Genomic DNA, 99,468 nt, shown 5'->3' with positions numbered 1-99,468 from the left:
ACATTCCGAACCCGGAAGCTAAGCCCTCCAGCGCCGATGGTACTGCACTCGGGAGGGTGTGGGAGAGTAGGACACCGCCGGACAATCTTCCAGTCGAGGGCCGCCCCAGCAGGGTCGGCCCTCGACTGCGTTAGCGTCCTCGGGGATGCAATGAGGAAGGATGTACCCGTGAGTTCAGGACCGCAGGGCGAGGATCGCCCCCGTCGTTACGAGGATCGTGCCGAGCGTGGGCAGGGGCGTGGCGACGCCCGCCGCGACGACCGCCCCTCGCACCGGGGGGACCGCGACGACCGCTCGGGCGGCCCGCGGGGCGGGTTCCGTGGCGGGGACCGCCGTGAGGGCGGTTTCCGTGGCGGAGACCGTGAGGGCGGCTTCCGCGGCGGTGAGCGCCGGGGCGGCTTCGCCGGCGGTGACCGCCGTGACAGCGGTTCCCGAGGTGGCGAGCGCCGCGAGGGCGGCTTCCGCCGCGACGACCGCGAGGGTGGCTTCCGCGGCGGCGAGCGCCGCGAGGGTGGCTTCGCCGGCGGTGACCGTCGTGAGGGCGGGTTCCGTGGTGGCGAGCGCCGTGAGGGTGGCTTCCGCGGCGGTGAGCGCCAGGGCGGCTTCGCCGGCGGGGACCGCCGTGAAGGTGGCTTCCGTGGTGGCGACCGCGAGGGCGGGTTCCGCGGCGGCGAGCGCCGCGAGGGCGGCTTCCGCGGCGGCGACCGCAGTGGCGGCTTCGCCGGCCGTGACCGTCGTGAGGGTGGCTTCGGCGGCGGGGAGCGCCGCGAGGGCGGGTTCCGCGGCGGCGAGCGCCGCGAGGGCGGGTTCCGCGGCGGCGAGCGCCGTGAAGGTGGCTTCCGTGGTGGCGACCGTGAGGGCGGGTTCCGCGGCGGCGAGCGCCGTGAAGGTGGCTTCCGTGGTGGCGACCGTGAGGGTGGGTTCCGCGGCGGCGAGCGCCGTGAAGGTGGCTTCCGTGGTGGCGACCGTGAGGGTGGCTTCCGCGGCGGGGAACGCCGTGAAGGTGGCTTCCGTGGTGGCGACCGTGAGGGTGGCTTCCGCGGCGGCGAGCGCCGCGAAGGTGGCTTCCGTGGTGGCGACCGTGAGGGTGGCTTCCGCGGCGGGGAACGCCGCGAAGGTGGCTTCCGCGGCGGCGAGCGCCGTGAGGGTGGCTTCAGCGGCGGCGAGCGCCGCGAAGGTGGCTTCCGCGGTGGCGACCGCGAGGGCGGCTTCCGCGGCGGCGAGCGCCGTGAGGGCGGCTTCGGCGGTGACCGCCGCGAGGGCAACCGTGAGGGTGGCTTCCGCGGCGGCGAGCGCCGCGAGGGCGGCTTCGGTGGCGAGCGCCGCGAAGGTGGCTTCCGCGGTGGCGAGCGCCGCGAAGGCTTCCGCCGCGACGACCGCGCAGGCGGTTTCCGTGGTGGCGAGCGCCGTGAGGGTGGCTTCGGCGGTGAGCGCCGTGAGGGTGGCTTCCGTGGTGGCGACCGCCGCGAGGGTTTCCGCCGGGACGAGCGGCCCGGTGGCTTCCGCCGTGAGGAGCGCGAGGGTGGCTTCCGCGGCGGGCGGGAGCGTACCGAGCGGGACGGCGAGCGCCGGGGTTACGGCCGGGACGACCGTGGCCCGGAGGGTGCGTACCGCGAGCGGCAGGACGAGCGCGCCGAGGGGCGTACGGGTGGGGCGCCGGCGCTGCCGGACGAGGTGGTCGCCACCGACCTCGACTCGACCGTCCGGGCGGAGCTGCTCTCCCTTGCCAAGCCGGTGGCGGAGACCGTCGCCCGGCACCTGGTCGCGACCGGGCTGCTGATCGACGACGACCCGGCCCAGGCGCTGGCGCACGCCATGGCCGCCCGCCGGCTCGCCTCGCGGATCGCCGCGGTGCGTGAGGCGGTCGGGCTGGCCGCGTACCACGCGGGGGAGTGGCAGACGGCCATCGCCGAGCTGCGCACCTACCACCGGATGACCGGGCTGCAGAGCCACCTGGCGGTGCTGGCCGACTGCGAGCGGGCGCTGGGTCGCCCGGAGCGGGCCATCGACCTGTTCCGCGGAGCGGACCGGGACAAGCTCGACCAGGCCGTCGCCATCGAGCTGCTGATCGTGGCCGCTGGGGCGCGCGGGGACCTCGGGCAGAAGGACGCCGCCGTGGCGATGCTCCAGGTGCGTGAGCTGACCAGCGAGTCCACCGAGCCGTGGGCGGCCCGGCTGCGCTACGCGTACGCGGACGCGCTGCTGGCGGTTGGCCGGCGCGAGGAGGCGCGGGAGTGGTTCTCCCGGGCCGCCGACGTGGACGCCGAGGGTGAGACCGACGCCGCCGAGCGGCTGCTGGAGCTGGACGGTGTCGTCATCGAGGGCGACGACGAGGAGGACGAGGAGTTCGCGGCCGGGCCGGGCACCCCGGGTGCCGTGCCGGCCCGTCCCGACGCCGACCTGACCGGCGATTCCGACGCCGACGAGGACGACCTCGAAGACGATGACGCCGACGAGGACGACGAGGACGACCTCGAAGACGACGACGAGGACGACGAGGACGACCTCGACGGCTACGACGACGAGGATGACGACCTCGACGGCGACGCCGAGCAGGACGACGACCTCGACGAGGACGAGGACGCCGCCGACGAGGACGACGATCTCGACGGTGACGCCCGGCTGCGCGCCGACGCCGACACGGCGGACGCCGTCGCCGCGGACGGCACCGACGCGGTGCCGGCCGGCGAGGGCGCCGGTTACCGGGACCGGGACGCGGCGGACCTCGGCGACGACGAGCTGACCGACGCGGAGGCCCGCTCGCTGGCCGCCGACACCCGCGCCGCCGCCGTCGACGCGACCGCCCCGGAGGCCCGGGGCGGCGACGCGGCGGGCGACGAGGCGCCGGAGTCGGAGCGCCGGTGACCGGGAGCGCCGGGGACGCGGGTTCCGGCCCGGATCGCGGGGACCGCGATCCGGCCGGAACGGGCGGCCGGCTGGTCGACGGGTACGCCCTGGTCGTCTTCGACCTGGACGGGGTGATCTACCTGATCGACCGGCCGATCCCCGGCGCGGTCGAGGCGGTCGGCAGGCTGCACGCCGAGGGGCGGGCGGTCGCGTACGCCACGAACAACGCCTCGCGCCGCTCCAGCGAGGTCGCCGACCTGCTCACCGGCATGGGCGTGCCGGCCGGGCCGGAGGAGGTGCTGACCTCCGCGGCCGCCACCGCCGAGCTGCTGCGTGACCGGCTGCCCGCCGGCGCGCCGGTGCTGGTGGTCGGTGCGGAGGCGCTGCGCGCCGAGCTGCGTGCCGTGGGCCTGCGTCCGGTGTCGACGGTGGACGAGGAGCCGGCCGCCGTGGCCCAGGGGTACGGCCCGCAGGTCGGCTGGTCCCACCTGGCCGAGGCGTCGTTGGCGGTGCGGGCGGGCGCGCCCTGGTACGCCACCAACACCGACCGGACCCTGCCCAGCCCGCGCGGCCCGCTGCCGGGCAACGGCTCGCTGGTGGCGGTGCTGCGTACCGCGCTGGGGCGGGATCCCGACGTGGTGGTGGGCAAGCCTGAGCCGGCGCTGTTCGCCACCGCCGCCCGCCGGGCCGGCTCGGGGCGGACCCTGGTGGTCGGCGACCGGCTGGACACCGACATCGAGGGCGCCCGCCGGGCGGGACTGGACAGCCTGCTGGTGCTCACCGGGGTCAGCGACGTGGCCGAGCTGCTGGCGGCGCCGGAGTCACGCCGGCCCGCGTACGTCTCCTTCGACCTGGCGGGGCTCTTCGAACCGGCGGCCGTGGTACGGGTGCCGGGCCCGGCGGACGCCGGGGGTTGGTCGGTGACGGTCACGGACGGGGAACTCGCCCTCGACGGCACGGGACGCCCGCTGGACGCGCTCGCGGCGCTGTGCGCGGCGGCGTGGTCGACGGGGGCCGGCCCGCGGGTGCGGGCGGTGTCGGCGGCGGCCGGGGAGGCCCTGGCCGCGTTCGGCCTCGCGGACTGACCAGCGGGTCAGAGCAGCTTGCGGAGCTTCATGAGGTCGAACGGGTTCGCCTTGATCGACACCCGGCGGGCGCCCACCGCCTTCATGATGTCGAGCTGACCGTGCACCAGGGCGACCAGGTCGTCGCTGCTGGTGCTCAGCGCGATCTTCGCCTTCGGGTCGTCGCCGTCGGCCAGGTCGACCAGCCGGCCGCCCTCCAACCGTCCGTGGAACGCGGTGTCCAGGTCGGTGATCCGGCAGGCGAGGGTGCGGTCGAGGTCGATCCGCCCCTGCACGTCGGCGTGCCGGTCCAGCCGCGCGGCCAGGTCCTGCAACGCCTGCCGGCACTCGTCCACGCTGGCCACATCTTCTCCTCACCACGCGCCACGCCGTTCCCGGCACCGTACCGCAATGGGACGTCCGGGGCGCCCGGTAGCGTGACACCTGCACACCCCGCCCCGCGGAAGGACTTAGGCATGCAGGACGCGTGGCGCGCCTACCTCGAGCTGGCCATGGGCCTGACGGAGGCGCCCCGGAAGAAGGCCCAGGACGCGGTGAAGCGCGTCGTCGGCCAGGGCGGCGCGACGGCCGCCCAGCTCCAGTCGCTCGCCGAGGAGCTGGTCTCCACCGGGATGGCGAACCGGGAGGCGTTGACCAAGCTGGTCCGCTTCGAGGTGGACCGCGCCCTGGGCGCGGTCGGCCTGGCCACCGCGGACGAGGTGGCCGAGCTGACCCGCCGGGTGCACGACCTGGAGCGGCAGCTGCGCGAGGCGAAGACCACCGGCACGCCGGAGACCGGCGCCGGGCGCGAACCGGCGGGCCCGCCGCCGGCCGCCGAGACGGCGGGCGCGGGCGAGGTGACACCTTCCGGGGATCTGGCCGCGCCGGCCGAGGCCGCGCCGGCCGCGCAGCCGTCGACCCCGGCCACCGCCGAGGCGCCCGTCTCGGCGCCGCCCGTCCCCGCGAAGACCAAGGCGGTCGCGAAGAAGGCCGTGGCGAAGAAGGCCATCGCGAAGAAGCCCGCCGCCACGGTCGCCCGGACCCCGGCCGAGGAGTCGCCGGCCGCCCCGACGCGCCCGGCGAAGAAGGCCGGCGGTCGCCGGCCTGCCGGCGGTGCCGGCTCGTGACCGCGCCCTTCCGCCCCGGCCCGCGGCCCGGGCCGCCGCCGGCCGGTCCCCGGCCGGGCCCGCCCCCCGGCGTCCGGCCGGCGCCGGCCGAGGAGGTCGGCGAGGCGCGGCACCCGGCCGTGGACGCCGCCGTGCACGCCATGATCAACGCCGAGGGGCTCTCCCCGGCGGACCAGATCGCCCAGTACGAGGCGGCGTACGAGACGCTGCGCGAGACCCTGGCCAGCATCGACCAGGCCTGAAAGAGGCGGAGAACAACCACCGATGGCACGTCGTACCCGGCTGGACGCCGAACTCGTCCGCCGCGGCCTGGCCCGCTCCCGTGAGCAGGCCGCCGCGCTGGTGGAGGCCGGTCGCGTCCAGCTGCGCGGGGTGCCGGCCCGCAAGGCCGCCGCGATGGTCGACCCGGCGGACCCGCTGCTGGTGACCGGTGAGGATCCCGCCGCGGATTACGTGTCCCGGGGCGGTCACAAGCTGGCCGGCGCGCTCGCCGCGTTCACGCCCGGGGGGCTGACCGTCGCGGGCCGGCGCTGCCTGGACGCGGGCGCCTCCACCGGCGGCTTCACCGACGTGCTGCTGCGCAACGACGCCGCCGAGGTGGTGGCGGTCGACGTCGGCTACGGGCAGCTCGCCTGGTCGCTGCGCAACGACGACCGGGTGCACGTCTTCGAGCGCACCAACGTGCGTACCGTCACGCCGGAGGCGATCGGCGGCCCGGTCGACCTGACGGTGGCTGACCTGTCGTTCATCTCGCTGCGGCTGGTGCTGCCGGCGCTGGCCGGCTGCACGCGGCCCGACGGCGACCTGGCGCTGATGGTGAAGCCGCAGTTCGAGGTCGGCAGGGAACGGGTCGGCACGGGCGGGGTGGTCCGCGACCCGGAGCTGCGCGCCGACGCCGTGCTCGACGTGGCCGCCGCGGCCGCGCAGCTCGGGCTGGGGCTGGCCGACGTGGCCGCCAGCCCGCTGCCCGGGCCGAGCGGCAACGTCGAGTTCTTCGTATGGTTACGCCGGGGCGCGCCCGACGCGGACCCCGACCGGGTGCGCGCGGTGGTGGCCGCCGGCCCGCAGGGATTTCCGGCCGCCGGGCCGGAGGGCACGACTGAGGAGGTGTCCGGGTGAGCCGGACCGCTCTGCTGGTGACGCACACGGGGCGTCGGCGCAGCACCGAGCACGCGCGCGCAGTGGCGGCCGACCTCATCGCGGCCGGCTTCGAGGTGCGGGTGGTCGCCGAGGAGGCCGACGATCTCGACCTGCCCGGCGTGGTGCCGGTGACCGGCCCGGAGGCGGCCGAGGGCGCCGAGATCGTCTTCGCGCTCGGCGGGGACGGCACGTTCCTGCGCGCCGCCGAGCTGGCCCGCCCGGCCAAGGCGCCCCTGCTCGGCATCAACCTCGGCAAGGTCGGCTTCCTCGCCGAGGCGGAGATCGACGACCTGGACAGCGCGGTGCGCGACGTGGTCGGGCGCAACTACACCGTGGACGAACGGCTCACCCTCGACGTCACCGCCGAGTTCGAGGGCGGCCCGACCATCGAGTCGTGGGCGCTGAACGAGATCAGCGTGGAGAAGGGCGAGCGGGCCCAGATGCTGGAGCTGCTCGTCGACGTCGACGGCCGGCCGCTGTCCCGCTACGGCTGCGACGGCGTGGTCTGCGCGACCCCCACCGGCTCCACGGCGTACGCGTTCTCCGGCGGCGGGCCCGTGGTCTGGCCCGAGGTGGAGGCGCTGCTGCTGGTGCCGATCAGCGCGCACGCCCTGTTCAGCCGCCCCCTCGTCACGGCGCCGACGTCCACCTTCGTCATCACCGTGGACCCGTTCACCACCCTCGCGGTGCTCTGCTGCGACGGCCGGCGGGTCTACGACCTGCCGCCGGGCGCCCGGGTCACCGTGCGCCGGGGCGCGTTGCCGGTGCGCATCGTCCGGCTCCGGGCCCGGCCGTTCACCGATCGGCTGGTGGCCAAGTTCGACCTGCCCGTGCAGGGCTGGCGCGGCAACCGTCGCTGACCGGCGACTCAGCGAACATCCGGCGGGCCGACCCCGCGTCGGCCCGTTCGGCGTACCCGGGCCGGGCCGCGGGCGGGTTACGGTAGGAGCCTCCCCCGACGACGGCACGCCGCGCCGGGTTCCGGCGTACGCGGCCGGCACCGGGCCGGGGCGGATGGTTCCGCCCCCGTGGCGGGCGCGCCCGCCGGGGCCGGCACGCCGTCCCGCACCGACGGCGAACGGGGCGTCCGGGCTGCGCCGAGGTGGAGTCTGGGCGGCGCGGTGAGGCCCGCGCCCGCCCGGGCCAGCGCGGCCCGACGGTCGTGGCCCTGACCAGGGGGTGGTCGGGTTCACGACGGTCGGGGTGTCGGAGGAGTCGCGGCCGGCCGCGGCGGGCGGACGGCGAGCCGCGCCCGGCCGGGTTTCGACCCCGGTCGGGTCGGCCGGATCGGCGAGCCGCCGTCGGAGGAAACGGCGGCTCACCAACCGGGCGGCGACGCACTCGTTCCGGCACCCCGGCCACCGCCCGTGCCCGCGATCCGGCACCGCGGGCAGCCACGCGGTGACCATCCGCTCGCCCCGTCGCGGTAACCCCGTGTCCACCTGGCGACATGTCGCCGGTGCGGCGCGGCGTACCTAGTGACCGACCGATGATCTCCATCGCAGACTCCGGTTGGCCGGCCTCAATCCCCCCCGAGGCCGGCCCACCCGAGCAAGAGGAGCGCATCGCATGCACCGGTCCCCACGCTGGCTCGCCGCCGGCGCGGTCGGGGCGCTGGTGGTCGGACTCGCCGCACCGGCGTTCGCCGACCCGGCCGCACGGCCCACCGGCCCGAGCCCGGCCGCGCCCGCCCCGGGCGCCGCACCCGCCCGCATCACCCTCATCACCGGCGACCGGGTCGACCTCGTCCCGGCCGCGCCCGGCCGGGTCGCCGCCACGGTCCGGCCCGGCCCCGGCCGGGAGCGGGTCACCTTCCACACCCTGGAGGTCGACGGCGGGCTGCGGGTGCTGCCCAGCGACGTCGTGCCGTACCTCACCGCCGGGGTGCTCGACCCGGACCTGTTCGACGTGGAGGAGCTGGCCGCCGACGGCTACGGCGACGCCACGCAGAACACGCTGCCGCTGATCGTGCGGTACCAGCAGCCCGCCGCCGGCCGGGTCCGGCCGCTGGCGGGCACCACCGAAGCCCGTCCCCTGCCGAGCATCAACGGGGCCGCCCTGAGGGTCGGCAAGGCCGACCTCGGCGGGCTGTGGAGCACGCTGGGCGGCGCGCCGACGGCCCGGACCGGGAACGCCGCGCCCCGCCTCGGTGGCGGCATCGCCCGGATCTGGCTCGACGGGCGGGTGCACCCGGCGCTCGAGCACAGCGTGCCGCAGATCGGCGCCCCGGCCGCGTGGGCGGCCGGCCGGGACGGCACCGGCGTCCGGGTCGCGGTGCTCGACACCGGCGTGGACGCCACCCACCCCGACCTGGCCGGCCGGATCGCCGAGGCGCAGGACTTCACCGGTAGCGGCAGCGCCCGCGACGGGCACGGCCACGGCACACACGTGGCCTCGACCATCGCCGGCAGTGGCGCCGCCTCCGACGGCCTGCGCAAGGGCGTCGCGCCCGGCGCGCGGCTGCTGATCGGCAAGGTGCTCGACGACGGCGGCAGCGGCTACGACTCGGGGATCATCGCGGGCATGGAGTGGGCCGCCCACTCCGGCGCGAAGGTGGTCAGCATGAGCCTCGGCGGCCCGGCCACCGACGGCACCGACCCGATGAGCCAGGCGGTCGACGACCTCACCGCCGAGACCGGCACCCTCTTCGTGATCGCCGCCGGCAACGAGGGGGCGGCGGGCACCGTCGGTTCGCCCGGCGCGGCCGCGGCCGCGCTCACCGTCGGCGCGGTGGACCGCGACGACAACCTGGCGGACTTCTCCAGCCGCGGCCCGCGGCTGGGCGACAACGGCCTCAAGCCGGAGATCACCGCGCCGGGTGTCGGCATCGTCGCCGCCCGCGCCTCCGGCACGACCATGGGTACGCCGGTGGACGAGGCGTACACCCGGGCGTCCGGGACGTCGATGGCCACCCCGCACGTGGCGGGCGCGGCCGCCATCCTCGCGCAGGAGCACCCGGACTGGACCGCCGGGAAGCTCAAGGACGCGCTGGTCAGCACCACGAAGGCGAACCCCGCGCTGACCGTCTACGAGCAGGGCGGCGGCCGGGTCGATGTGGCCCGCGCGCTCGCCCAGCGGGTGTACGGCTCGGCCACCGCCGACTTCGGCCGCCTGAACACCGGCGGTGCCGCGGCGGAGCGGACCGTCACCTACACCAACGGCACCGCGGCCCCGCAGGCCCTGCGGCTGGCCCTGGAGCTGCGCAACCTGGACAGCGGCGCCGCCGAGGCGGACGGGATCTCGCTCGACCGCACCGAGGTGACCGTGCCGGCCGGCGGCAGCGTGGCCGTCCCGCTGCACGCGGACCCGGCCAAGCTGGACCGCGGCGTGCACGGCGGGTGGCTGGTGGCCACCGGCGCGGACGGTGTCGCGGTACGTACGGCCGTCGGGCTCACCCTCAGCGGCCCGATCCACACCGTCACCCTGCGCGCCCTGGACATGGCCGGGCAGCCCGGCCTCTCGCCGGCGGTCACCCTCTTCGGTGAGCACCCCGACTCCGACCAGCTGCTCTGGCTTCCCCCCACCGGGTGGCAGGTGCAGGTCGAGGAGGGCCCGTACCTGCTGGAGGGCCTGATCGAGCACGGCGCCCCGCTGGACGAGCAGATCACCCTGGTCACCGATCCCGAGCTCATGGTCGACCGGGACCTGACGGTGGTCCTCGACCCGCGCAAGGGCACGCCGGTGCGGATCGAGACGCCGAAGCCGGCCGAGCAGCGGGCGGCGATCAGCTTCTACGAGCACCGGATCTTCGGCAACGGCCGGCAGGTCGACCACGGCGTCATGAACTTCAGCACGACCCAGCAGGTCAACGTCACCCCGACGCGGCCGGTGAGCCGGGGCGAGTTCGAGTTCGCCTCCCGCTGGCAGCTGGTGGCGCCCATGGTGGACGCCCAGGTCGGCAAGGTCCCCGGTCCGTTGGACATCAACCTGCTGGGAACCTCGCCGGCGCCGGCGGGCCGGCGGAAGCTCCCGCTGGTCTGGGCGGGCGACGGCACCGCCGCCGAGCTGGCCCGGGCCGGGGTGCGCGGTGCGGCCGCGCTCGTGGCCGGCAGCTACGACCGCGCCGAGGAGGACCAGGTCGCCGACGCCACGGCGGCCGGCGCCGCCATGGTGCTCATCGTCCGCCCGGCGGACCGGAGCGCGTGGACGGTCTGGCGCCCGGACGGGGACCGGTTGCCGATCCCATCGCTGGTGGTCGCGAACGACGACGGACAGCGGATGATCGCGGCGGCCAAGAGCGGCCGTACGACCCTGGACGTGACGCTGACCGTGGACAGCCCCTACCTGTACGACGTGTGGCAGGTGTCGAAGGGGCGGGTCCCGGAGCGGATCGTGCACCGGGTGACGGCGGACAACACCGCCGAGGTGACCGCCCGCTACGCCGACACCGGCGGGTCCGACTGGGCCACCGAGCAGCGGTTCGGCTGGCGCCCCTGGCAGGAGTACTCCTGGAACGACGACCAGCGGATGGTGCGTACCGGCACCACCCGGCAGGAGTTCGTCAGCGCCGGGGACTCCTGGTGGCAGCAGCGGGTGCTGCACCGGCTCACCTGGTCCTGGGGGCCGCTGCTCGGCGGGCTCACCCAGCAGCCCCGGCGGTACGCCGCCGACGACCGGGTCACCGAGACCTGGCACGCCCCGGTCGTCCGGCCGGCCGTGCCGGCGGGCGGCGGGGTGCCGGTGCCCACGCGCACCGGCGACACCCTGAACCTGAGGGTGGTCGAGTTCGTCGACGCGGACGGCCACTACAGCCCGGCCGGTTCCGGCGAGGAGCAGGACACCGTGCAGGCCCGGCTGAGCCGGGACGGGCAGCAGATCGCCGACCTCTCCGGCGGCTGGGCGCCCGTGCCCACCACCCCGGGCGCCGCCCGCTACCGGCTGGACGTCACCACCGGGCGGTCCTCGGCGGAGTGGCGGTGGGCCACGCACACCGAGACGGCCTGGGAGTTCACCTCGGCGCGGCCGGCCGGCGACACCGCCCGGCCGCTGCCACTGCTCCAGGTCGACTACCGGGTGCCGGCGGACCTGCGCGGCGAGGTGGCGGCCGGCCGGCCGCACCGGCTGGAGCTGACGCTGCGCCAGCCCGCGGGCCTGCCCGCGCCGACCGGCGGCGAGGTGCGGGTCGAGGTGTCGATCGACAGCGGGAAGAGCTGGCGGGCGGTGCCGGTGCACGGCTCGGGCACCCGGTTCACGGCCACGGTGCCGGCCGGGCACGGCACGGTGTCGCTGCGCACGCACGCCCGGGACCGCGCCGGCAACACCGTCGAGCAGACCGTGCTGGACGCGTACGGGCTGCGCTGAACGTCGGGCGGGGCGGCCCAGGGGGTGCCGCCCCGCCCGGCTACAGGGCGGGCGGGGCGGCGCCTTGCCGGATCTGCGGGTGCCGCCCCGCCCGGCTACAGGGCGGGCGGGGCGGCGCTTGCCGGATCTGCGGGTGCCGCCCCGTCCGGTTCAGATCCAGCCTCGGCGGGCAGCCTGGAAGGCCAGCCCCGGCCGGGTGTCCACGCCGGCGACGGCCATCAGGTCGGCCAGCCGGCGCTGGACCGTACGCCGGCTGACGCCGAGCTGTGAGGCGATCGACTTGTCCGGCACGCCGGCCACGAAGAGCGACAGCAGCCGGGCCTCGTCGGGGTCCGGCCGGTAGCCGTCGGAGTTCCCGGCCACCGGTATCGCGGCCGAGGTCAGGGGTGTCGCCATCAGCCAGTGGCTCTCGAAGAGGGCGAGCAGCGCGTCCAGCAACTGGCTGCGGCCGATGACCGCGGCCGTCGGTTCTCCGCTGCCCCGCTCCGGCACCAGCGGGCAGATCGCGGTCCGGCCGTCCACGATGGCCAGCCGGACCGGCAGCCGGTCGAGTACGCGGGCCTGTTCACCGGCGCGTACGCCCTGCTCGACGTCTGCCAGCGCGCCCGGTTCGAGGAGCATCCCGCGTTCGTAGATGGCCCGGTAGCGGACCCCGCGGGCCAGCGCGTCGAACTCCTCCACGTTCTCCTGGCCCGCCATGGCCAGCGGGTTCGCCCGGCAGAACCAGAGCACCTCGACCCGGGCGCCGTTCTGCAGGTCGCGCAGGCGCTCGCGCAGCGCCCGGGCGCCGGTGACCACCTCGACCAGGTGCCCGGCGTCGTGCCGGCGCATCCCGGCCCGGTACTCCTCGGTGAGCTGGGTGACCGCCGCCCGGGCCGATTCGAGCGCCTCCTGGCGACGCAGCAGCGCCTCGCCGAGCGGGACGTCCGGCGCGAGCGGGCGCAGCGGCGCATCGGGCTCCGGCCCGGCCGGCAGCACGAGTCCCTTGCCGCGCAGGGCTTCCAGCGGGGCCAGCAGTTCGGTGCGGGGGACGCCCAGCCGCTCGCTCAGCTCCCCGGCCGTCGCGGTCGTGAGCTGCACGAGGCAGCGGTAGAGCCGCTCCTCGTCCGGGGTCAGGCCGATCACGTCCAGCACGGGGCAGAACTGTACGACCCCGCCACCGGGCCCGCGCCGGCTGGCCAAGTGTCGGAGGACGCGTCTACTGTCGGGTGCTGTGCTGGAAGAGCTGCGCATCACCGGACTGGGCGTCATCGAGGACACCACGCTGCCGCTGACCGGCGGGATGAACGTCATCACCGGCGAGACCGGTGCGGGCAAGACCATGGTGGTGACCGGCCTCGGCCTGCTCTTCGGTGGCCGGGCCGACGCCGGCCGGGTCCGCGCCCAACCGGGCCGCGCCGTGGTGGAGGGCCGGCTGCGCCTGGACGGCCGGGTGGCCGAGACGGTGCACGCCCGGATCACCGACGCGGGCGGCGAACCCGACGAGGACGGCTCCCTGCTGCTGAGCCGCACCGTCACCGTCGAGGGCCGCTCCCGCGCGCACCTGGGCGGCCGCAGCATGCCGGTGTCGATGCTGGGCGAGGTCGGCGAGCAGGTGGTGGCCGTGCACGGCCAGTCCGACCAGCTGCGCCTGCTGCGCCCGGCCGAGCAGCGGGCCGCGCTCGACCGGTTCGCCGGCCCGGAGCACGAGAAGCTGCTCGACGCGCTGCGCGAGGCGCACACCCGGTGGCGGGCCGTGGTCGACGACCTGGCCGACCGGCGGCGCAACGCCCGCGAGCGCAACCAGGAGGCCGACCTGCTCCGGCTCGGCCTCGACGAGATCACCCGGGTCGACCCGCAGCCGGGCGAGGACGACGAGCTGAAGGCGGAGGCGCAGCGCCTGGAGCACGCCGAGGGTCTGCGCACCGCGGCCCAGCTGGCCCAGCAGTGCGTGGCCGGCGGCGTGGAGGCGGCCGACGACACCCCCGACGCCACCGCGCTGCTCGGCACCGCCCGGCGCACGCTGGAGGCCCAGACCGGCACCGATCCCGCCCTGGGCGAGCTGGCCGCCCGGTTGGAGGAGGCGGCCACCCTGGTCACCGACGTCTCCGCCGAGCTGTCGACCTACCTCGCCGCGCTCGACGCCGACCCGGCCCGCCTGCAGGCCGTGTACGAGCGCCGGGCCGCGCTGCGCGGCCTCACCAGGAAATACGCCGACGACGTCGACGGCGTGATCGCCTGGGCCGAGCGGGCCCGCACCCGCCTGTCCGACCTGGACACCTCGGACGATCTGCTCGACGAGCTGGACCGGGAGGCGGCCCGGCTCGCCGGTGAGGTGGCCGACCTGGCCGGCCGGGTCTCCACCTCGCGTCAGGAGGCCGCGGTCCGCTTCGCCGAGCAGGTCACCGTCGAGCTGGCCGGGCTGGCGATGCCGCACGCCCGGATCGAGGTGGCCGTGCTGCCCCGGCCGGCCGGGCGGGCCGAGCCGAGCCTGCCGGTCAACGGGGTCGAGGCCGGCGTCGGGCCGGACGGCGCCGACGAGGTGGAGCTGCGGCTGCTGGCCCACCCGGGCGCGCCGGCGCTGCCGTTGCAGCGGGGCGCCTCCGGTGGCGAGCTGTCCCGGGTGATGCTCGCCATCGAGGTGGTCTTCGCCGGCTCCGGCGGCCCGCCCACCCTGGTCTTCGACGAGGTCGACGCCGGTGTCGGCGGGCAGGCGGCGGTGGAGATCGGCCGCCGGCTGGCCCGGCTGGCCCGCAGCCACCAGGTGCTCGTGGTCACCCACCTGCCGCAGGTGGCGGCGTTCGCGGACCGGCACCTGGTGGTGGCGAAGGACACCGGGGGAGCGGTCACGACCAGCGGTGTACGGATGGTGGAGGACACCGAGCGGTCGCGCGAGCTCGCGCGCATGCTCGCCGGTTTGCCGGACTCGGATCTGGGTATCGCCCATGCCGAGGAACTCCTGGCCGTGGCGGCCAAGGAAAGGCGTCCGTGATCCCGAGATTGTGAGCGCAAGCACACCGGCGTGCGCTCCGGTGTGCTTCCCTGGGTAGGCGGCCCTGCTCAGGCATGTCGCGACAGCAATACCTGCCTCACATGCCAGGATGGTCACGATGCGTCTACCCACGTTGCGCCGGACCCGGAACGCGGAACCGGGCTCAGTCCTCGGCACCGCGCGCCTCGACCGCCGGACGAAACGGCTGGTCGGCCGGCTCCGCCCCGGCGACATCGCGGTCATCGACCACGTCGACCTGGACCGGGTGGCGGCCGACTCGCTGGTCGCCGTCGGTGTCGCCGCCGTGCTCAACGCCAAGCCGTCGGTCTCCGGGCGCTACCCGAACCTCGGTCCCGAGGTGCTGATCGCGGCGGGCATCCCGCTCCTGGACGATCTCGGCGAGAGCGTCTTCGAGCAGATCCGCGAGGGCGACGTCGTACGCATCGAGGGCAACACGGTGTTCGTCGGTGAGGAGCCGGTCGCGCACGGCGCCCTCCAGGACGCGGAGACCGTGGCCAAGTCGATGGCCGACGCCCGGGAGGGCCTGTCGGTGCAGTTGGAGGCGTTCGCCGCCAACACCATGGACTACCTCAAGCAGGAGCGCGACCTGCTGCTCGACGGCGTCGGCGTGCCGGAGATCCAGACCCAGATCCAGGGCCGGCACTGCCTCATCGTGGTCCGCGGCTACGACTACAAGGCAGACCTGGACGTGCTGCGCCCCTACATCCGGGAGTTCAAGCCGGTGCTGATCGGCGTGGACGGCGGCGCCGACGCGCTGGTCGAGGCCGGCTACACCCCCGACATGATCATCGGCGACATGGACTCGGTCACCGACGACGTGCTGCGCTGCGGCGCCGAGGTGATCGTGCACGCCTACCCGGACGGCCGGGCGCCGGGCCTGCCCCGGGTCGAGGGCCTCGGTGTGCCGGCGATCACGTTCCCGGCCGCGGCCACCAGCGAGGACCTGGCCATGCTGCTGGCGGACGAGAAGGGCGCCTCGCTGCTGGTGGCCGTCGGCACCCACGCCACGCTGGTGGAGTTCCTCGACAAGGGCCGGGGCGGCATGGCCTCGACGTTCCTGACCCGCCTGAAGGTGGGCGGCAAGCTGGTCGACGCCAAGGGCGTGAGCCGGCTCTACCGGCAGAGCATCTCCGGTTCCTCGCTGCTGCTGCTCATCCTCTCGGCGGTGGCCGCGATGGCCTCCGCGGTGGCGGTCTCCACAGTCGGGAAGGCGTATTTGGGCGTGGTGTCGGAGTGGTGGGACAATTTCGTGTTCCAGCTCGGCCAGATCTTCTAGCTCCCCGACGATCAAGAGGCTGCAAGCGTGATCAACTTCCGCTACCACGTCGTGTCCCTGACCGCGGTGTTCCTGGCGCTGGCCATCGGCCTGGTGGTCGGCACGGCCGCCCTCAACGGTCCGGTGGCCGACTCGCTCAAGGAGCGGGTCAACGGGCTCAGCAAGGACAACTCGCTGATGCGCCAGTCGGTCAACAGCCTCCAGAAGGAACTGGACATGGAGGAGGACTTCGCCGCCGAGATGGCGCAGGTCATCCTCCCCGGCAAGCTGAACGGCCGGCGGGTGCTGGTGCTCAGCCTGCCGAGCGGGCGGGACCACACCGAGGGCGTGGTGAAGATGCTCCAGCTCGCCGGCGCCAACGTCACCGCCCGCATCGACGTCCAGGACAAGTTCCTCAACCCGGACAGCAACAACAACCTGCTGGAGCTGGCCGTCACCGCCGCCCGCCCGAACAGCGTGCCCACCGCCGGCCTGCCCGGCAACGGGCACGGCGTGGAGACCTCCAGCGCGCTGCTCGCCAGCGTGCTGCTGGACCGGCCGCAGGGCAGCCCGGCGGTCAGCGACGCGGACCGCCGGGCGGTCGTGCAGCAGTACGCCACCGCCGGCTACCTCACCCCCGAGGACAAGATCGGCGGCGCCGCCGAGGCGGTCGTGGTGGTCAGCGGCCAGCCCTACGTCGACAAGTACTCGGCGGAGAAGGACGAGTCGGTGGTGAAGATCGCCGAGCAGTTCGACCGCACCGGCGCGATCGTGGTCGGCGGCATGGGCTCGGCCGGGGGCAACGTGGTCGCCGTGGTCCGGGGCGACCCGGTGCTGTCCCAGACGATCTCGACCGTCGACAACGCCAACACCGTGCAGGGCCAGCTGGTCACGAGCCTCGCCCTGGTGCAGCAGTTGACCGAGAAGAAGGCCGGCCAGTACGGCGTCGGCGACAACGCCGGCGCGCTGCTGCCTAAACTGCCCCAGTGACCGGTCCCTGCCGCGTCGCGCTGAACATCCGGATCGGAGGGCTCGCGTGAGACTGGGTCGGCTGCTGGCCGTCGGCGCGGGGGCGCTGGCCGCCCGCTACGTGCTGCGGGAGGTGCGCACCTCGCCGGGCGCGCCGGCGCTGGAGCGCACCAACTTCCGGGGCCGCACCGTGACCCTGGCCGCCGGCCCCGCCCTCGCGGTCGGCGCGGCCGCCGGCGGCGCCATCGGCGCGGGCAGCGCCCCGGCCGGTGCGGCCGCCCTGCTCGCCGGGCTGGGCGCGGGCTCCGTCGGGCTCTACGACGACATCGTCGGCGCGCGTCCCGACCAGAAGGCCGCCAAGGGCTTCGCGGGGCACCTCGCCGCGCTGCGCGAGGGGCGGGTCACCGCCGGGCTGGTCAAGATCGCCGGGGTGGGCGCCGCCGGGCTCGGCGCAGCGGCGCTGCTCGCCGCCGACCCGCGGGTCGCCGCCCACCCCCGCCGGCAGCGGGCCGGCGCCCTGGGCCGCGGGCTGGACGTGCTGCTCGGCGCCGGCGTGGTGGCCGGCACCGCCAACCTGGTCAACCTGCTCGACCTGCGCCCCGGCCGGGCGCTCAAGGCCGGCATGCTGCTCGGCGCCCCGCTCTCCGCGGGCCCGTTCGGGGGCGTCGCGGCGGGCGCGGTCGGTGCGGCCGGCGGGCTGGTCCGGGAGGACCTCGACGAGCGGGTCATGCTCGGCGACAGCGGCGCCAACGCGCTCGGCGCGCTGCTCGGCGTGAGCCTGGCCGCGCGGACCGGGCCGCTGGGCCGGGCCGGCGTGCTGGCCGTGCTCGCCGCCCTCACGGCCGCCAGCGAGAAGGTGAGCTTCACCCAGGTCATCCAGCGGACCCCGGGCCTGCGGCACCTCGACGAGCTGGGCCGGCTCGCCGACTGACGTGACGAAACCGGCTCCCCTCGCCGGCGCCGGCCGCGTGGCCGGAGCGGCCGCCCTCATCGCCGTGCTCACCGTGGTCAGCCGCCTGGCCGGCTTCGGCCGCACCGCGGTGTTCACCTGGACGCTCGCCCCCACCGACCTCGGTGGCGCGTACGTGGTGGCGAACAACCTGCCGAACTTCATCTTCGAGATCGTCGCCGGCGGCGCCCTGGCCAGCCTCGTCGTGCCGCTGCTGGCGGGCGCCGTCGAGGCGGGCGACCGGCGGGCTGTGGCCGCCACCACCGGGGCCCTGCTCACCTGGGTGCTGGCCCTGCTGGTGCCCCTCGCGGTGCTGGTCGCGCTGCTCGCCGACCCGCTGGTCGCGCTGCAGGGGTCCGGCCTGAGCGAGGTGCAGCAGCAGACCGGGGCGCGGATGCTGCGGCTGTTCGCACCCCAGCTGCCGCTCTACGGCGTCGGCATCGTGCTGACCGGGGTGCTCCAGGCGCACCGGCGCTTCGCCTGGCCGGTGATCGCCCCGCTGCTGTCCAGCGTCACCGTCATCGCCGTCTACCTCGGCTTCACCGCCGCGGAGGGGCGCCTGGCCACCGTCGGGCGGGTGAGCGGGGGCGGTGAGCTGCTGCTGGCCGGCGGCACCACCCTCGGCGTCGTGGTGCTCTCGCTCTCGCTGCTCGTCCCGCTGCGCGGGCTGCGGCTGCGGCTGCGGCCGGGCTTCCGGTTTCCCGCCGACGCCCGGGCCCGGGTCGGCGGGCTGGCCGTCGCCGGGGTGGTCACCGTCGGCACCCAGCAGGTCGCCCTGATGGTCGTGCTCAACCAGGTCTCCTACGGGTCGGCGGCCGCCCCGGGCATTTACAACATCGCCCAGACGATCTACTTCCTGCCCTGGTCGGTGCTGGCCGTGCCGCTCGCGGTGGCCGCGTACCCGACGCTCGCCGCGGCCCGGGCGGCCGGCGACGAGCGGACCTACCGCAGGACGCTGGCCCCGGCGGTACGCGGGGTGGTGCTGTTCAGCCTGCTCGGCGCCGCCGCGCTGGTCGGCACGGCGATCCCGGTCGGGCACTTCTTCTTCACCGGCGAGGCGGCGCGCACCGCGGCGGCCGGGATCGCCGGTTTCGCCCCCGGGCTGGTCGGCTACGGCCTCTTCGCCGTGCTCACCCGCGCGCTCTACGCCCGCGGCGAGGCACGGGCGGCCACGGTCGCCACTGCGGTGGGCTGGCTGACCGTGCCCGTCCTGGCGGTCCTGCTCGGGCACAACATGCCCCTGCACCACCGCGTGCCGGCGGTGACCCTCGCCACCTCCGGTGGCATGCTGCTCCTCGGCGGGCTGCTCATCGCGGCGGTGGTCCGCTCCGCGGGCCGGGACGCCCTCGCCGGTGTCGGCCGGGCCGGAGCCGCCGGCCTGCTCGCCGCGGCGGTCGCCGGTCTCGGCGGCGCGGCCACGGCGCGGGGACTCGCCGGGCTCACCGACGGGACCCCGACGACAGCGGAGGCCCTCGGTCAGGGCATGCTGTCCGGGGTCGTGGTCGGCGCCCTGTTCCTCGCCGTCGCCTGGTCGACCGACGCCCGCGACGTCCGGCCGCTGCTCGCGGCCGTGACCCGCCGGCTCGGCCGGCGACGCCCGCCCGGCGGAGGCGACGGCCCGCGGGAGGACGAGCGCCCCGGCGAGCGGGGCGACGGAAAGGAGACCGTTTCCTCATGACGGACGCCTCGTCGGCGCCGCGGTGGCCCGGCTCGGTGGCCCTGGTGCTCGCCTCCAGCACCGGTGGGGTGGGCCAGCACGTCCGCTCGATCGCCCGGGGCCTGACCGAGGCGGGCGCGTCCGTGCTGGTCTGCGGCCCGGCCGCCACCCAGGACCAGTTCGACTTCACCGGGGTGGGCGCGCGGTTCGCGCCGGTGGAGATCCCGGCCAGCCCGACACCGGCCGACGCGCGGGCCGTCGCCGCGCTGCGCCGGGCCCTCGCGGACCCGCCGGTCGACGTCGTGCACGCGCACGGGCTGCGCGCCGGCCTGGTCGCCGTGCTCGCCCGGCCGGCCGCCCCGCTCGTGGTGACCTGGCACAACGCCGTGCTCGCCGGCGGGCTGCGCGGCGGGCTGTCCCGGCTCGCCGAACGGATCGTCGCCCGGAACGTGCGGGTCGCATTGGGCGCCTCCGCCGACCTGGTCGACCGGGCCGTCGCGCTCGGTGCCGCCGACGCCCGCCTCGCCCCGGTCGCCGCGCCGGCGCTGCCCGCGCCGCGCCGCCGCCGGGCCGCCGTGCGCGCCGAGTTCGGGCTCGCCGCCGGCCAGCCGTTGATCGTCTCGGTGGGCCGGCTGCACCCGCAGAAGCGCTACGACATCCTGGTCGACGCGGCCGCCCGGTGGCGTACCCGGCGGCCCGCGCCGCTGGTCGTGATCGCCGGCAGCGGGCCCGCGTACCTGCAACTGGCCGCGCGGATCTCGGCCGCCCGGGCGCCGGTGACCCTGCTCGGGCACCGCACCGACGTGGCCGATCTGCTCGGCGCCGCCGACATCGCCGTGGTGACCAGCGACTGGGAGGCCCGCCAGCTCTTCGCCCAGGAGGCGCTGGGGGCCGGCGCGCCGCTGGTGGCGACCGCGGTCGGCGGCCTGCCCGAGCTGGTCGGCGACGCCGCGGTGCTGGTCCCCGCCGGTGACGTGGACGCCGTCGACGCCGCGGTGCGCGACCTGCTGGACGATGAGACGCGCCGAGCCGACCTGGCCCGCCGGGGCACTGCCCGGGCCGCGACCTGGCCGACCGAGGCGGACACCACGGCCGCCCTGGTCCACCTCTACGCCGAGCTGACGCCCGAGCATTCGACGGGGACCCGGTGATGCTGCGCAGACTGACCCCGGTTCTGCTGACCCTGGTCGTGGTGGCACTCGGCATCACCGCGCTGGCCGCCCGCCCCGACAACGGCGCGCCGGAGCGCAGCGCCGACTTCGTGGTGCTGGCCGGTGCGGCCGGGCTGCGCTGGGAGGACGTCGACCCGCAGACCACCCCCACGCTGTGGCGGATGGCCGAGCAGGGCTCGATCGGCTCCCTCTCGGTGCGCTCCGCGCACCGGCCCACCTGCCCGGTCGACGGCTGGCTCACCCTGGGCGCCGGCAACTTCGCCGCCTGGAACGGCAGCCGGGCGGGCGAGGGCTGCCCGGCCACCGGGGTGACCGTCGAGCAGCCCGACGGGATCGGCGCGAACCTGCCGGACCAGGAGGGCGTCGTCGCGTACAACCAGGACCGGCTCTCGTGGGGCACCACCCCGGGCGCGCTGTCCGAGTCGGTCCGCTGCTCGGTGGCGGTCGGCCCGGGCGCCGCGGTGGCCGCAGCCCGCCCGTTCGGCCGGGTCGACCGGTACGCGCCGGTGCTCCCCGCCGACCCGGCGAAGCTGCTGGGCTCCTGCGTCCTGAGCATCGTCGACCTGGGCACCGTCGACGGCGTGGACCCGACCAGCCGGGCCGCGCAGGCCCGCCAGGTGGACGCGCAGCTCGCCCGGGTGCTCGCCGCCCGGCCGCCCCGTTCGCTGGTCCTGCTGGCCGGGGTGTCGGACACCGACAGCCCGTCCCGGCTACACGTCGCGGTGGCCGACGGGCCCGGCTGGGAGCGGGGCTGGCTCACCTCGCCGAGCACCGCCCGGGAGGGCTACCTGCAACTGGTCGACCTGGCGCCCACCGCGCTGGCCGCGCTGGGCCGCCCGATGCCCGAGCGGCTCTTCACCGGCCGGCCCGCCGTGTCCGTCGACGGCCGTCCCGGCGACCTGCGGGCCGCGATCGACGCGCCCGCCGACGCGGACCGCGAGGCCGCCGCGCAGCGCCGGGTCGCCGGCTGGTTCTTCACCCTGCTCGCCGCCGCCCAGGTGGCGCTCGCCGTGGCGGTGCTGCCGCTGCTGCGCCGGGCCCGCCGGCACGCCGGCCCGCACGGTCCCGAGCCGGTGTCCCGGCGCGTGGTGGCGGTGGTGGAACTGCTGCTGATCGCCGCCGCGCTCGCCGTGCCGGCCGCCCTGCTCGCCGACGCGGTGCCCTGGTGGCGGGGGCAGCACGCCGGCTTCTGGTTCGCCGCCGTGACCGCCCTGCTGACCGTCGGCGGCACCGCCGCCGTCCGCTTCACCCCCGGCCACGAGCGCACCCTCGGGCCGCTCGGCGCGGTGGCCGCCCTGGCCACCCTGGTCGTCGGCGTGGACGTGCTCACCGGCTCCCGCCTGCAGCTCAACGGCGTGATCGGTTACTCCGCCCTGGAGGGTGGCCGGTATGCCGGCCTGGGCACCGTCGGGCTCGGCGTGTTCATCGCGGGCTCGCTGCTCTGCGGCGGGTGGCTGGCCCAGCGGGTCCGCCGGGCCTGGCGGCCCATGGTGATGGTCGCGGTCGGCGGCGCCGCCGTCGTCATCGTGGGCAGCCCCTACCTGGGGGCCGACTCGATCGGCGCGATCGCGCTCACCGCCGGGGTGAGCGTCGCCGCCGCCATCTGCACCGGCGGCTGGCTGACCGTGAGCCGGCTGGCCTGGGCCACCATGGCCGGGCTGGCGGTCACCATCGGCTTCGCCGTGGTGGACGCGGGCCGGCCCGAGGCCGAGCGGGGCAGCCTGGGGCGGTTCCTGGCCGCGCTCGGCAACGGCACCGGCGGGCTGACCGTGCACCGGTCCAGCACCGCCAACTTCGAGACCCTGGTGAACAGCCCGCTCACCGTGCTGGCCCTGGCCGGCGCGGCACTGGTCTGGTTCGCCCTGCTCCAGCCCTGGGGCGGCCTCATGCGGCTGTTCGGCATCTACCCGGCGATCCGGGCGGCGATGGCCGGCACCGGGGTGGCCGCCGGCCTGGGCGGCGTGCTGGGCGGCACGGCGCTGGACGTGGCCGGTGCGGCGGGGGCCCTGGTGGTGCCGATGGCGGCCCTGGCGGCCCTGCGGGTGCTCGACCACTCCACCGACCGCACCCAGCCCGGCAGCGGCCGTCCCGGCGACGAGGGCGGGTCGGCCCCGCCCGACGGCCCCACGGGCGACCGTCCCAGCGGCGGTCGCGCGGCCGAGGTCTCCGGCGTCGCCGCCCGCCCGGACTCCGACCCGGCCGCCGCCGGCGAGGGCGCCCCGGCGGAGCGCGACCGGGGTACGCCGGCGCCGGGCGCCGCCACCGACCGGGCGCCCCGGGTGCCGGCGCAGCCCGGCCCGGCATCGACCGAGGTGCCCGCCGGCTGAATCGAACCCGGCTTCACGTGCGTCGACGGCGGGTGCGACGCCGCTGCGGGGCCGGGGAGGTGTTACCGTGGAATCCCGTGGATCGCGTGATCACTTGGCTGATCGGCACGGCGGTTCGCACGACCGCTACGGACGACACGGGAGCAGGCCTTGGCCCCTTCAGCACGGACGACCAGGCACATTTTCGTCACCGGGGGCGTCGCCTCCTCGCTGGGTAAGGGCCTCACCGCCTCCAGCCTCGGCAACCTGCTCAGCGCGCGTGGGCTGCGCGTGGTGATGCAGAAGCTCGACCCGTACCTCAACGTCGACCCCGGGACGATGAACCCGTTCCAGCACGGTGAGGTCTTCGTCACCGAGGACGGCGCCGAGACCGACCTCGACGTCGGGCACTACGAGCGGTTCCTCGACCGGGACCTGTCCGGCAAGGCGAACGTCACCACCGGGCAGATCTACTCGGCGGTGATCGCCAAGGAGCGCCGCGGCGAATACCTGGGCGACACGGTCCAGGTCATTCCGCACATCACCAACGAGATCAAGGCCCGGATCCTCGGCATGGCCGACCCGGACGGCGACGGCCAGGTCCCCGACGTGGTGATCACCGAGGTCGGTGGCACGGTCGGCGACATCGAGTCGCTGCCGTTCCTGGAGGCGATCCGCCAGGTCCGGCACGACCTGGGCCGGGACAACTGCTTCTACCTGCACGTGTCGCTGGTGCCCTACCTGGCCCCGTCGGGCGAGCTGAAGACCAAGCCGACCCAGCACTCGGTGGCCCAGCTGCGCAGCATCGGCATCCAGCCGGACGCCCTGGTGCTGCGCTGCGACCGGGAGATCCCGGACAAGGTCAAAGAGAAGCTCTCGCTGTACTGCGACGTCGACCGGGAGGCCGTCACTGCCGCCCCGGACGCGCCGAGCATCTACGACATCCCGAAGGTGCTGCACCGGGAGGGCCTCGACGCGTACGTGGTGCGCCGGCTCGGCCTCTCCTTCCGGGACGTGGACTGGACCCGCTGGGACGACCTGCTCGACCGGGTGCACCAGCCGCGCCACACCGTGACCGTGGCGCTGGTCGGCAAGTACGTGGACCTGCCCGACGCGTACCTGTCGGTGAGCGAGGCGATCCGGGCCGCCGGCTTCGGCCACCGGGCCCGGGTGCAGCTGCGCTGGGTGCCCAGCGACGACTGCGTGACCCCGGTCGGCGCGGCGGCCGCGCTGGCCGGCGTGGACGGCATCGTGATCCCCGGCGGCTTCGGCGTCCGCGGCATCGAGGGCAAGATCGGCACCGCCCGGTACGCCCGGGAGAACGGGATCCCGCTGCTCGGCCTCTGCCTCGGCCTCCAGTGCATGACCATCGAGGTGGCCCGCCACCTGGCCGGCCTGGACGGCGCGAACTCGCTGGAGTTCGACGAGGAGGCCACCCACCCGGTCATCGCCACCATGGCCGACCAGGAGGACATCGTCGCCGGCAAGGGCGACCTGGGCGGCACCATGCGGCTCGGCGCGTACCCGGCGAAGCTGGCCGAGGGCTCGCTGGTCGCCGAGGCGTACGGCAGCACCGAGGTCAGCGAGCGGCACCGGCACCGGTACGAGGTGAACAACGCCTACCGCGACCAGCTCATCAAGGCCGGCCTCACCATCTCCGGCACCTCGCCCGACGGCCGGCTGGTCGAGTTCGTGGAGCTGGACCGGAACCTGCACCCGTTCTTCGTGGCCACCCAGGCGCACCCCGAGCTGAAGAGCCGGCCGACCCGGCCGCACCCGCTCTTCGCCTCGTTCGTGAAGGCCGCCGTGGCGTACTCCGAGTCCGACCAGCTCCCGGTCGACCTGGACGCTCCGGCGGAGGCCGCGGCGGCGAAGAAGGCGGGCCGCAACGGCGGCGCCGCGGCCGCGAAGGCGGCGTCCGCGTCGTGAGCGCGGTCGAGCACCGGTACGAGGTGACCGGGCACCGGGAGATCTGGTCCGGCCGGATCTTCTCCGTGGTCAGCGACGACGTCACCATGCCCGGCGGGGGCTCCGCCACGCGCGACTACGTGACCCACGTCGGCGCGGTGGCCGTGGTGGCCCTCGACGACGCCGGCCAGGTGGTGCTGATCCGGCAGTACCGCCACCCGGTGGGCCGGCACCTGTGGGAGCTGCCGGCCGGGCTGATGGACGTCCGGGGCGAGGACCTGGCGGCCGCGGCGGGCCGGGAGCTGGCCGAGGAGGCCGACCTCACGGCGGGGCGCATCGACGTCCTTGTCGACCTGCACAGCTCGCCCGGGTTCAGCAACGAGGTGGTCCGGGTCTTCCTGGCCCGCGACCTCGCCGACGTGCCCGCCGAGCAGCGGCACGAGCGGCGCGACGAGGAGGCCGACCTCCAGGTGGTGCGGGTCGACCTCGACGAGGCGGTCCGGATGGTCCTGGCCGGCGAGATCACCAACGCCTCCTGCGTGGCCGGGCTGCTCGCCGCCGCCCGCGCCCGGGAGACCGGCTTCGCCGAGCTGCGCCGCCCGGAGGCGCCGCTGCCCCGCTGAGCAGGGTCGGACGACGAAGGGGCCGCGCGGTGCGAACACCGCGCGGCCCCTTCCGTACGTGCCGGCGCTCAGTCGCGCAGCGGGCGACCCTGCCCGTCGACGCCACCGTTGACCAGGATCAGGATGCCGTCGATGAGGCCCCAGATCGCACCGAAGCCGCAGGTCACGAACGTCACCACGAGCTGGATGACGGCCGTCTTGGTGTCGCCCATGTAGAACCGGCCGGCACCGAAGCCGCCGAGGAGGATCTGCAGGATGCCCGCGACGACCTTGCTCTTGTCGGAGACGCCCTGCGGGTACTGCTGGTAAGGAGGAGTGGTCATGAGCGGACACCATAGTGATCGACTGCCGTCCTGTCCGCACCGGCGCCCCGACGGTGGAAGGATATTTACCGAACATTGTCCTGACGGCTGAGGCGGTCTCCACCGCCCAGCCCGGTCCATGCCTGACACACCGTCAGCACGACCGGGCACCGGATGTCACTGTGTTGGCCTCCGTGGGGTTCCCACGCGCCTAGACTGCCGCCGGGCGGGACCGGTGGACCGCGTCGGCAAAGGGGCCGCCGCGGCGCCGCGCAGTCGGGGGTGAGCTTCCCCGGAGGAAGGTGTCTGCATCGTGAAGGTCGGAATCCCACGCGAGGTCAAGAACCACGAGTACCGCGTGGCGATCACGCCCGCGGGCGTCAACGAGTTCACCCGCCACGGCCACGAGGTCTTCGTCGAGTCCGGCGCGGGCGTCGGCTCCAGCATCAGCGACGACGAGTTCGCCGCCGCCGGCGCCAAGATCCTGGCCACCGCCGACGAGGTCTGGGACACCGCCGAGCTGGTGCTCAAGGTGAAGGAGCCGATCGCCGAGGAGTACCACCGGATGCGCGAGGGGCAGGTGCTCTTCACCTACCTGCACCTGGCCGCCTCGAAGGACTGCACCGACGCGCTGGTCGACCGGAAGGTCACCGGCATCGCGTACGAGACCGTCGAGCTGCCCGACCGCTCGCTGCCGCTGCTCGCCCCGATGTCCGAGGTGGCCGGCCGGCTGGCCCCGCAGGTCGGCGCCTTCTACATGATGCGCACCGGCGGGGGCCGGGGCGTGCTGCCCGGCGGCGTCTCCGGCGTGTACGCGGCCAAGACCGTCGTCATCGGCGCCGGCGTCTCCGGTCTGAACGCCGCCGCCATCGCGCTGGGCCTCCAGTCCGAGGTGCTGCTGCTGGACAAGAACGTCGCCCGGCTGCGCCAGGCCGACGCCATCTACCGCGGCCACCTGCAGACCGTCGCCTCCAACGCGTACGAGATCGAGCGGGCCGTGCTCGACGCCGACCTGGTCATCGGCGCGGTGCTGGTGCCCGGCGCGAAGGCCCCGAAGCTGATCTCCAACGAGCTGGTCGCCCGGATGAAGCCGGGCAGCGTGCTCGTCGACATCGCCATCGACCAGGGCGGCTGCTTCGAGGACTCGCGCCCGACCACGCACGCCGACCCGGTCTACAAGGTGCACGACTCGATCTTCTACTGCGTCGCGAACATGCCGGGCGCGGTGCCGAACACCAGCACCTACGCGCTGACCAACGTCACCCTGCCGTACGCCCTCGAGCTGGCCAACCAGGGCTGGCGTCAGGCGCTGCGCAACGACCCGGCGCTCGCTCTCGGCCTGAACACCCACGCCGGCCAGGTCGTCTACGGCCCGGTCGCCGAGGCGCACGGCATGGACGTGCTGCCGCTGGCCGAGGTGCTGGGCTGAGTTCAACCACGGAGGAGGCCGGTGCGGGCGTCGAGCCCGCGCCGGCCCTGCGCCGTGCCGTCCGGGGCTACCTGGACCATCTCACCGTCGAGCGGGGACTGTCCGCGAACACCCTCGCCTCGTACCGCCGGGACCTGGACCGCTACCTGTCCACACTGGCCGCCGCCGGCGTGACCGACCTGGCCGCCGTCGGGGCCGCCGACATCGAGGCGCACCTGGCGCGGCTGCGCGGTGGCGACGCCGACCACCCGCCGCTCGCCGTCTCCTCCGCCGCCCGCGCGGCCAGCGCCGTACGCGGCCTGCACCGCTTCGCGCTGCGGGAGGGGATGACCGGCGCCGACCCCGGCCGCGACGTCCGCCCGCCCGCCCCGCCGCGCCGGCTGCCCCGGGCGCTGCCGGTCGACGCCGTGGTCCGGCTGCTGGAGACCGCCGGCCCGGTCACCGCCACCGGCGAGACCGCCCCCCGCGCGCTGCGCGACCGGGCGCTGCTGGAATTCCTGTACGGCACCGGAGCGCGTATCTCCGAGGCGATCGGGGCCGTCGTGGACGACCTCGACCTCGACGCCGGGACCGTGCTGCTGCGCGGCAAGGGCGGCCGGACCCGGCTCGTGCCGGTCGGCGGGTACGCGGCCGAGGCGCTGCGCGCCTGGCTGGTCCGGGGCCGCCCGGCGTTGCTGGCCGCCGGCCGGGGCACCCCGGTGGTCTTCGTCAACGCCCGCGGCGGCCCGCTCACCCGGCAGGGCGCCTGGACCGTGCTGCGCGCCGCGGCCGAGCGGGCCGGCCTGCCGGTCGACGGGCCGGACGCGGTCTCCCCGCACACGCTGCGCCACTCGTACGCCACCCACCTGCTCGACGGCGGCGCCGACGTGCGGGTGGTGCAGGAACTGCTCGGCCACGCCTCGGTGACCACCACCCAGGTGTACACGTTGGTCACCGTGGAACGGCTCCGCGAGGTCTACGCGACCGCCCACCCCCGCGCCCGCGGCTGAGCGCGAGGAGTGAGCGGGGGTTGCGAGCCCCCCGGTCGCGAACAAACCAGGGGCCCGGCTGACCACCGGCTCCGACACGCCGACCCGCTACCGAACGCGCTGCTGGCGCGTGGCGTACAGTCGGCTTCGGCGCGGGCCTTCAGGGGTGACGGACCGGGGGTGCGCAGCGGCGCCGCGAGGGACGTCGGACGGCTCCGACGCCGGGTGGTCGTCGGGAGGGGGCAACGAGGACATGGCAGGAAACGGTGACCGTGCCGAGACCTGGACGTCGGAGCTCCGTGAGCAGCAGGCGACGCTCGGCGCCGATCTCGGTCCCGCCGACCCGGCCGCGTACACGATGCGCAAGCCGATCCCGGAGCCGATGCCGACCGACCGGCACGGCCCGGCGCGGATCATCGCGATGGCCAACCAGAAGGGTGGCGTCGGCAAGACCACGACCACCATCAACCTGGGCGCCGCCCTCGCCGAATACGGCCGCAAGGTGCTGCTGGTCGACTTCGACCCGCAGGGCGCCCTCTCGGTCGGCCTGGGCGTCAACCCGCACAACCTCGACCTGTCGGTCTACAACCTGCTCATGCAGGACGACGTCACCGCCGAGGACGTGCTGATCAAGACCGACGTGGCCGGGCTGCACCTGCTGCCCGCCAACATCGACCTCTCCGCCGCCGAGATCCAGCTGGTCAACGAGGTCGCGCGGGAGATGGCCCTGGCCCGGGTGCTCCGCACGATCCGCAAGGAGTACGACTTCATCCTGATCGACTGCCAGCCCTCCCTGGGCCTGCTGGCGATCAACGCGCTGACCGTGGCGCACGGCGTGCTCATCCCGCTGGAGTGCGAGTTCTTCAGCCTGCGCGGTGTCGCGCTGCTGCTGGACACCATCGACAAGGTGCGCGAGCGGCTCAACTTCGACCTGGAGCTCGAAGGCATCCTCGCCACCATGTACGACAGCCGCACCACCCACTGCCGACAGGTGCTCCAGCGGGTGGTCGAGGCGTTCGGCGACAAGGTCTACCAGACGGTGATCACCAAGACCGTGAAGTTCCCCGAGTCGACCGTGGCCGGTGCCCCGATCACCACCCTCGACCCGGCCTCCTCCGGGGCGCGCAACTACCGCCAGCTCGCCCGCGAGGTGATCGCCGCCCAGGCGGAGCGGTAGGCCGCACGCCGGGTGCCCGGGCCGTGGACTACGGTTTGCCGGTGACCGCACCGCCCCTCGACCCGCCGCAGGGCGCCGCTGACCCGGTGGCCGCCGCCGAGCTGGCCGCCGAGGTCGACGGCGTGGTGCCGGCCGACCCGGCCACCGTCGAGGAGACCAGCGGCTTCACCGTCCGGCTGGACAACTTCACCGGCCCGTTCGACCTGCTGCTCCAGCTCATCAGCAAGCACAAGCTCGACGTCACCGAGGTGGCCCTGCACAAGGTCACCGACGAGTTCATCGCGTACCTGCGGGCCATGGGCGACCAGTGGGACCTCGACGAGACGAGCGAGTTCCTGCTGGTCGCCGCCACGCTGCTCGACCTGAAGGCGGCCCGGCTGCTGCCCGCCGCCGAGGTGGAGGACGAGGAGGACCTGGCCCTGCTGGAGGCCCGGGACCTGCTGTTCGCCCGGCTGTTGCAGTACAAGGCGTACAAGGAGGCGGCGGCGCACATCGCCGAGCTGGAGTCCGTCGGCGGGCGGCGCTATCCGCGTGCGGTCACCCTCGAACCCCGGTACGCCGAGGCGCTGCCCGACCTGGTGCTCGGCATCGGCCCGGAGCGGCTGCTCAAGCTGGCGCTGAGGGCGATGACCCCGAAGCCGGTGCCCGAGGTGTCCATCGCGCACGTGCACATGGTCCGGGTCAGCGTCCGGGAGCACGCCGAGATCATCTCCGAGCGGCTGCGCCGCGCCGGCACCGCCAGCTTCTCGCTGCTCTGCGCCGACTGCGAGATCACCCTGGAGGTGGTGGCCCGCTTCCTGGCGCTGCTGGAGCTCTACCGGCAGGGTCTCGTCGCCTTCGTCCAGGAGCAGGCGCTGGAGGAGCTGACCGTGCGGTGGACCGGCTCCGCCGACGGCGACGCCGAGCTGACCATCGACGAGTACGCCGGTTCCCCGGAGCCGGCCACCCCGCCCGCGCCTTCCGCCGCGTCGGACGCCCCTTCCGCCGCGTCGGACGCCCTCTCCGCCAGGACGGACGCCCCTTTCGCCGGGCCGGGCGTCCCTTCCGCCGCGTCGGACGCCCTCTCCGCCGGGGCGGACGAGGCGGCGCCGACCCGGGCCGCGGCGGCGGACGACGCCGCGCCGACACAGGAGTGACCCGATGAGCGACGACGAGCGCCGCGACTCGCTGGCCGACCAGGCCGCCGCCTGGGTCCCCCCGTGGGAGCGCCCCACCCGACCGGCGGCCTCCGGCAGCGAGACACCCGCCGAGCCGGAGCCGCCCGTGACGGCATCGGTCGAGCCGGAGCCCGCGCCGGGCGCCGAGCCGGAGCCGCCCGTGACGGCATCGGCCGAGACGGGGCCGTCCGTGACAGCCTCCGCCGAGCGGGCAGCGGCACCGGCACCGGCCCCTCGGGCCCCCGCGGCGACGCTCGCCGATGCCGAGCCGGAGATCTTGGACACTTACCGCTCGCCTCGGACGGAAACCGTCCAAGATCCGGCGGGGGAGAGCGCTGCGGAGCCGGAGGCGGCTCCGGAGGCGGCTCCGGAGGCGGGTGAGGCGGCCGGGGTGGCCCCGGGCGCCGATGAGATCGTCGGCTCCGCCGAGGTCGCCTTCGGCGACGGCGGGCTCGCAGAGCCATCTGCCCTGCCCGACGAGATCGTCGGCTCCGCCGGGGTCGGTATCGGCGACGGCGGGTTCGCCGAGGCCGGCGCTCTGCCCGGCGGGATCGCGGACCCCGACGCCCTGCCCGGCCCCGACGCCCCGCCTCGTGACGGAGCGGGGGAGGGCGGCGCGAGCGGCGTACCCGGGAAGCGGGGGCGGCGGCGGGTGACGCCGGAGCCGGAGCCCGCGCCGGTGCTGGACGACGCCGAGCTGCGCGGCGCGCTGGAGGCCATCCTGCTGGTCGTGGACCAGCCGGTCAGCGAGCTGACCCTGGCCCAGGTGCTGGAGCAGTCCCCGGAGCGGATCGGTCCGATGCTGGACGAGATCGCGGCCGGCTACACCGCCGCCGGGCACGGCTTCGAGCTGCGCCGGGCCGCGGGTGGCTGGCGTCTCTACACCCGGCCGGAATACGCGACCTACGTCGAGCGGTTCGTGCTGGAGGGTCAGACGGTCCGGCTGACCCAGGCCGCGCTGGAGACCCTCGCGGTGATCGCCTACAAGCAGCCGGTGACCCGGTCGCGGATCTCCGCCATCCGGGGCGTCAACTGCGACGGGGTGATCCGTACGCTGGTGTCCCGGGGCCTGGTCGAGGAGTGCGGCACCGAAGCGGACAGCGGTGCGTTCCTCTACCGGACCACCACGATGTTCCTGGAGAAGCTGGGGCTGAACTCGGTGGACGACCTGCCGCCCCTGGCCCCCTTCCTCCCCGACGACGTAGAAGAGCTTGCCGATGCGACGCGATGACCGTGCCCCGAAGCCCGATGCCCCCGTCTACGAGGGCGCCGAGCGCCTCCAGAAGGTGCTCGCCGCCGCGGGGGTGGGGTCGCGGCGCGCCTGCGAGGACCTGATCTTCCGGCGTCGGGTCACCGTCAACGGCCGGGTGGCCCAGCTCGGCGACAAGGCGGACCCGGCGCGCGACGTCATCCACGTCGACGGCGAGCGGCTCCAGGCCGACGTCCGTCTGGTCTACGTGGCGATGAACAAGCCCCGCGGGGTGGTCACCACCATGGCCGACGAGAAGGGCCGCACCGAGCTCGCCGACTTCATCGGCGCGCGGCTGGAGCAGCGGGTCTACCACGTCGGGCGGCTCGACGCGGACAGCGAGGGCCTGCTCCTGCTCACCAACGACGGCACCCTCGCCCACAAGCTCATGCACCCGTCGTACGAGGTGCTCAAGACCTACCTCGCCGAGGTGGCCGGGCCGATCCCGCGCAACCTGGGCAAGCGGCTGACGGCCGGCGTCGAGCTGGAGGACGGGCCGGTGAAGGTCGACTCCTTCAAGTTGGTGGGCACCCTGGGCAAAACCGCCCAGGTTGAGCTGACCCTGCACGAGGGGCGCAAGCACATCGTCCGGCGCCTGATGGCCGAGGTGGGACACCCGGTGTCCCGGCTGATCCGTACCTCGATCGGTCCGATCAAGCTCGGCGACCTGCGCACCGGGCGGCTGCGCCGGCTGACCAACGCGGAGGTCGCCGCCCTGTTCAAGGCGGTGGGTGACTGACCCCGACGATCGGGGTACGGCTCCCGGTAGGCTTCGACGCGGCCCGCGGTCGCCTCCGGCGGCACGACGCGCGGCCGGCCCGCGCGGCGCGGGATGATTGATGAGGAAACACCAACCGCTCAACGGCGCCGGAGACACCGGCGACCCGCGAGGTACGGGCTGAGGAGGACAACGGTGGAGCAAAACGTACCGGCCGGGCGCTGCGTGGTCGCTGTGGACGGGCCGTCCGGTTCGGGCAAGTCCACCGTGTCGCGGCGGCTCGCGGTCAGCCTCGGCGCCCGCTACCTCGACACCGGCGCCATGTACCGGGCGCTCACCTGGGCGGTCCTGCGCTCCGGCGTCGACCTGACCGACACCGAGTCGGTGGCCAAGGTCGCCGGCGAGGTCGACCTGCGCATCGGCACCGATCCCCAGGGGTACGGGGTGACCGCCGACGGCGTCGACGTGGCCACGGAGATCCGCGGTCCCGAGGTGACCGGGGCGGTCTCCGCCGTGGCCGCCGTGGGCGCCGTCCGCGAGCTGCTGGTGACCCGGCAGCGGCAGCTCATCGCCGACGCCGGCCGGATCGTGGTCGAGGGCCGCGACATCGGTTCGGTGGTGGCGCCCGACGCCGACCTGAAGGTCTACCTGACCGCCTCCGAGGAGGCGCGTGCCCAGCGGCGCAGCGCCGAGGACGCCGCCGACGTCGCGGCGACCGCCGCCGACCTGGCCCGCCGGGACAAGCTCGACTCGACCCGCAAGGTCAACCCGCTCCAGCAGGCCGCCGACGCGGTCGTGCTGGACACCACCGAGCTGGGCATCGACGAGGTCGTGGCCCGGCTGCGCGCGCTGCTCAGCGAGCGGGGTGTGGCATGAGCGAGGACTTCGGGGGCTGGGTCGAGCTGCGCGAGCCGGAGGCCGAGCCCGGTGAGCCGACCGGCCCGCAGCCGGTGGTGGCCGTGGTGGGCCGCCCCAACGTGGGCAAGTCGACACTGGTCAACCGGATCATCGGCCGCCGGCAGGCGGTCGTCGAGGACATCCCCGGGGTGACCCGGGACCGGGTGCCGTACGACGCGCAGTGGAACGGCCGGGCGTTCACCGTGGTGGACACCGGCGGCTGGGAGCCGGACGCCAAGGACCGGGCCGCGGCCATCGCCGCCCAGGCCGAGGCGGCCGTCGCCACCGCCGACGTGGTCCTCTTCGTGGTCGACGCCGTGATCGGCTCGACCGATGTGGACGAGGCCGCCGTGAAGATGCTGCGGCGCAGCGCCAAGCCGGTGATCCTGGTGGCCAACAAGGCCGACAACACCGCCATCGAGATGGAGGCGACCGCGCTGTGGTCGCTGGGCCTCGGTGAGCCGTTCCCGGTGTCGGCGCTGCACGGCCGGGGCTCCGGCGACCTGCTCGACGCCATCATGGAGGCGCTGCCCGAGGCGCCGAAGATCGTGGAGAACCGGCCGCGCGGCCCGCGCCGCGTTGCCCTGGTGGGTCGTCCCAACGTCGGCAAGTCCAGCCTGCTGAACCGCTTCTCCGGCGAGGAGCGGGCGGTGGTCGACGCGGTCGCCGGCACCACCGTCGACCCGGTGGACAGCCTCGTGGAGATCGGCGGGGAGACCTGGCAGCTGGTCGACACCGCGGGCCTGCGCAAGCGGGTCGGCAAGGCCAGCGGCACCGAGTACTACGCAAGCCTGCGCACCGCCTCGGCCATCGAGGCGGCCGAGGTGGCCGTGGTGCTGCTCGACTCCAGCGAGGTGATCAGCGAGCAGGACCAGCGCATCCTCACCATGGTGGTGGAGGCCGGCCGGGCCCTGGTCATCGCCTTCAACAAGTGGGACCTGGTCGATGGCGACCGCCGCTACTACCTGGACAAGGAGATCGACCGGGAGCTGCGCCGCATCCCCTGGGCGATCCGGCTGAACCTGTCGGCGAAGACCGGCCGGGCGGTCGACAAGCTCGCCCCCGCGCTGCGCAAGGCCCTGGCGAGCTGGGAGACCCGCATCCCGACCGCCCAGCTCAACCAGTGGCTCACCGCGCTGGTCCAGGCCACCCCGCACCCGGTGCGCGGCGGCCGGGCCCCGCGCGTCCTCTTCGCCACCCAGGCGGGCGTGTCCCCGCCGCGCTTCGTGCTCTTCACCACCGGCCCGCTCGACGCCGGCTACCAGCGGTTCGTGGAGCGCAAGCTCCGCGAGGAGTTCGGCTTCGAGGGCACCCCGATCGACATCTCGGTCCGGCCGCGCAAGAAGCTGGGTCCGGGCGGCCGGGGCAAGGCCCACGGCTGACCGACCCCCTGTCTCGAAGCCGCCGGGGACCTGTCCCCGGCGGCTTCTTTCCTAGGACGCTCTAGGGGGAGTGGCCGGCGCACCCGGTGGGGCCTGTGCGCGGGTGGAAGGATCTTGCGCTAAGCTGTACCGGCTGCCGCGGGGAACACGCGCGGGGGCATCGGGACGTGGCGCAGTTTGGTAGCGCACTTGACTGGGGGTCAAGGGGTCGTCGGTTCGAATCCGGCCGTCCCGACAGTAAAACAGCTGGCCAGGGCCTTGATCCGCTTCGGCGGGTCGAGGCCTTCTTGCTGTTCCGTCTCACAATTCATCACGTACGTTCGTGCCGCTGGATGTCGGGATGCCGAGGAACCTCGCGCCAGCGGGGGTCGCGTCAGGCACTTTCAGTGACGATGTCCGGCGATCAAACCGAAGGACCCCAGGCGCCTCGAGCGCGGGTTGGAACGGTCTATCTTCTTGGGCATGGATCATCGGGGGGAGTTTCGTCGGGCAGCGCTTGAGCTGGGCATCCCGGACGACGAGGTCAGCAGATTCAGCCAGCACCTTCGTCTGTCGATCGGGTTGTACGCGGGTGGCGGTGGTTCTCCGGTCGGGCAATTCGGTGGGCTGCCCCAGCTGCCGGTGGGCATGAAGTGGCCGTCCGCCGGGGACAGTCCGTTGCCGTTGCTCTTCTCCGTCGATTGTGGGGCACTGCCGAGAGTCGACGGCTTCGATCTGCCGGCCGACGGGACGCTGCTCTTCTTCGTGAACCAGGAGATGGACCACGGGGACGGTTCCGGGAGGTATGCGCGAGTCGTGTATGTACCCGGCGGCACTGAAACCGCGGTCGCGGAAGCCCCCAGCTCCGTGTGTGTCCGCGAGCAGCTCGACGTCAGCTCCAGACTGATCGCCGAGCTGCCCCTCTGGCTTCGGGAGGGCGACGAGGACGAGGACTGGCACGAGTACTGGGAGGATCTCGATTGGGAGGACATGTCGCCCTTCCAGCAGCAGTTGGTCCGGTACATGGAGCGCGACCTGCCGCACCTGGCCGAACTTCGGGCTCTGGCCTACGACCTCTGGCCGTCGGGCGCCGGCGTCGTCATCGGCGGGTACGCCGATGCCAAGGTGATCCACAGCATCGCGGAGCAGACCCTCGCGGGACGCGAGAAGGCGGGAGAGATCCCCCCCATCCCGATCGCGAAATGGGATTCCCACCTGGAGGAGGAAGAGCACCGGCTGACGAGCGAATGGATATCGCTCGCCAGCGAACTCCCGGAGTACGAGGTCTACCGCACGAGTTTTGTGATCCGCCATGACGACTTGGCCGCCGCTCAGCTGGACAAGGCGCTGGCGGTGACCAGTTTCGAGGCCCCATGACCAGGTTTCGACGCACCTCTACGTGATGTGCAGGTTCAGCCCGCCGGGCATCTGGCGCCGGGGGTGGGCAGCGCCACGTCGACGAGGTACCGGTCCACCGCGGCGATTGTGCAATCGTTGCGCAGGTACGTGCCGTGGCCCCAGCCCTCGTAGGTGACCAGGCGCCCGTGTCGGCCCAGTTGCCGGGCGACGTTGGTGGCCCAGGCGTAGCCGGTGCGGGGGTCGTGTCGGGCGTTGACCAGCAGCAGCGGCGTGCGGGTGTGCACGTGCAGGTCGTGCGGCGGATTGCGGACCGGGGACGGCCAGCCGAGGCAGGTCTGCACTGCCAGCAGCCCGGCGCCGTACCGGACGTCCGGCGCGACGGCTGCAGCCTCCCGGACCAGACCGGCATACTCGTCGTAGTCGCGCACCGTGGCCGGCCAGTCCGCGCAGAAGGCTGCGACGGCAATCGGAAGATTAACCTCGCTGGGTGGAATGCCGGCATCCATGTCCCGGACGGCCGCAGCCAGCTGCGGCCAGCGCGGGCCGGCAAGCATGCCCAGGGCCACGGCGGTGACGTCGAAGGCGGTACGGGGGGCGTACTCGCCATGGTCCGCGCGGGCCAGCACCTCGGCCCAGACCGACCGCACGTCCCGGCCGCGAAGCACACAATCGGTTGATCTGTCGCACCAGGACGCGAACTCGTCGAACGCGTCCTGCAGAGCGGCCGCCTGGGTCTGCACGAAGGCTCGCACGCCGAGGCTGTGGTCGAACACGCCCTCCAGCACGACGGCCCGCACCCGGCCGGGGTACTGCTCGGCGTACTGCTGGCCCAGCAGCGTGCCGTACGAGCTGCCGTGGAAGGTCAGCCGCTGTTCTCCCAGCGCACGCCGCAGCGCGTCCAGGTCGTGCACGGTGCTGAGTGTGTCGGCGTGGTCGAAGACGGGGCTGGTCGGACGGCACCGTTCCCACAGCGCCCGGTTGTACTCCACCGCGGCGTCGAAGTCGGCCTGGCTGGTCAGCGGGATCGGCGGCTTGCGCAGGGCCGGATCCGGCGTGCAGGCCGGCGCGGCGGTGCGGGCCACGGTCCGCGGGTCGAAGCTGATCAGGTCGAACCGGTCCAGCAACTCGTCGCTGAACCGGTCCCCCCTGCGGATGCGTTCCACCCCGGAGTCCCCCGGGCCGCCCGGCCCGAACACCAGCGTGCCCACCCGCCGGTCCGGCACGCGCGCCGTTCGGCGTGCCACGGCGAGCTCGAACGTTGGGCCGTGCGGCCGTGCCCAGTCCACCGGCAGGCGAAGCCGGGCGCACTGCACGCCCGGTTCGAGCGGGACGTTCGGCAGGTCATCGGGGCATTCGCCCCACGCAAGACCCGGTGGCGTGGGGTCAGCGCGTGCCGGTGTGGGCGATCCGGTGAGGAGGGTGAGCACGGCGGCAGCTACGGCCAAGGTTCGACTGGACAAGGTGCCTCCCGGGGTCTGGACGTCCCATCCATCCTCGATCGGCACCTCGCCCGAGCCCTATGGGCGAACACCCGGATGAGACCCTGAGGTTTTCCCTGGGTCCGGGCCCCGCGGCCCGCTGCCGGCAGTGGCCGAGCTGACGGCACCGGCCGAATCTCAGATCATCCTCAAGAAATCCTGCCCCGGCGGCCGCTGGCGGCGCGGCTGGCGTGTGCTGTCGCCACCGCGTCATCCCCCCTGTTCTGGAGCTTCTATGAGAAACAGACGGACGACAACCTTCTCCGTCCTGCTCGCCGCGACCCTCGCGGCGAGTGTTGCGCCCACGCCCCACGCGTCCGCGGCCAGCCTCGGCGAGGAGCGTTTCCAGCCGAGTGTCACCTACGACCTGTCGGTGACCGACGCCGAGCGCGACGCGATCCACGCGGAAGTCGAGGCGCTGGCCGGCCGCGTGAGCAGCGCGCGGGCGGGGGACGGCACCTACGACCCGCTCAGCCTGGTCGGGGCGATGCTGGACGGGTCGAGCTACGACTCCATCTCCCGCGGCGGCACGGCCGCGACGGCGTATCCCTTCCCGGTCAGCAACACCGAAGCCAACCAGAACGAGTACGACCGCAAGGTCGCCAAGCTCGCGTGGGTGGTCAAGCTGGCCACCAGCCTGGGTTTCCCGGTGGTGGTCCAGCGCCAACCCGACAAGTACGTCTACGCGGAGATCGGTGATCCGGACGCCCCGGAAATGGTCATGGCGTTGAGCCACCTCGACTCGCCGACGGCTTCCGTCTCGCCGGCCCAGTTGGCGCGCTGGCGGGACGCCGACGGCAATCTCGGCACTCCCGGTGCCTACCACTCGCCCTATGTCAAGGACGGCTGGGTCTACGGGGCGGGCCTGCAGGATGACAGCGGCCCGACGCTGGCGACGCTGCTCGCGGCCAAGGCGCTGCTGGAGGCGGGGTTGCCCCTCGACCGGCGCATCCGCATCGTCATGGGAATCTACGAGGACGGCGGTCCCGGCACGCCGTCGACGACGAACACGGCCACCTTCCAGTCCATCCCGTACAACTCGAACCCGAGCTTCTACGACAACTGGGCCTACAAGAACCTCAACCGGGAAGAGATCCCGATCGCGGCCTACACCTCCGACTCGCGGTTCCCGGTCATCGTCGGCAACTCCGGATCGGTGACCCCGTCGGTGTCGATGAGCTTGTCCGCCGACAGCACCAAGGCCTTCCGGCTGACGGCTGCCACGGCCGGCGTCACCCTGCGCGAAGGCGACCCGACGCTCAAGGACATCGCGTACGGCAGCACCACGCAGATCGCCTCGCGGGCCATCTTCACCCTCGACGTGGCGGGGGCCGGCTCGGCCGAGCGCGAGCGCTTCGTGTCGGCGATCACCGCTGCGGCGACCACGAAGGGTTGGCTCCCGGCTGCTCCCCGCACGACGCCCAAGGTGCAGACCACGATCACCGGCGACTCGCTCACGCTGGAGATCAACACCGATGTGGCGATGGAGATGCCGACCCCGCAGTACGGCAAGAACGCCGTCGTGTGGGGGATGTTCCTCCTCTCCAAGGGGCTCGGGGAATTGGGAAGCACGGCCGCCGACATGCAGTTGAAGAAGGCCGCCGACGGCATCGCCGACCTGTTCTTCCGCGACGGTGTCGAGGGCGAGGCCTACATCGGCAAGTACATGGGCATCCCGGCGGGCCTGTTGCGCAACCCGAGCAACGGCACGCCGAACCTGACCTTCGCCCTCATGGGCGGCATCAACTCCGAGACCCCGACGAGCTTCTACACGGACGCCACCGGCAGCCTCAGCATCCCGATGTACGTGCGCAGCATGCACGTCACGGCGGCTGACTCCGGCCAGGCGACGGCGGCGGTCACGGCCGCCTTCCAGTCGAAGGGGTTCACCATCGGCACCCTCGGTTCGCCCGTCGGCGCCGGGTTGTACGTCACTCACGACAACCCGCTGACGGCTCTCCAGTTCGGGAGCTACCAGGCCTCGGTCGACCGCGACCCGAAGGAGTTCGCGGACCCGTATTCCCTGCGGGACGTGGTCTATCCGCAGGGCACGACCGGTGGCACCCTGGCCAGCAGCTTCCGCAACAAGATGACCGCGTTCGGCGCCGTCATCCCGGGTAACGAGCGCTGGTGGCACACGGCCAACGAGCGGATGAAGGTCGACTCGGCAGTGCAGATGACCAAGATCATGGCCGATGGCATGCTGGAGATGGCCCGCTACTCCGGGCCCGCCGGTGCCAAGTTCATGTGGGCGGACATGCCGGGGCTGAACGCCGACCGGGCGGACCTCGACCTGCTCGACGTCACGATCGGAACCTACAAGGACGCGTCGGCCGCCGTCGGCACGAGCCAGTTGGGCAACCAGGCCCTGCTCGGCGCCACCTCGTTCAACATCCCGATGTGGAACGGGCGCGGCAACTCGACGCCGACCGCATCGGCTTTCGAACTGGGGCACGCGCCGGGAGGGGTCTACCTGCCCCTGACCGACCCCGAGTACCTGAATTCCACGTACGTGGCGCCGATGCGTCTGGAGTTCAAGGTGGAGCGCCCCGACCACATGTCGGACGCGGCCTGGGCGAAGTTCCTGGCTGGCGGCTACGGCGACTTCCAGTTCAACATCCTCGTCGGCGACAAGGTGGTGCCGCTGGCCGTTCCCGCGGGGCAGAGTGCGGACAAGTTCTTCTCCTCGCGCATCTCGGCCAACAACCCCAACGCCATCTACCTGTCGGTCAACCTCGCGATCACCGATGCTCCGTACACCGGGGTGCAGGCCAAGCTCGCGGATTCCAAGACGGACCTGTACAAGGTGAACCCGACGTACCTGGCCTCGAACCCGGATCCGTTCCCGGGGCGCGGGGTCGTCGAGCAGCGGGGCTTCTTCGTGTTCGGTGACGGGCAGAAGAACGCGGAGTTCTCCTCGCCCGACGCGGTCTACGTGACGGTCGCCAACGCGGTCGTCGACGCGAAGCCGTCGGCGGTGGTGAAGAAGCTGAAGGGCGACACGAACGAGTTGACCATCACGGTGACGCAGACTCACGTCGACGGGAGCGAGTCTCCGGTGACGGCGACGTTCACGATCGACAACAACGCTGCCGGCACCTACACCGTCGGCGATTACCGGGTGTTCGTCGACACCAAGGGCAACACGCAGGTGCGGTCGATCGCCATCGTGTGACACGTGTGAACCGCGCAGCACATTGACAGGGAGTGGAGCCATCGCCGTGGGTGATGGCTCCACTCCGTTGTCCGCCAGGGCCGTCCGGACGGATGGGCTTTCCTGGTCTCTACCGGTCCGCCGTCCGCCGGGCGCGGAACCGGGCCCGGTACGCCTGGGGTGAGATGCCGAGTTCCCGCCGGAAGGTGTGCCGCAGGTTGGCGGTCGAGCCGATCCCGGTCCGCACGGCGATCCGGCCGATCGGTTCGTCGCCGGCCTCCAGCATGCGCTGGGCGGCGAGCACCCGCTCCCGGGTGAGCCACTGGTGCGGGCTCATCCCGGTGAGGCGGTGGAAGTGACGGGCCAGCGTCCGGGGACTCATGTGCACCCGTTCGCCCAGTGTTCGCAGCGACAGCGGCTGGTCCAGGTGGCCGCGCATCCAGTCCAGCAGTTCGGGTAGCGGGTCGCCGGGTTCGGGGCTGAGCGGCGAGTCGACGAACTGGGCCTGGCCGCCGCTGCGGTAGCCGGCGAGCACCAGCCTGCGGGCGAGCGCGGCGGCAGCGTCCGCGCCGTAGTCTCCGCGTACCACGTGCAGGGCGAGGTCCATGCCGGCGGACATGCCGGCGGCGGTGAGGACGCCGCGGTCGTCGATGAACAGCGCCCGCGGGTCCACGGTGGCGGCGGGGAAGAGTTCGGCCAGCAGCGGCGCGGTCGCCCAATGGGTGGTGACCCGGCGGTGGTCGAGGAGGCCGGCGTGGCCGAGGATGAACGCACCCGTGCAGATCGACATGATGCGCGCCCCGCGCCGGTGCGCCCGCCGCAGGGTGTCCAGCAGCGGCCGGGGCGGCAGCTCGTGTTCCCTCGTCCAGCCTGGTACGACGAGCAGGTCGGCGGCTTGGGCCTCGGCCAGCCCGTACGGGGCGGACACGGTGACACCGCCGTCCAGTTCGATCTGCCCCGCCTCGACGGCGCAGGTCCGGGTCCGGTACCAGGATCCGAACCGGTACGAGTAGTCGACACCGAAGATCTCGTTGACCGTGACGTAGTCGAAGCTGCCCGCGCCCGGGTAGGCCAGCATCGCCACGCGCGGCCCCTCGATCGGCATCGCAGACCTCCCGCCTCGTTCGCCGCGCGGCCCGCCGGTCGGCGCCCGGTGCATCGCCGGACCCCATCCTAGGAACGGGTCCGTCCGCGCCGGCGGTGCAGTCTGGACAGCCGTCGACAGGATCAGGTCAGTGCTGTGCCGCGCGGGGCGCGCGGACCGGAAACCGCTCTAGCGTCCTCGCCGAATCCGCCGGAACGGACCGGTCTCCGGCGTACCCCTGCGAGGAGAGGCAGCCGACGATGGATGAGACAGCCGCGGAGTTCGGGCGCAGAAGGTTCCTGCTCGCCGCGACGGCCGTGACGGTCGCCGGTTCGTTGAGTGTCGCCGGCCCGGCGAGCGCGGCGGACGCGGGCCGTGCGGCGAACGGGCCCGGCGCGGTGCGCCGGGCCGGGCGGCGGGCGGGGTCCCGGCCGGTCGGCCCGTTCGAGGTGACGCCCCTGCTCGACGCGTCGGGGCCGTTCTTCGTCGGCCGGCAGGAGGCGTTTCCCGAGGCGACGCCGCAGGACTGGCAGCGGGCGCGGACCATCGACCCGGGCGCGTTCGGGCCGGGGGAGACGTGGCAGCTGGACTTCCGCTGCTTCGCCGTCCGCGGGCCACGGGACCGGCTGACGCTGGTCGACGCCGGAGTCGGCCCCGTGGGCAGTCCGGCCTCGGCCTGGGCGCCGGTGCCGGGCCGGCTGCCCGCCGAACTCGACCTCGCCGGCATCGCCCCGGAGGACGTCGACACCGTGGTCCTGACCCACCTGCACGAGGACCACTTCGGCTGGTCGGTCGGGCCGGACGGGACGCCCCTGTTCCCCAACGCGCGGTACGTGGTGCAGCGGCGGGAGGTGGCGGCCCTGGCCGCCGGGGAGGACGCCCTGACCTACGTGGTCGACCCGCTGCGCGCGACCGGTCAGCTCGACGAGGTCGACGGGGCCGCCCGCCTGGCCACCGTGGGCCGGGGGGCCGGCGGCTGGATTGGTGTGGTGCCGACGCCGGGTCACACCCCGGGTCACCAGTCGGTGGTCGTGGACGGGTGCGGGGCTCAGGTCATCGTCACCGGGGACGTCCTGGTGCACGCGGTGCAGCTGGCCGACCCCGGGGTGGGTTACCGGTTCGAGGCGGATCCGGAGGCGGCCCGCCGCAGCCGCGAGTGGTTGCTGGCCGAGGCGCGCGCCCGCGGCGCCGTGCTGGCGACCGCCCACCTGACCCGGCCCTGGACCGACGTCGGCTGAGACGACCGGGGAACGAGCGCGCCGTTTGTGCGCCGACGTGACGGGTACCGCGCTGCGTCGGTCGGCGAAGGGTGGTGGTGAGGTGAACATGGGCAAGCTCGGTGACACGGCGGTGGGGGCGGTGGGCGACATCGCCGGTGCCGTGGTCGACCCGCGGGCGGGACTCGGCAGGCTCCGTGCGGCCGTGACGCCCCGGTCGGTGCTGCTGCTGGGCGGCGGTCTGCTCCTCGGCTACCTCCTGGCGCGCCGCCGGTTCTGATCCGGACCAGCGCGGGCGGCCCGCCCCGTTCCCGCCGGTCGCGGGGAGTGCCCGACCGGTGGGTTTGGTGTCCGGTCAACCGGGTAGCCGCCGGCACCCCCGGCGATGAGGAGGTTGACCATGCAGGAGATCGTGGGCGAGAGCCTGGCCCGGCGACTCGTGGAGTGGGGCGTCGACACCGTGTTCGGCCTGCCCGGCGACGGCATCAACGGCCTGATGGAGGGCTTCCGCCGGCAGCGGGAGAAGCTGACCTTCGTGCTGGTGCACCACGAGGAGGCGGCGGCCTTCATGGCCACCGGCTACGCCAAGGCCACCGGGCGGCTCGGCGTGTGCGCCGCGACCTCCGGGCCGGGCGCCATTCACCTGCTCAACGGCCTGTACGACGCCAAGCTCGACCACGTGCCGGTGCTCGCGATCACCGGCATGCAGGAGACCTCCGTGCTCGGCTCGCACTACCAGCAGGAGGTGCACACGCCGCTGCTCTACCAGGACGTCGCGGACGCCTACAACCTGATGGTCACCAACCCGCAGCAGATGCCCGGGGTGCTGGACATCGCGATCCGGCACGCCCTGGGCCGGCGCAGCGTGGCCCACCTGAGCTTTCCCAACGACGTGCAGGTCGCCGCCGCCGGGGAGGACCCGTACCGGCACGTCAGCCCGGGTGAGCCCCCGCGGAGCAGCCCCGTCGTGTCGCAGCCGGCCGTGCCGGCCGAACAGGCCGACCTGGCCCGAGCGGCGGAGGTGCTCAACGCCGGGTCCAGGGTCGCCATGCTGGTCGGCGTGGGCGCCCGGCACGCCCGTGACGAGGTCCTGGCGGTGGCGGAGGCGCTGGGCAGCCCCATCGTCAAGACGCTGCCCGGCAAGATGGTCGTGCCCGACGACCATCCGCTCACCACGGGCGGTCTCGGCCTGCTCGGCACCCGGCCGAGCGAAGAGCTGATGGAGCAGTGCGACACGCTGCTGATGGTCGGCACCTCCTTCCCGTACGGGAAGTACCTGCCGTCGCCGGGGCAGGCCCGGGTGGTGCAGATCGACATCGACGCCAGCCTGCTCGGTCTGCGCCTGCCGGTGGACGCCGCGGTCACCGCGGACGCCAAGGTCGCGCTCGGGCAGCTCCTGCCGCTGCTGCGGCGCCGTGACGACCGTTCCTTCCTGACCCGCTACCAGCGGGAGCGGGACGCCTGGCGCGCGGACATGGCCGGCCTGGAGGACCCGGAGCGGTCCCCGATCGCGCCGCAGTACCTGATGAGCTGCGTCGACGCGGCGGCCACCTCGGATGCCATCCTCACCTGTGACTCCGGCACCATCGCCACCTGGTCGGCGCGGCACTGGACGATCCGCGGCGGGCGGGAGTTCTACCTGTCGGGCAACCTCGCCACGATGGCGCCGGGCCTGCCGTACGCGATCGCCATGCAGCACGCGTACCCGGGGCGGCAGGTGATCGCCTTCGTCGGTGACGGCGGGTTCGCCATGCTGATGGCCGAGTTCCTCACCGCGGTGCGGCACGAGCTGCCGATCAAGGTGATCATCAACAACAACAACTCGTACGGGCAGATCCTCTGGGAGCAGATCGTCCTCGGCTATCCGGAGTACGCGGTACGCCACCGGCAGCCGGAGGCGGACTTCGCGGCCTGGGCACGTGCCTGCGGCGCCTACGGGGCGAAGATCACGGACCCGAAGGATCTGCCCGGCGCGGTTCGCGAGGCGCTGGCGCATCCCGGTCCGGCGCTGGTCGACTGCGACGTCAACCCGAACGAGCCACCGATGCCCGGCAAGGTCCGGTACGACCAGGCCAAGCACTTCACCGAGGCGTTCCTGCGCGGCCAGCCGAACAAGATGGCGACCCTGGCCACGGTCGCCCGCGACAAGATCAACGAACTGCGGTCATGAGGCGGGTCCTGCTCCCCGAGCCGGTCGTGCGACCGCCCGGACCGGCCCCGGACATCGACCTGGCGGCGCTCGCCGCCGACCTGCGCGCCGCGGTGGACGGGGAGGTCCGCTTCGACGACGGCTCCCGCGCGGCGTACTCCACGGACGCCTCCAACTACCGGCAGGTCCCGCTCGGCGTGGTGGTGCCCCGCACGGTGGAGGCGGCGGTGTCGGCCGTCGCGGTCTGCCGCCGGCACGGCGCGCCGCTCACCTCGCGCGGCGGCGGCACCAGCCTGGCCGGCGAGTGCACCAACACCGCCGTGGTGCTGGACTGGTCGAAGTACTGCCGCCGGCTGATCGAGGTCGACGTCGCGAACCGCACCTGCCTCGTGGAGCCGGGGATCGTGCTCGACGAGCTCAACGCGCAGCTCGAACCGACCGGGCTGGAGTTCGGCCCCCGCCCGGCCACCCACAACCACTGCACCCTCGGCGGGATGCTCGGCAACAACTCCTGCGGCGCCACCGCCCAGCGCACCGGTAAGACCGTCGACAACGTCGTCGAGATGGAGGTGCTGCTCTACGACGGCACCCGGATGTGGGTGGGGGAGACCACCGACGAGGAGTACGCCCGCGTCCAGCGCGCCGGCGGACGCCGGGCGCAGATCTACCGGGAGCTGCGCGCGCTGCGCGACGAGTACCTGGCCGACATCCGCACCCGGTACCCGGACATCCCGCGCCGGGTCTCCGGCTACAACCTGGACAGCCTGCTGCCGGAGAAGAACTTCCACGTCGCCCAGGCGCTGGTCGGCTCCGAGGGCACCCTGGTCACCATCCTGCGGGCCCGGTTGCGGCTGGTCCCCGTCGTGAAGGCGTCCGCCCTCGTCTTTCTCAGCTATCCCGACATCGCCGCCGCCGGGGACGACGTGCCCCGGGTCCTGGCGCACGATCCGGTCGCGCTGGAAGGCATCGACGACAAGCTGATCAACTTCGAGCGGCGCAAGCACCTGCACCCGGGGGCGCTGCACGAGCTGCCCGACGGTGGCGCCTGGCTGATGGTCCAGCTCGGTGCCGACACGCGCGGGGCGGCCGAGGCGGCCGCCGACCGGCTGGTCGCCGACGTACGCGGCGGCGGCGGGCCCACGGTGCACCGGTTCACCGATCCGGCCGACGAACAGCGGATGTGGGAGGTGCGCGACGCGGCGCTGGGCGCCACCGCACATGTGCCCGACTACCAGAACAGCGGGCCGGGCTGGGAGGACGCCGCGGTCGCCCCGGACCGGCTCGGCGACTACCTGCGCGACCTCGACCAGCTCTACCGGGAGTTCGACTTCGAGAAGGCGTCCGTCTACGGGCACTTCGGGCAGGGCTGCGTGCACAGCCGCATCCCGTTCCGGCTGCGGACCGCCGCCGGGGTCCGCCAGTTCCGGGCGTTCGTGGAGCGGGCGGCCGACCTGGTCGCCTCCTACGGCGGGTCGTTCTCCGGGGAGCACGGCGACGGGCAGGCCCGCGGCGAGCTGCTGCCCAGGATGTTCGGCGACCGGCTGATGGGGGCGTTCCGGCAGTTCAAGGCCATCTTCGATCCCGACGACCGGATGAACCCAGGCAAGGTGATGCCGCCGTACCCGCTGGACAGCCACCTGCGCCTCGGTGTCGACTACGACCACGGCGACCCGCCGACGGTTTTCCGCTATCCGAACGACGGCGGCAGCTTCTCCGAGGCGGTGCTGCGCTGCGTGGGGGTCGGCAAGTGCCGCCGCCACGAGGGGGGAGTGATGTGCCCCTCGTACATGGTCACCCGGGAGGAGGAGCACTCCACCCGCGGCCGGTCCCGCCTGTTGTTCGAGATGCTCGACGGGACCGCCCGTGGCGGCCCGATCGGCGACGGCTGGCGTTCCGACGCGGTGCGCGACGCGCTCGACCTGTGCCTGGCGTGCAAGGGCTGCAAGGCGGACTGCCCGGTCAACGTGGACATGGCCACCTACAAGGCCGAGTTCCTGTCCCACCACTACGCGGGCCGGCTACGTCCCCGCTCCCACTACTCGATGGGCTGGCTGCCGCTGGTGGCCGCCGCCGCGACCCGCGTGCCCCGCACGGTCAACGCGCTGGCCCACGCGCCCGGGCTCGGCCGCCTCGCGAAGACGATCGGCGGGATCGACCAGCGCCGCGACATCCCCGTCTTCGCGCGGGCGTCCTTCCAGCACTGGTTCGCCCGCCACACCCCGGCCGGCGACGGCGCACGCGGTGACGTGGTGCTGTGGCCCGACACCTTCACCAACCGCTTCCACCCGGGCGTCGCCCGGGCGGCGGTCGAGGTGCTGGAGGCGGCCGGCTGGCGGGTACGGGTGCCGGACCGGCCGGTGTGCTGCGGGCTCACCTGGATCTCCACGGGGCAGCTCGGTGTCGCCAAGCGGGTGCTGCGCCGCACCGTGGACGTGCTGCGCCCGTACCTGCGGGCCGGCACCCCCGTCGTCGGGCTGGAACCCAGCTGCACGGCGGTGTTCCGCAGCGACGCGCACGAGCTGTTCCCCACCGACGACGACGTCGCCCGGCTGCGGGAACAGACGCTCACCCTCGCGGAGCTGCTGCACGACCACACCCCCGGGTGGCGGCCGCCCCGCGTCGGCGCGCACGCCCTGATCCAGACCCACTGCCACCACCACGCCATCCTCGGCACCGCCGCCGACCAGGCCGTCCTGTCCGAGGCCGGGGTCGACGCCGAGTTCCTCGACTCCGGGTGCTGCGGACTGGCCGGAAACTTCGGCTTCGAGCGGGGGCACTACGAGGTGTCCGAGGCGTGCGCCGAACGGGTGCTGCTGCCCACGGTCCGGGGGGCCGCCGACACCGACGTGATCCTCGCCGACGGGTTCAGCTGCCGTACCCAGGTCGAGCAGAGCGCGGCGGACGGTCGCACGGCCATCCACCTGGCCGAACTGCTGCGCGCCGGTCTGCACGGGCCCACGGTTCCCCGCCGCCCCGAACGGAGCTGGAGCGAGCGGCCGAGCCCGCCGTCGGCGATCGCCCGCTGGACGGCGGCGGGTCTGGTGGCGGCCGCCGCGCTGGTCCCCGTGGCGGCGCTCCTGCGCCGGCGGTCGCGGTGACCGGGATGCGGCTAACCGCGGAGGCGTACCGGATCCCCACCGACGCCCCGGAGGGTGACGGCACCCTGGCCTGGACCAGCACCACCCTGGTCCTGGTCCAGGCCGAGATCGACGGGCACACCGGGATCGGCTGGACCTACGGGCCACCGGCGGTCGTGCCGGTGGTGACGGACCTGCTCGCCCCGGTGGTGGCCGACCTCGATCCGGACGACGGGCCGGCGGCCTGGACGAGCATGCGGCGGCGGCTGCGTAACGCCGGCCGGCCCGGGGTGGCCGGGCTGGCGCTCTCCGCCGCGGACTGCGCGATCTGGGACCTCCGGTCCCGCCGGCACGGCCTGCCCCTCGCGCGGCTGCTCGGCACCGCCCGCCGGCAGGTGCCGGTGTACGGCAGCGGCGGCTTCACCACCTACGACGACGAGCAGCAGCACCGGCAGCTCGCCGGCTGGGTGCACGAGCAGGGCATCCCGCGCGTGAAGATCAAGATCGGGGAGTCGTGCGGCACGCAGGTGCCCCGCGATCTGGCCCGGATGGCCGCCGCCCGGCGCACCATCGGCGACGACGCCGAGCTGTACGTCGACGCCAACGGCGCCTACCAGCGCAAGCAGGCGATCCGCGTCGCGCACGCCGCGGCCGACCTGGACGTGCGCTGGTACGAGGAGCCGGTCAGCTCCGACGACCTGCCCGGCCTCGGCCTGGTCCGTGACCACGTCGCGCCGGACGTGGCGGCGGGGGAGTACGGCTTCGACCTGGTCTACTTCCACCGGATGGCCCCGTACGTCGACTGCCTCCAGATCGACGTGACCCGGTGCGGCGGGATCACCGAGTTCCTGCGGGTGGCGGCGGTGGCCGCGGCGGCCGGCCTGGAGGTGTCCGCCCACTGCGCCCCGCACCAGCACCTGCCGGTCGCCGCCGCCACGCCCAACCTGCGGCATCTGGAGTGGTTCCACGACCACGTACGGATCGAGTCGATGCTCTTCGACGGCGCGCAGCCCGCCACCGGCGGCGCCGTCCGGGTGCCGCTGGACCGTCCCGGCAACGGCATGCGGTTCCGGGCCGACCACGCGCGGCAGTACCGGGTGGCGTGAGCCGGCTGTCGACGGGACGACGCCGTCGCCCGACACCGAGGAGAACGATGAGGACCGCGGAGTTGCACCAACCGACCGGCCGGGTGCTGGTCGTGGTCTGCGACAAGGGCGAGGAGCCGGTCAGCGCGATCGGCGACGCGCTGGACCGGCACGGCTTGCGCGCCGGCCGGGTGACCGCCGTGGGCGGCTTCGAGGAGGCCGAGGTCGGTTGGTTCGACCCGCGCCAGCGTGACTACCGGCCGATCGCGGTGCGGGAACAGGTGGAGGTGCTGTCGCTGGTGGGGGACGTGGCCGCCCGGGACGGCCGGCCGTCACTGCACGTCCACGCGGTCCTCGGCCGCTCCGACGGCAGCACGGTCGGCGGGCACCTCCTGCACGCCCGGGTGTGGCCCACGCTTGAGGTGATCATCACGGAGGTGTCCCCCGAGCTGGCCAAGACGGTCGACCCCGAGACCGGCCTGGCTCTGATCTCCGGCTCGGGCAGCTGAATCAGCCGTCAGGCGTGGGTCTGCTGCTCGGACTGGCTGGCCGAGGTGCGGGTGCTGGCGCCGCTGAGCTGCCGCGCCGAGTTGACCAGGCCGACGAGGCTGAACGCCTGCGGGGTGTTGCCGAGTTGCCGGCCGGCGACCGGGTCGTACTGCTCGCTGAGCAGGCCGACGTCGTTGCGCAGGCCGAGCAGCCGGGTGAAGAGTTCCTCCGCCTCGCCGGTGCGGCCGGTGTTGTGCAGGGCGTCGACCAGCCAGAAGGTGCAGGCGAGGAAGGCGCCCTCGCCGCCGGGCAGCCCGTCGACGTGGTCGTCGTGCTCGGGCCGGTAGCGCAGCAGGAAGCCGTCGGCACAGAGTTCCCGGCGGATCGCGTCGACGGTGCCGAGCACGCGGGGGTCGCTCCACGGCAGGAACCCGACCCGGGGCATCAGCAGCAGCGCGGCGTCCAGCCCCCGGGAGCCGTAGAACTGGGTGAACGTGTTGCGGTCGGCGTCGAAGCCCCGCGCGCAGACCTCGGCGTGCACGAGGTCGCGGTGGGCCCGCCAGCGGTCGACCGGGCCGTCCAGGCCGTGCCGCCGCACGGCGGTGACGGCGCGGTCGAAGCCGGCCCAGGCCATCACCTTCGAGTGCACGAAGTGCCGGCGCGGTCCGCGGACCTCCCAGAGGCCGTTGTCGGGCTCGCGCCAGTGGCCTTCGAGGAAGTCCAGCAGGGCGCGTTGCACGTCCCACGCCTCCTCGGTTGCGGCGATGCCGGCCTCGCGGCTGAGCTGGAGCCCGTCGAGCACCTCGCCCCACACGTCGAGCTGGAACTGTTCGGCGGCGGCGTTGCCGATGCGCACCGGGCGGGAACCGGCGTAGCCGTCGAGCCAGTCGAGGGTCTGCTCGGGGATCCGCCGGGTGCCGTCGAGGGCGTACATGATCTGGAGGTCGGCGGGGTCGCCGGCGACCGCGCGCAGCAGCCATTCCCGCCAGGCCCTGGCCTCGGCGACGTAGCCGGTGCCCAGCAGGGCCTGGAGGGTGAAGGTGGCGTCGCGCAGCCAGCAGTAGCGGTAGTCCCAGTTGCGGGGGCCGCCGAGCTGCTCGGGCAGGGAGGTGGTGGCCGCGGCGAGGATGCCGCCGGTGGGCGCGTAGGTGAGTGCCTTCAGGGTGATCAGCGCCCGGCGGACGGCTTCCGGCCAGCGCCCGTCGTAGGCGCAGCGGCCGATCCAGTCGTGCCAGTACCGCTCGGTGTCGGCGAGCGCGGGCATCGGGTCCACCGGGGTGGGGCGGGGCAGGTGGGAGGCCTGCCAGGTCAGCACGAACGGCACCCGTTCCCCGGCGGCCACGGTGAATTCCGCGACGGTGGACGGGCCCTGCCCGTGCAGCGCGGCGTCGGTGCGCAACCACGTGGCGTCCGGGCCGGCGACCGCGTTGAGGTCGCGGCCGTGCCGGCGGACCCAGGGCACGATGTTGCCGTAGTCGAAGCGCAGCCGCAGGTCCATCCGCATGGGCACCCGGCCGGAGCGGCCCTCGACCACCCGGACGAGGTCGGCCGACTCGCCGCGCGGCGGCATGAGGTCGACCACGCGTACGGTGCCGTCGGGGGTGTCCCACTCGGTCTCCAGGATCAGGGTGTCGTCGCGGTAGCGGCGGCGGGTGGCCGGCCCGCCGGTCGCCGGGGCCAGCCGCCAGCGCCCCGCCTCCTCGTCCGCGAGCAGCGCGGCGAAGCAGGCCGGCGAGTCGAACCGGGGCAGGCACAGCCAGTCGATCGAGCCGTCCCGGGCCACCAGAGCGGCGGTGTGCAGGTTCCCGAGAAGGGCGTAGTCCTCGATCGGGCGCGGCACGGGCACCTCCGTTCAGCCGAGGGTGAGCGCGACCGTGGTGTCGGGCGGTCGCCCTCTCAATCTCCGCTGGTCCGGGTTCCAGTCTCGTCCGGGCGGCCCCGGCGGGCCAGCCGGCGGGCGGCGTACAGCAGCGCGCTCACGGCGAACAGCGCGCCACTGACCGCCAGCCACCGGCCGAGCAGGACCCGGGGCGCCAGGCCGCTCGCCGCCAGGTAGGTGCCGTCGCCGAGCCCGAGGATCCCGGGCAGGTAGACCAGGAACAGCAGGCCGGCGCCGAGCGCCGGGAGCCGGACATGGTTCAGCGGTGACGGCGTGCCGGCCCGGCCGAGGGCACGACGCAGCACCCGGTCGAGCGACGCGTACACCGGGAAGAGGACCAGGTCGTGCGCGATCACCGCGCCGAGGAACCAGAGCAGCATCCGGCCGGCCGACGCCTCACCCGCCAGCCGCAGCGCGATCCAGCCGGTGACCGCGAAGCAACCGGCCAGGAGCAGCAGGTGCCAGGGCGCGGCGCCGTAGGCACGCCGGAACTCAGCCATCGAACGCGATCTCCGCCACCCACTTGGTGCAGTGCACACCGGGCAGCGCCGGCACGATGATCCGCGCCGGGTAGCCGTGGTCGGGGCTCAGGTCGACGCCGTTGACCCGCAGGGCGAGCAGCGCGTCCGGGTCGGCCACCTGACCGCCGTGCAGGGTGGCCTCGCGGAACAGGCCGGCGCGCTCCAGCGACCGGACCCGGGCGGCGGCCGGACCGGCCGACCCGACCAGGGCGGCCAGGTCGCGCAGGCGCACCCCGGTCCACGTCTGCGTGGCGGACCAGCCCTCCACGCAGGCAATCGGGAGGACCGCCGTGTGCTGCGCCAGGGCCAGCAGCCGGGCCCGGTCCAGGGTGACCGTGCGGTCCCCGGCGCGCAGGGTGAGCCGCCAGCCCGGCCCGGTCTGCTCGGGAGTCACGCCGGCCGCGGCGACGCTGCGGTTGACCGGGAAGCCGGTCGGCCCGTCGCCGAACCGCCGGCCGCGGGGCAGCAGCAGCGCGGTGCGGCGCAGCCCGTCGACGCTCTGCCCGACGGTCAGCGCCGCCAGCAGCAGCGCGCCGCCGCCGACGACGGCCAGCACACCGCGCCGGCTCATCGTGGCCGGGCCGGGCCGCCGGGCCACCAGGCCGTCCGGATCCGCCGGCTCCGGCCGGGTCCGCTCCACGGGGGTACGCGCGAAGCCCGGCCCGCGCAGCGCGCCGACCAGCCGGGGCAGCTTGATCGCCACATGGGTGACCAGCGCGGCCGTGAAGATCCAGGCGCCGTACCAGTGGGCGGTGTAGAAGTCGAAGCCGAACAGGTACGCGTACTGGATGTTGAGCAGGCCGGTGGCCGTCTGGAAGAGGATGCCGCCGACCAGCAGCAGCAGCGACAGCCGCTCCAGCAGCTGGGCGCCGGAGCGGGCCGGCGGCCAGTCGAAGAGTTTGGGCACCACCGACCAGAGCTTGCCCAGCACCACCGGCACGAGCACGATCCCGAGCGTCACGTGCAGACCCTGGGTGAGCCGGAACAGCCAGGCGGGCCGGGTCGGCCAGTCGAACACCGGCGGGTGCAGCCAGCCCACGTCCCGGGGCAACGCCTGGCCGAGGCGGGGACCGTAGGCGATCCAGTCGAGCAGCCCGGTCACGATCACCAGGGGCAGGGTGGCCAGCAGCACGGCGCCGAGCACCGAGGTCAGCCAGGGCCCGCGGACCGGGCTGCGCCAGGCGCGGTCGACGGCGTCGACCCCGGGCGGGCGGTGCCGGGCCAGCCCGCGCCACAGGGCTGCCGGCGCGGCCGACGGCGCGTCGTCCGGTGACGGTTGGCTGGCGGGCACATCTCCTCCTGGTTCCGCGTGGTCCGGGCCGGTGGTCCCCTTCAGCAGGACGCTAGACGCCGCATCCGCTCGCCGGTCCGGTTTGCCGCATTACCGAACCCTTACCTCCGCCGACCCTTACGGACCGCTGACGGCTGCCGGGAACCGCCCGAAACGGAGCAGGAGGTGCCCTAGCCTGGCCGCATGCGGGTACTGGTCACCGGCGCGGCCGGCTTCATCGGATCGCAGATCGCCGACCTGCTGGCGGCCGAGGGCCACGAGCCGGTCTGCCTGGACGCGCTGCTGCCCCAGGCGCACGGCGGGGCGCTGCCGGAGTGGTCCCGGCCGCACGACCCGGTGATCGGCGACGTCCGCGACGCCGCGTTGCTGGACCGGCTGCTGTCGGGGGTGGACGCGGTCTGCCACCAGGCGGCCATGGTGGGGCACGGGCTGGACCCGTCCGACGCCCCCGACTACGCCGGCCACAACGACCACGGCACGGCGGTGCTGCTCGCGGCCATGCACCGGGCCGGGGTGTCGCGGCTGGTGCTGGCCAGCTCGATGGTGGTCTACGGCGAGGGCCGCTACACCTGTGGACGGCACGGGGTGGTCCGGCCCGCCCCGCGCCGGGCCGCCGATTTGGCCGCCGGCCGCTACGACCCGACCTGTCCGGCCTGCGGCGGCACCCTCGACCCGGCCCTGGTCCCCGAGGACGCCCCGCTGGAGCCGCGCAGCACGTACGCGGCCAGCAAGCTCGCTCAGGAGCACTACGCGGCGGCGTGGGCCCGGCAGACCGGGGGCGGGGTGTGGGCGCTGCGCTACCACAACGTCTACGGGCCCCGGATGCCCCGCGACACCCCATACGCCGGGGTCGCCTCGCTGTTCCGGTCGGCGCTCGCCGACGGCCGCCCGCCCCGGGTCTACGAGGACGGCCGCCAGCGCCGCGACTTCGTGCACGTCACCGACGTCGCCCGGGCCAACCTGCTGGCCCTGACCGCGCCCACCCCGGACGGTCTGGTCCCGGTGAACGTCTGCTCCGGCGAGCCGCGCACCGTCGGCGACCTGGCCGCCGCGCTGGCCCGGGCGATGGGCGGTCCCGAGCCGGAGGTGGTCGGCGGCGCCCGGGCGGCCGACGTCCGGCACGTGGTGGCCGACCCCACCCGGGCCCGCGACCTGCTCGGCTACACCGCCCGGATCTCCTTCGCCGACGGGGTGACGGCCTTCGCCACCGACCCCCTCCGCGAGCCCGCGGCCGTGCCCGCCTGACGCCGCCCGCCGCCGGGGTTCGCCAACCGGTGTGATCAGGAGACCGTGAGCAGCAGGTGGTTGACCGCGAGGGCGGTGAGTGCCTGGGCGGTCAGCCACCAGCGGTGGGTTCGTGCGGGCAGGTGTGCCGCCGCGACCAGGAGCCAGACCGCGAACGGCAGCCAGATCCGCTCCACCTCGGCCTTGCTCATCCCGGAAAGGTCGGCGGCGGCCACCGCCAGCGCGGCCGCGGCCGGCAGCAGCACGGCCGGTCCGAGCGCGAGCACCCGCGCCACCCACGGCCGGACGAACCCGCGGGGACCGCCGAGGCCGACGTCCCGCCGGCCGGGCGCCCGGTCACCGAGCGGGCCGCCCCGCCCGGAGCCGGCCGAGCGCCAGGCGGCCGGGGCCGCGAGCACCGCGCGGCGCAGCGCCGGGCCGAGCACCGGCCCGGCGGACAGCAGCAACGCCGCCAGGTTCGCCCAGACCCAGTAGGCGTACGGGCGGTCGGCCGCCCAGCCCTGGTAGTAGCGCTCGACCACCCGGTCGTACCCCTCCCACCAGCGGAAGCCGGCCGTCACGAACAGCGCGGTGACCACGGCGACGCCGGCCGCCGCGGCGAGCAGCACGGTCCGGTGGCGGTCGCGGCGCAGCGCCAGCACGACCACCGCCAGGACGCCGACCAGCACGAACCCGTACGAGAGGTGCAGTGCGAAACCGAGCAGCAGCCCGCCGGCCAGCGCAGTGAGCGGCCCGCGTACCGCCAGCAGGGCCAGCCCGGCGGCGACCACGCCGGTGAAGACCGCGTCGCCGGAGGCGCCCAGCCAGACGGCGCCGGGCAGCAGCACCAGGAACGGCAGGACCGCCCGGGCCGCCTCGGCGGCGCCCAGCGCGCGCAGGGTGACCGGCACCGAGACCGTGGCGGTCGCGCCGACCAGCACGCAGCAGAGCGCCGCGGCGGTGCCGCCGCCCAGGCCGATCCGGTCCAGCCAGACGAAGACCAGCAGGGCGCCCGGCGGGTGCCCGGCGGTGTGCGTGGACCAGGAGTCGGGCTGGAAGTCGAGGATCCGGTCGGTGAATCCGGCCAGCATGCGGGGGATGTCGCCGACGCCGGGCACCTCGTGCAGGTACTCCGCCTGCACGGTGAGCCGCCGGGTCAGTCCGGCCGACCAGCCGTCCACCAGGGCCAGCGACAGCGTCCAGGCCACCGCGGCCAGCCAGCCGGCGACCAGCAGCCGGCCCCAGCGGGCGGTCTGCGCCCAGCGCAGGCCCGGCCCGAGCACGACCACCGCGACCAGCAGGGCGAGTGGGGTGCCCCAGCCGGCGTGCGGGCGCCAGGTGGCGTAGAGCGGCGCGGCGTCCGCGTGCAGCCCCGCACCGCGCCCGTTGAGCACCAGCCCGGCCACGACCGCGGCGGCCAGCAGCACCGCCTCGACGGCCAGCGCTACCAGGTCGCCCCGGTGCCCGGTGGTGGCCCGGCGCGGGCCGGGAACGCGGTGCAGGGTGGCTGCGGATCTCATGACGACCGGACGGTACGGCCCGTCGGCACGTCGGGGCAGCACTTCCGCCGGGTTGTCACCGGATGGTAAGAAATGCCTGCTCGGTAAGGGTTCCGTAAGCGCGATCGGGCCCCGCGCGGCGCGGACCGGCCTAGCGTCGGCGGCATGCCGACACAGATCGACGTGGTGCTGCCGTGCCTCGACGAGGCCGCCGCCCTGCCCGGCGTGCTGACCGCGCTGCCGCCCGGCTACCGGGCGATCGTGGTCGACAACGGGTCCCGGGACGGCTCACCGGAGGTGGCGGCCCGGCACGGCGCGCGGGTGGTGCGGGAGCCCCGCCGGGGCTACGGGGCGGCCGTGCACGCCGGCCTGGAACACGCCGAGACCGAGCTGGTCTGCGTGCTCGACGCCGACGGCTCCTTCGACCCCCGTGAGCTGCCCGCCCTGGTCGCCCCGGTGGCGGCCGGGACCGCCGACCTGGCGGTGGGCCGGCGCCGGCCGGTCTCCGCCGGGGCCTGGCCGTGGCACGCCCGGGCCGGAACGGCGCTGGTCGCCGCGCTGCTGCGGCAGCGCGGGGTGCCGCTGCGCGACCTCAGCCCGATCCGGGTGGCCCGGCGGGACGCCCTGCTCGCCCTCGGGGTCACCGACCGCGCCTTCGGCTACCCCCTCGAACTGATGATCCGCGCCGCCGCGGCCGGCTGGCGGATCCACGAGCGCGACGTCCGCTACGCCCCGCGCGCCGCCGGGACCCGCTCCAAGGTCTCCGGCTCCGTCCGGGGCACGGTCCGCGCCACCCGGGACTTCCTCGCCGTGCTGCGCACCGTGGACGGCCGGCGGTGACCGTTCTGCTGGTGGTGGCCAAGGCGCCCGTGGCCGGGGCGGTCAAGACGCGGCTCTGCCCGCCCGCCGAGCCCGCCCAGGCGGCCCGGATCGCCGCGGCCGCGCTGCGCGACACCCTCGACGCCGTCGCCGCCACCCCGGGGGTCGTACCGGTGCTGGCGCTGGCCGGCCGGCTCGCCGATGCCGAGGACGGGCCGGACCTCGCCGCCGCGGTCGCCGGCTGGCCGGTGCTGCCGCAGCGCGGCGACGATCTCGCCGACCGGCTCGCGCACGCACACGCCGACGTGGCCGCCGCGTACCCGGGGCGGGCCGTGCTCCAGATCGGCATGGACACGCCGCAGCTCACCGCGGCCCGGCTGGCCGCCGCCGTACGCCGGCTCGGGGCGACCGGGACCGACGCGGTGCTCGGCCCGGCCGTGGACGGCGGCTGGTGGGCGCTGGGCCTGCGCGACCCCCGGCAGGCGACGGCCCTGCGCGGGCTGCCGATGTCCACCCCCGACACCGGGCGGCGCACCCGGGCGGCGCTGGCGGGGCGCGGCCTGCGGATCGGGACGCTGCCGGTGCTGCGCGACGTGGACGACTGGACCGACGCGCTCGCGGTGACCGGTCTGGTCCCCACCGGCCGCTTCGCCCGGGAGGTCGCCGCCGCACGGCGGCCGGTCGGGGGCCGGCGGTGAGCGACGACGGGTTCGCCACGGCGCTGCGGCACCGGGACGCCGACGCGCACTGGCTGGTGCAGGCCGACGGGACGCGCCGCCGGCTGCCGGTGGAGCGGTGGCACGGGCCGGCCGAGGCGGCGACCGTTCCGGTGGTGTCCCGCTGCGCCGGCCCGACGCTGGACCTGGGCTGCGGGCCGGGCCGGGTCACCGCGGCCCTGACCCGGGCCGGGCTGGCCACCGTGGGGATCGACGTCTCGGCCCGGGCGGTGGCCCTGACCCGGGCGCGCGGCGCGGTCGCGGTGCAGGCCGACCTCTTCGCACCGCTGCCCGCCGAGGGCCGGTGGCGGCACGTGGTGCTGCTGGACGGCAACATCGGCATCGGCGGCGACCCTGGCCGGCTGCTGCACCGGTGCCGGGAGCTGCTCCGCCCGGAGGGCACCGTCCTGGTCGAGCTGGACCCGCCCGGCAGCGGCACCTGGCAGGGCCGGGCACACGTGGTGTCCGGGCGGCACCGGGGGCCGAGCTTCGGCTGGGCGCGGCTCGACACCCGGGCGGTGCACGGCCCGGCCGCGGCGGCCGGCCTCGCCGTTCGCGAGGTGTTTCCCGCCGGTCACCGCTGGTTCGCCGAGCTGGTGACCGCGTAGCCGCCGATCGGCGCCCGGCGGCGCCGTAAGGATTTCGCAAGCTGCGGCGTTCCGCCGTCGACGCGCCGCGTCGCTACGCTGGCCTCCGGGTACGGGGAGGTGCGCCGTGGCGCAACGGGTGCTGGTGGTCGACGACGACCGCACGGTCGCCGATGTGGTGTGCCGCTACCTGGAGCACGCCGGTTACGAGGTCGGGCACGTCGGGGACGGGGCCGAAGCGCTCGCCGCCGTGGCCCGGCGCCCGCCCCACCTGGTGGTGCTCGACCTCATGCTGCCGGTGCTCGACGGGCTGGAGGTCTGCCGGCGGCTGCGGGAGCGGCCGGACGGCGTACCCATCGTCATGCTCACCGCCCGCGGCGACGAGGCCGACCGGATCCTCGGCCTGCAACTGGGCGCCGACGACTACCTGAGCAAGCCGTTCTCCCCGCGCGAGCTGGTCCTGCGAGTCCGCTCGGTGCTGCGGCGGGCGGGCGGCGACCCGGCCGGCGTACCCCCGGAACTGCTCGCCGACGGCGGACTGGAGGTGGCGACCGGCCCCCGGGTGGCCCGGCTGCACGGCCGGGAGCTGTCCCTGACCCTGCGCGAGTTCGACCTCCTGGTGCACCTGATGCGCCACCCGGCGCGGGCGTTCCGCCGAGCCGAGCTGCTGGAACGGGTCTGGGGGTGGCGCTTCGGCGACGAGTCGACGGTGACCGTCCACGTGCGGCGGCTCCGGGAGAAGATCGAGACGGACCCGGCCGACCCGCGCCGGATCGTCACGGTCTGGGGCGTCGGCTACCGGTACGAGCCAGCCGATGCGTGACCTGGCGCTGATCTTCGGGGCGGCCCTGGTCGCGGCGCTCGCCGTCGGGCTGGCCGGAGCCGTGGCGCTGCGGTCGCTGCGCGGCCGGTCGATCACCGTGCACATCTCCGTCCTGCTCGCAATGACGGTCGCTGCGGTGGCGGCCGGGGTGGCGGTGGTGGCCGAGGCGATGTTCCTCTCCCCGCACGACCTCGAGGTGGTGCTGACCACGCTGTCCGCCGCCGCGGTGGTGAGCCTCGCGGTCGGCTGGCTGTTCGGTCGCCGGCTGGCCGCCGCGGCGGTCTGGGCCGACCAGGCCCGGGAGCGGGAGCGCCGGATCGAGAAGGGCCGCCGGGACCTGGTCGCCTGGGTCTCCCACGACCTGCGCACCCCGCTCGCCGGGCTGCGGGCCATGGCCGAGGCGTTGGAGGACGGGGTGGTGGACGATCCGGCGACGGTGGCCGAGTACCACCGCCGGATCCGGTTGGAGACCGACCGGATGACCCGGCTGGTCGACGACCTGTTCGAGCTGTCCCGGATCAACGCGGGCGCGCTGCGGCTGTCGCTGTCCGCGGTGCCGCTCGGCGACGTGGTGTCCGACGCGCTGGCCGGCACCGCGCCGCTGGCCGCCGCGCGGCGGATCCGGCTGCTCGCCCCGGAGTCGGGCTGGCCGACCGTGACCGCGAGCGAGCCCGAACTGGCCCGGGTGGTGGGGAACCTGCTGCTCAACGCGGTGCGCTACACCCCGGAGGACGGCACCGTCCGGGTGGACACCGGCCGGGACGCCGGCACCGCCTGGCTGGCCGTCGCGGACACCTGCGGCGGGATCCCGGAGCGCGACCTGCCCCGGGTGTTCGACGTGGCGTTCCGGGGCGAGCCGGCGCGCACCCCGCGCGCAGCCGACGCCGGCGGTTCGGGCGGGCTCGGGCTGGCCATCGTGCGCGGCCTGGTCGAGGCGCACGGCGGCCGGGTCGAGGTGCGCAACGTCGGCGACGGCTGCCGGTTCGTCGTCCGGCTGCCGTCGCCGGCGTGACCCGAGGGTGCCGGACCGGTGGACGGGTGGCGTCGTCGGCCGATCAGAGTCCGGCGAGGAACAGGAGGCCGGCGGCGACGAGGCCGATCTCGACGCAGATCACGAAGACCCGGTCGCTGATGCGGCCCACGATCCTTCTGCCGACCCAGGTTCCGGCGAGGGCGGCCGGTGTGAGGGCAATGCCGAAGAGCAGCACCTGTCGGCCGAGGAGGTCGCCGGCGCCGTACGCGACGATCTTCGACAGGTGCATGCTCAGGGCGCTCGCGGCTTCGGTGCCGATGTAGGCGGCGCGGGACAGGCCGTAGGCGAGGAAGAACGGGGCGGTCAGCGGGCCGACGGAACCCAGCAGAGCCGAGCCGAGGCCGGAGGCGGCGCCGACGGCGGTGAAGGCCCGGTCGCCGGGTCTCCGGGGGTGCGGGGTGCGGCGCCGCCAGACGACCACGCCGATGAGGAACACCCCGAGCAGCCGCTTGAGCGGGGTCAGCGGGGCGTGGGCGAGCAGCAGCCCGCCGGCGACCGCGAAGGGTACCGCGCCGGTGGCGAACCAGCCGACCAGCGGCCAGTGCAGCTCCCGGCGGTTGAGCCACACCCGGGAGGCGTTGCCGGCGAGCTGGGTCAAGGTCAGCATGGGCACCGCCACCCGCAGCCCGAACAGGGCGGTGAACACCGGCAGGAGCAGCACCCCGCCGCCGAATCCGGCGACCGCCGACAGCACGGCCAGCACGAAGGTGGCGGCCGAGGCCGCCGCCAGGACCGGCAGCTGGTGCATGCGGCCCAGACTGCCAGCATCCCGCGGCGGCCGGCCCGTCCGTGCTTGTCAGGATGCGCCGAGGGTCTGCCGGCGCATCGGGGAGCGCAGGATCGGCACCCACACGAGCGCGAGGGCGGTGCAGGCGATCCAGGTGGCGGCGCGCGGACCGGCGTGATCGCCGACGAACGCCGCCGTCGCCGCACCGAGCGTGAGCGCGCCACTGAAGACCACGCGCAGGGTGCCGTTCACGCGGCCCAGGAGCCGGGACGGCGTCACGTGCTGACGGAACGACATGAGGACCACGCTGTCGGAGCCGACCTTGAAGATCACCAGTGCCCACGCGAGCGCGGCGACCGGGCCGGGAACGGGCCGACCGACGAGCGGCAGCACGAGCGAGACCGGGGCGATGGCCAGCCCGATCGCCAGCACCGACCGGCCCGCGCCGAGGGCCCGTGCCAGCCGCTCCCCGCAGAACGCCCCGAGCAGGCCACCGGCCCCGCCGGCGCCGAGGAAGAGGCCCAGCTGGCTCTCCGACCAGTGCAGTTCCCGGACCAGCAGCAGCGGCAGCATCGCCACCGTGCCCGCGGTCGCGAAGTTCACGAGCGCGCCGGCGACGGCGATCGCCCGCAGGGTGTGGTTGCGCCGGACGAACGACACGCCTTCGCGCACCTCGGCCCCGAGCGAGCGGCGTACGGCGTCGGCCCGGCGTGGCTCCGGCCGTTCGACGCGCCGGATCCACAGCGCCGACCACAGGTAGCCGAGTGCCGTGGCGGCCAGCACCGCCGCCGCGGTCGACAGCCCGATCAGCCAGCCGGCGAGGGCGGGGCCGCCGACCAGCGCCATCTGGTCCACGATGCCGAGCCGCCCGTTGGCCGCGACCAGGCGTCGGCCGTCGCCGCCGCTGACGAGGTCCGGCAGGTGGCTCTGCACCGCGACGTCGAAGAAGACGGTCGCGACGCCGTTGAGGAACACCACCACCCAGAGCTGGGTCATGGTCAGGGCGGAGGCCGCGGCAGCGATCGGCACCGAGCCGATCAGCACGAACCGGACGAGATCCATGGCGATCATGACGGGGCGGCGGGCGACCCGGTCGAGCCAGGCGCCGGCCGGCAACCCGAGCAGCAGGAACGGGGCGGTGCCCGCGGCGGCCAGCGCACCCGCCGCGCCCGGACCGGCGCCGAGCGACGTGATGGCGACGAGCGGAACGGCCACCTTGGCGATGTTGAAGCCCCACTTCGCCGCCACGGCGGCGACGAGGTAACGGGTGAAGTCGCGGGGCAGGGACGGGGCGTCGTGCAACTGGCGGGGCGCGTGCTGGATCGACATGCCCGCACCTTCGGCGGTGGCCTCCGCCGCGCGTTAGCGATTCAATCTAGAGTGAATCCTCGGGAGGGCGGACTGATGCTGCGGATGTCGCTGTCGCTGGCCGATCTCGCGAGCGTGCGGTTCGCGATCTCGCCCGCCTGGGAGGTCGTCGCGAGCCTGCGGGTGCTCCGCGATCCCGGCGCGCACGCCGTACACCTGCCGTGGGTGACCCGGCACCGGGCCGCGGTGCTGGCCGCACCCGAGCTGCGTCACCTGCGGGACCTGGTGCTCACACCGGAGCGGCGGCTGCCGGGCTTCCTCGCGCCGGCGCCGCACTCACCCGTCGCCGAGCCCGAGGCCGAGTTCGCGGCGGTCCGCGAGACGCCGGCGGCGGTCGTCCGCGACGACCTCGCCACGGTGTACGGCGACCGGCTGCCGGCCTCGCTGTCGGACCTCCGCCGGGCACCGCGCCGGACCCTTCCGCTGATCGTGGAGCAGATGCGGGCCTACTGGGGTCTCGCGCTGGCGCCCTACTGGGGGCGGATGCGGGGGATCCTGGAGGGCGACGTCATGTTCCGGGCGCGGCGGCTGGCGGACGACGGCCCGCACCGCATGTTCCCCGGACTCGATCCCGCGATCTCGTGGTCGGACGACCTCCTGTCGGTGGACCGGCCCAATATGGACCGGGAGTACGCGCTCGGCGGCCGTGGCCTGGTGCTCGTGCCGTCGCTGTTCGCGTGGCCGAATGTGTTCGTCAAGGCGTCGGAACCCTGGGCGCCCGTGTTGCGTTATCCGGCGCGTGGGGCGGGCTCGATGTGGCACGGCGGTCCACCCGCGGCCGATCTCGCCCCGGTGGTCGGCGCGGCTCGCGCGGCCCTGCTGGTCGAGCTGGCCACTCCGTCGACGACGACGTCGCTGGCCCGCCGCGCCGGGCTGACCCCGAGCGGCGTCTCGGCCCACCTCTCCCGGCTCGTGACCGCCGGCCTGGTCAGCCGGCAGCGGGCCGGTCGTCTGGTGTTCTACGTGCGCACCCCGCGAGGCGATGCGCTCCTCGGCGAGTGACCCGCTGAGGGGCCTAGAGCCACCCCGTCTCCGTCGCGATGCGGATGGCGTCGACCCGGTTGCGGGCGTGCAGCTTCGTGGTGGCCGAGGTGAGTGGTTGCGGACCGTGCCGACCGACAGGAAGAGCTCCCGCGCGATCTCGCTCGCCGAGGCGCCGGTCGCCCGCGCGGCGCAGGATCTGCACCTCGCGCTCGGTCAACGGGTTGTCCGGGGTCTCCCACGCGATGACCGCGAGCGCGGTGACCAGCAGCGACCGGCACGACGGCAGGGCGACACGCAGCCCGGTCGCGGCGGTCAACCCGTCCTGCCCGGGCATGCCGAGGTCCAGCACCGCCACGTCCGGCCGTGTCTCCACCGCCCGCGCGACGACCGCGGTGCCATCGCCGGAGACCTGCCGCCAGCTGGGCCGAGCTGGAGGTGCTGCCCGCGGCCCGGGCGTACGGCCTGGGCGTGATCCCGTGGGGGCCGTTGAACGGCGGCGTGCTCGGTGGCGCCCTGCGCAAGCGCGAACAGGGCGGCGCCTCCCGCAGTGGCTCGGGACGCGCGGCCGACACGCTGGACCGGCATCGCGAGACCATCGAGGCGTACGAGAGGCTGTGGGCCGACATCGGCGAGCACCCGGCCCACGTCGGGCTCGCGTGGCTGCTCGCGCAGGACGGCGTGACCGGGCCGATCATCGGACCGCGGACGGCCGAGCAGCTCGACGGCTCGCTGCGCGCACTGGAGATCACGCTCGACGACGACATCCTGGCCCGGCTCGACGGGCTGTTCCCGGCGCCCGCGCCGAACGGGGCCAAGCCCGCGCCCGAGGCGTACGCCTGGTGACCCGGCTCCCGTCCGCCCGGTGCGACCGTGCGGCGGCCGAGATCATTCTGTCGACTACCGGCGTGGCCGAGTGTCGGCGTGGTACGAGTGCTCGATGGGTTCTCGTGGTCGCCGTCTGCCGGGCCTCGGCCCGTCCCGACGTGGCCGCCACAGCGCCCACGTCGGGGCGGTCGCCGCCGAGCTTCGGCGACGCGGAGCCGGGGCGGGCCGCCTGCGGCTCCGGCAGTTGGAGGCCGCCTCGGTGATCTCGGTGCAGGCGGGTCTCGCCGCCGCGCTGGCCTGGCGGATCGGGCACGACGTGCTGGGCAACCCGGCACCCGTCTTCGCCCCGTCCGCCGCGGTCGGCACGATCGTCGCCGCACTCGGCCAGCGCGCCCACCGGACGATCGAACTGCTGCTCGGGGTCGGTCTCGGCATCGCCACCACCGACTTCCTGCTGACCGTGCTCGGCACCGGCTTCTGGCAGACCGGGCTCGTCGTCGGCGGCGCCATCCTCACGACCCTCGTGCTGTTCGGACGCAGCGGAGCGGCCGTCGGGCAGGCCGGCGGCACCGCCGTCCTGCTGGCCACCCTGGCACCGGCGCAGAAGGACCTCGAATGGCCGCGGATCGTGGAGGCCACCGTCGGGGGAGTGGTCGGCCTCCTGGTCGTGGCGCTGCTGCTGCCGTTGAACCCGATGCGGATCCTCGACCGTGACGCCGCACCGGTCTTCGCCGGTCTCGCGCACGAACTCCGGGAGGTGGCCGCATCGCTGACCCACCACGACCGGGAACGGGCCGTCCGCGCCCTCACCGCACTCCGCAGCATGGGGCCGGACCTGGAGCGGCTGCACCAGGCGCTCAGCGGCGCCGAGGAGGTGGTCAGTCTGGCCCCGGCACGCTGGCTGCGCAGGAGGGATGTGGAGCGCTTCGGGCAGGCCACCCGGCTCCTGGAACGCATCATCGAACACAGCCGCGGCGTCGCCCGCCGATCGGCGATGGCGTTGCAGTACCAGGAGCGGGTCCCACCCGAACTGGCGACCAGTGTCGGGCGACTCGCCGACGCGGTCGAACTGCTGCGCGTCGAACATCGCGCCGGACGCCCCACCGAGAAGACCCGCCGTGCGGTGTGCGACGCCGTGCACGCGGCCGGCCGCGCCCGCAGGCTCGGCGTCGACGAGTTCGGGGAGGCCGTGATCACCCAGCTGCGCACCGCCGCGAGCGATCTCCTGCGCGCCACCGGCTGCGACGCCACCGCCGCCAACGACGAGGTGCGGCAGGCGGCTCAACGCGGCGCGGAATCGGTGCGGGCAGGGAACAAGCCGCGCTGATCCCCTACGGCTTGGCCGCCGCCCGCGCCGCCCGCCGGCGCCGGGGCGCCGCCAGGAGCAGGACGGTCAGGACACCGACGGCGCCGGGACCGAGGACGACCAGCCACGACATCGACCGCCCGGACTGAGCCGGCCCGTGCTGCCCGGCCTTGACCTGGGCGACGGGATGGTCGTACTTCTTCAGCTCGTCCGGAGTGACCAGGCGGCCGACCGACGCGCCGGGTGCGAGGGCGAAGCCCCAGTTCAGCAGGGCCGCCGCCTCGCCCAGGCTGCCCAGCGGCGCGGTCTCCGCGCCGAGCAGGGTCACGGCGAGCCGCCGGCCGTCGCGTTCGGCCACCCCCACGTACGTCTGCCGGGCCAGGTCGGTGAAGCCCGTCTTCCCGCCGAGCGTCCCCGGGTAGTGGTCCAGCAGCGTGTTGTCGTGGGTGATGGAGAAGCCCGGCCTCCCCGGCTCCGCCGGGATCTCCGCCACCCGGGTGGCGGCGTACCGCCGGAAGTCCGGGCGGGCGTAGGTGGCGCGCGCGATCAGCGCCAGGTCGTACGCGCTGGTGTACTGACCGGGACCGTCCAGACCGGACGGAGTCGCCGCGTGGGTCTGGTTCGCACCGAGCCGGTGCGCCTCGTCGTTCATCGCCTGCACGCCGCCCTGCCGGCCGGCGGCGCCGCCGCCCACGCGGGCCAGCACGTTGGCCGCGTCGTTGCCCGACCTGAGGAGAAGGCCCAGCCACAGGCTCTCGACCGAGTACCGGCCGCCGGGCACCAGCCCCATCACCGAACTGGCCGGATCGAGATCCTGCAGATCCGCCCGGGTCACCTCGACCACCTGCGCCGGGTCGAGGTGCGGCATCAGGGCCGCGGCCAGCAGCATCTTCTGCACGCTGGCCGGGGTGCGGCGTTCGTGCGGCCCGCACCCGCCCAGCACCGCGCCGCTGTCGAGGTCGGCCACCAGCCACGAGGTGGCGGTCACCGCCGGGGCGGCCGGCGCACCGGACGGAATGGACAGACCCGCCGTCGCCAGCGACTCGCCGCCCACGGCCAGGTCGGCGGCACCGACCGGAGGCGGCGACGGCGCGGGCGGTGGGGCGACCGGCGGCTTCACGGCCGGGCAGGGCACGTACGGCGCGGCGGCCCGCGCCGGTGACGCGGACACCAGGGCCGGCGTGGTCACGAGGGCGCTGAGCGCCACCGCGGCGATACGAAAGAAGGCCACGTCAAAGGACCGTAATCGCCTACCACGCGGGCACGGCCCCGTTGCCGAAAGTGGTCCCGGGAGGGCGGGAAATTCCGGCCTCGGCCTCGCGGCACTCTTCTGATCGCCCTGTGCCGTTTCGCGGTGCTTTGACCCGGGGACGAGCGGGGCCGATGAGCGCGAATCGGCGTAGTCGGGACGGCAACCGGCAGCCCGGCGCGCACGGGTTCTACGGTTTGACGACCCATTGGACGCTGGTGGGCCGCTCACCGGTGCGCAGGAATTCGTGGGCTGCCCGGCGGGCCTGGGCGGTGGTGATCTCGAACGGCTCGCCGCCGTCGGGAAGGGCGAACCAGGGGTTGTCGTACGCGTACTCGGCGTCGCCGACGACCTGGCCGGCCGGGGCGCCGGGCGGCACCGGTCCCCAGGACAGCAGCAGGTCGGTCTCGGTCTCCCAGAACAGGCCGGACCGATCGCCGGAGCAGGTGACATGCAGGGTGCGCCGGCCGTCGTCACTGGCGAGGGTCACACCCCCGGGCGGTTCGGCGCCCAGGATCGCATCGAGGTCGGCAGTGTCGGCCACTGCCGCGGCGGTGCCGTCGATCCACGCCTGCACGGTGTCCTCACCCGATTCCTGATGGTGGCCCGACCCGGGAGGACTCAGCTTATTGCCGACCGGCCGCGGCGACGGCCCCGCCTTCGGCCCGGCGTCAGGCGGAGCCGGCCAGCCCGCGCAGGGCGACGAGACCGGGGACCGGGACGCGGCCGAGTTCGCGGCCCGTGCCGGGATCGTGCCAGCTCACCGAGTCCCGCTGCCCCACGTAGAGACGACTGCCGTCGCGGCTGGGCACGAGGCCCGTGACCGCCTCACGTACCGCCCAGTCCACCGCCCGGGTCAGCCGGGTGAGGTCCAGAGCCCGGACCGCCGTACCGGCGGCGAGGAAGAGACGGTCGGGGCTCGCCGCGGCGTGGGCGTTGCCGGTCGCGCGGTCCTGCGGCACTGTCCGGCGTACCGCCAGGTCCTCGGTGGAGATGTCCGCGACGGTGCCCGACGAGACGTCGGCGACGAGGAGCCGGCCGCCGTCGGGGCTGATCGCCATGGCGTGGCCGGTTGCGGCCGCCTCGCCGAACGGGTGCGGCAGGTCGATGCAGTACGCCCACCACTCCACCAGCTTCAACGTGTGCACGAAGGCGTGCGCGTTGCCGGGTCGGCCGCTGACGAGGTCGCGGGTGTGTCGGTGGCCGGGCTGGTGGGTGTAGAGCGTGTACAGAACGGTCCGGTCCGGGGCGAGCACCGCCTGGCGCCCGTCGCCGCGCATCTCCTCCTCGGCGCCGGGCGGGACCGGCGTCTTGTCGCGCGTGGCCAGTGGGCCGGGCGTGCCGGTGGCGAGGTCGACGACCCGCACCCGGTAACGGTCCGGCGCGGTCGCCGGGAGCCATTCGAGCACGAACAGGCCGCTGCGGTCCCCGCTGAACGCCTCCGGGACGAAGTTGCCCGGCAGTTCCAGCCGCTGCCGCAGCCCGCCGACGTCGGCGACCAGCACCGGCGTCGCCTGCCGGCCGGATGGACGGTCGCCGTTCACCGTCGCCCCGGTCGTGGTGAGCGCGACGCCCGTCCCGTCGGGGGAGACCACCTGGGGCACCCAGCGCCCGGGCAGCACCGACTTCGCCGAGGTGTGGCCGGTCGTGGTGTCGATCCGCCAGCAGGCGGTGTCGCGGCCGGCGGGTGCGGTCGCGAAGATCCATGCGCCGTCCGCGCTGGCGACGGCACGGGGGATCGTGCGCCGGTCGCTCCCGCGCAGGAGACCCGGCCCGGCGTCGACCTGGACGAGCAACGGATCGGGAACGGCGACGGCCGGGGCCGGAGCCCGGCCCCGGGTCGGCTCGCAGCCGGCCAGTGCGGCGGTGCCCGCGCCGGCGAGCAGGGTCAGGACGGTACGGCGAGAGATGGTGACGGTCATGCCGAGGTGACACCCTCGAAGCCACCGAAGTTCCGTGCCGCGAAGGTGGAACCCGCGCCGCGCGACCGGTGTCATGAGGGTGGTCGAAGCGGAGGTCTCCACTGGACGACGACGAGCTTGTCACCCGTGCTCGCGCCGGTGACCTGGAGGGATACGAACTCCTGGTCGCCCGGCACACCGCGTCCGCGCACCGGACGGCGGTGCTGCTCGGCGCGGGGCCGGACGCGGAGGACGTCATCCAGGAGGCGTTCGTGAAGGGGTTCCGCAACCTGTCCCGCTACCGCGGTGAGTCGTCCTTCCGGTCCTGGCTGCTCGCGATCGTCGCCAACGAGACCCGCAACCTGCACCGGACCCGAAGCCGGCGGGACGGACTCGTCCTGCGGGCCACCGCGGCGGACCCCGGGGCGGCGGTCGGCGAGGACGTCGCGGTCGGCGGGGTCCTCGCGGCGGAACGCCGGGCCGCGCTGGTGGCGGCGCTGCGCCGGCTGCCGGTGAAGGACCGCGAGGTGATCGTGTGCCGCTACCTTCTCGACCTGACCGAGGAGGAGACCGTGACGACGCTCGGCTGGCCCAGGGGCACGGTGAAGTCACGGACGTACCGGGCCCTGGCCAAGCTGCGCAGCCTGCTCGACCGCGAGGAGGTGGCCCGTGGATGACCTCGAGCGCGAGCTACGGGACCTCGCCACCTGGCTGGAGGAGCCCGAGGTCCCCGACGTGGCCGCCCGGGTGCGCGCCCGGCTGGCCGCGCCGCCACGCCGGCGACGCCGGTGGCGCCACTGGCTCGCCGCGGCGCTGGCCGCCCTGCTCGTCGCCCTGCTGCCGCCGGGGCGGGCGGCGATCGCCGACGCCGTCACGGGGCTGCTGCGCTTCTCCGGGATCGTCATCGACACCACCCCGGTGCCGGTGGCGCCCACCGGCGTGCCGTCGCCGTTGCCGGCGCAGCGGTCCGCCGCCTTCGACGAGGCGCAGCGGCACCTGCGCTTCCCGATCCGCGTACCGGCCGCGCTGGGCGCCCCGGAGCAGGTGCTGGTCGCCGACCCGGACGGCACGGGCGCGTACCGGGTGGTGACGCTGCTCTACCGCGGTGGTGCGCTGCGCCTCGACGCCTTCGACGGGCAGCTTGACCCGGTCTTCACCAAGCAGGTCAGTGGGCCGGGCGTCGCCTGGGTCGAGGTCGACGGCGACTTCGCCATCTGGATCGGCGGTCCGCACGAGCTGGCCTACGTCGACCGCACCGGCACGGTACGCGTCGAGACCGCGCGGCTGGCCGCGGCCACGCTGATCTGGGAGGACGCCGGTGTCAGCTACCGGCTGGAGGGCGATCTCACCCGGGACGAGGCGATCCGGATCGCCGGATCCCTGGACTAGGCGTACCCGGGCCGGCTTGACCCTCACGCACGGAACCTCGGCGCCATCGGGAGCACCCGAGCGGGCGCCGGCCGCGGCGACGACGAGTAGCCGGCCTGATGCCGATGGCGCAGGCGGCCTGACGCGCCGGGAACCTGCGCCGCCCGGCCGGTGTCGTGAGGACAGGGGTGCCGCCCACCGGCACCGACGAGGTCCGGAGGTGCGGGATGGGTTCCTGGGGAAGACTCCTGCCGGTGACGGTGGTCCTGCTGGCGGGCTGCACCACGGCGGGCGGGGCGGTCACGCCGGCCACCCCGGCGGCGGTCGCACCGACCGGCTGTGCGGCCCGGGTCGAGGCGGGCCGGCTTCCGGACTGGGCGGACGCCGGGTTCAGCGGGGACGCCCGCGCCCCGCACGTGTTCGGCGCGAAGGGGCAGATCCTCGCCGTGCTGTTCGGTCAGCCGTTGAGGGTCGGCCGGACGGAGGGGCCCACCAACAAGATCCTCTGGGTGGCCCGGCCGGCTGCCACGCCGTCGCCCGACGCCGGCGCGCCGGCCACCCTCGTCATCACGGCGACCCTGGCCGGCACCACGACCCGGGCGACCCGGGAGGTCGCCGGCGGTCCCGGCCCGTCGATCGTGGACCTGCCGCAGGCCGGCTGCTGGCACCTCGACCTCCGCTGGTCCGGGCGCACCGACACCATGGACCTCGTCTACCTCCCCGCCTGACGCCGGCATGGCCGGCACTCTCGCCGGGTAACGGGTCGTGATGACCACACCTGAGCAGAGCCGGCAGCAGGAGGACGCGCTGGAGACCGGCGCGGTGTATCAGGACGCCGAGGGGCGCCGGACCAGGGACGCGGGCGCGGGTGCCGCGAACGCGGACAGCGAGGCCGACCGCAACGCCGAGCACCTGAGGCGCGGCGAGGTCGGTCCGGGCGTCCCGGAGGAGTAGCCCCCGGATCGCGCCCGGGGCCGGTCAGTCCGCCTCGGGCGGGGTGGGCGGGACGGCCAGGGCGATGGTGAGGGCGAGCACCGTGGCCGGTTCGTGGAGCCGGTCGCCGTACAGCTCGCGCAGCTTGCCCATCCGGTAGCGGACGGTCTGCGGGTGGACGAACAGGTCGGCCGCCACGTCGTCGCGGCGGCCCTGGTGCAGCAGCCACGAGCGCAGCGTCTCGGCGAGCCGGTGCGCGGTGGCCGGGGGCAGGCCGGCGAGCGGCGCGAGGGCCTGGGCGCGCAGGTCGGCCAGCGCCTCCGGGTCCATGCTGAGCAGCAGCTCGGCCAGGTGCTGCTCGGTGTCGACCGGCCCGGCGTCCGGTTCGCCGAGGCCGAGGGCGAGCGCCCGGGTGGCCCGCTGGTAGGAGGCGGCGACCCGGTGCCACGGCCGGGCCGGGCCGAGCACCGCCCGGTGCCCGTGCAGCAGCCTCGTGAGCTGGCGCCGCCGGGCGCCGTGGGTGTCCGGCACCAGCAGCACGGCCAGTTCCTCGGCGGGGTCCATGCCGGGCAGGTCCTCGCCGCTCTCCAGGGTGTGCGGGCCGAGCAGCGCGAGTACGGCGCGCAGGTTACGGCGGGGGAGCAGGACGACGGTGAGGGTCTGCGGCAGGGGCCAGTCGGCGCGTTCGGCGCTGCGCCGCAGGGCCTCCTCGGGCTCGCCGGCGAGCAGTTGCTGCGTGAGGCGCTCCATGTTGCGCCGGCGGGCCCGGCCCACGCTGGCCAGCTCGTCGGCGTGCCCGGCCACGCTGGCCGCGGACAGCTCGTCGATGTACGCGAACATCAGCTCGGCGAACTCGGCCACCGTCTCGGCGGCCAGCCCGCTGCGCACCGTCGTGGCGGAGACCTCCCGCCAGGCCACCCGCGCCCCCACCCGGTACGCGGCGAGCAGCGCGTCCATGCTGCGCCCGGAGCGGGCCTCGCCGCTGCCCAGTGCGTACGCGGCCTCCAGGGCCGGGGCCAGCGGGGTGCTCGGGTCGGTCAGCTGGGCGCCCTCGATGAGCTGGAGGAAGGTGCCCAGCGCGATGCGTACCGCGTTCTCGATCTTCGCCCGCATCGTGCCGGTGAGCGCGCCGGAGTAGTCGGGGACCTCGGCGGTGATGGCGCTGACCGTGCGTTCCGCGACCAGGGGGAGCCGGTCGCGCAGCCGGGCCGACACCCGCTCGTCGAGTTCGAGATGGGCCGCGCGGTAGCTCGCGTAGTCGTCCGACATGTTGTTCTCCCCGAACAAAAACCTGCGGCTCTTTCACCTTTGCCGGTCAAGATGTTATGCGATCACGCAGTCACCCTGGTGATATGACCACAACTGCCCCCCGCCGCCCCCAGAAGGTGACCTTCCGGGACAGACTGCTGCGGCTGGCCGGCGCGGTCACCACCCCGGTGCTGCCCGGGGACTACCTCGACCTCGTCGCCCCGCTGCGCGCCGGCGCCCCGCTGCGCGGCCGGATCGTCGCCGTCCGCCCGGAGACCCGGGACGCCGCGACCGTCGTGATCCAGCCGGGCCGCAGCTGGCAGGGGCACCTCCCCGGACAGTACGTGCGCCTCGGCGTGGACGTCGACGGGGTGCGCCAGTGGCGCGCGTACTCGGTCACCTCGGTGCCGGGCGCCGCGGACGGCCTGATCAGCGTCACCGTCAAGGCGATCCCGGACGGCAAGGTCAGCAACCACCTGGTCCGCCGGGTCCGGCCCGGCACGATCGTCCAGCTCGACCAGGCGCAGGGCGACTTCGTGATGCCGGGGGCGACACCGGACCGAGTCCTCTTCCTCACCGCCGGCAGCGGCGTCACCCCGGTCATGGGGATGCTCCGCGCCGGCCTGCACGAGCGGGCCGACGTGGTGCTCGTGCACTCGGCGCCGGCCCGGGACGACGTCATCTTCGGCACGGAGCTGCGGGCCCTCGCCGAGGCCGGCGCGCTGCGGCTGGTCGAGCGGCACACCGACACGGCCGGCCTGCTCGGCGTCGAAGAGCTGGCCGGCCTGGTGCCCGACCACCTCGACCGGGAGACCTGGGCCTGCGGGCCGATCGGCATGCTCGACGCCGTCGAGGGGTACTGGGCGTCCCACGGGCTCGCGGACCGGCTGCACACCGAGCGGTTCCGGCCGACCGTGATCTCGCCGGGGGAGGGCGGCACCGTGACGTTCACCGGCTCCGGCGTGACGGTCGAGGCCGACGGGTCCACCCCCATCCTCGACGCCGGTGAGCAGGCCGGCGTGCTGATGCCGTCCGGCTGCCGGATGGGCATCTGCTTCGGCTGCGTCGTCCCGCTGCGCGAGGGCGCGGTGCGCGACCTGCGCAACGGCGACGTGACCACCGCCGTCCCCGGGGACGGCGTGCTCGTGCAGACATGCGTGTCGGCGGCCGCCGGTACCTGCGACATCGAACTCTGACAGGAGGCCCCTCGACGTGACCGTGATCCAGAAGAAGGCGGACAACCCGATCGCCCACCTCAGCGCCGAGGACATCGAGATCATCGGCAAGGAGCTGGACGCGATCCGGGACCGGGTGATCGCCGACCGGGGGGAGCGGGACGCCCGTTACATCCGCAAGGTGATCAAGACTCAGCGGACGCTGGAGATCAGCAGCCGGGCGGTGCTGCTCTTCTCGCTGTTCCCGCCGGCCTGGATCGTCGGCACGGCCGGCCTCGCGGTCGCCAAGATCCTCGACAACATGGAGATCGGGCACAACATCCTGCACGGCCAGTGGGACTGGATGCGCGACCCGAAGATCCACTCCACCACCTGGGACTGGGACCACGTCTCCCCGGCCGACCAGTGGAAGCACTCGCACAACGAGCTGCACCACCGGTTCACCAACGTGGTCGGCAAGGACAACGACCTCGGGTACGGCATCATGCGGGTCGACGAGGACCAGCCGTGGCACCCGATGTACCTGGGCCAGCCGTTCTACAACCTCGTCAACGCCTGCTTCTTCGAGTACGGCATCGCGGCGTACGACCTGGAACTGGGGAAGAACCTCAAGGACGGCGGGCACAAGGACCCGGCGTTCCGGGCCCGCGCCCGGGCGGTCGGCCGCAAGATCCGCCGCCAGGTCCTCAAGGACTACGTGCTGCACCCGCTGCTGTCCGGCCCGTCGTTCCTGTCCACGCTCGCCGCCACGTTCACCGCGAACCTGATCCGCAACGTGTGGAGCCACTCGGTGATCATGTGCGGGCACTTCCCGAACGGCGTGGAGACCTTCGAGAAGACCTCCATCGAGGGCGAGACCCGCGGCGAGTGGTACCTGCGGCAGATGCTCGGCTCGGCCAACATCAGCGGCAGCCGGCTGCTGCACATCATGACCGGCAACCTGTCGTACCAGATCGAGCACCACCTCTTCCCCGACCTGCCGAGCAACCGCTACCAGGAGATCGCCCCGCAGGTCCGGGCGCTGTTCGACCGGTACGGGCTGAAGTACACCACCGGTCCGCTGCCCAAGCAGGTCGCCTCCGCCTGGTGGAAGGTGATCCGGCTGTCGCTGCCCAACCGGCGCTCCGACCGCCGCCAGCCGGTGGCCCCCGCCCCGCTGGTCTCCTCCGGCACGGCCTGACCGTCTCGCCGCCCACCGGGACTATTCCGGTGGGCGGCCCCGCCCCCGATCGGCTACCGTCATGGGCATGGACCTCAGGCGCAGCACCACCGCCGCAGCCGCGCGAGCTTCCCGCTCGCCGGTTGCCGCCGCCTGACCTGCCCCATTCCCGCCGGCGACCGGAAACGGTCCGCCGGCGTTCTCGTGTCACGCCACCGCCCGCGCGGCGGACCGTCCGGTCGTCCCCACCGGAAGGCCCGTGCCATGACACCCGACCAGATCGTCCGCACCTTCGTCGACCACTACCATCGCCGGGGCCACCGGGACGCGCCGGAGAGTTCGCTCGTCCCGCCGCCCGGCGACCCGGTGCTCTTCACCACCTCCGGCATGCACCCGCTCACCCCGTACCTGCTGGGGCGTCCCCATCCCGGCGGCCGGCGGCTGGTCAACGTGCAGCGTTGCCTGCGCACCACCGATCTCGACGAGGTCGGTGACCGCACGCACCTGACCGTCTTCGAGATGCTCGGCTCCTGGTCGCTCGGCGACTACGACATCGCGACCAGCCTCCGCTGGGGGTTCGAGCTGCTCACCGACGGGTTCGGCATCGATCCGGGCCGGCTGCACGCCACCGTCTTCGGCGGCGACGACCAGGTCGGCCCGGACGGGACCGCGCTCGCCACCTGGACCGGGCTGGGCGTACCGGTCGAGACGAACGGAGCGGAGAACTGGTGGTCCAACGGCCCGACCGGCCCGTGCGGGCCGGACTCGGAGATCTTCGTGTGGACCGGGGACGGTCCGCCGGTCGCCACCCCCGGCACCGACGGGCGCTGGATGGAGGTCTGGAACCACGTCCAGATGCGTCACCACCGGCACCCCGACGGCCGGCTGACGCCGCTGCCGATGTCCAGCATCGACACCGGGATGGGCCTGGAACGCCTGGAAATGGTGCTGCGCGGCGGCCGGTCGGTCTTCGAGGGCGCGGGCCTGAGCCCGTGGGTGGGCGCGGTCCGCGACCGGTGGGGCCTGTGTGGCGAGGACCTGCGCGTGGTAGCCGACCATCTGCGTTCCGCGGTGGTCGTGCTCGGCGACGGGGTACGCCCCGGCAACACCGGCCGGGGCTACGTGCTGCGCCGGCTGGTCCGGCGGGCGCTCACCGTGCTGTGGCGCGACGACCCGGGGCGAAGCCTGACCGAGTTGCCGCTCGACGCGTACCGCGACACGCTGCGCCGGTTCCGGCAGGACGGGGAGGCCGGCCCGCTGCGCGGGCTGCTGCTCGACGAGGAGCGGCGGTTCCGCGGGCTGCTGGAGCGGGGCCGGCCGCTGGTCGACCGGGTACGCGCGCGCGGCCCGTTGACCGAGCGCGACTACCACTGGCTGCACGACACCCACGGGCTGCCCCGGGATTTGGTCGACGGCCTGCTCGCCGAGGCGGGCTGACCCGCGCCGGTGGCCGCCGCGCCGGGCCGGTGCCAGACTCGGCAGCGGAGGCCGCCGCAGCGAGGAGTGTGGTCGCATGACGGGGTACGAGGTCCGGCCGGACGTGGAGACGATGACGCTGCTCGGCGCCCGGGTGACCGTCACCGGCGCCGCAGCGCTGCTCGCCGCCGCCGAGGAGGGGCCGGTGGAGCTGCTGGCCGGCGGTGACTTCCCGGCGCCGGTGCGGGAGGTGCGGTGCACCGTGCGCGCCGACAGCCGGGACGGGGTGCCGGTGCACCGATTCGAGGCGTACCTGCGGGCGGACGCCCCGCTGCCCGGCGCCGGCCTGCTCGCCCTCGGCCTGGCCGGGCCGGTCGGGCTGCTGCTCGCCCAGCGCCTCGCCGCCCGGGGCGGTGACGGCCCGGCCGCCGCCGTCGGCCGGGTGGCGGCCGAGGCCGGCTGCCGGCTCGGGCTGCGCCCCGCCGGGGCCGCGCTCGCCGAGCCGGCGCGCGACCCGGCGGGCCGGGCGGTGCTGCGCGCCGCCGAGGAGGCCGGCCTGCGCCCCGAGGTGAGCCACGACGGCGGGGCCGTGCGGGTGCGCGCCGAGGTGCCCAGCGCCGAGGTGACGCCGGCGCACCTGACCGCCATGGTCGGCGTGGTGCTCCAGTCCGTCCGGGAACTGGCCGGCGACACCCCGGAGCCGACGCTGCTGCGCGGCCGGTCGTATCCCGTGGGTCACCGTGCGGCCGCGGCGGTGCCGCGCAGCGCGGCGGTGACCCTCGACCAGGTCGGCGGCCTGGCCGAGGTGGTCGCCCGGTTCCGGGAGGTCGCGGTGTCGTTCCGGCACCCGCAGGCCATGGCTCGCTGGGGCGCGCGACGGCCGCAGGGCATCCTGCTGTACGGCCCGCCGGGCACCGGCAAGACCATGCTGGCCCGGGCCCTGGCCAACGAGATCGGCGCGGACTTCGTGGAGATCCGCACCCCGGAGATCCTGGACAAGTTCCTCGGCGGCTCCGAGCGCAACATCAAGCGGATCTTCCGGGAGGCGCGCCGCTACCGGCGGCCCACCGTCATGCTGTTCGACGAGTTCGACAGCATCATCAGCTACGCCGGCGCCGGCGGCGACGCGGCCAGCCAGGCGGTCAACGCGGTGGCCGGCATCTTCAAGCAGGAGATGAACACCCTGTTCGAGGAGAACCCGGACGTCATCGTGGTGGCCACCACCAACTTCCCGCAGCGGGTCGACGCCTCGCTGACCCGCTCCGGCCGCTTCGACCTCAAGATCGCCATCCCGGCGCCGGACGAGGCGGGCCGCGGCGAGATCCTCGCCAAGATGATCCGGGAGCTGATCGACCGGCACGAGCGGCCCGGCTTCCGGATGTTCGCCGCCGACGTCGACCCGGCCGCACTGGCCGCGGCCACGCCCGGGCTCACCGGGGCCGACCTGCGGGAGGTCCTGCGCCGGGTGCAACTCGCCAAGGCGCTCCGGGAGGCCACGGAGGGTGCGCCGCCCGCCCCGATCAGTCAGGATGACCTCCGAGAGGCCGTCGCGGGGCTGCGCCGCGGCTGACGACGGCCGGCGGAAGGAGCCCCGTGTCGTCGTCCACCCTGCTGTCCCGTCGCGATCTGGCGTTCCTGCTGCACGACTGGCTCGACGTCGACCGGCTGACCGAACGGCCGCGCTACGCCGAGCACTCGCGGGAGACCTTCGACGCGGTGCTGGACCTCGCCGCGCAGGTCGCCGCCGAGCGGTTCGCCCCGCACAACCGGGCCGCCGACGCCAGCGAACCGACCTTCGACGGGCAGCGGATCCGCACCATCCCGCAGGTCAAGGCCGCCCTGGACGCGTACGCCCGCACCGGGCTGCTGGCCGCCACCATGGACGAGTCGGTCGGCGGGATGCAGCTGCCGCACGCCGTGGCCGCCGCCTGCTCCGCCTGGTTCCAGGCCGCCAACGTGGCCACCGCCGCCTACCCGTTCCTCACGCTCGGCAACGCCAACCTGCTGCTCGCCCATGGCAGCGCCGAGCAGATCGCCACCTGGGTCCGGCCGATGGTGCAGGGGCGGTTCTTCGGGACCATGTGCCTGTCCGAACCGCAGGCTGGCAGCTCGCTCGCCGACATCACCACGCGCGCCGAGCCGCAGGACGACGGGACGTACCGGCTGACCGGCACCAAGATGTGGATCTCCGGCGGCGAGCACGACCTGGCCGAGAACATCGTCCACCTGGTGCTCGCCCGGATCCCCGGCGGGCCGCCCGGGGTCAAGGGCATCTCGCTGTTCATCGTGCCGAAGGTGCTCCTCGACGACGACGGCGCGCTCGGCCCCCGCAACGACGTGGTGCTGGTCGGCCTCAACCACAAGCTCGGCTACCGGGGCACCACCAACACCCTGCTCAACTTCGGCGAGGGCGTGCACCGCCCCTACGGGCGCGCCGGGGCGGTCGGTTACCTGGTGGGGGAGCCGCACCAGGGGTTGGCGCAGATGTTCCACATGATGAACGAGGCGCGCATCGGGGTGGGCGCCGGTGCCACGGCGCTCGGCTACACCGCCTACCTGAAGTCCCTCGCGTACGCCCGCCAGCGTCCCCAGGGCCGGCCGGTCGCCGACAAGGACCCCACCGCGCCGCAGGTGCCGATCGTGGCGCACGCCGACGTACGCCGGATGCTGCTGGCGCAGAAGAGCTACGTGGAGGGCGCGCTCGCCCTGATCCTCTACTGCGGGCGGCTGCTCGACGAGGAGAAGACCGCTCCGGCCGAGGCCGACCGCAACCGGGCGCACCTGCTGCTGGACCTGCTCACCCCGATCGCCAAGAGCTGGCCGTCGCAGTGGTGCCTGGCCGCCAACGACCTGGCCATCCAGGTGCACGGCGGCTCCGGCTACACCCGCGACTGCGACGTGGAGCAGCACTGGCGGGACAACCGGCTCAACCCGATCCACGAGGGCACCCACGGCATCCAAGCGCTGGACCTGCTCGGCCGCAAGGTCACCATGCGCGACGGCGCCGGCCTGGAGCTGCTGCTGGAGACCATCCGGGCCACCGTCACCCGGGCCTGGAAGACCGACGGCGAGGCGGCCGAGCTGGCCGGTCGACTCGGCGCGGCGGTCGAGCGGATCGCGGTGGTCACCCGGCGGCTGCACGGCGCCGGTGATCCCGAGGTGACGTTGGCCAACGCCTCGCTCTATCTGGAGGCGGTCGGGCACGTGGTGATCGCCTGGATGTGGCTGGAGCAGCTGCTCGCCGTCGAGGCCCTGGGCAGCCCGGACGGCCCGGACGCCGACTTCCTGGCCGGCAAGCGCCAGGCCGCCCGGTACTTCTTCCGCCACGAGCTGCCCCGGACCGGCCCGCAGTTCGACCTGCTGGAGAGCCTGGACCGCACCACCCTGGACACCCGGGACGCCTGGTTCTGACCGGCGGTGCGGTGTGGCGGCCGATTCACCGCCACACCGCGACCAACGCCTCGGTCAGTTCAGGCTGAACCGCTGGTTGGCCTGCCCGTTGCAGTCGTAGATCTGGATCTGCTGTCCGTTGCCGGTCCCCCACACGTCCAGGCAGCGTCCGGACTGCACGCCGGTGATGGTGCCGTTGCTGTTGACGTTCCACTGCTGGTTGGCCTGCCCGTTGCAGCTGTAGATCTGCACAGCCGAGGCGTTGCCGGAGCCGGCGGCGTCCAGGCACATGCTGCCGTACACGGTCAGCTGCCTGCTCGACGTGAGGGTCCACGCCTGGTTGACCTGGCCGTTGCAGTCGTAGAGCTGGACCCGCGTGCCGTTGGTGCGTGACGCGTTCGGCACGTCGACGCACCTGCCGGACTGGGCGCCGATGATCCGCTTCGCTCCGCCCGGCGTGACCGTGGGGGACGGGGAGGCGGTGCCACCGGTCGGGGACGGCGAGGACGTCGCCGTCGGGCCGGCGGCGTTGAGGGCGTTGAGCACCGAGGTGTAGGCGGCCTTCTTGTTGCCGCCGCCGTCGAAGAGCAGGGGGCTCTCGCTGGAGCGCCAGGAGTCGCTGTCGCGTACGCCCCACACGGTGATGCCGATGCAGCGGGGCACGTTCATGCAGGCCTGGGTCAGCCCGGCGTACTGGGTGGTGGAGGCGTTGGTGACGTCGACCTCGGTGAGGGCGACGTCGACGCCGAGCGCGGCGAAGCTGGACAGGGTGGTCTGGAAGTTGCTGGGCAGCGAGCTGCCGCCGGTGAAGTGGGTCTGCAGGCCCACGCAGTCGATCGGTACGCCGCGGGACTTGAAGTCCTGGACCATGCGGTAGACGCCCTGCGTCTTCCCGTAGGACCAGTTCTCGATGTTGTAGTCGTTGTAGCAGAGCTTGACCGACGGGTCGGCGTTGCGGGCGGTACGGAAGGCGACCTCGATCCAGTCGTTGCCGGTGCCCTGCAGGTTGGACTGCCGGCGGCTGCCGTCCTCGTTGAACGCTTCGTTGACCACGTCCCAGGCGGCGAGTTTGCCCTTGTAGTGGGCCATCACGCCGTTGATGTGGTCGATCATCGCCTGGCGCAGGCTGCTGCCGTTGAGGCTCTGCATCCAGCCCGGCTGCTGTGCGTGCCACGCGAGGGTGTGGCCGCGGACCTTCATGCCGCGCTGGGTCGCCCAGTTGTAGATCTGGTCACCGGAGCTGAAGTTGAACTGGCCCCGCTGGGGCTCCGTCGCGTCCGGCTTCATCTCGTTCTCGGCGGTCACCATGTTGAACTCGCGCCCGGCGATCGTGGTGTACGTCGAGTCACCGAGCCGGCCCGCGGCGATCGCCGTGCCGAAGTACCGGCCCGACTGCGCGGCCGCCGCGCCCAGGGTGCTCGCCGCGGCGTTCGCATTCGGGATCACCAGCACCACACCGAGTGCCGCGACGGCGGCGACGGTGCCGCTGATGAGCAGTCGCATCCGTAACGAGCGACTCCGCGGGGAGCCAGGGGAGTGGACGGTAGAACTGGTTGCCACGATGGCCTCCTTCCTCGGTTCTGGTCCGGGTCGCAGAGCACCACAAGCCGAACCGATGAACGATGGACTTCAATGCCACGTCATGCTGGCACGGTAACACCGTGGAAACAACAACTTCCGGAACACTTCCGAAACCCGTTTCGTACCTGCGGGTCGCCTCGCTTCCAGCGGTTCTGGTGACCACCTGCGGGCGGGCCGTCCGGCGACGCCACGGGGAGGATCGCGGGTTCCGGGCACGGAATCCCTGAAACTTCCGGGACCCGTTGGCGGGCGTTACGGTCCCCGGCGGGGTGAACGGCGACGCCGCTCCCGCCCCGATGCGGGGCAGGAGCGGCGTCGATCCACCAGGCTGCGCGACGACCGGAGGGGATCCCGGCGATCAGGACGTGCGGCGAGCGAGCAGCGTGGAGTCGTGGATGTCGACCGTCACGCCGTCGCGGGTCACCGTCCGGGGCCGCTGCTCGACCACGAGGGCCTCGAAGTCGTCGGGCAGGCCGGGCAGCAGATCCTCGGCGACGAACATGGCCCGGCTCTGGCTCGCGGTCAGGTGGGCGAACGCCTCGTGCGGCGCGTGTCCGACGACGAGCAGGTGACCGCCGGGCGCGACGGCCCCGGCCAGCCGGCGGGTCACCGCCACCATCCCCCCGTCCGGCGGGTGCAGGAAATGGCTGGTGACGAGGTCGTAGGACCGGCCCTCCGCCGCGAAGGTCCGGGCGTCGACCTGCCACCAGTCGGTGCGGTCGGCGACCCCGGCCTGCTCGGCGTGCCGGGCGGCGCGGGCCAGGCCGTTGGCGGAGAAGTCGGCGCCGGTGACCCGCCAGCCCTGGCGGGCGAGCCAGATCACGTCGCCGCCCTCGCCGCAGCCGACGTCGAGCGCGGTACCGGGCGTCAGCCCGGCCACCTCGGCGACGAGCTGCGGATTCGGGTTCCCGCTCCAGACCTTCTCCGGGCCCGAGTACCGCTCGTCCCAGGCCGGCGGCTCGAAGATCGCGGCCGCCTCCTCCTCGGTGAGGTGGTGTCCGTGTCCACTCATGCGGCGGCTTCCTTCCGGTGCTCCGTGCCGATCAGGCCGTGGGGCTCGTTGCTGTCCACGCCCCCAGCATCCGGAACGCTCCGGACGTTGACAAAGTTTCTTGCCACTTCGGCAAATCGCGGCGGGTGGCGCGAGCGGGCATCGGCCTGCGTGGGACCATGCGCCGATGAGCAGTGACGTCCCCCTCGACGTGAGCGCCCTGGCGATCAACGTCACGATCCCTGAAGGGCTCCGCTGGACCGACAGCCGACGCGGCGAGGAGTTCACGTTGAGCACGCTCAACGTCCGGCTCCTGCCCGACGGGCGCCTCGCGGCGAAGGCGTACGGACGGCCGACCGCCGGCGGCCGCGGCACCTACGTCTCGTTCCCCGTACCGGACCGGCCCGAGCTGGTGGCCCTGGTCGACGAGGCCGCCAGTCGCGCCGGCACGCTGTGGGCCGCGCATCGCGGCCTCGGCTGACGGCGGTCGGCCGCCCTGTGGCTCGATGTCCGGCTCGGCGCCGAGCAGCAGGACGCGTGTGTCTGGCTCGGAACGGTGGTGAGCATCGTCGCTCGCACTCAGGAGAAGGCCGCCAGCGCCGCGGGCAGCAGGAAGAGCAGCTTGTAGAGGATCAGGGTGTCCACGACGCCGAGTGTCATCTGCGCTCTCAGCCACCGGCCCGGCCGGGCCAGCCGCAGGCGGCGGAGCGACCGGTACGTCACCAAGACGTGATGCGGGAACAGCGACGCGAGTCCGAGGATGCCGCCCACCGTGGCGAGGTCGCTGACGAGACTGGACAACTTCAGTCCCGCGGGAAGCGAGTCCGCGGCGAACAACGCCAACAGGGTGCCGACGAAGGTGCCCAGGCCGGTGTGCCCGATCGCCCGCTCCGCGACCGCGCGCAGGGTCAGCGGGGAACCCGCCTCCTCGCCGACCTCCGCGGCCAGGAGTTGGACACCGATCAGGGCGTGCAGGAGTCCCAGGAGTCCCAGCAGCCCGACAGCCAGCAACGAGGCCTGCGCCCAGGCCGGTGACGGGTCCTCCGTCCATCGGGACACCCAGTGGCGGGAGAAGCCGTCGAGCACGAGCACCAGGACGACAACCAGGATGATCCACGGCATCCTGCGCTCCCCGGCCGGGGATGGCCGCGGCTCCGGGTCCACCGTCGCCCTGCCGCCGCCGCGGGTCCGGCCACCTCGGCTCATCGTCATGCTCCGATCGCTGATGCGGACGCGGGCGCTGCCCGGACACCTGGTGCGAATCGTGTCAGAGGCCGAACATGGACCGGCAGGCCGCCATCCCGTCCACCCGCACCGCCGGGCGCTGCTGCCGGTTCCACCGCTCGCGGGTGAGCCGTAGGCGGTCGGAGACGAGGGCCTCGTCGCCGCGGGCGTCGACCGAGATGCCGTCGTGCTCATAGCCGAGCTTGCGGGACACGCCCTGGGACGCATGGTTGTCCTGGAACACCTCGGTCCGTGCGGCGCGCGCGTCGAGGTGGTCGAAGGCCAGCGTCAGCAGGCCGAGCCGCGCCTCGGTCCCGTAGCCCTCGCCCTGGTGCGCGATGCCCAGCCACGACGATGTCGTGACCTCCCGGACCACCGGGAAGTCGTGCCCGCGCAGCGTGACCATGCCGAGCGGGTCGCCGTGACGGAAAACCCCGAGACCCAGCCCCCACGCCGCCACGCTCCAGTCGCCGAGCCGGCCCCAGTGTCCCTGCAGGACGGACCGCGCCCGATCCTCGGGGCCGCCGTCGGTCCAGGGCGTCAGGAAGGGACGCTCGTCCGCGCGGTGCACACCCCTGCCCGCGAGGCGGGCCAGCTCCGCCAGTTCCTCCTCCCGGGGCAGGCGAAGCTCAAGCCGTGACGTGACGATGGTGAGGCCGTACAGGGGCCACAGGTCGGAGAGCACGGGCCGATCCTGGCGACCGGGCCGCGGCCGCGCCACCGATTTGCGGGGCCGGCCCGTCAGTCGGCGAACTCGACGCCGCCGAAGGGCAGGCCACGGTACGCGGCGAGCCGTTCGGCCTGCTCGACGATCGGCTCGCGCCGGGCGCCGGACAGCTTCCGCCAGGGCTGGACGACGGGCTTGAACGCCTTGCCCGACTTGCGGGGGCGCCAGCTGCCGGCCAGTTCACCGTCGGCGAGGACGGCGCCGGGGCGGCCCAGCACCGGCCACAACTCCTTGGCCCGGACCGGGTCCGGCACCACGGTTTCCCGGTCCTTCGCCTGCAGGAGCAGGTCGAAGGGGCCGAGCAGGCGGGTGGCCGGGGCGTCCGCCGACTCCAGCGCCGGTTCGTCGGCGGCCAGGAGCGAGCGCGTCTCGCCGTCGACCGTCACCTCGACGACGTCCTCCGGCCAGTGCGCCTTGACCTCCTTGACCGGGGCGTCGAGGTAGCCGGCGACATGCTGGGGGGTGGCCGGCCCGAGCAGCCGGAGGTACGCCCGGATGAGGTCGAACCGGTCGCCCGGCGCGGCCGCCTTCGCGAACCCGGTGATGCGCTCCAGGACCGGCGGCGACGTGTCGAGCCGAAGCTCCAGCCCGGCCCGCACGGCGGCCAGCCGGAACGGCATCTCGTACAGGTGAGTGGCGTTGCACGGCCGGCAGAACCGCAGGTACGGCTCGGGCAGCAGCTCGGCCAGGCGGCCGGAGACGTCCCCCTTGACGGTCGGCCGGCGGACGACGGCGCGCATCCGGGCGGCCACCTCGTCGAGGGCGGCCAGGTTGGCGATGCCGGCCGCCTTCAACGGCTTGGCGGCGTCGTAGATGCGCTTGCCCGCGTCGGCGTCGGAGAACGGCTCGACCGCTGCGGCCACCTCCGCGACGTCGGCGCGGCGGTAGAGGTGGGGTGCGCCGCGCACCGTCCAGAGCAGCACCAGCTCCTCGGCGGGCAGCGCCGCCACGTCGACGCCACGGACGGCCAGGGCCCACCGGCCGCCGTCCGGGCCGGTGTCCTGCACTCCGATGTCGAGCGCGGCGGTGTCCGCGAGCTTTCCTTCGGCCCGGTCGAGCTGCTGCGCCCGGACGCGGAAGTTCATCACCTGGCGACGATCGACCACGCTCCCACCCTACGCAGCCGTCGGACCCCCGCGCGGGCCGGGACACTCGTCATCGCACAGCGCTACGGGATGGGCATAGGGTGGATCGTCATGGCAGGGATCCGGCAGATCCTGCTCGTCCAGGGCGGCGGCGCGGGCGTGCACGACGAATGGGACGACAAGCTGTTCGACAGCCTGCGGCGGGAACTCGGGAACGGATGCGAGGTCCGCTACCCGCGCATGCCCGACGAGGACGATCCGAGCTACGCCAGGTGGGGTCCGGCGCTCCGGCGGGAGATGGCGGCCCTGGACGACGGCGCGGTCGTCGCCGGGCACTCGGTGGGCGCGACGATCCTCGTCCATGCGCTCGCCGAGCGGCCGCCGGAGCGGGAACTCGGTGCGATCGTGCTGATCGCCGCCCCGTTCGTCGGCGCGGGCGGCTGGCCCGGTGCGGAGTTCGAGCTGCCGCACGACCTCGGTTCGAGGCTGCCGCACGGCGTGCCGGTGCACGTGTTCCATGGCCTGGAGGACGAGACCGCCCCACCGTCGCATGCCGACCTGTACGCCCGCGCCGTCCCGCAGGCACAGCTGCACCGGCTCTCCGGACGCGATCACCAGCTGAACAACGACCTGAGCGAGGTCGCGAGGGCGATCAGCCTGACGACCCGTCACACCGGGGGACGGTGAGGAGCCGCCGATCGTTCCGGTAACACCCGCGTCCCGCCGTGCGAAGAAGGGATGTGACCGGCTACGAGAGAGGGCGGCCCGTGCATGATCCTGGCTCAGTGGAGGGTGACATCTCCGGCATCGGTGCCGATCCGGCGGCCTTCGAGGCCTTCTACCGGCGGCACGTGGAGGCGGTGGGCCGTTTCGTGGCCCGGCGGGTCGACGACCCCCACCTCGCCGCCGACCTGACCGCCGACGTGTTCCTGGCGGTGATCGAGTCGGCGGCGGGCTACCGGCCGGACCGGGGTAGCCAGGTCGCCTGGCTGTTCGGGGTGGCCCGCAACGTCATCGCCGACGAGCGGCGTCGGGCGGCCCAACGGCTGCGGGTGACCGGCCGCCTGTCCGGACGACGAGACCTGGACGCCGACGACATCGCCCGCATCGAGGAGCGGATCGACGCCGAGTCGGCGGCGCGCCGTACGTGCCGGGCGTTGAGCGGGTTGCCCGAACGCACCCGGGCACTGGTCGAGAGCGTCGCCGTTGACGGCCTCACCGTCGCGGAGGCGGCGGCCGCGCTCGGGATGTCCCCGGTCGCCGCCCGGGTCCGCCTGCACCGCGCCCGCCGCCTCGTCCGTGCCGTGCTGGCGCGACCGGCCACCAGGCTCGCCTGATCGAAGGGAGACGACGCCATGACCAAGATCGAGCAGTCCCCGCACGGCTTCGAGGAGCAACTCCTCACGGATCTGAAGGCCCACATCGTCCGGCGCCCCGAGACGGTTCCGGCGGCCCGCCCGGTCGGGCACCGCACCCGGTTCCTGCGCGGTTGGCGCCTCGCCGGAGCGTTCGGGCTCACGGTGGCGCTGACCGCCGGTGTCCTGGCGGCCCAGACGATGGGGCTGGGCCACCAGCCGCCGCCCGCGGCGAGCGCGTCGGAGATCCTCCGTCTGGCGGCCGATGCCGCCCGCCGGCAGCCCGAGCTCACCGCCCGGCCCGACCAGTACGTGTTCACGGAGTCTCTGGCGACGAGCCGGGAGAGGCCGGACGCCGGCCCGTACCGCACCACGCGGGTGCAGCTGTGGCAGTCGGCCGGGGGAGTCGCGCACCCGCAGGCGCGGTACCGGCCGGAGAGCGTACCGGACGGGTGGGGCGATCTGCGGGTGCTTCGCCCGAGCGATCCCGCGGATCCTCGCAGGGAACTCGACGAGCTCCCGTCGCCCGCGTACCACGGCGACCTGCCCGCCGACCCGGACCGGCTGCTCCGCTACCTCCGGGAACACCCGGTCGATCTGCACCTGCCAGACGGGGCCGACGAGAAGGCCGTGTACGGGAGCGAGAACATGCCGTACGTGACGGCGCGGTCGATGCTCGACGGCTACGTGCCGCCCCGGGCGCTGGCGGCGCTGTTCGAACTGCTGGCGCGGGAGCCCGGAGCGGTAGTCGTACCGGGCGACGTGGTCGACGCTGCGGGCCGGCACGGCGTGGCCGTCCGCATGCCTGGTGTCATCGGGGGCGCCAACGACTTCGTCTTCGACCGGGACAGCCACGTCTACCTCGGTACCCGCCGATCGGTGGTGCGTGACGGGAAGGAATCGCCGGAATCGGCCGTCGCGCGACTGCGGATCGCGATCGTCGACCGGCCGGGTCAGCTGCCCTGACCGGCGGCGGCCTCGCCCTCAGCCCTCGATGAGCAGGCGGTCGCGGACCTCGCGGCGGAGCACCTTGCCGATCTGCGAGCGGGGCAGCTCCTCGACCACCACCACCCGGCGCGGCACCTTGTAGCCGGCGAGGTGCTGGCGGCAGGCCGAGCGGACCGAGTCCGGGCCGGTCCCCACCCCGGGGTCCAGCACCACGGCGGCGACCACCTCCTCGCCGTCCCCGGTGGGCACGCCGACCGCGGCGGCCTCGCGGACGCCGGGGATCCGGAGCAGAGCCTCCTCCACCTCCGACGGGTAGACGTTGAACCCGCCCGTGATGATCAGCTCCTTGATCCGGTCGACCACGGTGACGAAGCCGTCGGCGTCCATGGTGACCACGTCGCCCGTGCGCAGCCAGCCGTCGGGCAGCAGCACCCGGGCCGTCTCGTCGGGGCGGTTCCAGTAGCCGGCGAACACCTGCGGGCCGCGGACCAGCAGCTCGCCAGGCTCGCCGGGGGCGCGGTCGCGGGCCGGGTCCTCGGGGTCGACCAGGCGCACCTCGGTGGACGGGAACGGCACCCCGACGGTGCCGGGCCGGCGGGTCGGCGCGACCGGGTTGCCCAGGGTGATCGGGGAGGTCTCGGTCATCCCGTAGCCCTCGACCAGCAGGCCGCCGGTCACCGACTCCCACAGGTCCACGGTGGCCGGCGGGAGCGCCATCGCACCGGAGATGGCGTAGCGGATGGAGGTCAGGTCGACGCCGCGTTCCCGGGCCGCGGCGGCGAGCCGCCCGTAGATCGGGGGGACGGCGGGCAGGAAGGTCGGCGGGCGGCGGCGTGCCGCGTCGAGCACCTGGTCGACGTCGAAGCGGGGGAAGAGCACCAGGGTGGCGCCGATGCTCACCGCGAAGGTGAGGCAGAGGGTCAAGCCGTACGCGTGGAACAGCGGCAGCACCGCGTACACCGTCTCGGCGCCGTCGCGGAGGCCGGGCACCCAGGCCCGGCCCTGCGCGGCGTTGGCCCGCAGGTTGCGGTGGGTCAGCACGGCGCCCTTCGGAACGCCCGTGGTGCCGCCGGTGTACTGGAGCAGCGCGACGTCCGTGGGCCGGGGGGCGGGATGGTCGGCGGCCAGCGGGGCGGCCCCGGCGACCAGCGCCGACCAGGAGAGCGCCTCGGGGGCCGGGGTGGTCATCGCGGCGCGGGCGGCGCGGACCTTGGGCAGCGGCAGCCGCAGCGCCCAGCGCTTGAGCCGCGGCAGCGCCCCGGTCAGGTCGACGGCCACCACCGTCTCGACGGCACCCCGCCCGGTGACCAGCTCCGCGACCTTGTCCCACACCACGGCCACCCGGGCGCCGTGGTCGGTGAGCTGGTGGGCCAGCTCGTCGGCGGTGTAGAGCGGGTTGTGCTCGACCACGATCGCGCCGAGGCGCAGCACCGCGTAGAAGGCGACCACGTGCTGGGGGCAGTTCGGCAGCACCAGGGCGACCCGGTCGCCCTTCCCGACGCCGAGCCGGCGCAGCGCCTCGGCCGCGCGGGCGACCTGGTCGGCGAGGTCGGCGTAGGTGGTGGTGGCGCCGTAGAAGTCGAGCGCGACGCGGGGCCCGAACCGGCGGGCGGCGTCGGTGAGCAGGTCGACCAGCGAGCCGGCCGGCTCGGCGATCTCGGCCGGTACGCCGGGGGCGTAGCTGCGCGTCCAGGGCCGCTGCGCGGTCGCGTCCATCGCCGTCTCTCCTCGCTGCCGGATGACGGCCCTCAGCCTAACTTAACCGCTGGGTAACTTACGGCAGAGTAACTTGCTGAGTTCGTCACACGGCGGCAGGTCAGCGGCGTGGGGTGCCCCTCTGTGTGACCCGTCGGCCCCGCACGAAGGCCAGCACGATGAGCACCACCAGCGCGATCAGGCCGATGATGAGCAGCCAGCGGACCGCCTCCAGGAACAGCCCCAGCAGGATGAGCACGGCGGCCACGACGCCGACGATCCAGAGCAATGCCCGCATGTCATCCTCCCGGGAGTGCGGTGGGCCGCCCGCTTTCCCACAACGGCTCCCGTCATGCGCGCCCGGGCCGGTCAGTGCCGGGCCACGTACACGGTGTTCGCGGCCTCCCGGCCCTGCAACGGGTTGGGGAAGCGGACGACGTGCGCCACCGAGGTCGGGAACACCTCGGTCAGCGTCCGCTGGAACGCCGGGTCGGGCGGGTCGTTCGACCAGAGCGCGAACACCCCGTCGGGGTGCAGCAGCGCGGCCAGCCGGCGCAGCCCGTCCACCGTGTAGAAGTCGGCGTGGCTGGGGTGCAGCACCTGGCGCGGAGAGTGGTCCACGTCGAGCAGCACGGCGTGGAACCGGCGCCCCGGCGCCTCCGGATCGAACCCGTCGCCGCCGGCGACCGCCGCGAAGAAGTCCGCCCGCACGAACCGGGTCCGGGAGTCGGCGGCCAGCCCGGCGGCGAACGGCAGCAGGTCGCGGCGGTGCCAGTCGATCACGTCCTCGATCGCCTCGACCACCACCAGCGAGCGCACCCGGGGATCCTCCAGCGCGGTGCGCGCCGTGTAGCCCAGACCGAGCCCGCCCACCACCACGTCCAGGGCCCCGCCGGTCAGTGGGGCCAGCCCGAGCCGGGCGAGTTCGATCTCCGCCACCGGGAAGAGGCTGGACATGAGGAACTCGTCGTCGAGCTTCACCTCGTACACGTCGACGTCGAGTGACGGGTCGCGGCGCCGGCGCAGGCTGATCTCGCCGATCGGCGTCTCCCGCCAGGCCAGTTCCTCGAAGCGTGCGCCCACGGGTGTCCTCTCCGCCGGTCCGTGACCGGATGCTACCGGCCGGTCGCCCGGCGGCCCGAGGTTATGGGCGGCGCGGCCGTTTTTCCCCTCTGCCGGCATCGGCGGGCCGGCGACGGGTACGCCGCCGACGACTCGAACCCGGCGCGGCGGGTGGGGTCGAGGACGCCGGAAAGGGGAGCGAGCGTGGCGGAGATGCTGGCCGGACGGCTGCACGTGGCCGAGCGGGCGCTGCGGATGGAGTCGGTGCCGGTGCCCGAACCGGGGCGCGGGCAGGTGCGGATCCGGGTGGCCGCGGCCGGGGTGTGCCTGTCGGACGTGCACCTGATCGACGGGACCCTGACCCCGCTGTACCTCGGCGGGGACGTGGTGACCCTCGGTCACGAGGTGGCGGGGACGGTGGACGCGCTCGGTGACGGGGTGACGGGCTGGCAGCCGGGGCAGCGGGTGCTGCTCCAGGCGGGGGAGCGGGACCGGTTCGGCCTCGTGCTCACCCGGGGCGTCGACTACGACGGCGGCTGGGCCGAGTACGCCCTGGCCCGCGAAGACACCCTGGTCCCCGTCCCGGACCTGCTCCCGTTCGAGCAGGCCTGCATCATCCCCGACGCGGTCTCCACGCCGTGGGCGGCGGTGACCGAGACCGCCCGGGTCCGGCCGGCGGAGGCGGCCGCCGTGTGGGGCGTCGGCGGCCTCGGCGCGCACGCGGTGCAGTTGCTGCTGCTGGTCGGCGCCGCCCCGGTGATCGCCGTGGACCCGCTGCCGGCGGCCCGGGACCGGGCGGTCGCCCTCGGGGCGGACGTGGCGCTCGACCCGGCGGACGACGGCTTCAAGGACGCCGTGCTCGAACTCGTCGGCACCCGGGGACTCGACGTGGCCTTCGACTTCGCGGGCGTCAACGCGGTCCGCGAGCAGGCCATGACCGTGCTCGGCCGGCACGGCCGCCTGGTGCTCGCCGGCATCGCCAACCAGCCGGTCAGCATCCCGTCGGACAGCCGGTTCACCTACAACCGGCAGGCGGTGCTCGGCCACTACGGCTCCGAGGCCGAGCACGTCGGGCAGTTGGTGACCCTCACGGGGCTGGGCCGGCTCGACCTGTCCGCCTCGGTCAGCGACGTGCTGCCGCTGGCCGACGCGCCGGAGGCGGTGCGCCGGGTGCACGAGAAGGAGGGCAACCCGATCCGGCTGATCCTGCGACCCTGACCGGCCGCGGCACCGGTCACTCAGGGCGGCTCGCCACGACGACCGTGTCGAGCGCGTCGACGGTGCGGCCGTTCGTGGTGGCCACCGGACGGCGGGCGGTCTCGGCGCGCCGGATGTGCAACCCGGCCAGCCCGTCGACCACCGCCTCCGGGGTGAGCAGGACGGCCGGGTCCTGCGGCCCGCCGGTGCCACCCGACAGGTTCGCCAGGTCGTGGCCGACCACCACGAGGCTCCCGCCGGGGCGCAGCGCCTGCCGGGCCGCGGCCAGCACCCCGGCGAGATCGGCGGCGGGCAGGTGCAGGTAGCTGATGAGCACCAGGTCGTAGCTGCCCGGCACCGGCCGGTACGCGGTGACGTCGGCGACCCGCCACTCGACCTCGACGCCGCGCCCGGCGGCCAGCTCGCGTCCCCGGCCGACGGCGACCGGCGAGAAGTCCACCGCGGTGACCCGCCAGCCCTGCTCGGCCAGCCAGACCGCGTTGCGTCCCTCACCGGCGGCCAGGTCCAGCGCGGCGCCGGGCGTCAGGCCGGTGACCGACTCGACCACGAACCGGTTCGGCTCAGCGCTCCACACCAGACCCGGCGTGCTCGCGTACCGGCTGTCCCAGGCGCTGCTGTCCACTGTGTCTCCTCCTCCGGTGGCCCCACACCGCCATGGTGACCGTACCGGCTGCGGCGAGCGCCCCCAGGGTGAGTCCCGCCATCGGGGACAGCTGCTGGGCGAGGACGAAGATGCCCATCACCACCACGAACCAGCCGAACGACTTACGCAGGAGGTCGGCGGGAATCCTCCCGGCGAGCCGGCCGCCGAGAAGGCTGCCGACGACGGCGGCGGCGGTGACCGCGAGGGCGAGGCCCCAGTCGATGCTCACGCTGGAGAGGTAGCCGGCCAGGCCGGCGAAGGACTTCATCGCGATGACCACCAGTGAGGTGCCGACGGCGACGGGCATGGGCAGGCCGCCCAGCAGGGCCAGGGCGGGCACCACGAGGAAGCCGCCGCCCGCGCCGACCAGCCCGGTGACCAGACCGACGACGATCCCGTCGAGGATCACCCGGAACACCGGCAGCTCGTGCGGCACCGGCCCGCCCTCGGCGGTGCGCCGGCCACGGATCATCGCGATCGCGGTGGCCAGCATCATCACGGCGAAGCCGGTGAGCAGGAAGCCCGCCGGGACGAACTCCGCCAGCCGGCCGCCCGCGTAGGCGCCGGTCATGCCGGCCAGGCCGAAGATCAACCCGGTGCGCCAGCGGACCCGACCGGCACGGGCGTGCGGCAGCACGCCCACGGCGCTGGTGGCGCCGACGACGAGCAGGGAGGTGGCGATCGCCTCCTTGGCCGGCAGGTCGGCGACGTAGACCAGCAGCGGGACGGCGAGGATCGACCCGCCGCCGCCGAGCAGGCCGAGGCTGATCCCGATCAGCACGGCCAGGCCGACGGTGAGCAGCAGGGACGGGGTCATGCCCGCTCCCCGTTGCCCTCGCGCAACTGGCCGACGACCGTGTCGAGGTCGCAGCTGGCGCCCCGGTTGTACGGCAGCTTGCTGAGCAGCATGCCCATGGCGCAGGTGTTGGTGACCGCGGCGAAGGTGAGGCCGGCGCCGATGAACGCGGCGACCCACTTCAGGCCCGGCACGAACACCGAGCCGACGATGCTGGCCAGGACGATGGCGCCGGCGACGAGACGGACCTGCCGCTCCAGGTCCCAGCGGGGAGTGCCCTGCCTGGTCGGCGCGTTCGCCGCCTGCCAGGCGAGCATGCCGCCGTCGAGGACCTTCAGGTTCGGCAGTCCGACCCCGGCCAGTGTCTGCCCGGCCTGGGTTGCGCGGGCGCCCGAGCGGCAGATCAGCACCACGTCCTCGGCCAGGTGGTTACGCAGTTCCTCGCGGTGTTCCTTGAGCAGGTCCAGCGGGACGTTGTAGGCGCCGGGGATGTGCACGGTCTCGAACTCGGCCGGGGTCCGCACGTCGAGCAGCCGGGGGGAGCGCCCGGAGTCGATCAGTTCCCGCAGGGTGGCGGCGTCCAGCGTGGCCGGGCGGGTGGTCTCGGAAGTAGTCATTTCTCCTCGTTCAGGGACGAATCGCCATGGTTGACGGCAGGGTGGATCGCCGGCCGGCGCGCGGTGGCGCCGGCCGGGACCAGGGGTACGGGTCAGGCGTTGCCGGACATGGCGACACCCGCCGCCTCGGCCCGGTCGAACCTGTCGTCGATGACGACGACCTCGCGGCCGGCGTTGGCCAGCAGCGACGCGGCGGCGGTGGCGCGGTAGCCGGAGCCGCAGTGCACCCAGACCGCGCCGGGCGGCACGTCGGCGAGCCGGTGGGGCAGGTCGGGCAGCGGGATGTGGACGGCGCCCTCGACGTGGCCGGCGCGCCACTCGTTGGTCATCCGCACGTCGAGCACGACGTCCGGGGTGGGCAACTCGGCCGGGGTGTTCCCGGCGCGGGCCGCGGCCAGTGCCGGGAAGTCGGCCATCCGCAGCTCGCGGAGCTGGTCGGGCGTGGCCGCCCACTGCTCGGCCGTGCCGGTGGCCTGCGCGGCCGGCCGGTCGATGCCGATCCGGACCAGCTCGCGCTGGGCGTCGGCGACCTGCTCGGCGGTCTCGGCGAGCAGCGTGATGGGCGTGCCCCAGTCGATCAGCCAGCCCAGCCAGGTCGACATCGGGCCGTCCAGCGCGAGACTGACCGTGCCGGCCAGGTGCGAGGCCGCGTACGCCTTGCGGTGCCGCAGGTCGACCACCCACTCCCCGGCGGAGATCCGGTCGCTGAGCTGGGCCGCGTCGGCCCGGGCGACCGGGGTGAGGTCGACGGGGGCCGGGCCGGCGCTGTTCGCCACGCCCATGTGGGCGTAGTACGCCGGGTAGGCGTCCAGGCCGGCGAGGGTCTGGGTGACGAACTCGTCCGCGGCCAGTCGCAGCACCGCGTTCGCCTGCTTCTCCCGCCCGATGGTCGAGTCCGGGGCGTCGGCCTGGCTGGCCGAGCAGAAGCTGCCGAAGCCGTGTGTGGGCCACACCTGGGCCCCGTCGGGCAGCAGGTCGGCGAGCCGCCGCGCCGAGGCGTGCTGGTGGTGGGCCAGTGCGTGGGCGTGCTCCTGGCCGAGCAGGTCGGTGCGTCCGGTGGTGCCGAACAGCAGCGAGCCGCCGGTGAAGACGCCCGCCGGCTGCCAGCCGCCGTCGGTGGCCTCGTCGAGGACGTACGACAGGTGGTGGAAGGTGTGGCCGGGGGTGCCGACCACGCGGAGCCGCAGCCGGTCGGAGACGGGCACCCTGTCGCCGTCGGTCACCGGCATCCGGTCGAAGCCGACCTCGTCGTCGGCGGCCACCAGGTACCGGGCGCCGGTGATCCGGGCGAGTTCCCGACCCCCGGAGACATAGTCGTTGTGGATGTGCGTCTCCACCACGTGGGTGATCCGCACGCCCTTGGCGCCGGCGAGGTACAGGATCCGGTCGATGTCGCGCTGGGGGTCGACCACGATCGCCACCTGACCGTCGGAGGCCAGGTAGCTGCGATCGCCGAGCGAGGACGTCGCGATGACGGACACCTCGACTGACATGTGCTGTTCTCCTCTCTTTCCCCATATACCCCGGGGGGTATGTGGGAGACAGACGTCGGCCCGGGTCCCGGGCGTGTGTTTACCCGCCCTCGCCGCGATCACGCGGCGAGGGCGGTGGATTCCTCGGTCAGGCCAGGGCGAGGAAGAGCTTCTCCAGCTCCTCCTCGGTCATCTCCGGCTCCTCGCCCCGCTCCCGGGCGGTGCCGCAGTGCCGCATGCCGGACGCGATGATCTTGAAGCCGGCCCGGTCGATGGCCTTGGACACGGCCGCGAGCTGGGTCAGGGCGGCCCGGCAGTCCTCGCCGCTCTCCATCATCTCGATGACGGCGTTGAGCTGGCCCCGGGCCCGCTTGAGCCGGGTCAGCGCCTCGCTGGTCATCTCGGGTTGAAGCTTCACGGCACTACCTCCTGCCATCAACATACCCCAGGGGGTACCGGTCTGCCAGTGGATACCCCCACGGGTATGCGCAACCGCCCGGTTCTCCGGCGGATTCCCCGCCTGAGTGGCGCGTCACCGGATCCCGGGTGCCCGACCCCCGCGGCCGACCACCATGGGCGTGAAGGGGGCAGACGCCATGAGCTACGCGATGACCACCCGGGTGCCCGCCGGGTTCGCCCCGACGCTGGAGCGCGTCCGGGCGGCCCTGAAGGACCAGGGTTTCGGGGTGCTGACCGAGATCGACCTGCGCGCGACGCTGCGCGACAAGCTCGGGGTCGACCTCGCGGACTACGTCATCCTCGGGGCCTGCAACCCGCCCCTGGCGCACCGCGCGGTGCGGGCGGACCCGGCGATCGGCCTGCTCCTGCCGTGCAACGTGGTGGTCCGCGCCGACGGGCCGGACGGCACGGTGGTGCAGGCCATGGATCCGCAGGTCATGGTGCGGCTCAGTGAGGAGCCCGAGCTGCGGGCGGTCGCCGACGAGGCTGCCGCCCGGCTGCGGGCGGCGCTGGATGCCGTGACCGCCTGAATTCGCGGCGGTCCAGGTCCGGGCATCTGTGGCCGGTGCGCCGGCTCACTCGGGAATGTCGATGCGCGTCCGGCGGGTTAGAGTCGACGTGGGATACCCCCGGGGGTATACGGACTCGAGGAGGAGATGAGCATGCGAGAGGTCGACCTGGCGGAGTTCGCCGCCGCGCACGCCGGAGGGGCGGTCGCCGTGGACGTGCGGGAGCCGTTCGAGTACGTCGAGGGACACGTGCCCGGCGCCCGCTCGGTGCCGCTGGCCCAGTTGCCGACCGTGGTCGGGGAACTGCCGCGCAACCGTCCCGTCTACGTCATCTGCGCCAGCGGCAACCGGAGCCTTGCCGCCGCGCAGTTCCTGGCCCGCGCCGGCATCGACGCCCGCTCGGTCCGCGGCGGCACCGGCGGATGGGCCCGCAGTGGCCGCCCCGTCGTCGCCGGGGTGGACGACCCGGCCGCCTGAGCCGGGCCGGGCCGGTGCTTCCGGGAGGCGGGGCCGTCCGCCCGAAGTATACCCCCAGGGGTATCAGTTACCGCGAGTGCATTGCCAGTCATCATTGCGAAGGAGTTCGGCACGATGTTGTTCACCCAGTACTACCTCGACTGCCTGTCCCAGGCGTCGTACCTGGTCGCCGACGAGAGCACCGGGCGGGCGGTGCTCGTCGACCCACGCCGGGACGTCGACGACTACCTGACCGATGCGCGGGCGCACGGCCTGACCATCGAAGGGGTGATCAACACCCACTTCCACGCCGATTTCCTCGCCGGGCACCTCGAGGTGGCCGCCGCGACCGGCGCGTGGATCGGCTACGGCCGGCGGGCCGAGACCGAGTACCCGAGCCGCAAGCTCACCGACGGGGAGCGGATCAGCCTCGGGGACGTGACGCTGGAGATCATGGAGACCCCGGGACACACCCCGGAATCGGTCAGCATCCTCGTCTACGAGCACGCCGCCGACCCGGTGCCGTACGGGGTGCTCACCGGCGACGCGCTGTTCATCGGCGACGTGGGCCGGCCCGACCTGCTCGCCTCGCTCGGCGCCACGGCCGACGACCTCGGCCGGATGCTCTACGACAGCGTGCAGCGCAAGCTGATGGGCCTGCCCGACGAGGTCCGCGTCTTCCCGGCGCACGGAGCCGGCTCGGCCTGCGGCAAGAACCTCTCCACCGAGCGGCAGTCCACCATCGGCGAGCAGCGCCGCACCAACTACGCCTGTGCGCCGATGAGCGAGGACCGGTTCCTCGACCTGGTCACCGGCGGCCAGCCGGCCGCACCCGGCTACTTCGCGTACGACGCGGTGCTCAACCGCAAGGCCCGGGAGCTGTTCGACCACAGCCGGGTCCCGCGCGCGCTCGGCGCCGCCGAGTTCGCCCGGGCCCGCGCCGGGGGCGCGCTGGTCGTCGACGCCCGCGACCCCCAGGAGTTCGCCACCGGCCACGTCCGGGGAGCGATCAACATCCCGGCCGACGGCCGGTTCGCCGAAACCGCCGGCAGCGTGGTCGCGCCGGACCGCGAGGTTCTGGTGGTCGCCCCGGAGGACCGGGAGGAGGAGATCGTCGTCCGCCTCGCCCGGATCGGCTTCGACCACGTGGCGGGTCACCTGCGCGAGCCCGGGCGCGCGTTCCTCGAGATGGCCGCCGACCTGACCCCGGCCAGCCGGGTCACCGCCACCGAACTGCGCGCGGCGCTGGACACCGCCACACCGCCGCTGGTGCTGGACGTCCGCAACTCCGGAGAGCGGGAGCAGGGCGCCGTCGACGGCTCGCGGCACATCCCGCTCGCGGAGCTCGCCCGCCGCGTCGACGAGGTGCCGGCCGACCGGCCGGTCGTGGTGCACTGCGCCGGCGGCTACCGCTCCTCCGTCGCGGCCAGCCTGCTCCGCAACGCCGGCCGGACGGACGTCTCCGACCTGCTCGGCGGATTCGGCGCCTGGCAGTCCCTGCACGCCGCCGTCTGACCGCCCGGCCGCGGGTGGCCGGGGATCCCCCGGCCACCCGCCCGACGTCTTGGAGAAGACATGACGGCGACCTCCGCCGCGCCGAGGCTGGGACTGCGGGCGAACGCCGCCCAGTTCCTCCTGCTCGTCGTGGTCAATGCGCTGGTCGGCGGCGTGCTCGGCACCGAGCGCACCGTGCTGCCGCTCCTCGGCGCGCGGGAGTTCCACCTGACCGCGTACACCGCCGCGCTGACGTACATCCTCGCCTTCGGTGCGACCAAGGCGGTGACGAACTTCTTCGCCGGCACCCTCGCCGACCGGTACGGCCGCCGACCGGTGCTGCTGGCCGGCTGGCTGGTGGCGATCCCGGTGCCGCTGCTGCTGATCTGGGCGCCGAGCTGGGGCTGGGTGGTCGCCGCCAACGTGCTGCTCGGCCTCAACCAGGGACTCGCCTGGTCCACCACGGTGATCATGAAGATCGACGTGGCCGGGCCGCACCGGCGCGGCCTCGCCATGGGGCTGAACGAGGCGGCCGGCTACCTGGCGGTGGCCGGCACCGCGCTGGCCACCGGCGCCCTCGCCGCGCGGTACGGGCTGCGGCCGGCGCCGTTCCTGCTCGGCGCCGCCTACGTCGCCGTGGGCCTGGGCCTGTCCGCGCTGCTCGTCCGGGAGACGCGGGGCCACGCCCACCACGAGGCCGCCACCCACCGGGGCGGCGCCCACCACGGCGGCCTCACCACGAGGCGGGTCCTGGCCCTGGTCAGCTGGCGGGAACCGGCGCTCAGCTCGGCCAGCCAGGCGGGCCTCGTGAACAACCTCAACGACGGCCTCGCCTGGGGGCTGTTCCCGGTGCTCTTCGCCGCGGCCGGGCTCTCCCTGCCCCGGATCGGCCTGCTGGCGGCCCTCTACCCCGCGGTGTGGGGACTCGGTCAACTCGTCACCGGTCCGCTCGCCGACCGCGTCGGCCGCAAGCCCCTCATCGTGGTCGGGATGCTGACCCAGGCCGGTGCACTCGGACTGATCGCCGGCGCCCACGGCTTCGGCGGATGGGCGGCGGGCGCGGTGCTGCTCGGCGCCGGCACCGCGATGGTGTACCCCGCGCTGCTGGCCGCCGTCGGTGACGTCGCCCACCCGGCGTGGCGCGCCCGCGCCGTGGGCGTCTACCGGCTCTGGCGGGACGGCGGGTTCGCCGTGGGCGCCCTGTCGGCCGGCCTGCTCGCGGACCTCGTCGGCATCCGGGGCGCCACCTGGGCGGTGGCGGGACTCACCGCCGCGTCCGGTCTGCTCGTCGCGCTGCGGATGTACGAGACCCACGTCCGGCCCGCCCCGGCCGGCTGACGGCACCACGCAGGGTCCACAAAGGATCGACGGAGCGTCTATCCTGTGCGCCGAAGCACCCGGCGGAAGGGATCCGATGCCGTCGCGGCAGGACCAGCTCCACTCGTACCAGTTCACCGTCCACCGGGCGGTCACGGCGCTGGTGATGCGGGAGACCGACCCGGCGCAGTCGCCGTTCCGCCGGCTGGCCGGCGCCGGCCTGGCCAGCGTGCTGGTCGCCGTGATCGCGCTCGGCGGGGTCGCCCTCTACGGCCTGTTCTCGGGCGGTCGCAGCGCCTGGCGCGACCCGGGCGCGGTGATCGTGGAGAAGGAGTCCGGCGCCCGGTTCGTCTACCGGGAGGAGAAGCTGCACCCGGTCCTCAACTACGCCTCGGCGCTGCTGGTGATCGGCGCGGATCGGCCGAAGACCGTGCTGGTCTCCCGCCGCTCCATCGAGGGCGTGCCGCGCGGCCTGCCGCTCGGCATCGCCGACGCCCCCGACTCGCTGCCCGCGCCGGGCCGGCTCGCCACCGGGGCGTGGACGGTCTGCTCGGTCACCGCCGCCGAGGCGGGGCGCACGGACGTCCGTTCCGCGCTGCTCATCGGGCGGGACGCCACCGGCGGCCGGTCCCTCGGCGACCAGGGCCTGCTGCTGCGCCATCCCGACGGCAGCCTGCACCTGATCTGGCACGAGCGGCGCTACCTGCTCCGCGACACC

General features: G+C 74.3%; 88 protein-coding genes, 1 tRNA gene and 2 pseudogenes (1 of these 91 cut by a window edge). 61 read left to right on the top strand and 30 right to left on the bottom strand.

Going from position 1 to position 99,468, the window contains the following annotated elements; translation table 11 throughout:
* Positions 1-174 precede the first annotated feature (174 nt).
* Entirely contained in the window at positions 175-1,758 is a 1,584-nt protein-coding gene (locus tag ABZW14_RS20900; protein WP_355348838.1) for a hypothetical protein, read from the bottom strand.
* 57 nt (positions 1,759-1,815) lie between these two features.
* Here ABZW14_RS20900 and ABZW14_RS20895 point away from each other — a divergent pair.
* Both ABZW14_RS20895 and ABZW14_RS20890 read left to right on the top strand, forming a co-directional pair.
* Positions 1,816-2,415 (top strand): annotated as a pseudogene (locus ABZW14_RS20895) (hypothetical protein); the annotation flags it as partial.
* A 521-nt stretch (positions 2,416-2,936) separates the two neighbouring features.
* Positions 2,937-3,932 carry an HAD-IIA family hydrolase gene (locus tag ABZW14_RS20890; protein WP_355348850.1) on the top strand — a complete coding sequence of 332 codons (996 nt, stop codon included), beginning with the start codon at positions 2,937-2,939 and terminating at the stop codon, positions 3,930-3,932.
* Between the two features lie 8 nt (positions 3,933-3,940).
* On the opposite strand, the gene ABZW14_RS20885 is transcribed toward ABZW14_RS20890, so the two are convergent.
* A complete protein-coding gene (locus tag ABZW14_RS20885) occupies positions 3,941-4,276 on the bottom strand; it encodes an SCP2 sterol-binding domain-containing protein (protein WP_355348835.1) in 336 nt (111 codons plus the stop codon).
* 111 nt (positions 4,277-4,387) lie between these two features.
* On the opposite strand from ABZW14_RS20885, the gene ABZW14_RS20880 reads away from it, so the two are divergent.
* The 5 genes from ABZW14_RS20880 to ABZW14_RS20860 all read left to right on the top strand — a co-directional run bounded on the left by ABZW14_RS20880 (position 4,388) and on the right by ABZW14_RS20860 (position 11,479).
* Complete coding sequence (locus ABZW14_RS20880; RefSeq protein WP_355348832.1) at positions 4,388-5,038, top strand: hypothetical protein; 651 nt, start codon at positions 4,388-4,390, stop codon at positions 5,036-5,038.
* Positions 5,035-5,280: a hypothetical protein gene (locus ABZW14_RS20875; protein WP_355348829.1), complete on the top strand. Its 246-nt coding sequence runs from the start codon at positions 5,035-5,037 to the stop codon at positions 5,278-5,280. The genes ABZW14_RS20880 and ABZW14_RS20875 overlap by 4 nt, the downstream gene beginning before the upstream one ends.
* 22 nt (positions 5,281-5,302) lie before the next feature.
* Positions 5,303-6,157, top strand: a complete 855-nt coding sequence (locus ABZW14_RS20870; RefSeq protein WP_355348826.1) for a TlyA family RNA methyltransferase — start codon at positions 5,303-5,305, stop codon at positions 6,155-6,157.
* Positions 6,154-7,038, top strand: a complete 885-nt coding sequence (locus ABZW14_RS20865) for an NAD kinase (RefSeq protein WP_355348823.1) — start codon at positions 6,154-6,156, stop codon at positions 7,036-7,038. Before ABZW14_RS20870 ends, ABZW14_RS20865 begins: the two co-directional genes overlap by 4 nt.
* A 709-nt stretch (positions 7,039-7,747) precedes the next feature.
* Positions 7,748-11,479, top strand: coding sequence for a S8 family serine peptidase (locus ABZW14_RS20860; protein ID WP_355348820.1), 3,732 nt, complete (start codon positions 7,748-7,750; stop codon positions 11,477-11,479).
* Between the two features lie 150 nt (positions 11,480-11,629).
* Here the strand turns inward: ABZW14_RS20860 and ABZW14_RS20855 are convergent, their stop codons facing one another.
* On the bottom strand, positions 11,630-12,613 hold the full coding sequence (locus ABZW14_RS20855; RefSeq protein ID WP_355348817.1) for a helix-turn-helix domain-containing protein: 984 nt from the start codon (positions 12,611-12,613) through the stop codon (positions 11,630-11,632).
* Between the two features lie 79 nt (positions 12,614-12,692).
* On the opposite strand from ABZW14_RS20855, the gene recN reads away from it, so the two are divergent.
* The 9 genes from recN (at position 12,693) to ABZW14_RS20810 (ending at position 25,310) form a co-directional block, all read left to right on the top strand.
* The gene (gene recN / locus ABZW14_RS20850) at positions 12,693-14,450 is read left to right on the top strand and encodes a DNA repair protein RecN (RefSeq protein WP_355348814.1); all 1,758 of its coding nucleotides are present in this window, start codon (positions 12,693-12,695) and stop codon (positions 14,448-14,450) included.
* A gap of 118 nt (positions 14,451-14,568) precedes the next feature.
* Complete coding sequence (gene steA, locus ABZW14_RS20845; RefSeq protein ID WP_355348811.1) at positions 14,569-15,747, top strand: putative cytokinetic ring protein SteA; 1,179 nt, start codon at positions 14,569-14,571, stop codon at positions 15,745-15,747.
* 27 nt (positions 15,748-15,774) lie between these two features.
* The gene (locus ABZW14_RS20840; RefSeq protein WP_355348808.1) at positions 15,775-16,716 is read left to right on the top strand and encodes a copper transporter; all 942 of its coding nucleotides are present in this window, start codon (positions 15,775-15,777) and stop codon (positions 16,714-16,716) included.
* Positions 16,717-16,762: 46 nt separating this feature from the next.
* The gene (locus ABZW14_RS20835; RefSeq protein ID WP_355348805.1) at positions 16,763-17,626 is read left to right on the top strand and encodes a hypothetical protein; all 864 of its coding nucleotides are present in this window, start codon (positions 16,763-16,765) and stop codon (positions 17,624-17,626) included.
* Position 17,627: 1 nt separating this feature from the next.
* Positions 17,628-19,322 carry a lipid II flippase MurJ gene (locus ABZW14_RS20830; RefSeq protein WP_355348802.1) on the top strand — a complete coding sequence of 565 codons (1,695 nt, stop codon included), beginning with the start codon at positions 17,628-17,630 and terminating at the stop codon, positions 19,320-19,322.
* Positions 19,319-20,452 carry a glycosyltransferase family 4 protein gene (locus tag ABZW14_RS20825; protein ID WP_355348799.1) on the top strand — a complete coding sequence of 378 codons (1,134 nt, stop codon included), beginning with the start codon at positions 19,319-19,321 and terminating at the stop codon, positions 20,450-20,452. The genes ABZW14_RS20830 and ABZW14_RS20825 overlap by 4 nt, the downstream gene beginning before the upstream one ends.
* The gene (locus ABZW14_RS20820; protein WP_355348796.1) at positions 20,452-22,800 is read left to right on the top strand and encodes a hypothetical protein; all 2,349 of its coding nucleotides are present in this window, start codon (positions 20,452-20,454) and stop codon (positions 22,798-22,800) included. Before ABZW14_RS20825 ends, ABZW14_RS20820 begins: the two co-directional genes overlap by 1 nt.
* A 150-nt stretch (positions 22,801-22,950) precedes the next feature.
* Positions 22,951-24,708, top strand: coding sequence for a CTP synthase (locus tag ABZW14_RS20815; protein ID WP_355348793.1), 1,758 nt, complete (start codon positions 22,951-22,953; stop codon positions 24,706-24,708).
* Complete coding sequence (locus tag ABZW14_RS20810) at positions 24,705-25,310, top strand: NUDIX hydrolase (protein ID WP_355348791.1); 606 nt, start codon at positions 24,705-24,707, stop codon at positions 25,308-25,310. The genes ABZW14_RS20815 and ABZW14_RS20810 overlap by 4 nt, the downstream gene beginning before the upstream one ends.
* 68 nt (positions 25,311-25,378) lie before the next feature.
* Here the strand turns inward: ABZW14_RS20810 and ABZW14_RS20805 are convergent, their stop codons facing one another.
* Positions 25,379-25,753 carry a TM2 domain-containing protein gene (locus ABZW14_RS20805; protein WP_355348788.1) on the bottom strand — a complete coding sequence of 125 codons (375 nt, stop codon included), beginning with the start codon at positions 25,751-25,753 and terminating at the stop codon, positions 25,379-25,381.
* A gap of 172 nt (positions 25,754-25,925) precedes the next feature.
* On the opposite strand from ABZW14_RS20805, the gene ald reads away from it, so the two are divergent.
* From ald to ABZW14_RS20755, 10 genes and pseudogenes are all read left to right on the top strand, one after another.
* Positions 25,926-27,041: an alanine dehydrogenase gene (gene ald / locus ABZW14_RS20800; RefSeq protein ID WP_355348786.1), complete on the top strand. Its 1,116-nt coding sequence runs from the start codon at positions 25,926-25,928 to the stop codon at positions 27,039-27,041.
* Positions 27,038-28,030 carry a site-specific tyrosine recombinase XerD gene (locus ABZW14_RS20795; protein ID WP_355348847.1) on the top strand — a complete coding sequence of 331 codons (993 nt, stop codon included), beginning with the start codon at positions 27,038-27,040 and terminating at the stop codon, positions 28,028-28,030. The genes ald and ABZW14_RS20795 overlap by 4 nt, the downstream gene beginning before the upstream one ends.
* A gap of 232 nt (positions 28,031-28,262) precedes the next feature.
* Positions 28,263-29,186 (top strand): AAA family ATPase, encoded by a 924-nt coding sequence (locus ABZW14_RS20790; protein ID WP_091266519.1) that lies wholly within the window; start codon positions 28,263-28,265, stop codon positions 29,184-29,186.
* 41 nt (positions 29,187-29,227) lie between these two features.
* Positions 29,228-30,322, top strand: a complete 1,095-nt coding sequence (locus tag ABZW14_RS20785; protein ID WP_355348783.1) for a ScpA family protein — start codon at positions 29,228-29,230, stop codon at positions 30,320-30,322.
* A 637-nt stretch (positions 30,323-30,959) separates the two neighbouring features.
* A pseudogene (gene scpB, locus ABZW14_RS20780) lies at positions 30,960-31,574 on the top strand (SMC-Scp complex subunit ScpB); the annotation flags it as partial.
* Positions 31,561-32,331 (top strand): pseudouridine synthase, encoded by a 771-nt coding sequence (locus ABZW14_RS20775; protein ID WP_355348780.1) that lies wholly within the window; start codon positions 31,561-31,563, stop codon positions 32,329-32,331. The pseudogene scpB and the gene ABZW14_RS20775, both read left to right, overlap by 14 nt.
* 174 nt (positions 32,332-32,505) lie before the next feature.
* Entirely contained in the window at positions 32,506-33,186 is a 681-nt protein-coding gene (gene cmk, locus ABZW14_RS20770; RefSeq protein ID WP_355348777.1) for a (d)CMP kinase, read from the top strand.
* Positions 33,183-34,589 carry a ribosome biogenesis GTPase Der gene (gene der, locus ABZW14_RS20765; protein WP_091266507.1) on the top strand — a complete coding sequence of 469 codons (1,407 nt, stop codon included), beginning with the start codon at positions 33,183-33,185 and terminating at the stop codon, positions 34,587-34,589. The genes cmk and der overlap by 4 nt, the downstream gene beginning before the upstream one ends.
* Before the next feature lie 161 nt (positions 34,590-34,750).
* A tRNA-Pro gene (locus ABZW14_RS20760) sits at positions 34,751-34,824 on the top strand.
* A gap of 227 nt (positions 34,825-35,051) precedes the next feature.
* On the top strand, positions 35,052-35,945 hold the full coding sequence (locus tag ABZW14_RS20755) for a DUF1963 domain-containing protein (RefSeq protein WP_355348774.1): 894 nt from the start codon (positions 35,052-35,054) through the stop codon (positions 35,943-35,945).
* 35 nt (positions 35,946-35,980) lie between these two features.
* Here the strand turns inward: ABZW14_RS20755 and ABZW14_RS20750 are convergent, their stop codons facing one another.
* Positions 35,981-37,387 (bottom strand): alpha/beta hydrolase, encoded by a 1,407-nt coding sequence (locus ABZW14_RS20750; RefSeq protein WP_355348771.1) that lies wholly within the window; start codon positions 37,385-37,387, stop codon positions 35,981-35,983.
* A gap of 127 nt (positions 37,388-37,514) precedes the next feature.
* On the opposite strand from ABZW14_RS20750, the gene ABZW14_RS20745 reads away from it, so the two are divergent.
* Entirely contained in the window at positions 37,515-40,580 is a 3,066-nt protein-coding gene (locus ABZW14_RS20745; protein WP_355348768.1) for a M20/M25/M40 family metallo-hydrolase, read from the top strand.
* 109 nt (positions 40,581-40,689) lie between these two features.
* On the opposite strand, the gene ABZW14_RS20740 is transcribed toward ABZW14_RS20745, so the two are convergent.
* Positions 40,690-41,664 (bottom strand): helix-turn-helix domain-containing protein, encoded by a 975-nt coding sequence (locus tag ABZW14_RS20740; RefSeq protein WP_355348765.1) that lies wholly within the window; start codon positions 41,662-41,664, stop codon positions 40,690-40,692.
* Positions 41,665-41,903: 239 nt separating this feature from the next.
* Between ABZW14_RS20740 and ABZW14_RS20735 the strand changes: the two genes are divergently transcribed.
* The 6 genes from ABZW14_RS20735 to ABZW14_RS20710 all read left to right on the top strand — a co-directional run bounded on the left by ABZW14_RS20735 (position 41,904) and on the right by ABZW14_RS20710 (position 49,680).
* Positions 41,904-42,881, top strand: coding sequence for an MBL fold metallo-hydrolase (locus ABZW14_RS20735; RefSeq protein ID WP_355348762.1), 978 nt, complete (start codon positions 41,904-41,906; stop codon positions 42,879-42,881).
* 37 nt (positions 42,882-42,918) lie between these two features.
* On the top strand, positions 42,919-43,140 hold the full coding sequence (locus ABZW14_RS20730) for a hypothetical protein (RefSeq protein WP_355348759.1): 222 nt from the start codon (positions 42,919-42,921) through the stop codon (positions 43,138-43,140).
* Between the two features lie 120 nt (positions 43,141-43,260).
* Positions 43,261-45,030, top strand: coding sequence for a thiamine pyrophosphate-dependent enzyme (locus ABZW14_RS20725; protein ID WP_355348756.1), 1,770 nt, complete (start codon positions 43,261-43,263; stop codon positions 45,028-45,030).
* Positions 45,027-48,107 carry an FAD-linked oxidase C-terminal domain-containing protein gene (locus ABZW14_RS20720; protein ID WP_355348753.1) on the top strand — a complete coding sequence of 1,027 codons (3,081 nt, stop codon included), beginning with the start codon at positions 45,027-45,029 and terminating at the stop codon, positions 48,105-48,107. Before ABZW14_RS20725 ends, ABZW14_RS20720 begins: the two co-directional genes overlap by 4 nt.
* Positions 48,108-48,112: 5 nt before the next feature.
* Positions 48,113-49,192: an enolase C-terminal domain-like protein gene (locus ABZW14_RS20715; protein ID WP_355348751.1), complete on the top strand. Its 1,080-nt coding sequence runs from the start codon at positions 48,113-48,115 to the stop codon at positions 49,190-49,192.
* A 47-nt stretch (positions 49,193-49,239) separates the two neighbouring features.
* A complete protein-coding gene (locus tag ABZW14_RS20710; RefSeq protein ID WP_355348748.1) occupies positions 49,240-49,680 on the top strand; it encodes a PPC domain-containing DNA-binding protein in 441 nt (146 codons plus the stop codon).
* Positions 49,681-49,688: 8 nt separating this feature from the next.
* On the opposite strand, the gene ABZW14_RS20705 is transcribed toward ABZW14_RS20710, so the two are convergent.
* From ABZW14_RS20705 to ABZW14_RS20695, 3 genes are read right to left on the bottom strand one after another with little or no spacing between them, the layout of a single operon-like run.
* A complete protein-coding gene (locus ABZW14_RS20705) occupies positions 49,689-51,500 on the bottom strand; it encodes a glycoside hydrolase family 15 protein (RefSeq protein WP_355348745.1) in 1,812 nt (603 codons plus the stop codon).
* A gap of 56 nt (positions 51,501-51,556) precedes the next feature.
* On the bottom strand, positions 51,557-52,039 hold the full coding sequence (locus ABZW14_RS20700; protein WP_355348742.1) for a hypothetical protein: 483 nt from the start codon (positions 52,037-52,039) through the stop codon (positions 51,557-51,559).
* The gene (locus ABZW14_RS20695) at positions 52,032-53,351 is read right to left on the bottom strand and encodes a molybdopterin-dependent oxidoreductase (RefSeq protein ID WP_355348739.1); all 1,320 of its coding nucleotides are present in this window, start codon (positions 53,349-53,351) and stop codon (positions 52,032-52,034) included. The genes ABZW14_RS20700 and ABZW14_RS20695 overlap by 8 nt, the downstream gene beginning before the upstream one ends.
* A gap of 183 nt (positions 53,352-53,534) precedes the next feature.
* Here ABZW14_RS20695 and ABZW14_RS20690 point away from each other — a divergent pair, with 183 nt between their 5' ends.
* Positions 53,535-54,596, top strand: a complete 1,062-nt coding sequence (locus ABZW14_RS20690; RefSeq protein WP_355348736.1) for an NAD-dependent epimerase/dehydratase family protein — start codon at positions 53,535-53,537, stop codon at positions 54,594-54,596.
* A gap of 35 nt (positions 54,597-54,631) precedes the next feature.
* Here ABZW14_RS20690 and ABZW14_RS20685 read toward each other — a convergent pair whose 3' ends face one another.
* The gene (locus ABZW14_RS20685; RefSeq protein ID WP_355348733.1) at positions 54,632-56,095 is read right to left on the bottom strand and encodes a hypothetical protein; all 1,464 of its coding nucleotides are present in this window, start codon (positions 56,093-56,095) and stop codon (positions 54,632-54,634) included.
* A gap of 144 nt (positions 56,096-56,239) precedes the next feature.
* On the opposite strand from ABZW14_RS20685, the gene ABZW14_RS20680 reads away from it, so the two are divergent.
* From ABZW14_RS20680 to ABZW14_RS20660, 5 genes are all read left to right on the top strand, one after another.
* On the top strand, positions 56,240-56,914 hold the full coding sequence (locus ABZW14_RS20680; protein WP_355348730.1) for a glycosyltransferase family 2 protein: 675 nt from the start codon (positions 56,240-56,242) through the stop codon (positions 56,912-56,914).
* Positions 56,911-57,591, top strand: coding sequence for a DUF2064 domain-containing protein (locus tag ABZW14_RS20675; RefSeq protein WP_355348727.1), 681 nt, complete (start codon positions 56,911-56,913; stop codon positions 57,589-57,591). Before ABZW14_RS20680 ends, ABZW14_RS20675 begins: the two co-directional genes overlap by 4 nt.
* Entirely contained in the window at positions 57,588-58,217 is a 630-nt protein-coding gene (locus ABZW14_RS20670; protein WP_355348724.1) for a class I SAM-dependent methyltransferase, read from the top strand. The genes ABZW14_RS20675 and ABZW14_RS20670 overlap by 4 nt, the downstream gene beginning before the upstream one ends.
* Positions 58,218-58,323: 106 nt before the next feature.
* The gene (locus ABZW14_RS20665) at positions 58,324-59,019 is read left to right on the top strand and encodes a response regulator transcription factor (protein WP_355348722.1); all 696 of its coding nucleotides are present in this window, start codon (positions 58,324-58,326) and stop codon (positions 59,017-59,019) included.
* Positions 59,012-60,031 carry a HAMP domain-containing sensor histidine kinase gene (locus ABZW14_RS20660; RefSeq protein WP_355348719.1) on the top strand — a complete coding sequence of 340 codons (1,020 nt, stop codon included), beginning with the start codon at positions 59,012-59,014 and terminating at the stop codon, positions 60,029-60,031. The genes ABZW14_RS20665 and ABZW14_RS20660 overlap by 8 nt, the downstream gene beginning before the upstream one ends.
* Positions 60,032-60,074: 43 nt before the next feature.
* Here ABZW14_RS20660 and ABZW14_RS20655 read toward each other — a convergent pair whose 3' ends face one another.
* Entirely contained in the window at positions 60,075-60,800 is a 726-nt protein-coding gene (locus ABZW14_RS20655; RefSeq protein ID WP_355348716.1) for a sulfite exporter TauE/SafE family protein, read from the bottom strand.
* Positions 60,801-60,848: 48 nt separating this feature from the next.
* A complete protein-coding gene (locus ABZW14_RS20650) occupies positions 60,849-62,108 on the bottom strand; it encodes an MFS transporter (protein ID WP_355348713.1) in 1,260 nt (419 codons plus the stop codon).
* 75 nt (positions 62,109-62,183) lie between these two features.
* Between ABZW14_RS20650 and ABZW14_RS20645 the strand changes: the two genes are divergently transcribed.
* Positions 62,184-63,149 (top strand): DUF5937 family protein, encoded by a 966-nt coding sequence (locus ABZW14_RS20645; protein ID WP_355348711.1) that lies wholly within the window; start codon positions 62,184-62,186, stop codon positions 63,147-63,149.
* 13 nt (positions 63,150-63,162) lie between these two features.
* Here the strand turns inward: ABZW14_RS20645 and ABZW14_RS20640 are convergent, their stop codons facing one another.
* Positions 63,163-63,504: a hypothetical protein gene (locus ABZW14_RS20640; RefSeq protein ID WP_355348708.1), complete on the bottom strand. Its 342-nt coding sequence runs from the start codon at positions 63,502-63,504 to the stop codon at positions 63,163-63,165.
* Positions 63,505-63,566: 62 nt separating this feature from the next.
* Here ABZW14_RS20640 and ABZW14_RS20635 point away from each other — a divergent pair, with 62 nt between their 5' ends.
* On the top strand, positions 63,567-63,974 hold the full coding sequence (locus tag ABZW14_RS20635) for an aldo/keto reductase (protein WP_355348705.1): 408 nt from the start codon (positions 63,567-63,569) through the stop codon (positions 63,972-63,974).
* Positions 63,975-64,068: 94 nt separating this feature from the next.
* A complete protein-coding gene (locus ABZW14_RS20630; protein ID WP_355348702.1) occupies positions 64,069-65,283 on the top strand; it encodes an FUSC family protein in 1,215 nt (404 codons plus the stop codon).
* A gap of 4 nt (positions 65,284-65,287) precedes the next feature.
* Here ABZW14_RS20630 and ABZW14_RS20625 read toward each other — a convergent pair whose 3' ends face one another.
* From ABZW14_RS20625 to ABZW14_RS20615, 3 genes are all read right to left on the bottom strand, one after another.
* Positions 65,288-66,493: a D-alanyl-D-alanine carboxypeptidase gene (locus ABZW14_RS20625; RefSeq protein WP_355348699.1), complete on the bottom strand. Its 1,206-nt coding sequence runs from the start codon at positions 66,491-66,493 to the stop codon at positions 65,288-65,290.
* A 208-nt stretch (positions 66,494-66,701) separates the two neighbouring features.
* Positions 66,702-67,088, bottom strand: a complete 387-nt coding sequence (locus tag ABZW14_RS20620) for an Imm1 family immunity protein (RefSeq protein WP_355348696.1) — start codon at positions 67,086-67,088, stop codon at positions 66,702-66,704.
* 94 nt (positions 67,089-67,182) lie between these two features.
* The gene (locus ABZW14_RS20615; protein ID WP_355348693.1) at positions 67,183-68,433 is read right to left on the bottom strand and encodes a hypothetical protein; all 1,251 of its coding nucleotides are present in this window, start codon (positions 68,431-68,433) and stop codon (positions 67,183-67,185) included.
* 200 nt (positions 68,434-68,633) lie between these two features.
* Between ABZW14_RS20615 and ABZW14_RS20610 the strand changes: the two genes are divergently transcribed.
* The 4 genes from ABZW14_RS20610 to ABZW14_RS20595 all read left to right on the top strand — a co-directional run bounded on the left by ABZW14_RS20610 (position 68,634) and on the right by ABZW14_RS20595 (position 70,734).
* Positions 68,634-69,089 carry an RNA polymerase sigma factor gene (locus ABZW14_RS20610; RefSeq protein ID WP_355348691.1) on the top strand — a complete coding sequence of 152 codons (456 nt, stop codon included), beginning with the start codon at positions 68,634-68,636 and terminating at the stop codon, positions 69,087-69,089.
* Positions 69,082-69,801, top strand: a complete 720-nt coding sequence (locus ABZW14_RS20605) for a DUF4367 domain-containing protein (RefSeq protein ID WP_355348688.1) — start codon at positions 69,082-69,084, stop codon at positions 69,799-69,801. Before ABZW14_RS20610 ends, ABZW14_RS20605 begins: the two co-directional genes overlap by 8 nt.
* A 233-nt stretch (positions 69,802-70,034) precedes the next feature.
* A complete protein-coding gene (locus tag ABZW14_RS20600) occupies positions 70,035-70,508 on the top strand; it encodes a hypothetical protein (RefSeq protein WP_355348686.1) in 474 nt (157 codons plus the stop codon).
* Between the two features lie 40 nt (positions 70,509-70,548).
* Entirely contained in the window at positions 70,549-70,734 is a 186-nt protein-coding gene (locus ABZW14_RS20595) for a ribonuclease (RefSeq protein WP_262285321.1), read from the top strand.
* Positions 70,735-70,758: 24 nt separating this feature from the next.
* Here the strand turns inward: ABZW14_RS20595 and ABZW14_RS20590 are convergent, their stop codons facing one another.
* A complete protein-coding gene (locus tag ABZW14_RS20590) occupies positions 70,759-71,982 on the bottom strand; it encodes a helix-turn-helix domain-containing protein (protein WP_355348682.1) in 1,224 nt (407 codons plus the stop codon).
* Between the two features lie 83 nt (positions 71,983-72,065).
* Between ABZW14_RS20590 and ABZW14_RS20585 the strand changes: the two genes are divergently transcribed.
* The 5 genes from ABZW14_RS20585 to ABZW14_RS20565 all read left to right on the top strand — a co-directional run bounded on the left by ABZW14_RS20585 (position 72,066) and on the right by ABZW14_RS20565 (position 79,122).
* Complete coding sequence (locus tag ABZW14_RS20585) at positions 72,066-73,157, top strand: ferredoxin reductase (RefSeq protein ID WP_355348679.1); 1,092 nt, start codon at positions 72,066-72,068, stop codon at positions 73,155-73,157.
* Between the two features lie 16 nt (positions 73,158-73,173).
* A complete protein-coding gene (locus ABZW14_RS20580) occupies positions 73,174-74,316 on the top strand; it encodes an acyl-CoA desaturase (RefSeq protein WP_355348676.1) in 1,143 nt (380 codons plus the stop codon).
* A 243-nt stretch (positions 74,317-74,559) separates the two neighbouring features.
* On the top strand, positions 74,560-75,732 hold the full coding sequence (locus ABZW14_RS20575) for an alanine--tRNA ligase-related protein (protein ID WP_355348673.1): 1,173 nt from the start codon (positions 74,560-74,562) through the stop codon (positions 75,730-75,732).
* Positions 75,733-75,808: 76 nt separating this feature from the next.
* Positions 75,809-77,281: an ATP-binding protein gene (locus ABZW14_RS20570; protein WP_355348670.1), complete on the top strand. Its 1,473-nt coding sequence runs from the start codon at positions 75,809-75,811 to the stop codon at positions 77,279-77,281.
* A gap of 23 nt (positions 77,282-77,304) precedes the next feature.
* Positions 77,305-79,122 (top strand): acyl-CoA dehydrogenase, encoded by a 1,818-nt coding sequence (locus tag ABZW14_RS20565; protein WP_355348667.1) that lies wholly within the window; start codon positions 77,305-77,307, stop codon positions 79,120-79,122.
* A 54-nt stretch (positions 79,123-79,176) separates the two neighbouring features.
* Here ABZW14_RS20565 and ABZW14_RS20560 read toward each other — a convergent pair whose 3' ends face one another.
* Positions 79,177-80,604, bottom strand: a complete 1,428-nt coding sequence (locus ABZW14_RS20560; protein WP_355348664.1) for an endo-1,4-beta-xylanase — start codon at positions 80,602-80,604, stop codon at positions 79,177-79,179.
* A gap of 436 nt (positions 80,605-81,040) precedes the next feature.
* Positions 81,041-81,694 (bottom strand): class I SAM-dependent methyltransferase, encoded by a 654-nt coding sequence (locus ABZW14_RS20555; protein WP_355348661.1) that lies wholly within the window; start codon positions 81,692-81,694, stop codon positions 81,041-81,043.
* 166 nt (positions 81,695-81,860) lie between these two features.
* On the opposite strand from ABZW14_RS20555, the gene ABZW14_RS20550 reads away from it, so the two are divergent.
* Positions 81,861-82,154: a hypothetical protein gene (locus ABZW14_RS20550; protein WP_355348658.1), complete on the top strand. Its 294-nt coding sequence runs from the start codon at positions 81,861-81,863 to the stop codon at positions 82,152-82,154.
* Positions 82,155-82,252: 98 nt separating this feature from the next.
* On the opposite strand, the gene ABZW14_RS20545 is transcribed toward ABZW14_RS20550, so the two are convergent.
* The 3 genes from ABZW14_RS20545 to ABZW14_RS20535 all read right to left on the bottom strand — a co-directional run bounded on the left by ABZW14_RS20545 (position 82,253) and on the right by ABZW14_RS20535 (position 84,730).
* The gene (locus tag ABZW14_RS20545; protein ID WP_355348655.1) at positions 82,253-82,795 is read right to left on the bottom strand and encodes a hypothetical protein; all 543 of its coding nucleotides are present in this window, start codon (positions 82,793-82,795) and stop codon (positions 82,253-82,255) included.
* Positions 82,796-82,940: 145 nt separating this feature from the next.
* The gene (locus ABZW14_RS20540; RefSeq protein ID WP_355348652.1) at positions 82,941-83,582 is read right to left on the bottom strand and encodes a GNAT family N-acetyltransferase; all 642 of its coding nucleotides are present in this window, start codon (positions 83,580-83,582) and stop codon (positions 82,941-82,943) included.
* A 56-nt stretch (positions 83,583-83,638) separates the two neighbouring features.
* Positions 83,639-84,730, bottom strand: a complete 1,092-nt coding sequence (locus tag ABZW14_RS20535; protein ID WP_355348649.1) for a winged helix DNA-binding domain-containing protein — start codon at positions 84,728-84,730, stop codon at positions 83,639-83,641.
* A gap of 90 nt (positions 84,731-84,820) precedes the next feature.
* On the opposite strand from ABZW14_RS20535, the gene ABZW14_RS20530 reads away from it, so the two are divergent.
* The 3 genes from ABZW14_RS20530 (at position 84,821) to ABZW14_RS20520 (ending at position 87,030) form a co-directional block, all read left to right on the top strand.
* Entirely contained in the window at positions 84,821-85,396 is a 576-nt protein-coding gene (locus ABZW14_RS20530; RefSeq protein WP_355348646.1) for an alpha/beta hydrolase, read from the top strand.
* Positions 85,397-85,494: 98 nt separating this feature from the next.
* Positions 85,495-86,046 carry a sigma-70 family RNA polymerase sigma factor gene (locus ABZW14_RS20525; RefSeq protein ID WP_355348643.1) on the top strand — a complete coding sequence of 184 codons (552 nt, stop codon included), beginning with the start codon at positions 85,495-85,497 and terminating at the stop codon, positions 86,044-86,046.
* Between the two features lie 18 nt (positions 86,047-86,064).
* Complete coding sequence (locus tag ABZW14_RS20520; RefSeq protein ID WP_355348640.1) at positions 86,065-87,030, top strand: CU044_5270 family protein; 966 nt, start codon at positions 86,065-86,067, stop codon at positions 87,028-87,030.
* Positions 87,031-87,048: 18 nt separating this feature from the next.
* Here the strand turns inward: ABZW14_RS20520 and ABZW14_RS20515 are convergent, their stop codons facing one another.
* The 3 genes from ABZW14_RS20515 to ABZW14_RS20505 all read right to left on the bottom strand — a co-directional run bounded on the left by ABZW14_RS20515 (position 87,049) and on the right by ABZW14_RS20505 (position 89,790).
* Positions 87,049-88,728, bottom strand: coding sequence for a long-chain-fatty-acid--CoA ligase (locus ABZW14_RS20515; protein WP_355348637.1), 1,680 nt, complete (start codon positions 88,726-88,728; stop codon positions 87,049-87,051).
* A gap of 100 nt (positions 88,729-88,828) precedes the next feature.
* Positions 88,829-89,005 (bottom strand): hypothetical protein, encoded by a 177-nt coding sequence (locus ABZW14_RS20510; protein ID WP_355348634.1) that lies wholly within the window; start codon positions 89,003-89,005, stop codon positions 88,829-88,831.
* A gap of 71 nt (positions 89,006-89,076) precedes the next feature.
* Complete coding sequence (locus ABZW14_RS20505) at positions 89,077-89,790, bottom strand: spermidine synthase (protein ID WP_355348631.1); 714 nt, start codon at positions 89,788-89,790, stop codon at positions 89,077-89,079.
* A gap of 192 nt (positions 89,791-89,982) precedes the next feature.
* Between ABZW14_RS20505 and ABZW14_RS20500 the strand changes: the two genes are divergently transcribed.
* Positions 89,983-90,987, top strand: coding sequence for a zinc-binding dehydrogenase (locus ABZW14_RS20500; protein WP_355348844.1), 1,005 nt, complete (start codon positions 89,983-89,985; stop codon positions 90,985-90,987).
* 16 nt (positions 90,988-91,003) lie between these two features.
* Here ABZW14_RS20500 and ABZW14_RS20495 read toward each other — a convergent pair whose 3' ends face one another.
* From ABZW14_RS20495 to ABZW14_RS20475, 5 genes are all read right to left on the bottom strand, one after another.
* On the bottom strand, positions 91,004-91,609 hold the full coding sequence (locus ABZW14_RS20495; RefSeq protein ID WP_355348628.1) for a class I SAM-dependent methyltransferase: 606 nt from the start codon (positions 91,607-91,609) through the stop codon (positions 91,004-91,006).
* Complete coding sequence (locus ABZW14_RS20490; protein WP_355348625.1) at positions 91,548-92,447, bottom strand: sulfite exporter TauE/SafE family protein; 900 nt, start codon at positions 92,445-92,447, stop codon at positions 91,548-91,550. The genes ABZW14_RS20495 and ABZW14_RS20490 overlap by 62 nt, the downstream gene beginning before the upstream one ends.
* Entirely contained in the window at positions 92,444-93,043 is a 600-nt protein-coding gene (locus ABZW14_RS20485) for a rhodanese-like domain-containing protein (protein ID WP_355348622.1), read from the bottom strand. The genes ABZW14_RS20490 and ABZW14_RS20485 overlap by 4 nt, the downstream gene beginning before the upstream one ends.
* A gap of 92 nt (positions 93,044-93,135) precedes the next feature.
* Positions 93,136-94,536 (bottom strand): MBL fold metallo-hydrolase, encoded by a 1,401-nt coding sequence (locus ABZW14_RS20480; RefSeq protein WP_355348619.1) that lies wholly within the window; start codon positions 94,534-94,536, stop codon positions 93,136-93,138.
* 127 nt (positions 94,537-94,663) lie between these two features.
* The gene (locus ABZW14_RS20475; RefSeq protein WP_355348616.1) at positions 94,664-94,933 is read right to left on the bottom strand and encodes a metal-sensitive transcriptional regulator; all 270 of its coding nucleotides are present in this window, start codon (positions 94,931-94,933) and stop codon (positions 94,664-94,666) included.
* Between the two features lie 160 nt (positions 94,934-95,093).
* On the opposite strand from ABZW14_RS20475, the gene ABZW14_RS20470 reads away from it, so the two are divergent.
* The 5 genes from ABZW14_RS20470 to eccB form a co-directional block, all read left to right on the top strand.
* Positions 95,094-95,504, top strand: a complete 411-nt coding sequence (locus ABZW14_RS20470; RefSeq protein ID WP_355348613.1) for a DUF302 domain-containing protein — start codon at positions 95,094-95,096, stop codon at positions 95,502-95,504.
* 132 nt (positions 95,505-95,636) lie between these two features.
* Positions 95,637-95,960 carry a rhodanese-like domain-containing protein gene (locus ABZW14_RS20465; RefSeq protein ID WP_355348611.1) on the top strand — a complete coding sequence of 108 codons (324 nt, stop codon included), beginning with the start codon at positions 95,637-95,639 and terminating at the stop codon, positions 95,958-95,960.
* A gap of 114 nt (positions 95,961-96,074) precedes the next feature.
* Complete coding sequence (locus ABZW14_RS20460) at positions 96,075-97,454, top strand: MBL fold metallo-hydrolase (protein WP_355348608.1); 1,380 nt, start codon at positions 96,075-96,077, stop codon at positions 97,452-97,454.
* 60 nt (positions 97,455-97,514) lie between these two features.
* Positions 97,515-98,771: an MFS transporter gene (locus tag ABZW14_RS20455; protein WP_355348605.1), complete on the top strand. Its 1,257-nt coding sequence runs from the start codon at positions 97,515-97,517 to the stop codon at positions 98,769-98,771.
* A 76-nt stretch (positions 98,772-98,847) separates the two neighbouring features.
* Positions 98,848-99,468: the 5' end (the start) of a type VII secretion protein EccB gene (gene eccB, locus ABZW14_RS20450; RefSeq protein ID WP_355348602.1), read on the top strand. It continues 762 nt past the right edge of the window; the window shows 621 of its 1,383 coding nt (coding positions 1-621); it begins with the start codon at positions 98,848-98,850; its stop codon lies off the right edge, out of view.

It is taken from the genome of Micromonospora sp. NPDC004551 (assembly GCF_040609975.1).
GTDB lineage: Bacteria > Actinomycetota > Actinomycetes > Mycobacteriales > Micromonosporaceae > Micromonospora.
This window is presented reverse-complemented; position numbering and strand designations above follow the sequence as displayed.

What these genes read in the sequence shown, in the direction of transcription:
- ABZW14_RS20880 (WP_355348832.1), top strand. Translation starts at nt 4,388, where the DNA reads ATGCAGGACGCGTGGCGCGCCTACCTCGAGCTGGCCATGGGCCTGACG.
- ABZW14_RS20870 (WP_355348826.1), top strand. Translation starts at nt 5,303, where the DNA reads ATGGCACGTCGTACCCGGCTGGACGCCGAACTCGTCCGCCGCGGCCTG.
- ABZW14_RS20860 (WP_355348820.1), top strand. Translation starts at nt 7,748, where the DNA reads ATGCACCGGTCCCCACGCTGGCTCGCCGCCGGCGCGGTCGGGGCGCTG.
- steA (WP_355348811.1), top strand. Translation starts at nt 14,569, where the DNA reads ATGCGTCTACCCACGTTGCGCCGGACCCGGAACGCGGAACCGGGCTCA.
- ABZW14_RS20825 (WP_355348799.1), top strand. Translation starts at nt 19,319, where the DNA reads ATGACGGACGCCTCGTCGGCGCCGCGGTGGCCCGGCTCGGTGGCCCTG.
- ABZW14_RS20820 (WP_355348796.1), top strand. Translation starts at nt 20,452, where the DNA reads ATGCTGCGCAGACTGACCCCGGTTCTGCTGACCCTGGTCGTGGTGGCA.
- ABZW14_RS20805 (WP_355348788.1), bottom strand. Translation starts at nt 25,753, where the DNA reads ATGGACCGGGCTGGGCGGTGGAGACCGCCTCAGCCGTCAGGACAATGT.
- ABZW14_RS20790 (WP_091266519.1), top strand. Translation starts at nt 28,263, where the DNA reads ATGGCAGGAAACGGTGACCGTGCCGAGACCTGGACGTCGGAGCTCCGT.
- ABZW14_RS20775 (WP_355348780.1), top strand. Translation starts at nt 31,561, where the DNA reads ATGCGACGCGATGACCGTGCCCCGAAGCCCGATGCCCCCGTCTACGAG.
- der (WP_091266507.1), top strand. Translation starts at nt 33,183, where the DNA reads ATGAGCGAGGACTTCGGGGGCTGGGTCGAGCTGCGCGAGCCGGAGGCC.
- ABZW14_RS20755 (WP_355348774.1), top strand. Translation starts at nt 35,052, where the DNA reads ATGGATCATCGGGGGGAGTTTCGTCGGGCAGCGCTTGAGCTGGGCATC.
- ABZW14_RS20740 (WP_355348765.1), bottom strand. Translation starts at nt 41,664, where the DNA reads ATGCCGATCGAGGGGCCGCGCGTGGCGATGCTGGCCTACCCGGGCGCG.
- ABZW14_RS20735 (WP_355348762.1), top strand. Translation starts at nt 41,904, where the DNA reads ATGGATGAGACAGCCGCGGAGTTCGGGCGCAGAAGGTTCCTGCTCGCC.
- ABZW14_RS20725 (WP_355348756.1), top strand. Translation starts at nt 43,261, where the DNA reads ATGCAGGAGATCGTGGGCGAGAGCCTGGCCCGGCGACTCGTGGAGTGG.
- ABZW14_RS20720 (WP_355348753.1), top strand. Translation starts at nt 45,027, where the DNA reads ATGAGGCGGGTCCTGCTCCCCGAGCCGGTCGTGCGACCGCCCGGACCG.
- ABZW14_RS20715 (WP_355348751.1), top strand. Translation starts at nt 48,113, where the DNA reads ATGCGGCTAACCGCGGAGGCGTACCGGATCCCCACCGACGCCCCGGAG.
- ABZW14_RS20710 (WP_355348748.1), top strand. Translation starts at nt 49,240, where the DNA reads ATGAGGACCGCGGAGTTGCACCAACCGACCGGCCGGGTGCTGGTCGTG.
- ABZW14_RS20700 (WP_355348742.1), bottom strand. Translation starts at nt 52,039, where the DNA reads ATGGCTGAGTTCCGGCGTGCCTACGGCGCCGCGCCCTGGCACCTGCTG.
- ABZW14_RS20690 (WP_355348736.1), top strand. Translation starts at nt 53,535, where the DNA reads ATGCGGGTACTGGTCACCGGCGCGGCCGGCTTCATCGGATCGCAGATC.
- ABZW14_RS20685 (WP_355348733.1), bottom strand. Translation starts at nt 56,095, where the DNA reads ATGAGATCCGCAGCCACCCTGCACCGCGTTCCCGGCCCGCGCCGGGCC.
- ABZW14_RS20680 (WP_355348730.1), top strand. Translation starts at nt 56,240, where the DNA reads ATGCCGACACAGATCGACGTGGTGCTGCCGTGCCTCGACGAGGCCGCC.
- ABZW14_RS20660 (WP_355348719.1), top strand. Translation starts at nt 59,012, where the DNA reads ATGCGTGACCTGGCGCTGATCTTCGGGGCGGCCCTGGTCGCGGCGCTC.
- ABZW14_RS20655 (WP_355348716.1), bottom strand. Translation starts at nt 60,800, where the DNA reads ATGCACCAGCTGCCGGTCCTGGCGGCGGCCTCGGCCGCCACCTTCGTG.
- ABZW14_RS20650 (WP_355348713.1), bottom strand. Translation starts at nt 62,108, where the DNA reads ATGTCGATCCAGCACGCGCCCCGCCAGTTGCACGACGCCCCGTCCCTG.
- ABZW14_RS20645 (WP_355348711.1), top strand. Translation starts at nt 62,184, where the DNA reads ATGCTGCGGATGTCGCTGTCGCTGGCCGATCTCGCGAGCGTGCGGTTC.
- ABZW14_RS20630 (WP_355348702.1), top strand. Translation starts at nt 64,069, where the DNA reads ATGGGTTCTCGTGGTCGCCGTCTGCCGGGCCTCGGCCCGTCCCGACGT.
- ABZW14_RS20615 (WP_355348693.1), bottom strand. Translation starts at nt 68,433, where the DNA reads ATGACCGTCACCATCTCTCGCCGTACCGTCCTGACCCTGCTCGCCGGC.
- ABZW14_RS20595 (WP_262285321.1), top strand. Translation starts at nt 70,549, where the DNA reads ATGACCACACCTGAGCAGAGCCGGCAGCAGGAGGACGCGCTGGAGACC.
- ABZW14_RS20590 (WP_355348682.1), bottom strand. Translation starts at nt 71,982, where the DNA reads ATGTCGGACGACTACGCGAGCTACCGCGCGGCCCATCTCGAACTCGAC.
- ABZW14_RS20585 (WP_355348679.1), top strand. Translation starts at nt 72,066, where the DNA reads ATGACCACAACTGCCCCCCGCCGCCCCCAGAAGGTGACCTTCCGGGAC.
- ABZW14_RS20575 (WP_355348673.1), top strand. Translation starts at nt 74,560, where the DNA reads ATGACACCCGACCAGATCGTCCGCACCTTCGTCGACCACTACCATCGC.
- ABZW14_RS20570 (WP_355348670.1), top strand. Translation starts at nt 75,809, where the DNA reads ATGACGGGGTACGAGGTCCGGCCGGACGTGGAGACGATGACGCTGCTC.
- ABZW14_RS20560 (WP_355348664.1), bottom strand. Translation starts at nt 80,604, where the DNA reads ATGCGACTGCTCATCAGCGGCACCGTCGCCGCCGTCGCGGCACTCGGT.
- ABZW14_RS20555 (WP_355348661.1), bottom strand. Translation starts at nt 81,694, where the DNA reads ATGAGTGGACACGGACACCACCTCACCGAGGAGGAGGCGGCCGCGATC.
- ABZW14_RS20550 (WP_355348658.1), top strand. Translation starts at nt 81,861, where the DNA reads ATGAGCAGTGACGTCCCCCTCGACGTGAGCGCCCTGGCGATCAACGTC.
- ABZW14_RS20545 (WP_355348655.1), bottom strand. Translation starts at nt 82,795, where the DNA reads ATGCCGTGGATCATCCTGGTTGTCGTCCTGGTGCTCGTGCTCGACGGC.
- ABZW14_RS20530 (WP_355348646.1), top strand. Translation starts at nt 84,821, where the DNA reads ATGGCAGGGATCCGGCAGATCCTGCTCGTCCAGGGCGGCGGCGCGGGC.
- ABZW14_RS20520 (WP_355348640.1), top strand. Translation starts at nt 86,065, where the DNA reads ATGACCAAGATCGAGCAGTCCCCGCACGGCTTCGAGGAGCAACTCCTC.
- ABZW14_RS20515 (WP_355348637.1), bottom strand. Translation starts at nt 88,728, where the DNA reads ATGGACGCGACCGCGCAGCGGCCCTGGACGCGCAGCTACGCCCCCGGC.
- ABZW14_RS20510 (WP_355348634.1), bottom strand. Translation starts at nt 89,005, where the DNA reads ATGCGGGCATTGCTCTGGATCGTCGGCGTCGTGGCCGCCGTGCTCATC.
- ABZW14_RS20500 (WP_355348844.1), top strand. Translation starts at nt 89,983, where the DNA reads ATGCTGGCCGGACGGCTGCACGTGGCCGAGCGGGCGCTGCGGATGGAG.
- ABZW14_RS20490 (WP_355348625.1), bottom strand. Translation starts at nt 92,447, where the DNA reads ATGACCCCGTCCCTGCTGCTCACCGTCGGCCTGGCCGTGCTGATCGGG.
- ABZW14_RS20485 (WP_355348622.1), bottom strand. Translation starts at nt 93,043, where the DNA reads ATGACTACTTCCGAGACCACCCGCCCGGCCACGCTGGACGCCGCCACC.
- ABZW14_RS20480 (WP_355348619.1), bottom strand. Translation starts at nt 94,536, where the DNA reads ATGTCAGTCGAGGTGTCCGTCATCGCGACGTCCTCGCTCGGCGATCGC.
- ABZW14_RS20465 (WP_355348611.1), top strand. Translation starts at nt 95,637, where the DNA reads ATGCGAGAGGTCGACCTGGCGGAGTTCGCCGCCGCGCACGCCGGAGGG.
- ABZW14_RS20460 (WP_355348608.1), top strand. Translation starts at nt 96,075, where the DNA reads ATGTTGTTCACCCAGTACTACCTCGACTGCCTGTCCCAGGCGTCGTAC.
- ABZW14_RS20455 (WP_355348605.1), top strand. Translation starts at nt 97,515, where the DNA reads ATGACGGCGACCTCCGCCGCGCCGAGGCTGGGACTGCGGGCGAACGCC.